The sequence below is a fragment of the Corticimicrobacter populi genome, assembly GCF_003123725.1.
GTDB classification, from domain to species: Bacteria; Pseudomonadota; Gammaproteobacteria; order Burkholderiales; family Burkholderiaceae_B; genus Corticimicrobacter; species Corticimicrobacter populi.
In genome coordinates this window covers 288,358-403,700 of record NZ_QETA01000001.1, presented here as the reverse complement: position 1 = coordinate 403,700, position 115,343 = coordinate 288,358, and the positions used below count along the sequence as shown (strand labels likewise).

Here is a 115,343-nt window from a genome sequence, read left to right as displayed (position 1 = left end):
TCCAACGACATTCTGCTCGAAGCCAATGAGTGGGGCGGCCATCTGGCAGGCATGGCATCGGAAGAGATGACCACCATCCACCGCATTCCCAATCGCTATCCCAAGGGCGAATACCTGCTGCTGTTCGATCCGCTCGATGGCTCCTCGAACATTGACGTCAACGTCTCGATCGGTACGATTTTCTCGGTTCTGAAGGCCCCGGCTGGAGCCGAGGGGCGCGATATCGAAGAAGCCGATTTCCTGCAGCCCGGCAGCCGCCAAGTGGCCGCCGGCTATGCCATCTACGGTCCGCAGACCATGCTGGTACTTACCACGGGCAACGGCGTGGCCAGCTTCACGCTGGATCGGGAAATGGGTGCCTGGTGCCTGACGGGCGAAAACATCCGCATCCCGGAAGACACCAAGGAATTCGCCATCAACATGTCCAACATGCGCCACTGGGCTCCCGAGATGCGTCGCTACATCGAGGACTGCCTGGCTGGCCAGGATGGCCCGCTCGGCAAGAACTACAACATGCGCTGGATCGCCTCGATGGTATCGGACGTGCATCGCATCATGAATCGCGGCGGCGTCTTCATGTACCCCTGGGATGCCCGTGAACCCGAGAAAGCCGGCAAACTGCGCCTGATGTACGAAGCCAACCCGATGAGCATGCTGATCGAGCAGGCCGGCGGTGCCTCGATTGACGGCACGCAACGCATCCTGGACATCCAGCCCGAAGCATTGCATCAACGCGTCAGCGTGATGCTGGGTTCGAAGAACGAAATCGCCCGCATCGCCGAATACCACCAGCAGTAAAAAAACGGGGCGTGACCAATAGCGGCACGCCCCGTTTCAACCGTTCAGCCAGGCATTACGCCATCGTGAAAATGGTGGCTCCGGTCGTCTGGCGCGCGGCCAGCGCCGTCTGGGCCGCGGCCGCCTGGGCCAGCGGATAGCGCTGGCCGATCTGGACGTCGATCCGGCCGTTCTGTACCAGATCGAACAATTCGGTTGCTGCGGCATCCAGCGCACCTGGCTCTGCCACATACGTACCCAATGTAGGACGGGTCACGTACAGGGAACCCTTCTGCGCCAGCACGCCCAGATTGACCCCGGTCACGGCACCCGAAGCGTTGCCGAAACTGACCAACAGCCCACGCGGCTTGAGCGAATCGAGCGATGCTTCCCAGGTCGCCTGGCCTACGCCGTCATAAACAACCGGCACTTTCTTGCCCTCGGTCAGTTCCAACACGCGCTGGGCGACGTTTTCGCGCGAATAGTCGATGGTTTCCCAGGCCCCGTGGGCACGCGCCAATGCCGCTTTTTCGGGACTGGAAACGGTACCGATCAGTTTCACGCCCAGTGCTCGCGCCCACTGGCAGGCAAACAGGCCCACGCCTCCGGCAGCAGCATGGAACAGGATGGTTTCCCCTTCCTGCACCCGGTAGGTCTGGCGCAGCAGGTACTGCACTGTCAGCCCCTTGAGCATCATCGCAGCGGCCTGCTCGAAGGAAATGCCCTCGGGCAGCTTGACCAACTGGTGCGCCGGCACGTTGCGCAGCTCGGCATAACCGCCCAGCGGGCTCTGGCCATAGGCCACCCGGTCACCTGGCTTGAAATGGGTCACCGTGCTGCCCACCGCCTCGACCACGCCCGCCCCCTCGAAACCCAGCCCATGCGGCAGTGGATGCTGGTAGAGGCCGTCACGGAAATAGATGTCGATAAAGTTGAGACCGGCGGCATGCTGGCGTACCGTCACCTCGTCGGGGCCGGGGGCCGGCACCTGGACATCGGTCCACTCAAGCACTTCCGGGCCGCCATGGCGGCGGATCAGGATGGCCTTGGCTGTCTGACTCATATCTTGCTCCTTGCTGAAGTTGTATTCGTATCGGGGGATGGCGTGCGCACACGCGTCAGCACATACGTGCCCATGATAACCAGAACCGTCCCCCCCAGATGCCACAGGGTCAGCGGTTCATCCAGCCACCACGCCGCCATGAACAGCAGTGAAATCGGCCCCAGCATGCCCAGTTGGGCCGACATGGCGGCACCGATGCGTTCGACCGACCACATGATCATGAACACCGGCAGCACGGTATTGAGCGTGGCATGAATCAGCGACCAGCCATAGACGCCGGCAGGCTGCGCCAGCAGGACGCCGGCATCATGCACGATGAAGAACTGCAACAGCACCACCACGCATGACGTGCACATGGCATAGGCAACCAGCCGCGTGGAACCGACGCGCTTGATCAGTTCGCCCGCACCGATCAGGTAGCAGGCATAGCTGAATGCAGCCCCCAGCACGCAGAGCGATCCCAGCATGACCTGCTCGCCCCCGAAGCGGATATCCTGCACAAATACCAGCAGGACCCCTGCATAGGCCAGGGCCATCGCGACCCACTGCGCACGCGCAATCGGCCGCTTGAGCCAGAAGGCCGTCATCAGCAGCACGAAGGTCGGAGACAGGAAAAGGATCGCCCGCTCCAGACCGGCACTGACATATTGCAGGCCAATGAAATCCAGAAAGCTCGACAGGTAATAACCGATCAGCCCCAGCAGCACGATGCGCAGTTTTTCCTGTCGTGTCAGCGGTGGCACGCCATTGCGGCGGGCACGGCGAGTTTCGTGCCAGGCGATGACAGCGAAAAACGGCAGTGCAAAAAGCATGCGAAAGGCGATCAGCGTAACTGGATCGATACCGTAGCGGTAGGTGAATTTGACTGCAATGGCCTTGCCTGCAAACAGCACCGAACCCAGCGCCGCCAGCAGGAAGCCGATGGTGCGATTGGACATGCCCCCACCCGGTAATCTGCAAAGGTAGAATAGCCGCTCATTCTAGAGGATTAATTCGTGCAGAGCGATTCACTCATCACCCATCAGCGAGCCCTCGCCTACATCCACGTCGCCGCAGTGCTGTTCGGCCTGACCGGCGTCTTCGGCGAAGTCATCCAGGCCGGTGCCGTCGTCATCACGCTGGGGCGCGCACTCTTTGCCGTGGTATCGCTGGGCCTGATGGCACGTCTTCAGGGTCGCCCCATTCTGCGCGAGATGAATCGCCGCCGCTATCTGACACTGCTTGGCTCGGGTGCCCTGCTGGCTGTGCACTGGGTCACTTTCTTCGTCTCGGTCAAGGTCGGCGGAATTGCCGTCGCCACGCTTGGCTTTGCCAGCTTCCCGGCCTTCATCACACTGTGCGAGGCTTTGTTCTTCAAGGAACGCATCGGCCTGCTGGAATGGCTGCTGCTCGGACTGGTCAGCCTTGGACTGGTCCTGGTCACGCCTTCCTTCGACTTTGCCGACGAAGGCACCATCGGACTGGTCTGGGGGCTGCTGTCCGGCCTGTCGTTCGCACTGCTGGCCATCAGCAACCGCTACGCGGCACGCGGCATCGATCCGTTGCAAGTCTCTTTCTGGCAGAACATCGCCGTCGCCCTGTGCGCACTGCCGTTCTCGCTCGGTGCCATCGGTGCGGTCTCGCCTTCCGACTGGTTCTGGCTGGCCCTGCTGGGTGTGTTCTGCACCGGGCTGTCGCATTTTCTGTTCGTGTCGAGCCTGGCCCGGCTCAATGCCCGCACGGCGGGTCTGGTGATTGCCCTGGAGCCGGTCTATGCGATTGCCTTTGCCTGGGCACTCTTTGCGCAGCAACCGAGCGCCCGGATGATGATCGGTGCCTTGCTGATCATTGCGGCATCGGTCATCTCGAGCCGACGCAAAAGCGGCTGAACTGCCTCACGATAAGGCATAATCAACGCATCACTATGGTGCGTTTGCACCCAAACAGCGATTCCATGCCGCCACCTGCACTGTGCGGTGGCCCGCATCGTTCCATGCACTGACCCAGCGCGTCAGCCACTGGCACAAGGCCTCATCCACGATTTTGCTGTTCGCATGCCCGGCTGGCATGCCATTTGCTTGGCAGTTCTATGACCCGTGCGTCACCGCCCTCGCGGCGCGCACGCAACCAGGAGCATGCTGCATGATGGATTTTCCCGCTGCGCGCCCCAGGGCGTTCGATGAGATGATGGATGAGCAAGGTCAGGTCAGGCCGCACTACCAGGGCTTTGCCAACTGGCTGGCCGGACAGCCGACCGATGCCATGGCCCACCTCCAGCTTGAAGCCGACCTGAACTTTCGTCGCGTCGGCATCACGTTCTCGCTGGCTGGCGATGCCGATGGCAACGAGCGGCTGATTCCTTTCGATCTGATCCCGCGCATCATCCCTGCCGATGAATGGCACATGCTGGACCTGGGCCTCAAGCAGCGCGTGCGGGCCCTCAATCGCTTCATCCACGACATCTACCATGACCACGACATCATCAAGGCTGGCGTGGTCCCTCCCGAACAGGTGTTCCTGAACACGCAGTACCGCCCTGAAATGCAGGATGTGGATGTCGCCGAGGACATTTATTGCCACATCGCCGGGATCGATATCGTGCGCGCCGGCCAGGGCGAATTCTATGTACTGGAAGACAACCTGCGCGTGCCCTCCGGCGTCTCCTACATGCTGGAGAACCGAAAAATGTCGATGCGCCTGATGCCCGATGCCTTCAGCCGCCTCCAGGTCGCCCCCGTCGCGCACTATCCCGACCTGCTGCTGGACAATCTTCGCGAAGTCGCGCCCCGCAGCATCGACGATCCCACGGTCGTGGTCCTGACGCCCGGCATGTACAACTCGGCCTATTTCGAGCATGCCTTCCTGGCCCAGCAGATGGGTGTGGAGCTGGTCGAGGGCCAGGATCTGTTCGTCGACCAGAACACGGTCTACATGCGCACCACGCAAGGCCCGAAACGCGTCGACGTCATCTACCGGCGCGTGGATGATGATTTCCTCGATCCCCTGGCCTTTCGGGCTGATTCCGCCCTGGGCGTGCCGGGCTTGCTGTCAGTCTATCGGGCCGGTCGCGTGACGCTGGCCAATGCCATCGGCACAGGTCTGGCCGACGACAAATCGACCTATCTCTTCGTGCCGGACATGATCCGCTTTTACCTGGGCGAGGAACCCATTCTCTCGAATGTACCGACCTGGCAATGCGGCAAGCCCGACGAACTGTCCTACGTACTGGCGAACATGGCGGACCTGGTCGTCAAGGAGGTCCATGGGGCCGGTGGCTATGGCATGCTGGTCGGCCCGGCCGCCAGTCGCGCCCAGCTTGCGCAGTTCCGGGAATTGGTGCGGGCACGACCGCACCACTATATCGCCCAGCCCACACTGGCGCTGTCGACCATTCCCACCTATGTGCAAAACGGCATCGCCCCACGCCATGTCGACCTGCGTCCCTATGTGCTGTGCGGCAAGGATATCCGCACCGTCCCGGGCGGGCTGTGCCGGGTCGCCCTCAAAGAAGGTTCGCTGGTCGTCAACAGCAGCCAGGGCGGCGGCACCAAGGACACCTGGATACTGGAGGAATGAGCATGCTCAGCCGAACCGCCGACAATCTGTTCTGGATGTGCCGCCATATCGAGCGTGCCGAAAACACCGCACGCATGCTGGGCGTGAATCTGACCATGTCACTGCTGCCGCGCTCACCGCAAAGCCTGGCACAGTCCTGGCAGGCCGTGCTGCGCATCAGCGAATTGCAGCATGCCTACGCGGATCGCTGCGGCGATGTCGATCCGCGCACCATTATGCAATTCATGGTGCGCGATGCCGATAATCCTTCGTCGATCTATGCCTGCATACGTGCCTGCCGTGAAAATGCACGCGCCGTACGCGGCAGTCTGACGACCGAGGTCTGGGAAACCTGCAACACGACCTGGCTCGAAATGCTGCGGCTGCTGGCCGAGGGCCAGCTCGAACGCAATCCCGATGCCTTTTTCGACTGGATCAAGTTCCGCGCCCACCTGACCCGCGGCGTCATGGCAGGCACCATGCTGGATGACGAGGCGTTGCATTTCATGCGCCTGGGCAGCCATCTGGAACGCGCCGACAATACGGCACGACTGCTGGACGTCAAGTTTCACGAGCAGCCCGACAACACCAGCACCGGCGGGCACCAGGCCCAGGATTTCTATCGCTGGTCCGCCATCCTGGCCGCGGTGTCGGGGCTGGAAGTCTATCGCAAGGTCTATCGCGATGTGATCTCACCTGAGCGCGTGGCCGAATTGCTGATCCTGCGTGCCGACATGCCCAGCTCCCTGCTGGCCTGCATGCGTGCACTGTCACGCGACCTGCAGCATGTGGCCAATCAGCGATCCAGGGAAACGGGCCGCCTGGCCGGCAAGCTGCGGGCCGAACTGGAATACGGACGCGTCGAAGACATCCTGCGAGCCGGCCTGCATCGCTACCTGGAAAATTTCCTGGCGCGCATCAACGATCTGGGCAACCGCATCAGCCGCGATTTCCTGGTCCCGTTAACCACTTGAGACCGACGCAAGGAGCAGGCCATGAAACACCTGATCAAGCACATCACGCACTACCGCTACACCCTGCCGGTCAACTACAGCATCCAGACCCTGCGCCTGACACCACGCCAGGATCCGCACCAGCGAACGCTACGCTGGCACATACAGGCTCCGGGCAAGCTGGACGAGCAGACCGACGCCTACGGCAACATCACCCATACGCTGACACTGAATGCGCCCCATGACGAAATCGCCTTGCGCGTGACCGGGCAAGTTCTGGTCGAACCCCTGTCGCAGGGCCGGGTCCCCCAGGAAGACAGCCGCCTGCCGATACAGGCCTATTGTGTCGTCACTCCGCTTACCCTGGCGGACGACACCATCCACGCCTTTTGCCGGGAAGTCCTGCCGCAGGGCCTGCAAACCCCGGAAGACGCACTGGCCCTGTCCCATGCCATCAGCCAGCGCGTTGCCTATGAACCCGGCATGACGGACGTCACGACCGCCGCCAGCCAGGTCCTGGCCCTGGGCCATGGCGTCTGCCAGGACCATGCCCACCTGTTTCTGGCCTGCGTGCGAGGCATGGGATTGCCTGGCCGCTATGTTAGCGGCTATCTCTACACGACGGCAGAACATGCCGCCAGCCACGCCTGGGTGGACATCTGGCTGGCTGGCCACGGCTGGGTCAGCATCGATGTGACGAACCGGCAGTTTGCCTCCGAACAGCATTGCCGCCTGGCCGTGGCACGCGACTACGATGCTGCATCGCCGGTACGCGGCGTGCGCAGCGGCGGCGGCGAAGAGTCCATGCACGTCAATGTCTCCGTGCAGGACTGGACCACCGTCACCCCACAGGCAGACCAGCAATGATGCATGGTCGCAACCTCCATGCGGTGAGCGCTGCATTCCGGGCGGCGACGCCTTGCGATTGCAATACAATGGCCGCTTCGCATTCTTTCGATCCGTCATGACTTACTGTGTCGCCGCCCGCCTGGATGCGGGTATGGTCTTTCTGGCTGACTCGCGCACCAATGCAGGCGTCGACCAGATCAGTACCTTTCGCAAGCTGCGCGTGTTCGAGCGCCCCGGCGAGCGCGTCATCGCCCTGATGACCTCCGGCAATCTGGCCATCAGCCAGGCCATCATTACCAAGCTCTCGCAGCAGGACAGCGCCAGCCCGACCTCGATCTGGAATGCGGCCAGCATGCACGACGCGGCATCGCGCGTCGGCGATGCCGTACGTGCCGTCCACGAGCGCGATGCTCAGGCACTCAAGAACCAGGGCATCGACTTCAACGTGAACCTGATTCTGGGCGGCCAGATCGGCCAGGCTCCCTGCCAGTTGTTCCAGGTCTATGCTGCGGGCAATTTCATCGAGGCCAGCCCGGACAGCCCCTACCTGCAGATCGGCGAGGCCAAGTACGGCAAACCCATCCTGGACCGCGTCCTGCAGGCCGACACCTCCCTCGACGAAGCGGCCAAATGTGCCTTGATCTCCATGGATTCGACCTTGCGCTCGAATATATCCGTGGGCATGCCGCTGGACCTGCTGGTCTACGAAGCAGGCTCGCTGCGCGTCACGCACTTTGCCAATATCGACGAGCACAATCAGTATTTCGGCATGATCCGCAAGACCTGGGGCGAACGTCTGAAACAGGTATTCTCCGAAATCACCGATCCGATCTGGACCTCACCCGACGCCCCTGACTCGCTGGTACCCGGCCATCGCAACCACCAGCCCGTCCGCGTACCGGCCCAGCCCGACCAGCCGGACCACAATACGCCTGCACCTCAGATACTGGCCCAGGGACCTGGCGCAGAACAAGCCGCCTGAAAACGATCAGAGCCGGTCCAGATAAATTCGATACGCCCAGAAGACGCCCTGGGTGTACGACCTCCGATCTGCAATGGTCGAACCATCCTAGTGTCCTGGTTGGTTAGTTGATGTATTCAGATTCGGATGCATGGGCTTGTCAGACAAGGCGCAAACCGCAGCGATAGCCGTAGCTATCGCGAGGATTTGCAACGCAGTATGGCGAGCCCAGGCGCCGAAGATGAGTATTTGAATTAGCCAAACAGGACACTAGCGACGGCGTCCACCTGTCAATGAGCCCAGAATGCCGCGTGTAACCTGTCCGATGATACGGTTGGCCACGGAACGGGCCGTACTCTTGGCAACGCTCTGCACCAGCCCGTCACGCTTGCCGCCACGCGGCCCGGTCGAGCCGAACAGGAAATCATTGAGCTGCCCCATCAGTCCATCGTCGTCCTGTGTGGCATTGCCCGGCTGCGCCTTGCCACCTGCATCAGCCGCCTGACCGGTCGACGCGGTTGCCGGTGCGCCTGCCGTTTTGCCACCAGTTTCCTGCATGCGCGCCTGCAGCATTTCATAGGCAGACTCACGATCCACCGCTGCCTCGTAGACGCCGGCCAGCACCGATTGCTGCCGCAAGACAGTACGCTCGGCCTCGGTTGCCGGGCCGATGCGGCCACCGGGTGCCACGACCCAGGCCCGCTCGGTCGGCTGGGGCCGGCCCTTTTCATCCAGCATGGAGACCAGCGCCTCGCCTACCCCCAGTTCGGTAATCGCAGCGGCCACATCCAGGCCGGGATTGGGACGCATGGTATCCGCAGCCGTACGCACGGCCTTCTGGTCACGCGGCGTGAATGCACGCAGAGCGTGCTGCACGCGATTGCCAAGCTGGCCCAGTACGCTATCGGGAATATCGAGCGGATTCTGCGTGACGAAATACACCCCGACGCCCTTGGAACGGATCAGGCGTACCACCTGTTCGATTTTCTCGAGCAGTGCAGCCGGAGCATCCTTGAACAGGAGATGGGCTTCATCGAAGAAGAACACCAGTTTGGGCTTGTCGGCATCGCCCACTTCGGGAAGATGTTCGTAAAGATCGGACAGCAGCCACAACAGGAACGTGCTGTAAAGCTTGGGCGACTGCATGAGCTGATCAGCCGCCAGGATATTGACCACGCCACGCCCATTGTCGTCGGTCTGCAGCAGGTCGTGGATATCGAGCATCGGTTCACCAAAGAACTGCTCGCCTCCCTGTGTCTCGATCTGCAACAGCCCGCGCTGAATCGCACCGATGGACGCAGCCGACACATTGCCGTAACGAGTCCGTATATCCGCCGCGTTGTCGGCCACGAACTGCAGCATGGCGCGCAGGTCCTTGAGATCCAGCAGCAGCAGGCCGTTGTCGTCTGCCACCTTGAAGGTCAGGTTGAGCACCCCTTCCTGGGTGTCGTTCAGGTTCATGATACGGGCCAGCAGCAAGGGACCCATATCGGAAATCGTGGCGCGCACGGGGTGTCCCTGCTTGCCGAACACATCCCACAGTACGGTCGGCATGCCCGCCCAGTCGGGCACGGACAGGCCAAGGCGCTCCAGACGCTCCTGCAGCTTGGGCGAAGCGGTGCCCGGTTGCGAAATCCCGGTCAGGTCGCCCTTGATGTCCGCCATGAAGACCGGCACGCCGAGCCGTGAAAAAGCTTCCGCCATGACCTGCAAGGTCACGGTCTTGCCGGTACCGGTCGCGCCGGTAATGCAGCCATGACGGTTGGCCATGCCGGGCAGCAGGTACTGTGCAGACTGGGCATTGCGGGAAATCATCAGGGGGTCGGACATGGCAGTGCTCCGCAACGTAAGGCGTGAGAGAACGGGTTTTCCGGCAGGGCAGGATTGCGACTCAGTTTACCCGAGAGGCTATCGCGCCTGTAGACCACAGGAGTACGCTTTTTGATCCTTGTAACTTGCCTGATGCGACAGCCAAACCCTACCGGCAGCAGAACTGTGTATTTAGACAGTAATCTGGTTTACGATAGTGCTTTCCAGACCGCCCCGGCATATCCACTTGCCGCGTCCGGCCGTCCACTCTCCCGCATTCCGCCTACATGAGCTCCCAGATCCGCATCTTCGGCGCACGCCAGAACAACCTCAAAAACCTGGATGTCAGCTTTTCCGCCGGTGAACTGACCGTGATTACCGGCGTCTCGGGCTCCGGCAAAAGTTCCCTGGCCTTCGATACGCTCTACGCCGAAGGGCAACGCCGCTACGTCGAAACCTTCTCGCCCTACGCCCGGCAATTTCTCGACCGGATGGACAAACCCCAGGTAGACCGGATCGAAGGCATCCTGCCGGCCATCGCCATCGACCAGACCAATCCGGTACGCAACTCGCGCAGCACGGTTGGCACGATGACCGAGCTCAACGACCACTTCAAGCTGCTGTACGCCCGCGCCGCCCATCTTTATTGCCGCTGCTGTGGCAAGAAGATCAGGCGCGACAATCCCGACAGTATCCTGGCCTTCCTGTCCGAACATGCTCCGGCACAGGGCGACCCACGCCTGGTCATCACGTTCCCGATCAAGGTGCCGGCCAACTTCACCGAAGAAGAAATCCGGGGCTACCTCGATGCCCAGGGCTATACGCGGGTGCATGAAAGCAACCCGGCATCTGCCCAACAGGGCGGCATCGACACACCCGCGACACAGCCCGGTACGCCTGCCAGCACGGCAGCCACCGCCAGCCCTGCCGGAAAAGGCCGCAAAAAATCGGACCAGGCCCAGGCTGTCATTCCCCAGCGCACACTGAATGTCGTCCAGGACCGCTTCCGGCTCGGCTCGGCCGAACCCGAGCGCATCATGGAAGCGCTCGATACGGCACTCGATCAGGGCCAGGGACATCTGGCCGTCCACGCGCTGGCCCCCGCAGGCGGCGACCAGCAGGTCTGGAAGTTCAGCAGCCGGCTGCATTGTGCCGACTGTGACATCGATTATGCCGATCCTCTGCCCAGCATGTTCTCCTTCAATTCGCCGCTGGGGGCCTGCGAAACCTGCCGGGGTTTCGGCCGGGTGATCGGCATCGACCATGGGCTGGTCATCCCCGACGAGAGCAAGACCCTGCTGGAAGGCGCAGTCAAGCCCTGGCAGACGCCCAGCTACCGCGAATGCCAGGACGATCTCGAAAAATACGCCCGCAAGGCCGGCGTGCCGCTGTCGGTGCCCTGGAAGAATCTGTCGCCCGAGCATCGGCGCTGGGTACTCGACGGCACGCCAGACTGGAAAGGCGGCAACCAGGCCTGGAAAACGCAGTGGTATGGCGTACAGCGCTTTTTCGACTGGCTCGAAAGCCGTGCCTACAAGATGCATGTACGGGTACTGCTGTCGAAGTATCGCAGCTACACCCCCTGCCCGACCTGCCATGGTTCCCGCCTCAAACCGGAAGCGCTGCTGTGGCGCATCGGCGATGCCCCTGGCATCGACATCCACGCCCTGATGTGCATGCCGATCCGGCGCGTGCGTGATCTGTTCGACGGCATGACGCTCGACCTGCTGCCCGATGCTGCCAACGACATGCTGCTCGACGAGATCCGTTCGCGGCTGCGTTTCCTGTGCGATGTGGGGCTGGGCTACCTCACGCTGGACCGCCAGAGCCGCACCCTGTCTGGCGGCGAAGTGCAGCGCATCAACCTCACCACGGCGCTGGGCACCTCGCTGGTCAACACTCTGTTCGTGCTGGATGAGCCATCCATCGGCCTGCATCCGCGTGACATGCACCGCATCGTGCAGGTCATGCACCGGCTGCGCAATGCCGGCAATACCCTGGTGGTGGTCGAACACGATCCGCTGGTCATGACGGCTGCCGACCGGGTGCTCGACATCGGCCCCGGCCCCGGCGAGCGCGGGGGCCGCATCATGTTCGATGGCACGCCCCAGGCACTCTCGCAGGCACCGACACTGACCGGCGACTACCTGAGCGGACGTCGCACCATCGAAGCCCCCCACCCCATGCCGGTCCGGGACAATACGCCCCGACTGCTGCTCGAAGGCGCACGCGCCCACAATCTTCGCAACATCTCCGTCAGCATTCCATTGGGCCGGCTGGTGTGCGTCACCGGCGTATCCGGCTCGGGCAAATCCACGTTGATCCAGGACGTGCTCTATCCCGCCCTGCTCAAGAAACGCGGCAAGCCGACCGAGGCCCCTGGCGATCACGACCGCATCCTGGGCGACGAATGGCTGCACGATGTGGTCATGGTCGACCAGACGCCCATCGGCAAGACGGCACGCTCCAATCCGGCCAGCTACGTCGGTGCCTACGATGCCATCCGCAAGCTGTTTGCACAGGCACCGCTGTCACGCGAGCGCGGCTATGCCGCCGGCATGTTCAGTTTCAACAGTGGTGACGGCCGTTGTCCTAGCTGCGGCGGCACCGGCTTCGAGCACGTCGAGATGCAGTTCCTGTCCGACGTCTATATCCGCTGCCCCGACTGCGATGGCAGCCGCTTCCGTCCCGAAGTCCGCGAGGTGACCGTCTCGCACCTGGGCCGCACTGCCTCCATCGACCAGGTGCTGGACATGACGGTCAGCGAAGCGCTCGACTTCTTCAAGGGACTGCACGATGTGCAACGCGGCCTGGCACCACTGGCCGATGTCGGCCTGGAATACGTCAAACTGGGTCAGCCGGTGCCCACGCTGTCTGGCGGTGAGGCCCAGCGACTCAAGCTGGCCGGGCACCTGGCCGAGGCTGCCCGCAGCGGCATCTCGATCGCGCAGGTCGCCAAGAAGGCCAGCCTGTTCCTGTTCGACGAACCCACCACCGGCCTGCACTTCGAAGACGTGGCACGCCTGATGCGTGCCCTGCGCAAGCTGCTGGCAGCCGGCCATACCCTGCTGATCATCGAGCACAACCTGGATGTCATCCGTGCGGCCGACTGGATCATCGACCTCGGCCCCGAAGGCGGCGAAGATGGCGGCGAACTGATCGCCTGCGGCACGCCCGAGGACATCATGGCCCATCCGGACTCGCATACCGGCCAGGCCCTGCGCGAATACCAGATGCAGCCCGGCCAGTTGGCCGAGCCGGCGGCCACCTACGCGCTCACGCCGGCCACACCGACGCCCGCCATCGAAATCCATCACGCCCGCGAGCACAATCTCAAGAGCCTGAGCGTGGCCATTCCCCGCGATACCTTCACCGTGATCACCGGTGTGTCCGGATCGGGCAAATCCACGCTGGCATTCGACATCCTGTTCAACGAAGGCCAACGCCGCTACCTGGAATCGCTCAACGCCTATGCCCGCTCCATCGTGCAGCCGGCCGGCAAACCCGATGTCGATTCGATCACCGGTATCCCACCCACAGTGGCGATTGCCCAGCGCACCAGTCGGGGCGGGGTCAAGTCCACGGTCGCCACCATGACCGAGATCCACCATTTCCTGCGGCTGTTGTTCGTCAAGCTGGGAACGCAGTACAGCCCCGATAGCGGGCTGCCGGTCGAAGCCCAGACGCCCGAGCAGATCCTGGCGCGCATCATGCAGCAGTTCAAGGGGCAGCATGTCGGCCTGCTGGCACCGCTGGTCACGGCCCGCAAGGGTTACTACACCGATCTGGCCAAGTGGGCCGAACGGCGGGGCCACACCCACCTGAGGGTCGATGGTCGCTTCGTGGCCGTACAGCCCTGGCCACGCCTGGATCGGTACCGCGAGCACACTATCGAGCTGCCGATTGCCGATGTCGTCATCACGCCTGACAATGAAGCCTTCCTGCGTCAGGCCATTGCCGACGCACTGGAACATGGCAAAGGCATGTTGCGCATCGTCTGGCCCCTGGAGCGGCTGCATGAATCGCTGGACGCCGAGCTGGATAGCCTGGCACTGTCCACCAGCCGTACCTGCCCGGTCACCGGCATCAGTTTTCCGGAACTGGACCCGCGCATGTTCTCCTACAACTCCAAGCATGGCTGGTGCCCCGCCTGCTTTGGCACAGGCCTACGCCTGAGCGGTTTCGATGCCGAGCAGACGGGAGAGGAAAGCACCTGGCGTGATACGGCCGATAGCGAACAGGACGATGCCCACGAACCGGAAACCTGCCCGGTCTGCCAGGGGCAGCGCCTGAATCGCAATGCACTGGCGGTACGCTGGCATGCGCGCTCGATTGCCGACATCAGCCACTGGTCGGTCAACGAGGCGCATACGTTCTTTACCGGGCTGGTCCTGCGCGGCCGTGAAGCCGACATCGCCCGCGACATTCTGGCCGAAATCCGCAGCCGCCTTGGTTTCATGCAGGAGGTCGGCCTGGGCTACCTGACACTGGACCGGGCAGCACCGACGCTCTCCGGTGGCGAAGCGCAGCGTATCCGGCTGGCGGCCCAGCTGGGCTCCAACATGCAGGGCGTCTGCTATATCCTTGATGAGCCGACCATCGGCCTGCACCCCCGTGACAACCGTATCCTGCTTGACGCCCTGTCACGCCTGGAGGGCCAGGGCAATACCCTGGTCGTCGTCGAGCACGACGACGACACCATCCGCCGGGCCGGACACGTCATCGATATCGGCCCGGGGGCCGGTTCGCGCGGCGGTCGCGTGGTAGCCCAAGGCACCGTGCAGGACATCATGGAGAATCCGGACTCGGTCACCGGCCGCTATCTGGCGCATCCACTGCAACATGACCTGCAGCCGCGTCGCCCGGTCCAGATCGACACGCCACGTCTGACCGTACGGGCTGCCGGACGCCACAACCTGCACAATGTCACGGCCCATTTTCCGCTCAACCGCCTGACCGTAGTCACGGGTGTCTCCGGCTCCGGCAAATCGACGCTGGCCCGCGACGTGTTGCAGGCCAACCTGAGACGTGCCGTGGCAGACAACCAGTATGCACGGGAACACGACAAGGTCGCCCCCCACTGGCTGCACTGCGCCGGCATCGACGGTTGGGAAGCCATCGACCGCGTACTCGAGGTCGACCAGACCCCCATCGGCAAGACACCGCGCTCCTGCCCCGCCACCTACATCGGCTTCTGGGACGACGTCCGCAAGCTGTTCGCCGAAGCCCGCGATGCACGCATGCGCGGCTGGACTGCCTCGCGCTTCAGCTTCAACACGGGCGCAGGCCGTTGTCCAGTCTGCGAGGGCCAGGGCATGCGCACCATCGAGATGAGCTTCCTGCCCGACGTCAAGGTCGAGTGCGAGGCCTGCAACGGTGCGCGCTTCAACAGCGATACGCTGTCAGTCAAGCTGCGGGGAAAAAGCGCTGGCGACATCCTCAAGATGGAGGTGGACGAGGCAGTCGAATACTTCTCGGCCCACCCGCGCATCCAGCGCCCTCTGCAACTCATGCAGGATGTCGGCCTGGGCTACCTGACACTGGGCCAGCCTTCACCCACACTGTCGGGCGGCGAGGCCCAGCGCATCAAGCTGGTTACCGAACTGACCAAGGCACGCCTGACCGAAGGCGTCATCAAGACCGGCCGTGCTTCGCGCCTGCCACATACCCTGTATGTACTGGATGAACCCACGGTCGGGCTGTCGATGGCCGATGTCGACAAGCTGATCAGCGTGCTGCATCGGCTGGTCGAGGCAGGCAACACCGTCGTCGTGATCGAGCACAACCTGGACGTGATCGCCCAGGCCGACTGGCTGCTCGACATGGGCCCCGAAGGGGGCAGCGGTGGCGGCCAACTGGTCATCGAAGGCACGCCCGCCGAGGTCGAGGCCGACCATGCACGCTCGCATACCGGCGAAGCATTGCGCCAATTCATCGCCCAGCAACCGGCGCAATGCACGCAGGATCGGGCATGAGCCTCTGCCGTTTCGAAGACCGCTGGACCGGACAGGCGCTGGTACTCGAACAGCCGGTAGACCGCATCACCGCCTGCCAGCCAGAGGCGCTGCGGCCGGCCCTGGCTGCCATCGAACAGCACCAGGCGGCGGGCCGCTGGATCGCCTTGCTGATGACCTATGACCTGGGAGAATGGCTGGAGCCCCGCGCGCTGCAGGCCCCCATCTCAAGCCTGCCTGCGCCAGAGGCCGTCTCCGTGCAGGCATCGCGATCCCCCACCAGCCCATTCCCCTCCGACACACCGCAACCACGCCTGACCGCCCTGGTGTTCGAACAGGCTCGCACCGCTGCGCCCTGGCTACCTGCCGCGCACCAGGCAGGCATCACCGCAGTCCAGCCCCGTATGGCGCGGGCAGACTACCTGTCGCGCATCGAGCGAATCCGTGAACTGATCCGTGCCGGCGAGGTTTACCAGATCAATTACACCTTCGGCATGGATATCGAGACCGAAGGCTCCCCCGAGGCACTCTACCGTCGGATTGCGCATGGGCATCCCAGTGCCCATGCCGCGTATATCGAGGATCAGGACGGCAGCGTGCTGTCCTTTTCACCCGAACTGTTCATGCAGCGCCGTGGTCATCACCTGACCTGCCGGCCCATGAAAGGCACGGCACCACGGCACCCCGATCCGGTCCGCGACCAGGCGCTCGGACAGGCCCTGCTCGACAGCATCAAGAACAGGGCCGAAAACCTGATGATCGTGGACCTGCTGCGCAACGACATGGGACGACTGGCCGTGCCCGGCTCGGTACGAGTACCGCGCCTGTTCGAACTTGAGTCCTATCCCAGCGTCTGGACCCTGACATCGACCATCGAGGCCGAACTCCCCCCCCTTCCCTTGCATTCTCTGTTGACAGCCCTGTTCCCGTGTGGTTCGATTACCGGCGCGCCAAAAATCGCCGCCATGCAGCACATCCGCCAGCTCGAACCCGAGCCACGCGGTCTATACTGTGGCAGCATAGGCTGGCTGGCACCCAACGGCGATTTTTCGCTCAATGTCGCCATCCGGACTCTGGTCTTACACGAACGCAATCATGGCCGATATCACGTGGGCGGCGGTATCGTCCATGACTCTATCCCGGAACAGGAGTGGGAAGAATGTCTCTGGAAAGCTCGCATACTCAACGCGACGCGCCTCCCCAACTGATCGAAACGCTGCGCAGTGACGAGCAGGGCAAGATACCCCTGCTGCACCGTCACCTGCAACGCCTGCACCGCTCCGCCCAGTATCTGGAATATGTCTGCCCGGTGCATGCCATCGAACAGGCTCTGGTCAAGGCTGCCGAAGGTGCCCAGGGCGAGCACCACCGGCTGCGCCTGCTGCTGCAGGCACACGGCGGCTTCAATATCACGGTGCAGGCATTCGACTACAACCCTGGCCGGCCCGCGCAGAAAGTCGGCATTGCCCGACCTCGCCTGGACGCCAGCAGCATCTGGCTGCGTCACAAAACCACGCGCCGCCCCCTGTATGACCAGGCACAGTCATGGCTGCAACAGCATCCCACCTGGTTCGACCTGATTTTCCTCAACCAGAAAAACGAGCTCTGCGAAGGCAGCCGCAGCAATCTCTACCTGCTGCTGGATGGCCAGTGGTACACCCCGCCGCAGATCTGCGGTGTATTGCCCGGAATCCAGCGCGGTATCCTGCTGGAAGCCGGGCTGGTGCGCGAACGGGTTCTTCCCCGGAGCGCGCTGGCCGATGCCAAGGCGCTGCGCCTGTCGAATGCCCTGCATGGATGGTTCGACGTCAATCTGGATCAGCCCGATCCGGTCGAGCATCCGCTCTGAACTTTTCTACGATTCCTGCCTCATGTCCACCGTCGACACATCAGACTCCAGCGAGCGCCCCAGCGTCCAATTCCGCATGCGTATCCGCCATCGGTCACTGATTGCGCTTGGCCCCGGAAAAATCGAACTGCTCGAGCATATCCAGCAAAGTGGTTCGATCTCGGCGGCGGCCCGTGCCATGAACATGTCCTATCGGCGGGCCTGGCTGCTCATTGATGAAATCAACCGCGCCTTGCGCGAACCCGTCGTCGAGACCTCGACCGGCGGCACACATGGCGGCGGTGCCCGCCTGACAGAGACAGGACAGGCCGTTATCCGCCACTACCGAACCATTGAAGAAATTGCGCACAAGGCGGCGGCCAAGGACCTGCAGGCACTGGTCAACCTGCTAGCCCCTGATCAGGCCTGACGCCCGAACTGCAGCAGACGCCGCAAGGTACGGCGCAACGGATCGGATTCTTCCGCTGTGGCCGGCACGCCCAGTTGCTCCCGGACATGCGCCTGCTCGGTTCCATTGAGCATGTCGATTTCGCGCACGATCTGGCCATGCTCGTAGACAAAGGTAACCTGTGCCAGGTGCAGCACGTCCTCGATATCGTGCGTAATCATCAGCACCGGGATATCCCACTGGCGCTGTACCTGCGCTAATTCCTCGCGCAACTCGCCGCGCAGCAAGGGATTGAGTGCCGCAAACGGCTCGTCAAGCAGCAGAATATCCGGTTCGCAGGCCAGTGCGCGTGCCAGCGCCACACGCTGCTGCTGGCCGCCCGACAGGGTTGCCGGACGACTACGAGCCAGGTGATCCAGACCAAAACGGGCCAACAGTGCCTGCACACGTTCACGGCCTTCGGTGGACAGGCCCTGCCGCCAGGACGTCAGCCCGAAACCGACATTGTCCTCGACGGAAAGATGCGGAAACAGGGCATAGTTCTGGAACAGGTAGCCGATCCGGCGTGCAGGTGGTGCCAGATCAATACCCGACTCGCTATCGAACAACGTCGTGCCGCCGATGCGGATGAATCCCTTTGTAGGCTGCAACAGGCCGGCGATGGCCTGCAGCGTCAGCGACTTGCCCGATCCCGAAGGGCCGTACAACGCGGCAAAGCCCGCCTCGGTCGAAAAGCGCGCCGACAGGTCGAAGCGCCGCGTCCGGTCCGAGACGGTCAGGCTGATGTCAACGTCAATCACGGCTTGCCGAAACCATAGCGGGCCAGCACAGCCTGCGCAGGCTCGGTAGCCAGAAAGTCGATGAAGGCCTGGGCACCGTCCTTGTTGCTGCTGGCCTCGATCACGGCGATCGGATACAGCACGGGAGCATGACCCTGCGGCGTGAGCACGACCTTGACCTTGTCGGCCATGACGGCAGCATCGGTGGCATAGACAAAGCCAGCATCGACTTCGCCGCGACCCACGTAATCGAGTACCTGGCGCACGCTATCGGCCGGGATCATCTTCGAGGCCAGGGCATCCCAGAGGCCAGCACCCTGCAGCACCTGCTGGGTATAGCGTCCGACAGGCACCGTTTCGACCTTGCCAATCGCCAGGCGCTTGACGGCGGCTTCCTTGAGGTCATCGAGGCTGTCCAGCTTGATCTTGCTGTCGATCGGCTCGATCAGCACCAGACTGTTGCTGACGAAGTTGCGGCGGCTTGCGTCAACGATCAGTTTGGCGGCTTCGGCACGGTCCATCGTCGCCTGGTCGGCACTGGCAAACACGTCGACCGGCGCGCCCTGGGTGATCTGCTGCAGCAGCGTGCCCGAAGCGGCAAAATTGAATTGCACGGTCGTGTCCGGCGTCGCCTTCTCGAACAGGGGGCCGATTTCATTGAAGGCATTGGTCAGGCTGGCGGCAGCCGACACGGTCAGTTGAGCTGCCTGGGCGGCCAGTGGCACCAGCAGTGCAGCCGACAGGGACACGCACAGGGCAAGACGGCGGGAGGGTTTCATCATGTTCAAGCTCCTTGGATAGAGGGTCGCGCCGTACTAACGGACGCGCGGTGCGAAAATACGGTTGGATACCACCAGAATGGCAACGGAAATCAGCGAAGTCACCAGGACCAGAATCATGGCCGTCTCCTCGTGGCCGGCCTGGACGGCATCGTAGATCGCCATCGACAGTGTCTGGGTCTTGCCAGGAATCGAGCCGGCCACCATCAGCGAGGCACCGAACTCACCCATCGCGCGCGCAAAAGCCAGCAAAGTGCCGGCCAGGATGCCCGGCCATGCCAGCGGCAGCGTGACGCGCACGAATACGGACCAGCGCGACTGGCCCAGCGTGCTGGCAGCAGCTTCCAGCGTGCGGTCGATACCGGCAAAGGCGCTGCTGGCCGACTTGAGCACCAGGGGCAGCGCCACCACGGCCGATGCCACCACGGCACCATGCCAGCTGAAAATGATGGAATAATCGAGATGTTCGTCGAGCCACTGCCCGAGCGCACTGCGTCGTCCTGCCGCTACTAGGATGGCATAGCCGATCACGGTGGGAGGCAACACCAGGGGCAACATACAGGTCGCTTCAAGAATGCCGCTGCCGGGAAAGCGTCGACGTGCAAACACCCAGCCCAGCGCAATGCCCACGACCAGTGCCAATACGGTTGCCAGACCAGCTACCTTGAGAGACAGCGCCAGCGGAAACCAATCCAGATCAATCAAATTCGTCATATCCAGAAGGATATAGCGCAATCTGGAAAATAACAAACGGAAACGACCGAAAAGCGCCGCGTACCGTGCGTCAGATCAAACTGACCAGTATCGCGGCTCCATGCTCATCACGGCCTCTGCATGACCGGCCTGTGCGAGGCATCTTGTTCAGTGTGAACAGCACTTACTGTTCGAGTCGGGCATCCAGGGTAATGGTTGCGTTGAGCAGACGCGAAATCGGGCAATTTTCCTTGGCCTTGGCCGCCGCCGCCAGGAAAGCCTCATCGCTGGCACCAGGAATGCGCGCCTCCAGCGTCAGATGCACGGCCGTGATGGTAAATCCGGGTTCGAGGCGTTCCAGCGTGACATCGGCGCGGGTCTGGATCCTGTCGGCTACCAGGCCGCTTTCACCCAGGATGTTGGACAGTGCCATCGAGAAGCAGCCGGCATGGGCCGCACCGATCAGCTCTTCGGGGTTGGTGCCGGGTTCGCCTTCAAAACGCGTGTTGAATCCATAGGGCGCATCGGCCAGTGCGCCGCTCTCGGTTGAAATCGACCCCTTGCCTGCCTTGAGATTGCCTTGCCAGACGGCGGTTGCGAATTTTTTCATGCCTGTTCTCCTTTGCCATGTCGGAAACTTGCCGGGACATCATGCTGCATGCTCCGGCAACTGATCGATTGCCAGCCAGGCTATTGCACATGAAGATCCCCTGCCTTCACCGTGAAACTCACAAACAGTTTCAAATTAACCGGCTTGCCATGTCGCAAATTTTGTCGTCATTTTAGACAAGCAAAACACAAAATCACATTTAAAAACCAACAAAACAACCATAAAATACAACAACACCACACAAAAAACACACTAAATCGACATATTGAAGAAAACACAAACAAAAGTCTATATTTTCAAAAACACAAGCAAACCATAAAAAACAGCACGATATAGGCACTTCAAGGCATAAAGATGGAAAATAAAGTCTCTTTTATCAATAAAACTCAATCCAGCTCACCGCTCACCACCCGGTTGATCGATCTGTTCGAACTGCCTTTCCTGGATCTGCTGCACCAGGCAAGCACGGCACATCGCGCCCATTTCGACCCTAATGCCATCCAGCTATCGAGCCTGCTGTCCATCAAGACCGGGGGCTGTTCTGAAGATTGCGGCTATTGCTCGCAATCGGCACGCCACCAGACAGACCTGGAACGCGAAAAGCTGATGCCACTGGACGAAGTGCTGGCCGCAGCACGCGCCGCCCGTGATGCAGGGGCTCAGCGCTTTTGCATGGGCGCGGCCTGGCGCAGCCCCAAGCCTCACCAGCTCGATGCCATCGCCGAAATGATCGGCGCGGTCAGGGATCTCGGCCTGGAAACCTGTGTCACGCTGGGCATGTTGCGCGAAGGCCAAGCCCAGCAACTGCGCGAGGCCGGCCTTGATTACTACAACCACAATCTCGATACTGCGCCTGAGTACTACGGCAGCGTCATCACTACCCGCACCTACCATGATCGCCTGGATACCCTTGACCGCGTCCGCGACGCCGGCATCAAGGTCTGCTGCGGCGGCATCGTCGGCATGGGAGAAACACGCGCACACCGCGCCAGCCTGATCGCTCAGTTGGCCCAGCTCGATCCGCCCCCCGAATCCGTTCCCATCAACAACCTGGTGCGGATCGAAGGCACGCCACTGGCACATGTCGATCCACTTGATCCGTTCGAATTCGTCCGCACCATTGCCGTGGCACGGTTGGCCATGCCACGCGCCATGATCCGATTGTCGGCCGGACGCCAGGAGTTGGGCGACGCAGCGCAGGCACTTTGCTTCATGGCCGGTGCCAATTCGATTTTCTATGGCGACCACCTGCTGACCACCGGCAATCCAGCCTTCGATGCCGATCAGGCCCTCTTTGCCAGACTGGGCCTGCACGCTACGCCCCAGCCAGCCACGCACCCGCATGCAGGAGAGCGCGCATGTTCTATCTCGTCCTGAGCATCACCCTCAGCGTCGCCGTATCGGTACTGCTGAAACTGGCACGGACGTGGCGCATCGATATGCCTATCGTCATCGCACTGAACTACGTGACGGCCATCACATGGAGCTTGCTGACACTGCAGCCCGAGTGGCTGCCCTATACGCTGCTCGCGGAAAACGGGATCATCCTGGCATCACTGGGACTGCTGCTGCCCGGCATTTTCCTGGCCATGGCCGCCTGCGTGCGGCATGCCGGGATTGCACGCAGCGATGCGGCGCAACGTATCTCGCTGGCCCTGCCGCTGATCGCCGCGTTTACCCTGTTCGGCCAGCCCGCATCGGGGCAAGCCCTGGCCGGTATCGGACTGGCATTGCTGGCGCTGTATCTGCTGTCGGGGCGTGTGCCCCAACATCATGCACCCACAGGCACCCAGCCCTCACCGCGTACGGCTGGCTTATTGCTCTTTACAGTCTGGCTCGGCTATGGACTGATCGATATCCTGTTCAAGCAGATGTCGCGTACCGGTGCCGCCTTCTCCAGCATCCTGCTGGCCTGCTTCATGCTGGCAGGCATCGTCATGGCGCTTTACCTGCTGTGCCGCCGACTATGGACTGTCAGACGACATGTGTCGGCAGCGACACGCGGCCCGCACCACTGGCAGCGGCACGTCCTGGCCGGCCTGCTGCTGGGCAGCCTCAATTTCGGCAATATCTTTTTCTACATCCGCGCACATCAGACGTTTCGCGATCATCCCGCACTGGTCTTCTCGGCCATGAACATCGGAGTCGTGGCGCTTGGCGTACTGATCGGTGCCGGCATTTTCAAGGAAAGGCTGGAGCGGAGACACCTGTCAGGGCTGGCCCTGACCCTGCCCGCCATCCTGTTGCTGCTGCCCCGCTGAAGCCTCGGCCCGCCGCATTGCCTCCTCCATGTCATCAAGGCTCATGGTGGTGGCGGCCTGATCGGCGTCGATACGAGGATCCAGAGCCGCAGCGGCCGGGGATGCCTGGCCGCTGACCGGCATCGGCACGAACTGCACGGGAGCCTCCTCGACCTGATGCTCGCCCGACACATGCTCGGGCCGCATGCGCCATGCCAGCAAGGCCGCGCATACTGAAAAGAAAACGAAGAACATGCCGGGCCCCGCCATGTCCATGAGGGCCCCCGTAACCAGCGGCCCCAGGCAGGCACCGATACCGTACACCATCAACAGCACCGCACTCAGGCTGACGCGGCGGTCTGCCTGCACATGGTCATTGGCAAAGGCCGCACCCAGGGGATAAAGCGTGAACAGAAGAATACCCACGACACAGGACAACCCCACCATCAGCCAGAACGGCAAGTCCAGCAGGCCCCACATCGGCACAACGACCACTGCCAACACGATGGCGTTGAAGCGGATCAGCCAGACCCGGTTGATCCTGTCCGACAGCCAGCCGATGGGCCATTGTGCGCACAGCCCCGCCAGCACGGCGGCTGCCACGAAGATGGCAACCTCAGCCGTATCCAGTCCCTGCTTGACCGCGAACACGGGTGCCAGACCATAGAAGGCTCCTGACAGATTGCCTGCCAGGAACAGGGCCGTCAACGACAACGGCACGCGCTTGAGAAAGAACATGATCTCCAGCGGTGCCGGCACCGGGGTGGCCGGGTGCATGCGGGCCGTGAGTGCGATCGGCATGAGGCACAGCGCATGACAGATCGCCACCATCGTCAGCATGCGCAGATCCAGGACCGGATAGACCGTAAGCACCAGTTGCCCCAGCACAGTACCCAGGCCGGACACCAGCATGTAGAAGGAAAACACCCGGCCGCGCAGGTGATTTTCGGTCTGTTCGTTAAGCCAGCTCTCCAGCACCATGAACTGGGTCACCATGGCCATGCCAACGATCAGCCGGAACCCGAGCCACAGGGTCAGGTTGTCCACCAGCGTCTGGGCCAGCACCATGACCGTGGTCAGTGCCGCACAGGCTGCATAGGCACGGATATGTCCTACCTTGATCAGTATCCTGTGCCCGATCCGCGCGCCCCCCACCAGGCCGAGGTAATAGGCCGCGATCAGGGCACCCACCCACAACTGACTGACTGACTCGGCTGTCAGGCGCAACGCCATATAGGTATTGAACAGGCCCGTGCCGATCAGCATCAGCAACGTGGCAAGATAGAGCGCGGAGAAGGATCGCAGTGTTGAAATCATAGGCCTGGCGCAAAGAAGGAGCCATCCGGGCAACATGCCCGACGGCGACTATCGACTATCATATCTATATAAGGCTGTTCGATACGATATTGACAGACATCTTTCCAACACTTTACGTTCCCACACCGGACGGCAACATGACCATACCCGTTTCCGAACCCACCTTGAGCCACCTGGATGAGTCCGGCCAGATCCGCATGGTCGACGTCGGCGACAAGGCCGCCACGACGCGCACCGCCATCGCCCGCGCACGAGTCACGCTCAATGCCGCAGCATATGGCCTGGTCACGGGGCATGCCAAAGGCAAGGGCGAAGTACTCAACACGGCCCGCGTAGCCGGCATCCTGGCTGCCAAGCGCTGCGCCGAACTGATCCCGCTGTGCCACTCCCTGCCCCTGAGTTTCGTGGGCGTCGATTTCTCGCTCGACGATGCAGGCTGCGCCATCGACATCAGTTCCACCTGTCGCAGCGACTACAAGACCGGCGTCGAGATGGAAGCCATGACCGCCTGCAGCGTGGCCGCACTGACTATCTACGACATGTGCAAGGCCGCCGACAAGGGCATCCGCATCGATGCCGTGCGTCTCGTCTACAAATCCGGAGGTAAGAGCGGTGAATGGCGCAACGATTGATATCCTCTACTTTGCCAGGGTGGCCGAACTGACCGGCACGCGCAGCGAATCCTGGTCGCTGGCCGATGGCAATCCGATCACCGGCACGCAATTGCTCTCTCAGCTCCAGCAGCGCTATCCTGGACTGGCCCCCACCGATCGGCTCAAGCTGGCCGTCAACCAGTACCATGTCCGCCACGATCAGGCCATCAAGGCCGGCGATGAAGTCGCGCTGTTCGATCCCGTGACCGGAGGCTGAACCCATGCCCGAACTGCCGACCTGTGTCATTGCCGTCCAGACCCACGATTTCGATTACGGCGCGCTGTACGACGAATTGCGCCGCAGCTGTGCAGGGCAGGCTGGTGCCATCGTCTGCTTTGCCGGTCTGGTGCGTGATTTCGCGCCCGGCCAGGATACTGACTCGCTGTACCTGGAGCATTATCCCGGTATGTGCGAACGCGAACTGCAGGCTATTGCCGACGAAGCCTTCCAACGCTGGGCCGTCCAGGCCTGCCGCATCGTGCACCGTGTCGGCGAACTGGCGCGGGGCGATCAGATCGTGTTCGCAGGTGTCGCCAGTGCGCACCGTGGCGATGCCTTTCAGGCAGCCCAGTTCATCATGGACGCACTCAAGACCCGCGCCCCGTTCTGGAAACGCGAAACCCTGCGCAGTGGCGAACGCCTCTGGGTAGAGGCCCGTGACAGCGACCAGGTACAGGCGCAGCAATGGGACACAGCCCGGCCATCGGCAGGCTGATTCCCGCATTCGGCCTGATCCCGAGCGGCAGTGCCGCCAGGCACGGCCACATCACCCTGAACAACCCTTCCGATTTCGTACCCAAGAGACCGACATGCTGGATTTCCAAGAAGCCCAACGCCGCCTGTCAGAGGCCGGCCCCGCCCCCTCCCGCCACGAACAGCGGCCACTGGCCGAGCTGGCAGGCCGCATCCTGGCACAGGATCTCGTGGCGCGGCAGGATGCGCCGCCAGCCGACAACAGCGCCATGGACGGCTATGCATTGCGCCTCCAGGACTATGCGCCCGGCCGTATCCTGCCGGTACAGGAGCGCTGCTACGCGGGCCATCAGCCCGCACCGCTGCAACCCGGACAGGCCACGCGCCTGTTCACCGGCAGCCTGATTCCCGAAGGTGCCGACACCGTCATGATGCAGGAGTACTGCCGTGAGACCGATGCCGGCGTCGAGTTCCTCGAAGCGCCCGTTGCGGGTTCACACATCCGCCGCCAAGGCGAGGACAGCGCCATCGGCAGCGTCCTGATCGAAGCCGGCACCGTGCTCAACGCAGCCCACATTGGCCTGCTGGCATCCCAGGGCTATACCGACGCGGCCGTTTTTCCCCGCGTGCGCATCGGCATACTGACGACCGGCGATGAGCTGGTGCCCCCCGGCCAGCCGCGCCAGCCCAGTCAGATCTACAACTCCAACGGTGCCATGCTGGCCGCATTGGCCGCCGGCATGAACGCCGAGATCTCCCATGTGCTGCATGCCATCGACCGCGAGGATGCGCTGACGGATGCATTCCGCACCTTGCTGCGCGACAGTGACCTGGTACTGAGCGTGGGCGGCGTATCGGTCGGCGAGCGCGATCTGGTCAAACCGACGCTGGAAAAGCTGGGCGGCAGCCTGGACCTGTGGAAAGTCAAAATGAAACCCGGCAAACCGGTGGCGCTCGCCAACGTGGACGGCAAGCCGGTGATCGGCCTGCCCGGCAATCCGGTATCGGCCTTTGCTGTCTTTACCGTACTGGTCACGCCGCTGCTCCGTCGCATGCAGGGCAATGCCACGCTGTTCCCGGTGACTGGCCTGTATCCGTTGCGGGCCGACCAGCCCTACAACGACAGCCGCGAAGAATTCCTGCGCGTGCAATACCGCCCGGATGAAAGTGGCCCTGCCCTGCACCCCTATGCACACCAGGGCTCAGGCATGTTGCGTGCCCTGCCCTGGGCATCCGGACTGGCCCAGATCCCGCCCGCCAGCGGTACGGGAGATGGTGCGTATGTGCGCTATTACGATTTTGCACACTGGCTGCGGCCCTGACCATCTGACCAGCCGGGCAAGCGTCATGTCCTGCCTGCTGCGGCAGGGGCAGATACGGCGCGTACTCGCTCCACCAGCCTGGCTGGCTGACTGAACACCAGTTGCGGATCCAGTGCCATCGGAATCAGCCAGCGCAGGTTGTGCAGTACATCGTCCGGCAAAGGCTGTACGGCATGGATCTCGACCGGCTCGGCCTCCATGGTACGCGCTGCCATCACCGCCGCATCGTCACGGCAGAAAAAGAAATACACACAGGCCAGCCCGGACTCGTCCAGTTCGACGAACAGTTGCCAGGAAGCCGGATCGGTCTGCACCCCGGTTTCCTCGAGAAACTCGCGCGCCATGGCCTGGGCCGGCGTTTCTCCCGGCTCGATCTTGCCGCCGACACCATTCAACCGCCCCTGCTGCCAACTGGGCTGGCGCTTGCGGATCAGGACTACCCGTTGACCATCGTTCGACAGCATGAAGCCTGTGACATAGTTCACCATCGTCATGCTCCCTGATCTGGATTATCGACTGCCGCCAGTTCATCGGGCGTATTGATGTTGGCGAACGCCGAATCATCTGCACCGAAATCGACCTCGACCGCACCGACGCTGTCCTGCCACATCCCCACCTTGCGTTCGCCGGCCAGCAGCCAATCGCGCAAGCCTGGAGCCAGGCTGCGATGCAGCAGCATACAGACGGAATGACGCCTGCCGCCCGCCCTGGCCACGGCCAGCGGTGCCTGAACCGCCTGCGCCCCCTGCCACAACCGCATGGCGAGGTCGTGCGGCAATCGAGGGGTGTCGCACGGCACGGCCAGCAGCCACTCATGGCGTGCCACCCGCAACGCGGCCTGTACGCCGGCCAACGGCCCCGACCAGGCTTCCAGCCCGGGATCATCGGCCAGCACCTCTCCCCATGCGGCATATTCGACCGGGTGCCGGTTGGCACTCACCAGCACTTGATCCACCTGTTCCCGCAAGCGACGGGCCACATGCTCGGCCAGGGGCAGACCACGCCAGGGCAGAAGACCCTTGTCCTGCCCGCCCATGCGCCGCGCCTGACCGCCGGCCAGGATCACGCCGCTCAGCAATGACCGGACACCGTCAGCACCGATTTGCCCTGCCGTGCCGACATCAGTCATTTCATGTATAAGCATATATAAATATAGAATATCCATTGACGCCATCGAACATGGCGTTTTCTTCCATTCTAGCCGCCCCGTCATGCCCGTCTCTTCCTCCCGTCTGCTGCGCCTGTTCCCCTGGCTGGAACAGGTACGCCAACCGGGCGCATTGCAAGCAGACCTGCTGGCAGGCCTGCTGGGTGCCGTTCTCGTACTGCCGCAAGGGATCGCCTTCGCCACACTGGCTGGCCTGCCCCCCCAGTATGGTCTGTACACGGCTATCGTGCCCTGCATCGTGGCAGCCCTCTTCGGCTCGAGCCGGCACGTCATGTCGGGCCCCACCAATGCCAGTTCGCTGGCACTGTTCGCCATGCTGTCACCGCTGGCCCTGGCCGGCAGCCAGCACTATATCCAGTTGGCGCTCACACTGACACTGATGGTCGGTGCGCTGCAATTGTTGCTGGGGACATTGCGCATGGGCAGGCTGGCCAGCTTCGTTTCACCGGCAGCGCTGCACGGCTTCACGACCGGAGCCGCGCTGATGATTGCCATCTATGCCTGCCGCGACTGGCTCAAGATCGACACCACCGGTGCACGCGGCGCATTGCAGACACTCTACAGCCTGCTGCGCCAATTGCCGGACCTGCATGTCGGTACCCTGCTCGCCGGTACCTGTACCCTGCTGCTGACATTGCTGGTGCGCCGCTGGCACCCGCGCTGGCCCGGCATGCTGCTGGGGCTGGCCGGCGGCACACTGCTGGCCTGGGCACTGAACAGTATTTTTGCAACCGGCACGCTGGGCGGCATACCCACCGTGGGCACGATCCAGACGCCCATTCCTGTCTTCAGCCTGCCGGGCGCAACCTGGCGCGAATTGCCCGAACTGGTCGGCCTGGCGCTGGCGCTGACCATCATCACCCTGGCGCAATCCATCTCCATCGCCCAGGCCGTTGCGGCCCGCTCAGGCCAGTTCATCCAGGCCGATCGCGAATTCGTAGGCCAGGGCCTGTCCAATATCGTGGGCAGTTTCTTCTCCTGCTACGTCTCGTGCGGCTCACTCAACCGCTCAATGCCCAACCTGATGGCGGGTGCCCGCACGCCGCTGGCTGCCGTCTGCTCGGCACTGTTGCTGGTCGTGCTGGTGGCCGTTAGCGCCCCGTTGCTGGCACACATCGCCTATGCCGCCATTGCCGGCCTGCTGTTGCTGGTTGCCTGGAATCTGCTCGACTTGCCGCACTGGCGACAAATGGCGCGACAGCACCGGGGCGATTTCGTGGTGGCCCTGATCACCGCAGCCGCTACTGTGATCCTGCGCATGGAAGTCGCAATCCTGCTAGGCACGCTGCTGTCGCTGGCCGGCTATCTGTATCGCACCTCGCGCCCGGCCATGCGCACCATGGCATTTGCCGACTGGTCTCCTGATCGCCAGATGGTGCCTGCCAGCGATGCCACCCACGGGGCCTTGCCCGAATGCCCGCAACTCAAGCTGCTGCGCATGGAAGGCTCGATCTACTTTGCCGCCGTGCCTCACGTGGCCGGCAGGCTGGAATACCTGCGCACCTTGCCGGATGCCCAGCCGCACCTGCTGATCATGGCCAAGAGCATGAACTTCATCGACGCTTCGGGCCTGGAATTGTGGGAGCGGGAATTGACCCAGCGGCGTGCCATGGGTGGCGATCTGTACTTCCACCGGCCTCGTCCGCAAGTCATTGAATTGTGGCAGCGTACGGGCTTCCTGGAACGCCTGGGCGAAGATCATGTTTTCCCCGACAAGGGCAGCGCTATTCGCGCCATCTACGACAGAATGGACCCGCAGATCTGCGCAGGATGCCGGGCACGCTGTTTTTTCGAATGCCGAGACAGCGAAACTCAGGGCCAGTCGGTCGGCGCACGCTCATAATCCTGCACCAGCGCCAGCAACTGTCCGGGCTTAATGCGCGCATCGCGGATATAGTCACCCGGCGGATCGGACTCCACCTGCACGTCATACAAGACAGACCCCATTTCCACATCCAGGATGACAGAGAACACAACCGCCAGATCACGGATCCGGAATGCTGTCGCACCTGCGACCGTACCACCGCCATAGGCCCGATAGCGATCACCATAGTGCGCCTTCAGGGCCTGTACAGACAGTGCCAGCACATTTTCCTGCCAGCGCGCCAGTTGACACAACCAATCTGAAAACCAGCCCTCCGGCAACCTTACGTCAGCCAACGCCATGCCTGACAGTTGATCCACCGTATAGGTATTGAGCAGATAAAGATCCCACTGCACGCTGATATCCTCGACAATCTTCTGGACAGGCAGCAGCAGATCATCTGTTTCGTCATGCAGCAGACCCTGCAGATACTGGTCACACCAGGTAGCGATTGCATAATGACTGTACTGGCCGTCATCACGAATCGCAGCCTCCAGCAAGACGGCCAATGACGCCGGTGTAAAGGCCAATGCGATCTGCACAGCGCCAGGAGGGTCCCAGGTTGCACTCAGAAGATTGCGACCACGCGCCCCGGCCTCAAAGAAATAACGTCTGGCCATGCTCAGCCCGCGATGTCGGCATCGGTTGCGCCTTGTGCCAGACTGCCGCTGACCACGATGGCGTGCCCCCAGAACAGGTCGCCGTCATCAAAGTAGACAGTAAATGCCCCCTCATCCTCGGCCACGATACTCTGCACCTCAAGGTGGCCGCGAAACGCCTCTTCGGTCAAGGGTGACTGGTCCTCTGCAAGCCAGTTTTCATTTTTGAGCGGCAATAGTTTTTCGACGGCGCACGCAACGATCTGCCGCTGCCAGTGCGCCTGCTGCTCGAACAGGGCCGTCGCCGTTGCCAGCGCACTTTCGGGCATGGCGGCATCCTCGCAACTCAGGCTCAGGCTGATTTCGGTGCCGCCCCAATCGGCCACGCCGTCATACATATCCAGGCCACGATCCAGTTCCAGCCCGCCAAACAGCGCCGTTTCCAGCACCACCGGCTGTTGCCAGATTTCGCCGAGGCGTGTCAGGTCATCATCCGGCTGCTCAGGAAAACCAATCTGCTGCACCAGCAACGCGCCCGTGGTGGTCCTGCCCGCCACGACCAACTCCAATTGCTGCCACGAGGTGATCCGCTGCATCCACGCAGCAGCCTGAGCCTCGTCCAGCCCTTGCCATTCACAACGCTGTTTACCCTGCAACAACCGACCATCCTGCGTACGCCAGGCACAGAAATAAAACACCAGAGTGCAATTCTCTGACCGCCCGACTCGCCCTGCGCCAGCCAGCAGCGCGCCGACCAGACCCGTGATTTTTTCACCTGTTTCAGTCATCTTGATTTTCCAGTTTCGCCCATCAGTAGTCGCAAACCATGAACACGCGATCAAAACGTCGTGCGGCCAGGTCATCACGGTGGATAATGAAGTTCAGTGTGCCATCGTCCCACTGGAACTGCCCCGCCAGATCCACCTGGAACAACACCAACCAGTCCTGTGCATCGCCCCCGTATTGATGGGCCGCCTGCAATTCGGGCAACGCATGCTGGCTGAAGCCACAGCCGTTGACCCTAGCAATACCCTGATACTCGGGCACAAGGGCATCCGACGCACAATCGACCGGCAGTATCTCTTTCTCGATCAGCCAGTCTCGCTGCGCACCAGAGGGTTGACTCCCTGGCTGCAATCCCCAGGCACCCAACTGCCGCAATTGCCACGCATAACACGTCGTCCCGCCCAGGCGTGGCAACGCATCCCAGTGTTCCCCACGCGACGCCAGTGTCTGCCAATCCTGCTCCTGCTCGGGTGTCATGCCCGCACGCAACTGCACATCGAGATGCGGATTTTCCCCCAGCGCATAGAAACTCGGCACCGCCACGCTGGCGCGTGGATGCAGGATGAAGGCAGGCTTTTGGCCCAGGGTCTTTTCTTCGTTGAACGCCAGGTCTGCAAAACGCTGGCCGCTGCCCAGGCTGGCACGATCCTCCACGTACAACACACGCCCCTGCGTCGTCAGCGGACTGCTGCCACACGCCAGGAAAAAGAACAGTGTCCCTGTGCGCGGCAAATAGTCCTGCAGCGGTGCCAGAGCCTGACAATCAAGCTGTGCGATAAACTCCAGCGGCACCTGATAAGTCTGCGTTGCCCCATCCCAAGGGAAGATGCACACCTCGTCGCCCTCTTCGTCTTCCCGCCAATAATCCTCATAGTCCAGCAGTGTGTCCTCGGATACACCGACGCTGGGATAGGAGATGCCATCGGGCAGGTCGGGCAAGCCCCCCAGGCGATGATGGCCCAGCGTGGCGTAGTCCTCTTCCGCACCATGATAGAAATCGACGCTGGCGCGCAGGGTACCGGCAACGGCATGCACCAGTGGTGCCACCGCCTCGTTCGGCAGCAACGCCGCCAGCAAGGGCTTGCGCAACGGCGAATGTTCGGCCAGCAAGGGCAGCCGACCCGCCGGATCGGAGGCAAGCCGGTCCGGCACTCGCGCATCAAAGGGATAGTGCGCGGGAAAGAGCGCACGCCGCTTGTCCGGCTCTATCCTCAACCTCGGCATTTCAAAAAACGCCTCGTGCAAGAACACCAGGGGATTTTTTTCAAGATCCAGGCCCAGCCGAGGCTCAGTCGCATAGGCCTCCGGCACGGTCTCAAGCTGGTTGCCACTCAGGTCCAGTGTGCGCAATGCAGGAGAAAACGCCTCCGGCAGGCTCGTCAGCCGGTTTCGGCACAAGGCACAATATGAGAGCTTGGGGAGTGTCAGAACCTCGACAGGCACGGTCACAGCCTGACTGCCACTGATACGCAGATCGTCCAATTCGTGCAGTTGCCCCAGAAAGGATGGAATTTCTTGCAGATGTCTTGCCGTATTGAATTCCAGACGCTGCAACTGCGTCAGTTGGACAATACCTTCCGGGATGGCCTCGACACCCTCCTCCTGCTCGGCAGACTCAAGATAGGAGATGTACAACGATTCGAGTCGGGTATAACGCCACAACGCATCGCTGAGCCGTACGGATGGCTGATCGACCAGCGACAGCCGGCGCGGCAACTCGGGCGGCGCACGCAGCAGTTCTTCCATGGACCGGAAAAGATAGCGCTCCCAGCACAGCGATGCCTCGGGCAGTTTCCACAGCAGATAGATATTTCGGCGACAGTGGTAATACCCATCGTCGAAATAACCGTTAAAGCCCAGCCAGCCTTCCTGCAACGTGAGCCGGCCCGCAATTTTCAGCGAAGGCCGAAAACCCGTGTGCTCAAGCGTCGCATGGCGTGTCGTGTCACGGTCATCTTCCGTTTCAAACACAAACTCACCCTGTGGAACCCCTGATGCCTGGTAGATCCCACTCGCGCCGAACCTGATGCAGACGTTGCCATCTCCTTCCCGATCCAGAATGGGCGGCAGGTCAAGAGTGCGGCAAGGCGCCGCCACGATATCAGCACAAAAACACATCCCCTGGTTGCCATACAATGGAATGGACGTTTTTGACTGGTCCGAAATGTCGAACGCTTCACCATCGATCAGCAGCAGGTTTTTGCCATCAGCAGGCATCTCGAATACCGGCACCTGAGCCTCATCGACAGCGGCACTGGCAGACTGCTCACGCAATGCCTGTTCTTGCTGCTTTGCTTCTTCCTGCTCGGCAGTCTGCTGCTCCAGGGCCGCCAGATGCTGTGCCATGACCCTGCCGGGCTCCGAGGTCAGGATACGCAGGCTGCGCACCGCTGCCTCCATGGCCTGCAAATGATCCTGGGGTGCCTCCTGCGGACAATACCCACCGGCAAACAGGCAAATGGTATCCGTGAGCCGGATAAATGCGAACAGATAGACGTAGCCGTAAACCCCTTCTGCTGTCATCAGCAATGCGGCATGTCCATCCAGATCCAGGGTCTTTTCTTCGAGCCAGGTCAGTTTGCCATAGACCTTGCTGCAAAATATCCGGTAGTTCTCGATCTGTCCGGTCTCGACCCTGTGCAGCAGCGGCCGATCGACCGGGTAGATATTCAGGACCACCAGCCCCTCATCCGCAGCATACTGGCCCAGCACACCTTGTCCATATACTTCGCTGGATATGAAGCTGTCCGGGAATGCGATGGACAGAATATCCGTACACACTATCGACATCGAGATTTTTCCTGCAATTCTTGATCATTCAATACACGCCACCATCACCCACGGCAGTCGCGCTAGCCACTTTTCATCAGGAGCTGCCAGCTCTCCTGCTGCTGCCCTGTAAGCAGCCGCGCAGCCTTGTCCAGCACAGACCGCCGGGCCTCCTGCCGATAGCTGGCCAACAAGACGCCCACCGGATGCTGTTGCAGCCTGGGCGGCAACACCGGGGTTTCTGCCCCAAAGGCAGCCGCCAGCACGGCATCTTTCAGAAGATACCAGTCAGCATCCTGCAAGCCAGTGCCGTAGAGATCCGAACGGTCTGACTCAGGCATGCGGTTTCCTGACAGCACCATCCTGGGACGTCTGCACAATGATGCCGCCGAGAATCGACTGCCAACCGTTTTGAGCACCACGCACAGGATGCCAGAGCCAGGTTCCCCGATACCCCATCGCCAGGTGCGTCAGGCTGAGCCGGTTGTTGTCGATCATCGACTCGGTCAGCACCCGGTCGTATTCCGCCATTGCCTCAGATTCCAGCAAGGCACGATCCAGGGCTGCGCGCTCACTCCTGGCCTGGGTCTGGAAAATCGCTCTGGAATGGTCCTCGAAATCGATGGTGACGGTATAGAGAGGCGTCTTCATCGCTTTGAACCATACGCCCCATCGCCTGCCTGATTGTGCTGCAGGGCATGCTGGCGCAACAGGATGAAGGCCAGTCGATGCTTGCAGGTATCGCAATACAGGTCTTCGGCCAGTCTGGGGCGCGCCAGTTCGCGCACCCGGTTCAGGGGAAAGTTATGTGCCTGTGCATGCGGCGGGAGACCCCAATACGCATTATGGTAGGAATCAAAATCCGCATCGCAAAAATCACACAGGACCAATTCGTGGCCCCACAGCTCCCAAACGTTGTACGTATGCTCGCCCCGCTTGAACTCCTTGATCTCGCCTGGAGCATGGCCACAGTCGAAGCAGGGAGCGACCTGTATTTTTTGCAATTCCCCCGAACACAGGGGACAGTGTGAATGTTGCGTCATCAGAGGATTCCGTTATCCCATTTTTCATTGCCATCGGACAGGTATTTATAGCTGTCGATGCGCCATTGCTGATCACGCCTGACCAAGACAAACAGGGTTTTCCTGGGCAGGATGGTGTTCCTGATATCCCAGGTCACTTCAATGCGGTTCTTGTTTTTTTGCACCACCTGGCAAGGCGCATCGGCATCAATGCCGTTGTATTTGGTCGGCATGCCGGCGCTTTTCGGACCATGCGGGCCACCATACTTGCGCTCCCTGTCGGTGCAGTAGCGATAAAAGATATCGCAATACAGGGCACGGTACTTAGCGTGCATGGCCTCGTCGGCAGCACGATACCTGGCCATGATTTCTTCGGGTGCACCATGGATATAGTTTTTATTGTTTTCCTGCCATGCATCCCTGAATTCATCTTCCCAGGCATCCATTTCGCTGGCAAATCCCAGGGTGAATTCTCTCGCATCAAATTCCAAGTCGCAGTTCATCATCATTCAGGCAAAATTCAAGGTCACACATGCTCAAGGCCGGAAATCCCGACCCACACACGTTTCGCATTTTTTCAAAACCAGCGTCTTGAAGGCCTTCGTTCTGGCATTTTCAAGAAGAAGGCCAAGCATCCATCCATTGACACGCTCATGATTCAGCACATATTCATGAAAAAACTTATCGCCCTCTTCAATCAATTTTCCGACACGACCTGAATCCTGATAATGCTGATCAAAGTCCATCATCATCTCTTCCAGCCGGTAATGATCTTCTGCGGTCTGCTCGGACATATCCTGCTGAAAAACCTGGACAAGCAACTCATCCTGGCGATTCACAAAAACAAATAAAAACAAAGAACATCCCCAGGTCATATTCTGACGAGTCGTTTTGTTTTCAGGAATATAAATCTGCCTGCAAAAATGGAACAGTTCCCCCTGGCACTCCGGCACAGACGCGTCGGATACTTTCCAGCGAGGTGGTCGGCGCAGAAATTTGATTTCCTGCCTGGTTAACATATCCGCGCACCGTTCACCGGTGCGGTCTGTATCCCGCTTGTACATGACCGTATCATGCTGCGCCAGATGGTGCAGGATAGAATCAACACGCCCCTCTTTGCTTTCTACCACCGCCAGCTCGAATCGCTTCAGTTCACCGAAATCCGGATGAATTTCACCCGTTTTGACCAATGCACCGAACACATGCAGCACCCTGCCTGCCTCGCTACCCAAACGCTTCATTTCGGCAGAAGACAATTCAATTTTTTCTATGAAAACTGCCCCTTTTCCACCCAACTCGGGAACAGGCACATCCACAGACAAACTACGTCCCTTTATATCCACACAGCAGAAACCAGTCACAGTCATCGCACCCTTACCACACCTATCCGAGCCAGGCGATCATTGCGCCTGGCTATTTTTGAACAATCAGCCATCACACACCATACCCAGCCATCCATTCCGGACTAGCTGGCCACCCCGAACATAGGCAATTGCCTGTGGCAGGCATAGCCCACGACTGCGAGCAGCTTGTGCAGCATGGCTCGCTCATCGGCAGCCAGATTTTCGGGCAACATCGCAAACAGATCCGCCTGGGTCTCCTGCAGCACCGGCAGGGAGAATGACCTGTCTTCAAAAAAGCAGGCCACATCATGCAGAAAGGCCATATCCCGTCGCTTGATCAGCTTCGAGAGTACGGCCAGTTCGGAAAATTCAATCTGGCCGACGATATCGGGCGCATCCTTTGCCAACGAACTTTTTCCCACCACGATCAGATAAACCATAGCACGCCCAAATCACATTAAATAATCCAAAATGACTGCCAAACCGTGCAGTATTCAGGCCAAACAGCCGTAGTAGAATTCCTGCATCGACACCGCAACATCACCATGCCGGCCCGCCCGGCAGCCACCCATGTCAGAACACGACTACTTCATCTATCCCCGCCAGCCACACCTGCCACCACCCGACTGGCGCGCGCTTGAAAAACGGTTGCTACACGAAGGCTACATCGTACCCAACTCGCTGGTCGAGACGGACACGATCCCCTATACCACGCTGTTCAAGCTCTACAGGCAATTGTTGCTTGATAGCGAGGTCGCCGTTGGTGAACGCTCGATCAAAGATCTACTGCAACGGATGCAGGCAGCCAACATGCTGCCCGCCGGGATGGTACTCCCTGCGCAACCGACAGGTGAACTGCTGGCCGACGTCTTGCGTCCACACGGCATCGACCTGCAACCCGGTGACTACATGCCACACGGTGCGGATCATGCCAGTCCGATCTACTATCTTGGCCCGGCCACCGAAGCACGCTTGGCGACGGCAGAAACAGCCAGTGGCACGGAATATTTCAGGCCTAGCCACCATACGCCCATGCTGGAACTGCTCGAATACCATAGGAAAGCATACGTACCCATAGGAGAAAATCTGGAAGAGCCTCGCCTTCCCGACCACGAGATACCCATCCAGAATTACGCACCGTTTGAAAACCACATCGACCTGATCCAGGCGGCCTGGGAAGATCCTGCCCTGCTGTGGCGCAGCCCGGAAAATGGACAGGACTATCGAATTCTCGATCTGGACTGGGAACATACGTTCGGTTTGGGCTATCGCATGGTGCGGCTATCGTCGATCTCCTCTGATCTCCTGCCAGAACTGACCGCCCTGGTCAGTGAAGTAACAGGCGTGCCCATGCAATGGCATCACTGTCACCTGTAGCATCCTGGCATACCACCCATGTCAGAACACGACTACTTCATCTATCCCCGCCAGCCACACCAGCCACCACCCGACTGGCGCGCACTTGAAAAACGGTTGCTGCACGAAGGCTACATCGTACCCAGCTCGCTGGTCGAGACGGACACGATCCCCTATACCACGCTGTTCAGGCTCTACAGGCAACTGTTGCTTGATAGCGAGGTCGCCGTTGGTGAACGCTCGATCAAAGATCTACTGCAACGGATGCAGGCAGCCAACATGCTACCCGCCGGGATGGTACTCCCGGCACAACCGACCGGCGAACTGCTGGCCGAAGCCTTGCGTCCACACGGCATCGACCTGCAACCCAGTGACTACATGCCACACGGTGCGGACCACGCCAGTCCTATCTACCATCTGGGCCCGGCCACCGAGGTATATCTGGCTGCAGCAGAAGCAGTCAGCGCGCCACGCCATTACAGGCCTGACCATCTTGACCCTACACTGGAATTGCTTGAATACCAGCGCCAGCCCTTGATTCCTGTCGGTGAAAATCTGGCCGAACCCCGCTTGCCAGGCTACGACGCTCCCATCCAGGATTATGGGTCTTACGAGAGCCACATAGAACTGATCGGGGCCGCATGGGAAGATCCCGGCATGTTGTGGCACAGCCCTGAAAGCCTGCAGGAATACAGAATTCTCGATCTCGACTGGCAATACTCATTCGGCCTGGGCTATCGCCTGATACGACTGGGGTCGGTTTCCCCAGACTGGCTCCCGGCACTGACCATCCTGGTCAGCGAACTGACCGACACGCCGATGCAATGGCACCACCGCCACCTGTAAACGCTCACACCCAGACTTCCTGATATGCCCGACGCCACAGACCGCTTTGGACTTGTATTGGCTTTGCTGCAACAACAGCGCCAGGCCACCATACATGCACTGAAATCGGGCAACCCGTCCGGCCTAGCCGCCAAGCTGGGTCTGGACGATGCCATCGCCTGCCTGCAGCTCTGCGAACAGCATGGCATCCATGCCAAGGCCCGCATTACGGTACTACCGGAGACGCGTACTCGAACACCCTCTTCCGAGTACCGGATTCTGGAAGACCATGAAAGCGAGGACCGTTCTATCTGGACGGAACTGGAGCTGTCAGGAGAGGCCGTCCGGCCGACACCCGGTACGCTGCTGCTGGATTGTGGACGATGGGTTGAAGATACGGGCCAATGACGTAGCAACCCGACGGCAAAAAATCGCGCCTCAAATTTGTAACACGACTCTTCCTGAGCGCTCCTCCCAAACGATTCCGCATCTCCCGTTACATCCCTTCATCCCCTGTCCGCTCCCGCTTGCTAAGGTAGACACGTCTCAACCGAACGAGGAGCAACCATGAAACTCACGTACGCTGGACGCATCGGCACCGCAGCCCTGGCCCTGGTGGCATTGGCAGCCTGCTCGTCACCGTCGCAGATCACGACCCGCGACGGACAGACCGTGACCACGGCGGACCGGCCCGAAGTCAATGATGACAAGGATTTCATTACCTACGAACGCGATGGTCGTGAGGTACAGGTCAACAAGTCGGACGTGAAGTCCATCGAGGAAATCAAGTAGGCCTGTTACAGGCACAGCAGCATACAGACAGCAAAGCAGAGTTCGCCGGCACCGACAGCATCAGTCGGAGCCGGTTTTTTTTAGCACCAACCGGCTGCCGAATCATAGCGATAGGCGCAAGGCAGTCGCCTGCACACATCAAATCCCCTGACCACCCGAGACTTCGATGCGCTGCGCATTGACCCAGCGGTTGTCTGCTGACAGCAGACTGGCGATCATCGGACCGATATCATCAGCCACTCCTACGCGCCCCAATGCAGTCATGCTGGCAAAGAATGTATTGAATTCAGGCGTATCACGTACAGCACCGCCCAGAAAATCGGTTTCAATTGCACCCGGTGCCACACTATTGACTGAGATTTTGCGCGGGCCAAACTCTTTGGCCATATAGACCGTCAACACCTCTACGGCCCCCTTGACGGCTGCATACGCCGCCCATCCTTCTGCAGAAACACGCGTCAGGCCACTGGACAGGTTGACAATACGGCCGCCATCCTTGAGAAGAGGCAGCAGTGCCTGGGTGAGAAAGAATACGCCCTTGAAATGCACGTTGACCAACCTGTCGAACGCGCCCTCGCTCATCTCGGCAACCGTCGCCACCTCGCCATGACCGGCATTGTTGACCAGATGGTCGATATGCTCATGTTGCCAGGTCCGGCGCATTGCGATTTTCAGTTGTTCGACAAAAGCCGGAAAGCTGGACACATTGCCGACATCCAACTGCAATGCCACGCCCTTGCGACCAAGCTGCTCGATCTCGGCCACGACGGCCTCAGCCTCGGCCTGTCGACTTTGATACGTCACGATCACGTCCCCACCCTTGCGGGCGATGGCCAATGCTGTGTTGCGTCCAAGGCCACGGCTGGCCCCTGTGATGAGAGAAATCGTCGTCATGGCAAACAACTCCTTAGTCGGTATGGAAACAGGTCACCATTCTGAGCGCAAGACACGACCAGGCTTTTGCCCGAACCTCTATACTTTTGTCCTGATCCTCCATATAGACTGCCACTGAGTCACGTCGGCCCGCTATCATGCCCTCATGAAAGAATCGTTATTACAGGCATCCAGCCGATTTTTCATGGCGCAAGCCGATACTGGCAACGTGGCCCAGACCTCCATTCCTGGTCTGGCTGTAGTTCGCGCCGTCCAGCCCAGTGGCTTGGAGTATGCAATTTCCAGGCCGTTGGTTTGCCTTGTCTTGCAAGGCAGCAAGCAAGTCTCCCTGGGCACTGAAAGATTTTCATTCACTGCGGGAGACTCACTGCTCATTGCGGCAAACGTTCCCACAGTCAGCCAGATCACCCGTGCCAGCGCTACAGAGCCATACTTCTCGTTAGTCCTCGAGCTGGATCTGGCATTGATTTCAGAGTTGGGCGCAGAAATACAACCTCGCCAGACAAACCACAGCGCAAGAGTACGAGTCGAGCCCACCGACGCCGATGTTGCAGACACCGCCTTGCGCCTGATGCGACTGACGGAGCGCACTGAGGCGCTGCCTGTACTGGGCAGGCCATTGCTGCGCGAGATACATTACTGGCTGCTGACTGGCAAGCATGGCAAAGCCATTCGTCAACTCTGTCAACCAGGCAATCATACCCAGCGCATCGCAGATGCCGTCGCCCTTTTGCGTACCGAGTTTGCCCAGCCCCTGCCTGTCGAACGACTGGCGCGTGCGGCGGGTATGAGCCCGTCCTCTTTTTATCAGTATTTCCGTGCTGCGACTTCGCTGTCGCCACTTCAATTCCAGAAACAGTTGCGCCTGATAGAAGCGCGGCGACTCATGACAGCTGCAGATCGATCAGCGAGCAGCGCCGCATTTGCCGTGGGCTATGAGAGCGTGCAGCAATTCACACGAGAATACAGGCGGCTTTTCGGCCTGCCGCCCGGCAAGGATAGGGAGATCAGCAAGCGGCAGTCGCTGGCAGGCGGCAATACAGAACCTCAGCCGCCGATATAGCTCATCTCGATTCGCTTGCGCTCGGCCATACCTTCCTGGCCGCGCCGCTCGGAATAATTGTCCAGGCGCCCGCCCCACACCCCTGCCAGCATGTCTGCCAGTTCGGCATCGCTGACGCCGGCGCGCAATGGCTCGCGGATGTCAAAGCCCTGGTCCGCGAACAGGCACAGGTACAGTTTGCCCTCGGGCGACAGGCGCATGCGCGTACAGGAGCCGCAAAAGGCATGGCTCACGCTGGTGATCACGCCGATTTCGCCTGCGCCATCGACATAGCGCCAGCGCTCGGCCACCTCGCCATAGTGGTTGGCGGCCACAGGCTCCAGCGGATGCTCGGCGCAGATCATGTCTACCAGTTCCTGACCGGGAACCACTTCATCCATGATCCAGCCGTTGGTGGCCCCCACATCCATGAACTCGATGAAACGGAGAATGTGGCCACTGCCCCGGAAATAACGGGCCATGGGCAGGATCTGGTCATCGTTGCGCCCTCGCCGCACCACCATATTGATCTTGATCGGGTCCAGTCCGGCGCGAGCCGCTGCCTCGATGCCATCCAGCACCTTGCGCACCGGTGTACCGGCATCGCTCATCTGCGCAAAGCGGGCATCGTCGAGTGCGTCCAGACTGACACTGATACGCTGCAGGCCTGCGTCCTTGAGCAACTGCGCCTTGTTGACCAGCATGCTGCCGTTGGTGGTCAGCGTCAGGTCCACCGGACGGCCATCGGGCGTACGCAATGGTGCCAGCAAGGCAATCAGGTTTTCCACATGACGGCGCATCAGGGGCTCGCCACCCGTGATGCGGATTTTTTCGACGCCATGCGCCACAAACAGTGCTGCCAGGCGTGCCATCTCCTCGAATGACAACATGTCCGAATGCGCCATGAAGGGATAGTCCACACCGAAGACATCGCGCGGCATGCAATAGGTGCAACGGAAATTGCAGCGGTCGGTCACGGAAATGCGCAGGTCGCGCAGCGGCCGGCCACGCAGATCTCGCCATACGGCGGCAGCACCGGCCCCCGGCACCACCTCGACCCCCGGCAACCAGCCGGCCGGACCGGACGACTGCCGGCTCGGCACACGCATATCCTTGACGGGGATCACAACCCTGCTCATTCAAAAGCCTCCTGCAATGTCTGGATCATACCGGTTTCGGTGGCATCGTAGCCCACCTGCTGGCGTACTTCCTCCCGATAATTGTCGCTACGCATGATCTGCAACAAACTCTGGACCGCTGGTGTCTCCAATGTGTCGCAATGCACTGCGAAAAAGTAGCGTTCCTGCACCATCGGGATGAAATCCAGCCCGAAACGACGTGCGGCAGTTTCTACGCCGATGCCTGTGTCGGCCATGCCGCTAGCGATGTGCGCAGCAATCGCCATGTGAGTGAATTCGCTCGTCTCATAGCCCTGCACCTGGGCAATCGAGATGCCCAGCCGCTCCAGCATCAGCCCGACCAGATAGCGAGTGCTGGAGCCGATCTGTCGATTGACGAAGCGCACATCGTTGCGCGCCAGATCCGCCATGCCCTGTATGGCCTTGGGATTGCCGGCCTCGACGAACAGGCCCGTACTGCGCACCGCCAGATGAATCAGGCGATAGGCACCAGCATCAAGCCAGGGGGAATAGCGACGCAGAATGGGGGCCTGAAAATCTCCCAGCGGCACCTGAAAGCCCGCCAGATCGCATTCGTGGCGCTCCAGCGAGGCCAGCGCCTCGATGGCGGTGCGATAGCGCAACTCAAGCCCGGGAGTACGGCCCTGCATATGACGCAACAGTGCCTCGACGGCAAAACCATGGCTGGCATGCAAGCGCACGTGCTCGGCATTCTGCGACAGCAAACGTTCCAGTTCCTCCTGCAATTCAGACGCCATGCTTTCCAGCATGGGCATCAGGCGGGCCTCGATACGACGGTTGGCCCACACCAGGCGTTGCGCAAAAGGCGACAGTTGAGTGCCCTGGCGACGCCGGGTAATCATCAATGGCACACCGAAATGTGCCTCGAATTTCCTCAGGATGCCCCAGGCATGACGATAGGAAAGCCCGCACTCACGACCCGCTCCCGCAATGTTGCCGGTGGCATCGATGGCGGCCAGCAGCGCCAGCACTTCACGCAGCGAGACATCGTGGGTCGTTTCGTCGCTGATGAGCCAATCGGGCCGCACGCCGATCTGGAATGGTTTATATGTCATTAATTTCTTATTGAACACAGCAAAAAGCGTTGGTAGAGTAGGCAAATTATCGCTTCATACGCGATATATATGCAATATAAAACATAAATATAGAGACAAGACAAACCGTCAGGCAACACGCCCGACCAGCAGATGGACCGCATGCCTGCCACCTTTTATCAGGGTGGACAGGCACAAGGAGATGCGCATGAGCCACGAAGCAAAGATCGATCTCGCCTCCACCGGAGGCGCACGCGGGGGCAAACTGGCCCTCGACATTGCCGCCCAGTCCTGTAGTCCGGCGGCGGCCGCAGCAGCACGCATTATCCAGACGCATCAGGATCGTCCCGGTGCCTTGCTGCCGATGCTGCACGCCATCCAGGATGAGCTGGGACACATTCCGGAAGACAGCATTGCCCTGATTGCCGCCGCCCTGCAGCGCTCACGCGCCGAGGTCTACGGCGTCATCACCTTCTATCCGCACTTCCGGCTGCAGCCCGTACAGGGCCGCCACCTGGAAATCTGCCGGGCCGAAGCCTGTCAGGCGCGTGGTGCCCAGATCCTGATTGACCATGCGCAACGCACGCTCGGCTGTGGACTGGGGCAGACCTCAGCCGATGGCAGCATCACCGCCGATCCCGTGTATTGCCTCGGGTTGTGCGCCCAGGGACCCGCCGTGATGCTCGACGGACAGCCGCATGCCCACGTCACACCCGCGCGGCTGGATACCCTGCTGGCTGAGGATGCCACTCTCGCCTCGGAGGAAGTCCGATGAAACCATCCCGTTCCACTCCGGCTTTTGCCTCCTCCAGCCACACAGACACATCGGCACAGCACGATATGGGCAGCGCCATCCGTATCTATGTGCCACGCGATGCCGCCGCCGTGGCCGCCGGTGCCGACGCCGTGGCTCATCGCATCGAAGCCGAGGCCCGACAGCGCAACCAGCCTGTACGCATCATCCGCAACGGCTCGCGCGGCCTGCTCTGGCTGGAACCCATGGTCGAGATCGACACAGCCGCCGGGCGCATTGCCTATGGCCCGGTCGTACCCGAGGATGTACCCGGACTGTTCGAGGCTGGCTGGCTGGAAGGCGCAACTCATGCCCTGTGCCACGGCCCGACCGACGATATCCCCTATCTGCGTCGCCAGGAACGCCTGACCTTTGCCCGTGTCGGCATCATTGATCCACTCGATCTCGACGACTACGCCGCCCACGGCGGCTGGCTGGGACTGCGCAATGCGCTCGACATGCGCGCCGAGGATATCGTTGAGTGCGTGACGGCTTCCGGCCTGCGTGGCCGTGGCGGTGCGGCCTTTCCGACCGGAATCAAGTGGAAGACGGTGCTGACCAGCCCCGCCGACCGGAAATACATCGTCTGCAATGCCGACGAAGGCGACTCCGGCACCTTCTCCGATCGCATGCTGATGGAGGGCGACCCCTGTGCCCTGATCGAAGGCATGGCGATTGCAGCCCTGGCCGTGGGGGCCACCCAGGGCTATATCTACGTACGCTCCGAGTACCCGCATGCCATTGCCACCCTGAAGCACGCCATTGCCCGCGCCCAGACCGCTGGCTGGCTCGGTGCCGACATTCAGGGCAGTGGCCGGCATTTCGACCTGGAAGTACGCAGTGGTGCCGGGGCCTATATCTGTGGCGAGGAAACCTCGCTGCTCGAAAGCCTGGAAGGCAAGCGCGGCGTCATCCGTCCCAAGCCGCCCCTGCCCGCCATCCAGGGACTGTTCGGCAAACCCACGGTCGTCAACAACGTCATTTCGCTGGCGACCGTACCCGCCATCCTGGCACGCGGCGCAGCCTGGTATCGCGACTTCGGCGTGGGCCGTTCGCACGGGACGCTGCCGTTCCAGCTGGCTGGCAATATCCGCTGCGGTGGGCTGGTGGAAAAAGCCTTCGGCCTGACCCTGCGCGAACTGCTGGAAGACTTCGGCGGGGGCAGTGCCTCGGGGCGTCCGCTGCGTGCCGTCCAGGTTGGCGGCCCGCTGGGTGCCTACCTGCCCGAATCGCAATGGGATGTCCCACTGGACTACGAGGCCTACCAGAAGATTTCGGCCATGATCGGCCACGGTGGCATCGTGGCCTTTGACGAGACCGTGGACATGGCCCGCATGGCGCACTACGCGATGGAATTCTGTGCCGTCGAATCCTGCGGCAAGTGCACGCCCTGTCGGATCGGCTCGACACGCGGCATGGAAGTCATTGAGCGGATTGCCGCAGGCGGTCCGCAGCGCGAAACCCAGGTCCACCTGCTGCGCGATCTCTGCGACACCATGATCGGCGGCTCGCTGTGCGCACTGGGGGGCATGACACCCTTCCCCGTGATGTCCGCACTCGAGCACTTCCCCGAGGACTTCGGCCTCGAACCCTCCCGCGCCGCCTGTGCGGCCTGAGTCCAGGAGACTGCCATGCTGGAAACCGTCCTGAAACGCGAACGCGATTACGGAACACCCGCCCGCGCCGCCACCGCCATGGTCACTCTGACCATCGATGGCTATGAAGTCACCGTCCCCGAAGGAACCTCGGTCATGCGGGCCGCTGCCGAACACGGCATCAACATTCCCAAGCTGTGCGCCACAGACAGCCTGGAAGCATTCGGCTCATGCCGCCTGTGCCTGGTGCAGATCGAAGGACGACGCGGCTATCCGGCGTCCTGTACCACCCCGGTCGAGGCCGGTATGGTCGTGCACACGGAAACCCCGAAACTGCATGACATGCGGCGCAACGTGATGGAGCTGTATATCTCCGATCACCCGCTCGACTGCCTGACCTGCCCGGCCAACGGTGACTGCGAACTACAGGACATGGCCGGCGTGGTCGGCCTGCGCGAAGTCCGCTACGGCTACAAGGGTGCGAACCACCTCGACGACACCAAGGATACGACCAATCCCTACTTCACCTACGACCCGGCCAAATGCATCGTCTGCAACCGCTGCGTGCGCGCCTGCGAGGAAACCCAGGGCACCTTTGCACTGACCATCGGGGCCAAAGGCTTCGCCTCGCGGGTCACGGCCGGCCAGGGTGAGGATTTCATCGACAGCGAATGCGTGTCCTGCGGTGCCTGCGTGCAGGCCTGCCCGACCGCGACCCTGCAGGAAAAATCGGTCATCGAGCTGGGTCAGGCCGAACACGCCATCGTCACCACCTGCGCCTACTGTGGCGTGGGCTGCGGTTTCAAGGCCGAGATGAAGGGCCAGACGGTCGTACGCATGACGCCGTGGAAAGACGGCCAGGCCAACCGTGGTCATGCCTGCGTCAAGGGGCGCTTCGCCTGGGGCTACACCACGCACAAGGACCGCGTGCTGACGCCCATGATCCGCCAGCGAATCACCGATCCGTGGCAGGAAGTTTCATGGGACGAGGCCCTGCAATACGCCGCCTCCGAATTCCGCCGCATCCAGCAGAAATATGGCCGTGATGCCGTGGGCGGCATCACCTCGTCGCGCTGCACCAACGAAGAAACCTGGCTGGTGCAAAAGCTGATCCGCGCCGCCTTCAATACCAACAATGTCGATACCTGCGCCCGGGTCTGCCATTCGCCCACCGGCTACGGCCTCAAGCAGACGCTGGGCGAATCGGCCGGTACGCAGACTTTTGATTCGGTGATGTTCTCCGATGTGGTCATCGTCATGGGGGCCAACCCCAGCAGCGGCCATCCAGTCTTTGCCTCGCGCCTGAAGCGCCGCCTGCGCCAGGGAGCACGCCTGATCGTGATCGACCCGCGTCGCATCGAACTGGTCAACTCGCCGCACATCAAAGCCGATTTTCACCTGCAGGTGCGCCCCGGCACCAATACGGCCTTGCTGACGGCACTGGCCCACGTCATCGTGACCGAGCAACTGGTCGCCGAACCGTTCGTGGCCGAACGCTGCGACCCCGCCAGCTTCGAGCAATGGCGCGAATTCGTGGCCCGTCCCGAGAACTCGCCCGAGCACACGGCCGAGACCACCGGCGTGCCAGCCGAACTGGTGCGCGGCGCTGCCCGCCTCTACGCCACAGGCGGCAATGGTGCGGTCTACTACGGCCTGGGCGTAACCGAGCACAGCCAGGGCTCGACCACCGTGATGGCCATCGCCAACCTGGCCATGGCCACCGGCAACATCGGACGGGAAGGCGTGGGGGTGAACCCGCTGCGCGGCCAGAACAACGTGCAGGGGTCATGCGACATGGGCTCGTTCCCGCACGAACTGCCCGGCTACCGGCACATTTCCGACCCAGTTGTGCGCAGCCAGTTCGAACAGGCCTGGGGCGTCACGCTGCAGCCCGAACCGGGCCTGCGCATCCCCAACATGTTCGAGGCTGCACTCGAAGGCAGCTTCATGGGGCTGTACTGCCAGGGCGAGGATATTGTCCAGTCCGACCCCAACACACAGCACGTCGCAGCCGCGCTGGCAGCGATGGAATGCATTGTGGTGCAGGATCTGTTCCTGAACGAAACGGCCAAGTATGCCCATGTCTTCCTGCCCGGCTCCTCGTTCCTGGAGAAGGATGGCACCTTCACCAATGCCGAGCGACGCATCTCGCGCGTGCGCAAGGTGATGGAGCCGCGCAACGGCAAGGCCGACTGGGAAATCACCATGGAACTGGCACAGGCGCTGGGCTATCCCATGCACTACGACCATCCTAGCCAGATCATGGATGAAATTGCCCGCCTGACGCCGACCTTTTCGGGCGTCAGTTACGACAAGCTCGAACGCATGGGCAGCCTGCAGTGGCCCTGCAACGACGACGCCCCGGAAGGGACCCCCATCATGCACATCGACCAATTCGTGATTGGCAAGGGACGGTTCATGATTACCCAGTACGTACCCAGCGACGAGCGCAGCACCCGAAAGTTTCCCCTGCTGCTCACCACCGGCCGCATCCTGTCGCAATACAACGTCGGTGCCCAGACCCGACGCACACCCAATGTGGCCTGGCACAGCGAGGATGTCCTCGAAATCCACCCGCAGGATGCCGAGGACCGAGGCGTCGCCCATGGTGACTGGGTCGGGGTGCAAAGCCGCTCGGGAGAAACGGTGCTGCGTGCCGTGATCACCGACCGGGTACAGCCGGGTGTGGTATACACCACCTTCCACTTTCCGGAGTCCGGTGCCAACGTCGTGACCACGGACAGTTCCGACTGGGCCACCAACTGCCCCGAATACAAGGTCACCGCCGTGCAGGTCACCCGCGTCTCGCAGCCATCGGAATGGCAGCGCAACTGGAGCCGCTTCACCGACATCCAGGAAAAGCTGCTGCGCGAACGCGAAAGGGAAAATGACACGGCCCTGACCGGCAAATAGAGATCACACCATGACCGCACACGCCGCCGCTTCCGATACCGATCTTCTGCCGCCTTGCGCCGAACGCCGTCAGGTGGTGCGTGCCGGTATGGACGGGCTGCATGACGACACCGACGCCCTGGCGACCGAAGTCGCCATCGCGCTCGAATACAACGGCATCAGCCATGCCACCATGCTGGCCACGCCGGCCGACCTGGAGGATTTTGCCTACGGTTTTTCATTGTCCGAGGGCATCATCGGCCAGGCGCAGGATCTCCGTGGCGTGGAAGTGGCACCTGACCCGTGCGGCCTGGGCATCGTGGTTTCCATCGAGATATCGAGTGCCTGTGAGCATCGGCTCAAGGAACGACGTCGAGCGCTGACTGGACGAACCGGCTGCGGCCTGTGCGGCGTGGACTCCCTGCCAGAGGTCGTGCGGCCACTGCCTCCCGTCCAGGCCGGCAGGCCGGTTGCGCTGGCGGCCCTGTTCAATGCTCAAAAGGCTATGCGTGTGCAACAGCACCTGCACGACGACACCGGTGCCACCCACGCGGCTGGCTGGGCCGGGCGCGATGGCACGCTGCACCTGGTGCGCGAAGACGTGGGCAGGCATAACGCGCTCGACAAACTGATCGGTGCGTTGGCACGCCGCCACGATCTGCCGGTTGGTGACGGCATGGCGCTGGTCTCGAGCCGTGCCAGTTTCGAAATGGTGCAGAAATCGGCGGCTGCCGGCATCGACGTGCTGGCAGCCATTTCCGCTCCCACCGCGCTGGCCGCCGATCTGGCCACCCGCCTTAACGTGGCGCTGGCCGGTTTCATGCGGGGAGATCGCTGCACACTGTATGCCCATGCCGGGCGTTTCATCTAGTCACGCGTTGCGCAGTACAGGAGGAGACATGACAGATACACAGGACAACCTGATCCGGATGGCCAATCGCATCGGCGATTTTTTTCAGGCCTGGCCAGACCGCACAGCCGGGATCGACGGCATCGCCAACCATATTGAAAAGTTCTGGGAACCCCGCATGCGGCGCCAGATCCTGGCCTTTCTCGACACGCATCCACAAGGTGTGAGCCACAGCGGGCTGGCGTTGCACGACATCGTGCGCGAGGCCCTGCAGGCACATCGAAGTCGGCTCGAGCCAGCGCCTGCCTGAAAACCACCACTCCATCACTGGGCTGCCAACAGAAGCCAGCCCCAAATGGTTCACCCTTTTCTCAACCTGCACTTCAATACGACACGCTGTACATACAACCCGCTCAATAAATAAAGAAAGCAACACGGAACCTCCGCAATCCCGGAGATTTCCAAGGGGAGACATCATGAACTACGCTGCTGTTGCCACGGCGGAATCTTCCGCCCCCGGCTTCCTGGAGAAAGCCCGCACCATCGCAGGTCCCGGCTTCAATCGCTGGTTGGTGCCGCCTGCGGCCCTGGCCATCCATCTGTGCATTGGCATGGCCTATGGCTTTTCGGTGTTCTGGCTACCGCTCTCGCAGGCGGTCGGCGGCACCGCGCCGCTGGCCTGTCCGGCCGACATGAGCCTGATGGCGGAGCTGTTTACCACCCAGTGCGACTGGAAAGTCTCGACCATGGGCTGGATGTACACCCTGTTCTTCGTACTGCTCGGCTGCTCGGCAGCGCTTTGGGGCGGCTGGCTTGAACGCGCCGGCCCACGCAAGGCCGGCATCGTCTCGGCGCTGTGCTGGTGTGGTGGTCTGGTCATCTCGGCAGCCGGGGTGTATCTGCACCAACTCTGGATGCTGTGGCTGGGTTCTGGCGTCATCGGCGGCATCGGCCTTGGGCTGGGCTACATCTCGCCGGTCAGCACCCTGATCAAGTGGTTTCCGGACCGACGCGGCATGGCAACCGGCATGGCCATCATGGGCTTCGGCGGAGGTGCCATGATCGGTGCGCCACTGGCTGATCTGCTGATGCGCCACTTCGCAACGCCGACCTCACCCGGCGTCTGGCAGACGTTCCTGACCATGGCGGCAATCTATTTCGTCTTCATGATGTCAGGTGCGCTGGGCTATCGCGTACCGCCCAGCGGCTGGAAGCCGGAAGGCTGGACACCCCCCGCCGCACAGGCCAACAATGTCATGATCACGCAACGTCATGTGCATGTCAGCCGGGTCTGGGGCATTCCGCAGTTCTGGCTGGTCTGGTGGGTGCTGTGTCTGAACGTGACCGCCGGCATCGGTATCATCGGCATGGCCTCGCCACTGCTGCAGGAGATGTTCGGCGGACGCCTGATCGGAGAACCCGGACTGGGTTACACCGATCTGAGCCGCGAGCAGCTCGGCGCGATCGCAGCCATTGCCGCCGGTTTTACCGGCCTGCTCAGCCTGTTCAATATCGGCGGGCGCTTCTTCTGGGCCAGCCTGTCCGACCGGCTGGGCCGCAAGCGGACCTACATGATCTTTTTCGTGCTCGGTTTCCTGCTGTACGCGATGATCCCGTGGACCGGTCACCTGGGCTACCTGGCCCTGTTCGTGGCAGCCTTCTGCGTAATCCTGTCGATGTACGGCGGTGGCTTCGCCACGGTCCCGGCCTATCTGGCCGATCTGTTCGGCACACAGATGGTCGGTGCCATTCACGGGCGCCTGCTGACTGCCTGGTCAGCCGCCGGCATCCTCGGGCCGGTACTGGTCAACTATATCCGCGAATACCAGGTATCCATCGGTGTGCCGCGCGCGCAGGTCTATGACATCACCATGTACATCCTGGCCGGCATGCTGGTACTGGGCTTCATCTGCAATATGCTGATCCGCCCGATCAACGCCAAGTACTTCATGACCGACGAGGAGCTGGCCAAGGAAAAGGCACTGGCCAGCGAACGCGCCGCCCAGGCTGAAGTCCAGGGCAGTGGACGCTCGACATTCCGCACACCCTTTATCCTGGTGCTGTTTGCCTGGGCCTGCGTGGGTATCCCGCTGCTGTGGGGCATCTGGATCACGCTGCAGAAAACGGTGATCCTGTTCCAGTAGCAATACCCACCCGGCACGACAGAAAAGCCGATCACAACCCGCAGGGCTAGCTAACAGCAACCCGCATCATCGACTCCAGGGCGGCCACCGGCTGTGGCCGCCCATAGAGAAAGCCCTGGAATTCGCGACAACCGAATTGCGCCAGCATGTCACGCTGCTGGCGTGTTTCGATGCCTTCAGCAATCGCCGTCATGCCCATGACATCGGCAATTTCAATGATTTTTGCCAGCAAGAGTTTGGCCGACTCGCTTTCTGCCGCGCTTTCGACAAACTGCCTGTCAATCTTCAACTTCTGAACCGGCAGTGATTGAAGAACCGCCAATGATGAAAAGCCGGTCCCAAAGTCATCCAGCGCCCAGCGAACCCCATTCGCCTGCAGCGCCTGCATTTTTTCCCTGACCTGATCGACATCCATGCAGAGCGCGGATTCAGTAAGCTCAAGCTCAAGCCGGGCCGGATTGGCCCCGGTCGCGGCCAGCACCTGACGCACGGAAGACACGAAGCCGGCATCCTGAAGCTGAACGGGGCTAACGTTGACAGCCACGATCTTGGTCGCCAGCACCGGATCTTCAGCCCATTTGCTCAACAGCTCACAAGCCTGTCGCAAGACCTCCAGGCCCAGCTCACGAATCAGAAAGCTCTCTTCGGCCAGTGGAATGAATTGATCCGGTGAAAGCAATCCCCGTGACGGATGTTGCCAACGAACCAGCGCTTCCGCCCCCGTGGGCTTGCCATCCATCCCGACCTGCGGCTGGTAGAGCACCAGCAACTGACGATCCGTGATCGCATGCACCAATTCTCGCGCCAGTGAAATCCTGGCATTCATGTCATTGCGATAGATGACCAGTACGCATGCCATCAACAACGAAGCAATCGAAAAATTGGCGATAGCGCCCAGGAAACGCACTGCCTCGGGTGGAGCAAAGTCCGACTCGGTAAAACCTGCCGCCCCAACCCCGAACAGCACGAACAATCCCAGGCACAGTATCGGAAACAACGTACCCATGTAGAAATTGCCCTGCCCAAACACAAAGATCGCACCGGCAGCCAACGGCAGGAAATACACGTAGGCAGAGCGTGAAACACCATTCAGCGGCACGTCAATGGCAGAAATGAGCACCACCATCAACATGATGGCATGTGCAATTCCCACAAGAACACGATACTTGTACCTTCGACTGCAAATGATGGCGCTGATCCCGATCAGTGCCAGCACCACATAGATGGCCGCCAGCTCAGGCCGCTCGAAGTAGATATAACAAGAAGCCCAGAAGACACCAAGCAAAATACAGGACACCCCCGCCAGCAGGAGTATCCTGCGAATCTTGACAGTTTTGTCGCTGTGGGGAAACTTGTGTGCCAGCCATGCATTGCCTTGCCACGGCAACGCCTCGTCAGACTGATGGGTCGAGATCGTCATGAAGAACACGGGAAAAACGGGAAAGAAAAAGCCGGCACGACGGCCGGCTTGAACCTGGGCCGTCAGGGAAGACGGCCTGGAGCAACTGATTACTTTTCTTCCTTGACGCGGTAGACCAGCACCGGCACGTCGGCCAGCGACAGCACTTTGGCGGCAACGCTGCCCAGCAGCAGACGCGACAGACCGCTGCGACCATGGCTGCCGATGAAGATCAGGTCGGCACCTTCTTCGGTGGCAGCCTGGACGATGCCATCGGCCACATTGAAGTTGGATACGGCCACCGGGCGAGCCTTGACGCCAGCCGTTTCGGCACGGTCGAGTACCGATTGCAGATACTTGGTGGCCTGCTCCTGGGCGGCCTTTTCGTAGGCTTCGTCCGTAATGGCATAGGCAGCCGCCATGCCGTCAAAGCCGATGGTAGCGGCAAACGGCTGGCTGACATGCAGCGCCACGACTTCGGCATTGATGGAGCGGGCAAAGGTAATGCCGGCGTTGGCGGCCTGTGCGGCCAGTTCCGAACCGTCGGTGGGGATCAGGACTTTCTTGAACATGGGATGACTCCTCGAAAAGATAATGACATGCTACCGCAAAGGCCACAGTGCGTCAGTGCGCACTTTCCCGGCCTTGAGAAACATCAAGATTAATCAGCGCTCTCCTGCCCCAGTATCTCACTGGCGGCACGATAGAGAATGGAGCAACGCGTACCACTGCGGCAGAAGGCCAGGATAGGCTGCGGCAAAGTCTGCACCAGTTCGGCAAAGCGCTCGGCATCGGCCTGTGTCAGAGCACCGCTGATCACCGGCTGGTAGATCCCTTCCAGACCGGCTGCATCGGCGGCGGCAAGCACATCTGCAGACAACGGCTGCTCAGGACCGCCCTCCAGATCGGGACGATTGATGATGACGCTGCGAAAACCGGCCTGCGCCACGGTAGCCATGTCCTCGGGACGCAACTGAGGGGCCACGGACAGGATCTCGCTCATGGCCACGACGGGAATAGACATCCTGTGTCTCCTGAATATTTTCAATGGACGAAAAGCATAACCGGCCACGCATGTCATGACAATGTCATGCTGCAGTGCCACATTAGTTACGTTTCGTCATATACTCTGGTGATTGAGTCGATCGATAGATTTCCCGACTTGATTTATCAACTTTATCGAACCTCTGGAGCACGCTGCATGCAGTCCCCCTTCTCCCTGGCCGGGAAAAAAGGCCTGATCGTCGGTATCGCCAATGACAAAAGCATTGCGTGGGGGTGCGCCCAGGCCATCCGCCAGGCGGGTGCCGAACTGGCCGTCACCTGGCAGACGGAAAAAGCCCTGCCCCATGTACAGCCGTTGTTCGACACGCTGCAAGCTCCCATTCAGATGCAGCTCGACGTCACTCAGCCTGCACAGATGGAAGCGGTGTTCGAGCGTATCCGCAGCGAATGGGGTCGCCTGGATTTCGTCATCCACTCGATTGCCTTTGCCCCCAAGCAGGACCTGCACGGTCGTGTCGTCGACAGCTCCATTGAGGGATTCCTGCAGGCCATGGACATCTCCTGCCACTCGTTCGTGCGCATGGCACGACTGGCAGAACCCCTGATGACAGAAGGCGGCAGCCTGCTGGCGATGAGCTACCTGGGTGCGCAGGAAGTCGTGCCCCACTACGGCATCATGGGCCCGGTCAAGGCCGCGCTGGAATCAGCTGTACGCTATCTGGCATCCGAACTGGGCGAAGCCGGTATCCGCGTCCATGCCGTCTCGCCCGGCCCGATCAAGACCCGCGCCGCCTCGGGCATTGCCGATTTCGATCACCTGATCGCTGAAAATGCGCAGCGCGCCCCGCTGGGCGACATTCTCGACATCAACGACGTGGGTGCCCTGTCGGCTTTCCTGGTCAGCGACGGAGCCCGCGCCATGACCGGCAGCACCGTCTATGTGGATGGCGGCTTCAACATCCTGAACTGAACCAGTCTGCACGCCATACAGCGACCCGTTGCCGCTCAGGGGCGTGCATCCACAGCCGGCGACGGATTGGCTGCCCCCGCCGAAGCGGGGGTCGCCGCACGTGGCGGCACTGGTGGCAGGGCCGGCGCAACAGCCGGATCCTGTGCCGGGAAACTGCGCGCCCGGCGCTGCACCTCGTTCTCCACATCCTCGTGCAGGATGCGACGGATCTCGAGAATGGCTTCAGGCGTTTCCTGTACGCTGTGCCCTGACTGAATCACTTTCTGTGATTCCGCGCCTTCGAGATAGGCACTCCAGTAGGGCACGACGCCATCATCGGAAGCCTCCAGCGGCACCGACATATCCTTCTGTCCTATCACGGAGTGGTAGCGAATGCCTTCGCCGATCGGCAGATCGGCCGTGCGCAGGACGAACGGATCACCGACATCAAGGTTGTCGATGCTGGTCGGTAGCTTGAGCGGCCGCTTGCCTTCCAGCGCATCCGTCTTGCCCGCGCCGGCATTGCCTCCGGACTTGCCCTTGAGCGCGCCCCCCACGCTTTCCAGCATGTTCAGCGGCAGCCTGATCAGGCCCGACAGCCAGCGCACCAGCGTATTGCGGGCCATTGATGTGCCGCGATGCGGTGACGCCAGGAAAATGACCCGTTCCACACCCGGCATGGGATCAAACCGGAACAACTGGGCCGCACGCGCCTCGAGCTGGGCCTGCTGTTCGGGATCCATTGCATTATCCTGGGCCCAGCCTTCCCACAACCCTTCCCCTGACGAGGAGGACAGCAGGCGAGCCAGCACGCCGCCCATGCTGTGACCGATCAGCACCATGTCCTGAGAGGCACGCGCCATGCCATCCGGATCAAAATGATGCAGGGTCTCCAGAATGGCACGCCGTATATAGGCCTGGTTGTAGGCCAGCGGCAGGTTGGTCGGGTAATAGACTTGCCAGATCTGGTAATTGCGACGCAGGGTTTCGTCTCCCATGATCTCGTTGGCCAGGTTAACCCAGGCCTCCGGGCTGCTGCCCAGGCCATGCAACATCACGATGATGCGTCGGTCGGGATCATAGGGCTGCATCATGTAGATATGCGGATGCTCGAATCCATCCTCACGCCCCAGCAGCGTGCGCAGCGACTGCGTGGCAAAACCCGAGCGTGCCAGCCAGAGCCCGTAACCAGCCGTGAAGTTGGCGGCCAGTGGCACCCGCAGCGAGCGCAGCAGGATCGACTGCTTGCGATAGGGATCGTAGACATCGATATAGACCGTGCGGGTCTTGAGCAGCTCGTCAAGGGTCTCTGCATGAAACTTGAACACCACCGTCAGGGTCGGTGACGGCATTTCACTGAAGGGTTCATTCGTATCATCGCCGGAAGACAGCGGTCCGTCATCCACCACAGCGACCAGTTCCGCACCGAAGCCATCTCGACGATAGACACTGCGCACCCCTGAAAATGACAGCGACGACGCCGGGATCAGCTCCTTGGGGCGCACCTGGCCGCCAGGTAGACGGATACCGCTCAGGTCGGTCACGATGCGCCAGCCGCCATAGGTCATCTCATCCGTTCGCTTGAGCGGTTCGGGATCATCCGTAGCGTACGCATGGAACAGTGCCGTCGTGGCTTCCTGGACTGCGTAGTTGTAATAGTCGAGCACTTGCGTCTGGCGATCCTCGAACGCCCGCTGGCTGGGCGAACGCTGGGTATAGAACAGATAGCCGTAGGCGTAGCGCGCCGTCTGCAGCCAGGCATTGACCTTGGGATTTTCCACGCCCTTGACCGGCGTGGGCAGATTCATGGCCTGAAGCAACCACAGCTCTGCCAGCGTGGCCAGGCGCTTTTCATCGGGGATGCCGGACAGATTGGTCAGTACGTCGATGCAGGCCTGCGCCAGGCTGCCGCAATTTTTTGCTTCCAGCCCGGCCATCTGCAGAGTTTCGTCGGCGCTGGCGCTCAACGCGCCGCTGGTGAGGATATCTCCACGCTTGTGATTGATGTACTCGCTGGCACTGATGGAACGGATTTCCACCATGGCGCATCCGGACAGGATCGCCAGACACAGCAATCCCGACCAGAACCGTACCGCCCCACGCATTGCATCGCTCATCTTGCCGATATCCAGGAAGCTGCTCCAGATCCATCGCCTGCCGTCACGGCAGTGATGTGTCTTCTCAATATTTGGGCGCAAATGGCAAAAAGCCCGATGAAGCTGGGATCATCGGGCTTTTCTGAATTTCTGGCGGAGCGGACGGGACTCGAACCCGCGACCCCCGGCGTGACAGGCCGGTATTCTAACCAACTGAACTACCGCTCCGCAGCGGTATGCCTTTCGGCAATTGCCAGATTTAACTGGCGTCCCCTAGGGGATTCGAACCCCTGTACTCACCGTGAAAGGGTGATGTCCTAGGCCTCTAGACGAAGGGGACCTGAACTGCTGTACAACTTTTCGCTTTGGTGGTGGAGGTAAGCGGGATCGAACCGCTGACCTCTTGCATGCCATGCAAGCGCTCTCCCAGCTGAGCTATACCCCCGTTCCGTTATGACTCAAATTTGGTGAACTTGGCGTTGCTGCTTCGTTCGTTTTGTTTGCGTCATCAGCGAAGAAACAGAATTATGCACGAAAACTTTATGGTGTGCAACTCCATCAACACCTTTTTATCAATAGTGCAAAAATACAACACACCTTTCGATAAAAGCGTTGCGTTCTTGCCGCCCGCTTCCATCAGGCATCTTCCACGACTCCGACCAGCGTGCGGCGAATATCGGATTCCTCCCGTCCGCTGCGTGCGGCGTAGTCTCGCACCTGGTCTTCACCAACGATGCCCACATTGAAATATTGGGACTGTGGATGGCTGAAGTAGAAACCCGATACGCTCGACGCCGGATACATGGCATAGCTGTCGGTCAGTTGCATGCCGATCTCCTCGCACGCCATCACGCGGAACATATCGCGCTTGACCACATGCTCCGGGCAGGATGGATAGCCTGGGGCAGGACGGATGCCACGATACTGCTCTGCGATCAGCGCATCATTGTCCAGCGCTTCGTCCGGCGCATATCCCCACAGATCGGTCCGCACGCGGGCATGCAGACATTCGGCAAAGCCCTCGGCCAGCCGATCTGCCAGCGCTTTGATCATGATGGAGGAATAATCGTCGTGGTCCTGCTCGAAGCGTGCCTCCTGTTTTTCCATGCCCAGCCCCGCCGTCACGGCAAACATGCCGATATAGTCCACGATGCCGCTGTCACGCGGCGCGATGAAATCGGCCAAGCACTTGTTCTCGACCCCCTCGCGCTTGGCTGTCTGCTGGCGCAGGTTGCGCCAGGTGAACAGCACTTCCTGGCGCGTCTCGTCACGATAGACCTCGATGTCTTCATCGTTGACGGCATTGGCCGGATAGAAGGCCACCACACCGCTGGCCGTCAGCCAGCGCCCTTCAATCAGTTTCCTGAGCATGGCCTGGCCATCGGCATACACCTTGCGGGCCTGCTCACCCACCACCTCATCCTCCAGAATGGCCGGGAACTTGCCGAACAGGCTCCAGGTATTGAAGAACGGCATCCAGTCGAAATAACGGGCGATATCGGCCAGGTCGTAATTGCGGAACTCGCGCCGGCCAATGAACTTGGGCCGTGGCGGCACATAGCCGTTCCAGTCGATGGAGGTACGTTCGGCACGCGCCTGTGTCAAGGAAATCAGCGGCGTGCTCTGACGGCGTGCATGGCGCTGGCGTACCTGTTCATACTCGGCTGCAAGGTTATCGAGATAAGTGGCGGCATCATCGGACACCAGGTTCTGTGCAACACCGACCGAACGACTGGCATCGGGCACATAGATGACCGGACCCTCATAATGCGGCGCAATCTTGACGGCAGTATGCACGCGGCTGGTGGTGGCACCGCCGATCATCAACGGGATGCGGCGCTCACGAAAGTACGGATCCCGCTGCATCTCGCTGGCGACATAGGCCATCTCCTCCAGGCTGGGTGTGATCAGGCCCGACAGGCCGACGATATCGGCCTCGACTTCCTTGGCCTTGGCCAGGATTTCGGCGCACGGCACCATCACGCCCATATTGATGACTTCGAAGTTATTGCACTGGAGCACCACCGACACAATATTCTTGCCGATATCGTGCACATCGCCCTTGACGGTCGCGATCACGATGCGGCCCTTGGCGCGCACGTCGCCCCCGGCAGCCTCGATCTGGCGCTTTTCCTCTTCTATATAGGGGATCAGGTGTGCCACGGCCTGCTTCATCACGCGCGCCGACTTGACCACCTGGGGCAGGAACATCTTGCCGGCACCGAACAGGTCGCCGACGATATCCATGCCCGCCATCAGCGGCCCCTCGATGACCTCGATGGGCCGGCCACCACGTGCCAGCACCTGCTGCCGGATTTCCTCGGTATCCTCGACGATATGGCTGGTGATGCCGTGCACCATGGCATGCGCCAGGCGCTTTTCGACCGGCTGATCACGCCAGGCCAGATCCTCTTCCTTGCGTGCCACATTGCCCTTGATGGTCTCGGCGAACTCGACCAGCCTTTCCGTGGGCGTACGCGTATCGGCCGGATCGGTACGTCCGAGCGGCTCGGCCCGATCCAGCACCACATCTTCGACCAGATCGCGCAATTGCGGCGACAGATCGGCGTACACGCCCAACTGGCCGGCATTGACGATCCCCATCGTCAGTCCCTCGCGGATGGCGTAGTAGAGGAAGACCGTGTGGATGGCTTCGCGCATCGGCTCGTTGCCGCGGAACGAGAAGCTGACGTTCGAAATTCCACCCGAGATGCGGGCATGCGGCAGGTTCTGCCGAATCCAGCGCACACCTTCGATAAAGTCCACCGCATAGTGGTTGTGTTCGTCGATACCGGTCGCCACCGCAAACACATTGGGATCGAAAATAATGTCTTCAGGCGGAAAGCCCACCTCTTCGACCAGCAGTTTATAGGCGCGGCCACAGATCTCCTGGCGGCGCGGCAGGCTGTCGGCCTGCCCCTGCTCGTCGAAAGCCATAACGACAACGGCAGCACCATAGCGGCGACACAGGCGCGCATGATGCAGGAAAGGTTCCACCCCCTCTTTCATGGAGATAGAGTTGACGATGGGCTTGCCCTGCACGCAGCGCAGGCCAGCCTCGATCACGTTCCACTTGGAGCTGTCGATCATCACCGGCACGCGTGCGATATCCGGCTCTGAAGCCACCAAGTTGAGGAATCGCACCATGCAGGCTTGCGAGTCCAGCATGGCCTCGTCCATGTTGATGTCGATGACCTGGGCCCCATTTTCGACCTGCTGGCGCGCCACGGCCAGCGCCTCGTCGTACTGCTCCTCGCGGATCAGGCGCAGGAACATCTTGCTGCCGGTCACGTTGGTACGCTCGCCCACGTTGACGAACAGTGTGCTGTCATCGATATTGAGCGGCTCCAGGCCGGACAGGCGGGTCTTGACCGGGATGTCGGGCACGACCCGCGGCGGCAGCTCGAGAATCCTGTCTGCAATGGCCCGGATATGCTCGGGTGTGGTGCCGCAGCAACCGCCTGCCATGTTGACCAGTCCGGCGCGAGCGAACTCGTCCAGCAGCGCCGACGTATCGGCCGGCGTTTCGTCGAAGCCGGTATCGCTCATCGGGTTGGGCAGCCCGGCATTGGGATAGACGCAGACGAAGGTATCGCACAGCTTGGACAGCTCGGCCACATAAGGCCGCATCAGCGCTGCGCCCAGCGCGCAGTTCAGCCCGATGGTCAGTGGCCGGGCATGGCGTACGGAGTTCCAGAAAGCCTCGACTGTCTGGCCGGACAGAATGCGTCCCGATGCGTCGGTCACCGTCCCCGAAATCATGACCGGCAGGCGCACGCCACGTGCCTCGAAAACTTCTTCGACGGCAAAGATGGCCGCCTTGGCGTTGAGTGTGTCGAAGATCGTTTCGATCAGCACCAGATCGATGCCGCCATCGAGCAGGCCATTCATCTGCTCGGTATAGGACTGGCGCAACTCCTCGAAGGTCACATTGCGTGCGCCCGGATCGTTGACATCGGGCGACAGCGATGCCGTCTTGGGCTGCGGCCCCAGCGCCCCGGCCACGAAGCGCGGTCGCTCCGGCGTGCTGAAGGCATCACAGGCGGCCCGTGCCAGTCGCGCCGAGGCGACATTCATTTCGTAGGCCAGCTCGGGCATCTCGTAGTCACCCTGCGCAATGGCAGTCGCCCCGAAGGTATTGGTCTCGATGACGTCGGCACCGGCCTCGAGATAGGCACGATGGATGGTCTCGATGATGTCGGGGCGAGTCAGCGACAGCAGTTCATTGTTGCCTTTCACGTCCTTGCCGTGATCCGCGAAACGGGTTCCCCGGAAATCGGCTTCGGTCAGCTTGTATTGCTGGATCATGGTCCCCATCGCCCCGTCGAGAATGGCGATGCGCCGGGTCAGCAGGCGCGCGAACCCGGCACCGTGGGTATAGCTGTCGATGGGATATGGCAGGGACGGAAAGGTAAGGCTCACGCGGGCATCCTGATGGCGACGGAACGGGGCTGTTCCAGAATAACCACATATCGTAGCAAAACCCGCAGCCATGCTACATTTCAGCCCATGCCGAAACAGGTGCTTTCAATCGATCCGGCCCGCACGGTGCCGACTCTGGCTTGCGATCGATGGGAAAGGTAAACGGGAAACAGGAAGCGTCGCCATGCCGCCTGCCTGTGCTGCCCCCGCAACGGTCAACGCGTTTCCGTACGACGCGCCAGCCCGATACCGGCCTGTCTTGCTCCTCTCGTTTCTTTATACCCGTGCGCGGGGTCGCGCACACCATGAGGCCATGATGTCCACCTATGCTTTCCGCCTGACGGCCGGTGCGCTGTCGCTGCTGTCCACCCTTCCCGCCCTCAGCCTTGCACAGTCCGATGCTGCCCGCACCGCCGGTACTGTCTCTGCACTCGCACCCGTGGTCGTCACCGCCTCGCGCACACCGCAGCCACTGGATACGGTTCTGGGCGACGTGACCGTGATCGATCACGAGACCCTGCAGAATTCGAAATCGAGCAGCCTGGCAGAAATCCTGTCCCGCCAGCCAGGGGTACAGATCTATACGAGCGGTGGGCCGCAGACGGTGACCGGTGTCTACCTGCGCGGTGCCAATCCACTGCAGACGCTGGTGCTGATCGACGGCATGCGCATCAATGACAGCAACGCCGGTAGCATTGCCTGGAACGCCCTGGACCCTGCGATCATCGAGCGCGTCGAGATTCTGCGCGGCGCTGCCAGCAGCCTGTATGGCGCGGATGCCATCGGCGGCGTCATCAATATCATCACCCGTCGCGCTGCCGACGGCGAGTCTTTCAATGCATGGGCCAATTTCGGCCTGGGCAGCCGTGATACCTTCAAGACCAGCATGGGTGCCACCGGCGCGCAAAATGGCTGGGACTATCGTCTCTCGGCCAGCAAGGCCAGCAGCGATGGTTTCGATGCCAAGACTGTCGGCAGCAGCAATCACCATCCGGATCGCGACGGCTACGAACAGCATAGTGTGGCCGGTGCGCTCGGCTATAACTGGCGGGAAAACCAGCGCATCGGCCTGGACATCTATAACGGTTATATCGATGGTGATTATGACGGTGGTGGACATCCCAGTCGCAGCCTGACCCGCCAGCAGGCCTACAGCCTGAGCAGTACCAACCAGTTGACAGACATCTGGCAGAGCGTAGTGCGCTTCGGCTTTGCCAAGGACAGCATCGAAAGCCGTTCAGGCAACACTTCGTCCCTGGTCGGCATGATCCAGCGCCAATACAGCTGGCAGAACAACTTCCAACTGGCATCCAGTCAACACCTGGGCCTCGTGCTGGAGCGCCTGGAAGAAAGACCGCTCACCGCAAGCGAATATGCTGAATCACGCCGCAACACCAACTCGGCGGCAGCCATCTATAGGGGTGATTTCGGCCGCCATCACCTGCAGGCCAGCATACGCCACGATAACGTCTCCGGGCTGGACAGCCAGACAACCGGCAGCCTGGCCTACGATCTCGACCTCGATTCGAACTGGCGTGCAGGACTGGCTGCCAGTACCGGGTTTCGCATGCCAACCTTTGCAGACATGTATACACCCTATGCCTGGGGCTATCGTGGAAACCCTGACCTGAAGCCAGAGAAATCACGCAATATTGAGGCCCATGTCCGCTACGCCAGCGGCCCACTCAGCGTGGAAGCCACCGTCTATCAGAACAAGGTCCGCGATCTCATCCAGGGCTATGTCTGCGATGCCAGCTTCGAATGCACGGCAGAAAACATCGATCGCGCCACCATCCGCGGTGCCACGCTGACGGGTGCATACGCCTGGGACAACACCACCCTGCGCGCCAGTGCAGATTTCCTGCGTCCGCGCAACGACACGACCGGCGCGACTCTGGCCCGACGTGCGAAACAGGTCTACAACCTCGGCGTCGATCACCGGATCGGCAAACTGCTGCTGGGAGCCGACTACCAGTTCCAGACCTATCGCTACGACGATGCGGCCAACAACACCCGCCTCGGCGGCTACGGCCTGCTGAACCTGCGCGCAGCCTATGACTTCACGCGCCAGGTCGGCGTTCAGTTCTACTGGAACAACGTGCTCGACAAGGACTACACCCAGGCCTACGGCTATCGCAACGATGGCTCCAACGTGTTCGTCAACCTGTCCTGGAAGTACTGACGCCATGCCGGCCCGGGCATCTGCACACAGGCTGCCGCGCCCGAACGCGGCACGGTGTGCAGCACTCGGGCTGGCAGTCGCACTGTGCGGGCACGGGCTGCCCGCTGAAGCAACGGCACGGTATGCCGATCCCACCACGCAAGTACATCCGGTCAGCGTCATCGACGATCAGAGCCGCACGATTTCTTTGCCCCGCCCCGCCCTGAGAGCCATCACGCTCAGTCCACATGCCACCGAATTGGTCTATGCCGCAGGCGCAGGCGAGCATCTGGTCGGCACGGTAGACAGCAGCAACTACCCTGCCAACGCACAGGCACTACCCCGGATCGGCGACGGACTTCATCCCGACCCCGAACGCATCGTCGCACTCCAGCCTGATCTCCTGATCGCGTGGTTGCCTGCCCAGGCGGAATCGCTGGCACGCCCCCTGGCGCAACTCGGCACACCGCTGTTCTACAGCAACCCCGCTGGTCTGGATAGCCTGCCCAACGCCATTGTCACACTGGGACGCCTGTTCGGCACCGAAGAAACGGCGACCCGCAATGCCACGTCATTGCAGCAACGCCTGGACACACTGCGCAGTCGATACCGGGACGCGCCCCCCGTGCGTGTCTTTATCCTGGTCGGCAGCGAACCGCTCTACACACTCAATGGTGCCCACATCATCAGCCAGGCCGTCGAACTGTGCGGCGGCATCAATATTTTCAGCACGGCACCGGCGGCGGCTCCACAGGTCAGCCCGGAAGCCGTGCTGCGGGCACAGCCCGACATCGTGCTGATGAGCACTCAGGGACTGGCCACGCTGAATGGCTCCCGGGATATACCATCCCACCACAGCGATGCGACAACGACACTGTATGGTGGTCAGGTCATGGCGCTCGACGCCGACCTGCTGTATCGCCCCGGTCCCCGCCTGGTCGATGCTGCAGAGCAAATCTGCCAGCGACTGGAAAGCATCCGGGCCAACGCACAGCAACAGGCAGGTACCCGACACCTGCAACCCGCCCCATAAGCAGCAGCGATGCGGGCAGCCGGGCAACGGCGAGCCCTGCCATGCAGTCCAGGACCGAACCGCTGCTCGACGCCCTTTCCTTACTTACACTTTTGCCAGCGCCTGATCCAGATCGGCCAGCAGGTCGTCGATATGCTCGATGCCGATCGACAGGCGTACGGTCTCTTCCCTGACACCCGCCTTCGCCAGTTCTTCCGGCGACAACTGCCGGTGCGTGGTCGAGGCCGGATGCGTGGCCAGCGACTTGGCATCGCCGATATTCACCAGTCGCGTCAACAGCTGCAGCCCATCCAGGAAACGGGCTCCGGCCTCACGGCCGCCCTTGACGCCAAAGGTCAGGATACCCGAAGCCTTGCCACCCAGGTATCTGCGGAACAGGGCATGGTCGGGATGATCCGGCAAGCCACCATAGCTGACCCATTCCACCTTGGCATGATCTTTGAGATGCTGGGCAATCGCCAGCGCATTGTCATTGATGCGATCCAGGCGCAAGCCCAGGGTTTCGATACCCTGCAGGATCAGGAAGGCATTGAAGGGCGACAGCGCCGCTCCGGTATTGCGCAGGGGGACCACACGCGCCCGCCCGATGTAGGCCGCCGCCCCAAGAGCCTCCGTATAGACCAGGCCGTGATAGCTGACATCAGGCTCGTTCAACCGCCGAAAGCGCGCCTTGTGCTCGGCCCAGGGAAACTTGCCGGAATCGACGATCAGGCCGCCGATACTGTTGCCATGCCCGCCAAGATACTTGGTGAGCGAATGCACGACGATATCGGCACCATGTTCGATGGGCCGCAGCAGATAGGGCGACGGTACCGTATTGTCGACAATCAGGGGCAGGCCATGCGCATGCGCCACTTCCGCGACGGCCGCGATATCCACGATATTGCCCAGCGGATTGCCGATCGACTCCACGAAGATCGCCTTGGTACGGTCATCGATCAGCGCTGCAAAGGCCTCGGGCTTGCGGGCATCCGCGAAGCGGGTCTCGATGCCGTATTGCGGCAGCGTATGCGCGAACAGATTGTAGGTACCGCCGTACAAGGCAGCCGCAGAAACAATGTTGTCACCCGCCTCGGCGATGGTCAGGATCGAATAGGTAACAGCCGCCTGCCCGGACGCCAGTGCCAGCCCGGCCAGCCCACCTTCGAGGGCCGTCACGCGCTTCTCGAGCACATCGTTGGTCGGATTGCCGATCCGCGAATAGATATAGCCTTCCACATTCAGGTCGAACAGGTCGGCACCATGCTGCGCACTGTCGAATGCAAAGGAACTGGTCTGGTAAATGGGCACGGCCACGGCACGTGTGGTCGGATCGGGCTGGTAGCCGCCATGCACGGCGATGGTATCCAGCCTCCAGTGTTGCTGCTGCTCGGTCGTCATGCTGTCGTACTCCTTCAATGGTCAGTCAGTTGTAGGCACCCGCATCCTCGGGCAAAACGATGCCTTCCCGCGCCAGCACATCAGCATAGAAACGCCGTGCCACATCCGCATGCGAACGCAGCCGCCCCTTGAGCAGGTTAAGGCCCGTATGCGGCACCAGCACATTGCGCGGATCGCGTTCGACACCCCGTGCCTGCCGCGCCAGTTCAGGCGGCAATGGCAACTCAGGCAGTGCGGCGTCAAGCCTGGGACTCAGGAAGAATGCCAGCGACAGCCGGTCCGTACCGGCAGGCGGGCTGACGACCCGATGCAGCGTGGCCCTCAGATAGCCATTGCTGAGGATTTCCAGCACCTCGCCCAGGTTGACCACGACCGTGCCCGGCAACGGCGGCGCATCGATCCAGCGGTCCTGGTAGTAGACCTGCAATCCTGGCTGCACGTCCTGCAGCACGAAGGTCAGGCAGCCCGAGTCCTTGTGCGCACCAACGCCCTGCGCAGAACGGACCTGCTCCTGCCCCGGGTAGCGGATCAGCTTGATATGCTGCACCGGCGTCCCGGCAAAGGCCTCGTCAAAGCGATCCACCGGTTGGCCCAGCGCCAATGCCAGCGCCCGCAGCAACTGCTGACCGGCCAGCGTCAGGTGCGCCTGGATATCGAGTACGCGCAGCCTGAATTCCGGCAACCCGTCCGGCCACTGGTTGGGTCCCTGCAATCGCTTCCAGGCAGGGTCGTCCGGCCCGAGCGGCAGCACGGCGCGTTCGGCACCGATATCGATCTGTTCACGCCAGTCCTTCTGGCCCCGCGTGATTTCGTCGCCCTCTCGGGTATAGCCGCGAAAGTGCGGCGAATTGCTCATCCGCAGCGCATCCTTGTCGGCCTGCGGCAGCTCGAAGAACGCCCGCGACACGCCAAACAGGGCGCGGGCCTGTGCCTCATCCAGCCCGAAACCGCGCAGATAGAAAAAACCGACGCCATGCGCCGTATCACGCAGCGTGCTGACAAACGCGGCACGCCGCCCTGCATCTCCCCGCACGAAATCGTTCAGATCAAGGATCGGTAAAGTCTGCTCGGTGCCCATGTCTCTTTGTTTCCAGAGTGCAAAGATCCGATTCTGGGCAGCAAAGGGCGCAAGGCGAACAATTTAAAAGGCATTTGCAAATAGCAACATGAAATCCGTGTATCCTCATCCGATATCACTGCTTGGACCGCACCACCGCATGACCGACATCTGGCTGATCCGCCACGGCGAAACCGACTGGAACCGCGCCCACCGTTTGCAGGGCGGACAGGACATCCCGCTCAACGACAACGGCCAAGCCCAGGCCCATCAACTGGCCCGGCGACTGGCAGAACTGCCCGAGCGTCCCCGTTTTGCCGGCCTTTACAGCAGCGACCTGCAACGTGCCCGCCAGACCGCCCAGCCGCTCGGTGCCGTGCTGGATCTGCCGCTGCTTACAGAAACCGGGCTGCGCGAGCGCAGTTTCGGCGTGCTCGAAGGCCTGGCCATCGACACCATGGCGCAAACACAGCCCGAAGCAGCCGCCATCTGGCGCGAGCGCCGCCTCCACGATCCACTGCCGGGCGGCGAATCACTGGCAGAATTCGCCCGGCGCGTACTCGACAGCCTGCACCTGCTGGCACAGCGCCATGACGGCGGCACCCTGCTGACCGTGACCCACGGCGGCGTACTGAATGTCGTCTGGCAATACGCCCACGGCGAGCCGTTCGATGCGCCACGCAGCGCCGTCATCCGCAATGCCGGCATCAACCGCATCCGGATCGACGGCACACGCTGGCATATCCTGGGCTGGAGCGATACCTCCCACCTCGACCAGGCCGCTGCAGATGATGCCAGCCTGCCTCCGGCCAGCCACCCCGCCCCACCCATCGCCTGAAGCCTGCAAAGGCACGCACGCCATGACCGAACGTACCCACACCCACGCTCCCGTGCAGCTTGCACTGCGCCCGCTGGAGCGCACCGATCTCAAGTTCGTCCACAAGCTGAACAACGACGCCAAGATCATGCGCTACTGGTTTGAGGAGCCCTACGAAACCTTCTCCGAACTGTCGCAGTTGTACGACCGCCACATCCACGACCAGCGCGAACGCCGCTTCATCTGCGAAAACGCCCAAAGCGAACCCATCGGTCTGGTCGAACTGGTCGAACTCAACTACATCCACCGCAGCGGCGAGTTCCAGATCATCGTTGCCCCCCAGTGGCAAGGACGCGGCTATTCGGGCCGAGCCTCCAACCTGGCCATCGACTATGCCTTTCAGGTGCTCAACCTGAACAAGGTGTACCTGTTCGTCGATCCCGACAACAAAAAGGCCATCCATACCTACGAGAAGTGCGGTTTCCAGCACGAAGGCACGCTGATCGAAGAGTTCTTCAGCGGTGGCAGCTACCGCAACGCCCTGCGCATGTACATTCTCCAGCGTGACTACCTGCGTACGCACGCCCCGCTGCCATGAGCACGCTGCCGCTGACCCCCGAACAAAGTGCCATCCTGCAGGCGCGGGACCCCGCCATCCTGGTCTCGGCGGTGGCCGGCTCCGGCAAGAGCACCACCCTTGCCCACGCGGCAGCCCTGCGACTGCGCCGAGGCACGCCGCCCGGACGTATCCTGGCACTGGTGTTTTCCGACACGGCCCGCCAGGTTTTCCTGGATTACCTGGCCCAGGCGGGTCACGCCCGCGCCGATGTGACCGTGCGAACCTACGATGAATACGCCCGCAGCCTGCTCGACGCCTGGGTGCGCCTCGGCTATATCGACGGCGCACACACTCGTCGGCTGACCTCGCTTGATGCACTGCGCCCCTGGATCTACCAGGCCATCGAGGATGCTGCTGCGCTCGGAGCCCATCGCGACTACTACGAATTCACCCTGAACGACACGCACGCGGAATATATCCTCGATACGCTGACCTGGCTCAAGGGCACGCTGCGCCTGCGCCATCTGGACGACATGTCGATCAGCGAGTTTGCCCGCCAGGAAGACCTGCCGGAAGGACTGGTTTCCATTCTGCGCGAATACGAACGCGCCCGCAGCCATGATGTCGGACTGTACGAATTCCAGAGCGCACAGGACTATGTCTATGACTGCCTCACCACGCTGGCAGGCTGCGACTACATCGAACTGCCGCGTTTCGACCTGATCGTTGCCGATGAATGGCACGATATCAACGAAGCGCACCTGCAATTGCTGCAGCGCCTGCACGCTGGCGGTGGCCAACTGATCGCGGCCGGCGATGCCGACCAGGTCATCCATACCCGCCACGGCGCTCACCCCGACTACATGGGCCCCGCCTTCCTGGCCGCATTTGGCCAGGCGCGTCGCACCACCATGCCGCTGTCGCGCTCGTTCCGCTGCGGCCCCACCCTGGCACTGGCCGCCGGCCAACTGGCCCATAAAACCTTCGAATCCTGGCGCACCCAGGATACGGAAGTCAGCGTACTGCTGCAGGCACGACTCTATCAGGACCAAGCAGACGGCCTGGCGCACTATCTGCAGGGACTGCGCCAACGGCGTAGTGAAAGCGGTTTTGCCAGTTTTGCCATCCTGTTGCGCAGCCCCGACCTCAGCATCGACATCGAGAACGAACTGATCCGCCAGGAGATTCCTTATCAGGTCAACGGATTCGACAGCTATTTCGAACGCGATGAGATCCTGATCCTGCGCGGCATCCTGGCCCTGTTATGCGAACAACTCCACGGTGTTACCACGGCAGCCGAGGCACTCCCCATCCTGCAGGCACTCGGACGCTTCTGCGAAGTGGACATGCCCGAGCACGACTGGCAGGCCAGCGCGCGCGACATCGCGATCAACCCACAGCTGATCCGCTACTTCTACAGCGGCCAGTTGAATCGCCCGCCACCGCTGCAACCAGCCAGTACACCTACTGGTGACCCCGTCTCCCGCAAAACGAACGGCACTGCCGCGCCCACAGCCAGCATCATATCTGTGCCCAGCCTGTCTTCCGGCGACACCCACTACACCGGCACAGATCACCGCCGGCCTCTCTCGCCCTGGCGTGCCCGGCTCGCTCACACCGTCGAACACCTCCGTCCGCTGGTCAACCAGGAGAGCGCAGGCGAACTGCTGCGCCAGGCCTGCACCCTGCTGCACCTGCCCGCCTATGCCCGGCGTCATTACCTGCAGCAGGAACAGGCGGATGGCATCGAGCATTCGATCCAGGCCTTTGTCGAACATGCAGCGCAAAGCCAGCAGGCGGCGGCCGCCTTCCTGGAGACAGTCGCCTCGACCCAGCGCCAGTCGCAGCGCCTGCGCAGCCATGCGGGCAGTCCCCGTCAGCAGGCACCGCTGCAACTCTGCACCATCGCTGCGGCCAAGGGCAAGGAGTGGCCTGTGGTGATCGTACCGGGCCTGTCACGTCTGCACTTTCCCCGTCCCCAGGCACAACCCGCAGAAGAGCGCCGCCTGCTGTACGTCGCCGCCACCCGCGCACAGACACAGCTGCTGCTTGTCAGCGACGATGCCCAGCACCCCTACCTGCAGCAAATGGATCTGTCGCAGGCGCGTGCCCTGGCCACGGCCATGCTGGAAGAAAACCGCGCACGACAGGCCGATACGCGCATCTACCTGCATGTGCCGTTCGAGCAGCGGGCCGACGCCAAGAACAAAGGGGCACAATGGGATCCGATACGCCGCCAGTGGTGGATACGATCATCCATGCATCTGCCCAGCTTCCGGGACTGGCTGCCGCCTGATCAATAGCCATCAGACAGGGCGCGCAATTTTGTCCCGGATGGGTTCAGCCGCCCGTCGATCCTGCCTACGATGAACTGTCCGCCACTTGCGCGGCCCGTTCACCACAGCCAAGGATCGATTTCCATGCATGCACAACAGACCGCCAACCACCTGTGCAATATCGTACGCACCGCAGCCGATTTCTCACAGGCCTGGAATGCTTTCTTCGAACTGGCGGAAAAAACCGATTTCATCCGCCGCAGCCAACCTGTCGCCTTCCCCGCCCTGCCCGACCTGATCGACACCATCGGCAAGGACATGATGACGCGACCGGATGCTGTCACCCGCGTACCATTGGTACTGCGCTATGCCGATACCGGGCTGCACCACGGTTTCCTGTCTGCGGCCGGTCATCCCGGCGCTTTCATGTATTTCAAGGAAGACGATGTCGGCATGGTCGGCATCAGCCTCATGCCGGGTGGGCGCACCCTGTTTACCCGATTCAGCCTGGCGCGCCTGCGGCCCGGCAGCCACTTGATGGCCGACGCCGGCACAAGCCTGCATTGATACACCCGGCCAGGCACATGCCTCATGGTCTTTTTTTGCCATATGGCGCTAGAATAAAGCCATATGACAGAAGGAGTGTACCGTGGCCAAAACCGCAACCCTACCTGCCGACGAGCCATTTGCCTCGGTGGTCAATGCGCTGGGCGTTCACACCCTGCACATCCGCACGCCCATCGAACTGCACGAGCGCATCATCGCGGGATTTCCCCGCGCCACGGCCATCCGCCTGGTGTCGGGGCTGAACAAGATCCAACTGGATGAGAGCATGAAAGTGCTGAACATGTCTGCCCGTACCTGGCAGCGCATCAAGGCGGACAAAGCCGAACTGCAAAAGCCCCTCGATCCGGATCGCAGCGCCCGCCTCTGGAGCCTTGCAGATATTCTGGCCAAGGCCGAAACCGTGCTGGGAACACGCGAAGATGCCGAGCAGTGGCTTTCATATCCAGCCATCGGTCTGGACTCACACCGTCCCATTGAACTGATGTCCACACCGCAGGGTGCAGCTCTGGTCAGGACGCTGCTCGAACAGATGGAACAGGGCGTTTACGCATGACCCCGTTTCCGCCGCTCCTGAACACCCCGTTGCGTGCCTGGCGCATCGATCATGCCGGGCGTGCCGGCCAATGGGATTCCGGCACAGGTGCCTACAGCGTCGGCGGGCGCTGGAACCCCAAGGGTGCCAAGGCGGTCTACTGCTCGCTCGATGCGGCCACCGCCATCATCGAAGTGGCCGTGCACAAGGGATTCCGGGCCATGGACCTGATCCCGCATGTGTCCACCGTCATGGAGATTCTGGATCCGTCGCAGGTCCACCTCGTCCTGCCGGAAGACGTGCCCAACCCGACCTGGCTGCTGCCGGGCATCCCGAGCGCCGGCCAGCAGGCCCATGGTGCCGAGCTGCTGGCACGGCATGCCTTTGTCGCCCTGCCCAGTGCCGCCAGCCGCCAGAGTTGGAACCTGATTTTTGACCCGGATCGCGCCCGGGGCCAGTACCGCCTGCTCCAGCAGGAACGGCTGGCCATCGATACGCGGCTCAATCCGGCGAGCTGAAAGCACCAGCCATCCGCCTCACAGGCTGTCCAGATCGATCCGCACAACCTGTTCTACAGGTGCGGTCATGCCCAGCGCGGCAAAAGGCTGCTTGACAGTGACATACAGCACCTGGCCGTCTGCGCCTATGGCCAGGCTATTCGGATGCACCGGCAGAGGCAGACTGTGCTTGATCCGATAGGTCGAAGCATCCACGATACTCAGCGTGCCTGCCCCCCGGTTCGCCACGTAGATTTCGTTGCGCACGGGATTCAAACGGATGCCCACAGGCCCCTCGCCCGTTGGCACGATATCCAGCAACTTGCCAGTTTCCCCTTCGAAAACAAAGATCCCTTCGCTGTTGGATGACTCATTGGCAAATACACGCCCCGATGCCTCGTCGACAGCCACATTGACAAAGTACCGCTGACGTTCATCGTCTTGATGTCGCTTGCCCACCCGGAAATAGGCCTCGCGCTGCAACCGGCTGGCATCCATAACCTCCACAGAGGCAGTTCCACTGCTGTAAAGCCGCCCACGCCGGCTGTCCAGGGCCAGACCGATGCTTTTGCCATCGGGGGCCTGCCGCACCTTGCGTACCGCCAGCGTCTCGCCATCCAGTTGCCAGATGATGCCTGTCCGATCCACGCCACCCACGAAAAGCGTGCCGGTACCACTATCGGTCAGCAATTGCCGAGTATGGATGGGCTCGCCCTCCGCATTCAGCCTGATCAACTGAACCTGGCCCCGCACCAGTCCAGTCGCGAGATCCAGTGCGACCACAGTGCTTTCCAGGGAATGCCCCACATACAGCACGCCGGCACGCTCATCCAGGCTCAGGGCGAATGGCTTGAGCGGCAATTCGATCGTGCGCTGTATCGCCAGCGTATCGCCATCCAGTTGATAGACCACACCGCCTTTGCCATCACCGAAGGTCCCTGCACTGGCAACGAATATGGCATCCAGCGCCCTGCTGTAGACCACTTCGTAGATATTCGGTGCCAGCGCCTGCGTCAGGACAGGCTCGACAGTGGCCCCGACTCCTGCCGTTGCGATGCTGCGCTCCGGAGAAACTGCCGGTGCACTTGCCCCGGCAGCGCCTGCTGCCGGTGACAGGCAAGCCAGTACGGCCAGGGATGCCCAGGCCATGCGCAACGCACGCCGTATGAAGAAAAAAGAGGCTTGCATGATATTCCTTTGTCTCTCGTCAGAATTGATAGCGGGCACTGAGCATCACGCTCCTGGGTGCGCCCCAGGTATAGACCACGCCCTCCCAACTGGACGCGCTCATACCGGCCAGATATTTTTTGTCGAACACGTTGTTGACATTGGCGCTCAGACTCAACTGCCGATTGACCTGATAGCGCGCCATCAGGTCCATGACCCAATACGCGGACTGTTCGATCCCGATGTTGCCAGCGTGTGCTTCGCGCGCACTCTGCCAGCGCGCTGCCGCGCCCACGGTCAGGTCGTCTAGCAATCCACCCGCGAAACGATACGAGGTGCCCAGCTTCAACTGTCGCTTTGGAGAACTGCTGGCAGTGGAAAGCGTGCTGCTGTTCATGACGTAGCTGCCCTGCACCTGCCAACCCGGCCACACCTCGCCTGACAGTTCCAGTTCGTAACCACGCCGCATGACGCCACTGACAGCACGATAGGCGTTGGCACCTCCGGGCGTCTTCTGTCCCGTCGACTCGGCTTCGTTATCGGTTCGCATCCAGAACTGGCTGATGCTGGCATTCAGGCGCTTGTCAAAGAATTCACCCTTGGCACCGATCTCGTAGGTCACGCCCTCACGGGGGTCCAGCGTGTTGCCCGAGGCATCCTGGGCACTTTGCGATTCGAAGATACGTGCATAGCTGGCGTACAGCGAAATATCCTCGCTGGCATCGAACACCAGGCCAGCGTAGGGAGTCAGCACGCCGGTGTCTTTCAATGTCTGGCTCCCCCCCTCGACATACAAGGTTTTGTCCGTACTCTCATAGTCGGTGACACGCATCCCCAGGATGAGATTCAAGGGATCCAGCAAGGAAAAACGACCGGCACCATAGGCATAGTGTTGCTTCTTGCGATGGTCGCTGTCGCCGAACTTGTTGGAGCCGAAGCTGGAGTGCATTTCCGATGTACCGGCACCGACCAGCAATTCATGCGTACGCCCCAGGAACTCGACCGGCCCCTTGAGATCGAACATCAGACTGGTATTGTCATTGAGCGTATCCAGGTATCGGGTGGCATTCGCATAGCTGTCCTGATATCCCCCCAGGCGCAGTTCCGGCATTTCTATGTTTTCATGGGAGGCTTGCAATTTGGCGCTCCAACCATTGGCAAAGCGATGCTCCAACCGGGAAAACACATTGATCGAAGTCTGGTCATAGCCTGCCCAGCTTGCCCCTGGATTGAATGACCGCGGTTTCCAGCCCTGGAAATTGCCTGCCGAGTCGTACAGGGTGATGGATTCATACATGGCCAGGCCACTGACTTTGCGCTTGCGGTAAGTCACACCTGCCGCCAGCGTCGTACTCTCGCCCAGGTCGGCCTCCAGCGTGCCGAACAACAAATGGCCATCGGTCTTCTCGCCATCCATGAAACCATGGGCGCGCGAAGCCAGCGCCACGGCACGGCCGCGCAAGGTAGCTGCCTGGTTCAAAGGACCGCTGACATCCACGCTGGCACGATAATTGTCCCACTGACCTGCACTCACACTGCCCGACGCCTGGAAATCATGCGTGGGACGCTTGCGTATCATATTGACTGTTGCCCCGGGATTGCCATACCCGGTCAACAGCCCCGCCGAGCCTTTCAGGACCTCGACACGGTCTATATCGGCCAGATCGTCCTGCGTATAGTTGGTGCCACCGAAATAGGTATATCCGGATGAGTTCTGACGGCTGCCTTCAGTTTGCAGGTTCACGGCAGAACCTCGGGCACCATACTCGATATAGCTGCCCATCCGAGTCACGCTGACACCTGGCGTTTGCGTCATGACGTCCGTGAGGTTTTCCAGCTTGAAGTCATCCATGCGCTGACGCGTCATGATCGTCACCGATTGCGGGGTCTGGCGCAGCGTCAGGTCCAGGCCAGTAGCGGCAGTCGTCGGGCCGGAGGCTGTATAGCTGCCGCTGCCTTCGGTCGTGCTGTCGGTGGTCCCTCGTACCGTGACCGTCTCCAGTCGCTGGGTCGGCATCGGCCGACTGCGCAGGGAATAGCCCCGGTCACCGGTTCTGACCGCTTCGACCGGGCTATCGCGCATCAATTCGGCCAGCGCCTGGTCCGTGCCGTAAGTCCCGTTCAGTGCCGGCGCATGCTGCCCTGCCACGAGCGCAGGATCAAACGACAGCGTAATGCCTGCCGCCCGGGCGAACCGGGCCAACGCATCCGCCAGCGCCCCGGCAGGCAGGTCGTAGTGCTGCGAAGCGCTGCGAGCATCCAGCCCATCACGTTCCATAGGCTGCCCGGTCATGCCGGCCTGGGCATGCGCATTCTCGTGAACCAGCGTACTGCCCATCGCCAGCAGTCCGGCCAGCGCTGCCTGTATTGTCAGGGACAGGCCAGACACCCGGTGCATCTGGTGGGGCTTTCTTTCATTCGGCATGCTTCAACTCCAATGGATTGCAATGGTTTGTCCTGCCCATTTGCCGAATGAAAATCCAAGTCCCTCAATGTTTGTTTGTAATAATTATTTTCAGCGCAGTTGATCGGGTTTTATCCCTTTGGATGAATGCGTACCCAATACCCCCAGCGCACTTCAATCCGGATCGGCAGGGTCCGCTGCAGGGAGCGCAACACTTCGTCCATGTCATCCAGCCGAAACACGCCCGACAACCGCCATTCGGCCACAGCAGGATCGCAACTGATCCAGCCACGACGATAGCGTTCGGCTTCATCGACGAAATCCGCCAGCCGCATGTCATGCACTTCGAGGACCCCGTCTATCCAGCCAGCCAGCGCCAGTGTCTTGGCCTCGGCATCGGACACGACCCGCGCCCCCTGGGCCGATACACGATAGCGCTGCCCCGGGTGGGCAATCAGGGGCGTACCATCCGCATGTACATGCCCATTCAGCGCAACCCGCCCTTCGTCAACCTGCAGCAATGCGAAGTTCGGCTCCTGGCGCACCAGAAAGCGGGTCCCCAGGGCCACGAACTCTCCAGACCGGCTCCGGACGCTCAAGGGACGATAGCCAGACTGCCCCGCATCAGAGCCCGTTTCCAGGTAGATTTCCCCTTCCTGCAACAGAATACGGCGGCTATCGGGCCGAAAATCGAGCGCCACCGACGTGGCGGTATTGAGGAACAGTTGCGTGCCATCCTCCAGCACGATACGCCGCCGCTCCCCTCTTGAAGCCGTATGGTCTGCCCGCCAATGACGCCAATCTGCCGTCTGTCGGACTGTCAACCAGGCACCGATGCCGATGCCGGTCAACCCCAGCAGCTTGAAGGCGTGCCGGCGTTGCTTGCGGGCCAGAGCGAGATCCACGGCAGCACTCGCGATACCTGCCGGCATCGCAGGCAGCACCGGCCATTGATCCGTCAGATCCGACAACTGCAGCCAGGCCTGCTCATGCTCGGGATCGGCAGCGCGCCACTGCGCACAGCCGGTGCGCGTGGTGTCATCATCGTGCGACTGCAGCCTGACCATCCAGGCAATCGCCTCCTCCAGGGCCTGCGGTGAGCCTCCACCACTCCCACCTGTCCTCGCTGCCACAGCATGAACCATGCGCCTGTCGTTGCCCATATCCTGCACAATCAACGCCCGAGCAGGCCAGCCGCGCGGCAGCAATGTCGCAACGCCGCCATCATGTATTTTTCGACCGAGCTGACCGATACCCTCAGCTCGCTGGCGATCTGCGCATAGCTCAGGCCTTCCAGGCGATGCAGCAGAAAGGCCCGTCGTGCGCGAACATGCAATCCGTCCAGCAAGACAGCAATCTGCGCCAGGGTTTCCAGCACAATCGCCTGATCTTCCACCGAAGGCACCGTATCGCGTGGCAAGGCTGCCAAGGTCTCGGCCCAGGCCCGCTCCAGTTCGCTGCGCCGGATATGATCCACGACGACACCATGCGCGATGGTCGCCAGATAGGCACGCGCCTGTCGTATGCGCTCGAGGTCGGGTTTGCCCAGGATCCTGACAAACGTATCCTGGGCCAGATCATCGGCATGGCCGGCGCAGCCAGCCTTGCGGCGCAACAGGCGTACCAGCCAGGAATGATGATCGCGATACAGGTCGTGTATCACATCCTGCCGCATGGCATCGCGTGACATGGCATTCTCGATCAAATAATAAAAATATTATTGGGAATGAGATTCTATCACTGCATGATTCAATACAAACAAACCGTCAGGCCCTCGCTCGGCGACTAACCGGCAGTGCCTTGCCCGCGCCGGCCTTTCCGCAGCTTGAACTCGCTCACGATCACTCCCAGTACCACCAGTGCGCCACCCAGCAACGCCATGGCAGGCAGTCGCTCGCCGGCAATACGACCGGCCACGCCCGCCCATACAGGCTCGCCGGCATAGATAATGGTGGCCCGGGAGGGATCCAGCGAACGCTGCGCCCAGTTCATCGTCAATTGAATCAGCGCACTGGCCAGCCCCAGGCCTCCTGCCAGCACGACCAGCATCCACGAAAATGCCGGTGCCGACGTCTCGCCTGCCATTGGCATCAGGGCAAAGGCCACCAGCGACGCCACAGCCAGTTGTACCACCGTGACACGCCGCGTATCGACACGGCCGGCAAACAGACCAATCAGCAACACCTCGGCTGCGATTGCAAACGCGCTGAATACTGTGAGAGCCTGTCCCTGGTTCAGGGTAATGGCCCCGGCACCATTGCCGGTCAGCAGCACCAGGCCGACGAAGGCCAGCACGATGCCCGCCCAGGTTGCCAGTCGCGGTGCCTGCCGCCACACGGCCCATTGCAGCAAAGGCACGATGGGCACATACAGGGCCGTCAGGAAGGCCGACTCACTGCTGGTGATGTACTGCAGCCCCATGGTCTGGGCACCATAGCCCAGCGCGATCGCCACACCGATCACTGCACCGGCGATCAGGTCGTGACCCGTCATGCCGCGTAGCGCACGACCGGAAACCAGTGTCAAAGCCAGCGCAGCGGCTGCGAAGCGACAGCCGACGAAAAACATCGGAGTACTGAAGCTCAGGGCGTATTGCACCACCAGGAACGTACCGCCCCAGATCATGGTAATCAGGATCAAGGCAAGCTGGGGCGCGCGTGACGACGCCGACACGGCAGGTGTCAAAACAGGGGCAGTCAAGATGGCTCGAAACAGGATGCACGACGTGCGGAGGGCGTACTATAGTCCAAGTCCGGATTGTTCAACCGGCCGCCCGCAACAGGTCTTCGAACGCCTCTGCGGCCAGTGGTCGGGCAAACAGATAGCCCTGCCCCAGATCACAGCCGATATCCGCCAGCAAGGCGCGCTGCTGCGCTGTCTCTATGCCTTCGGCAATGACTTCCAGGCCCAGCTTGTGGGCCATCATGATGATGGCCTCGCAGACCGCCAGGTCATTGGACGTCTCGGTCAGGCTGGAAACGAAAGAACGGTCAATCTTGAGATAATCGATGTCGAACTTGCGCAGATATGACAGCGAAGAATAGCCAACGCCAAAATCATCCAGCGCAATCCGCATGCCAGCGGAACGAAAAGCTTCCAGCCGGGCCAAAACGTCTTCGCCCTGATCCAGCAGGACACCTTCCGTAATCTCAAGGGTGATGCCATCCGAGGTGGTACCCGCTGCCGCCAGGCAATCGAGCCAGTCCTGCAAATCGATACCGTCGGCACGGAACTGCATGGGCGAGGCATTGATGCTGACCTGCAGCGTCGGATCGTATCGCTCACGCCAGCGCTGAATCTGTTGCGCCGCCTGGCGAAACACCCACTCACCGATTTCGAGGATCATGCCGCTCTCCTCGGCCAGCGGGATGAAATCCCCCGGCAGGATCAGTCCCCGAGTCGGATGCTGCCAGCGCAGCAGCGCCTCGGCTTTGACGATACGAGCAGAACCCAGATCAACGATAGGCTGGTAGACCAGTGAAAACTCGCCTGCAGGCAAGGCCAGATGCATGTCATTGAGCAGCCGCATTCGGGTCTGGGCCGCCTCCTGCATACAGGGGTCGAAACGAGCATAGCGATTGCGCCCCTGATTCTTGGCGACATACATGGCCTGATCGGCATAGTTCAACAGATCATCGATCAATTCGCCATCATCGGGATAATAGGTCACGCCGATGCTGGTCGAGATAAAGACCGTATCGGAATCAAGCGCGAACGGTTCGGCCATTTTGCGGAGGATTTCCTCCGTAACCCGTCCGACATCGCCAAAATGATGCAGATCATCAAGAATCACCGTGAACTCATCGCCGCCCAGGCGAGCCACCGTATCGGTACTGCGCACACAGCCCTGCAAACGTTTGCCCACTTCCTTGAGCAAGGTATCCCCCATGGCATGCCCCAGGGTATCGTTGATCTCCTTGAATCTATCCAGGTCAAGAAACAGAATCGCCAGCTTGCGCTGGTTGCGATGCGCACGCGTAATGCTGCGCTCCAGGCGATCCATGAACAATTGGCGGTTGGGCAGCCCGGTCAAAAGATCAAAGTTGGCCTGTCGCCAGATAATGGCCTCTGCCTGCTTGATCTGAGAGATATTCGAGAAAATGATGACACGACGATGGGCCTCGCCTTCATCATCGTAGATGGTATTGATGCTGAGCCATTCCGGAAACACGCTGCCGTCGCTGTGCTGCCCCCAGTGTTCGCCTTGCCAGCTGCCGCTGCGCAGCACCCGCCCCCATACAGCGCGATAGAATTCGGCACTGTGGCGCGAGGAGTTCAAGGTACGCACATGCTGCCCGACCGCTTCGGCAGCACTGAAGCCTCGCAGCGCCTCGAAGGCCGGGTTCACATCGATGATGACACCGCGAGCGTCAGTCACCAACATGCCTTCCTTGCTGTTGCGATAGACCAGCGAGGCCAGCCGCATCGACTCGTCATAGCCATACGCATCCGGCCCCGCTGCCGCATCCAGCCCCAGGATGCCCTGGCGCACGATCCTGCCCAGCAGGGGGGAACTGACTTCCACAAGCAGTTTCTGCAGACGGCCAAGGGCCTGCAGGTTCGCCTCATCCTCGCTGATGCCCAGATGCGCCCTGAGGCTATCCGGTTTCATCTGCAGCGTGTCAGCCAGTTCATCCAGTATCGGCATACTGCCCATATGCCCCATATTCCCGTTCCTGCCCCATGCTGTAGACAGCAGCGCGCTGTCCTGTCACCGAGGGCGACTTGTCATTTATCAATAGAATACGACAGATATTTTATTTCGTAATATTTAATATTTATTAAACACTTTTGATGCAGGAGATATGGCATTCAATCATGCCAGCCCTGTTCATGTTCGTCCCGACAATTCAGGTCGAACAAAGCGCCTGTTCTGCAGCACCGGCAGACTGGCACGCGCCTGAGCCAGGCGTTCGGCAGTCAGTTCTGCAAAGAGCAGTGCAGGCCCTTCCGCCGCCTGCACCACGGGCACACCCAACGGATCGACCACGATACTCTTGCCGATATTGCGCGGGCCGCACTCATCGGCCGCCACCAGATAGACGGTGTTGTCGAGCGCCCGCGCACGCGTGACCAGATCCCAGTGATCCTCCTTGAGCGGTCCGCGCAACCAGGCAGAGGGTGCCACCAGCACATCGGCACCGTCCAGGGCAAGTCGTCGGGCCAGCTCAGGAAAGCGCAGATCGTAGCAGGTCATCAGCCCGACCTTGAAGCCGGCGATCTCGAGCAGTGGCGGCACGCTGTCGCCCGGCTCGACATGTCGCGACTCCTGCACCGAGAACGCATCGTACAGATGCAGCTTGCGATATTGCGCCACGACTGCACCATCGCGCAGCACCACCAGCACATTCGACACCTTGGCGTGATCCGGCACGGGAACATGGATGCACAACATCACGACCGGCCCGTTGCAGGTTTCCGGCAACAAGGCCTCGATAAAAGGCCCATCCAGCGGCTGCGCCGCCTTGAGTACCATGTCGGGATCAGCGATATCGCGCGCCAGTACTCCTTCTGGCAATACCAGAAGATCCGCGCCACGCGCCTGCGCCTGCCGAATCAGCGTTCGGCAGGTGGCAATATTGACATCGACATCGGAAGAGACGGCAAACTGGCCCAGAGCGACTTTCATGGGCCTTAATTTACTCTATTTCGGCCTCTTTTCTCAGTACGTGAATAGGCTTGCCACTTTCGATCATGACGCACATCTTGCCGGTACGGCGGCAATGGTCCTGCACCCGCCAGTAGTCACCCTGACTGACGCATCCGGTCTGGCAAATGACCATATCGGCCGCTGCCAGGCTTTCGATGAACAGGTGCTCGTCATGCAGGTCGCGACTCTCGGCGACCAACCGGTGTGACGTCCCCGCCTCGGACACCATTGAGGCCTCATCTTCCAGACCGGATGGATCACATTCAACCTGTCTCTGCGCAGACGCCTGGGGAGCGGCAGGAACGGCAGCTTCGAAAGACGACATATCTGGTGCCGCAACGGCGGCATACCCCTGCCCCATCCGGCGCAGGTTACGCTCACGCACCAGGTGCTGCACCTGCTGCATCAGATCGCCAATCCTGCGCAGCAGCGTACGACGGCGTTCCAGTCCCGGATGCATGTCCTGCATCGACGCCATGTCCTGCTGCGCCCACATCAAGGCCGTGTCACGGATCACCAGGCGCGCATGCAACCGCATCTGCTCGGCCTGCAGGCGGGCGATCTCTGCAGCCTGAGCCTGCAACAGGTCGCTGCAGCGACGCTGGACCTGAGCGTACTGACGCACCAGCGCAAGATGCTCCTGGCTGAGTTGCCGATGGCTGGTCGCCAGATGATTCCGGAAAGAAAGGGTCTTGTTCATTGCAATGGAGTCTCCCAACTGCCGATCTACGCGGCAAGCATGCTTTTTGATGCAAAAGAGGATGACTTCTATTTCTATTTATTGATGGCGCAAGTGTACCTGACGAGATTCCGGCCTGCCAGACAATCCCTCTATTTGTTTAGACAAAAATCAATATATTTAATCCAATATAAATACGAAAAAGAAATATAAAGCCAAGTTTTTGGTATTTCTGAAGGGCAGGTCAGCATGCTGAAATACCTTCCATGCGCACACACTCTGCGCACCCTATTTCAACCATTTCTCTGGATCAGAACCATCATGAAGAAGCATCTGACACTTGCCGCCACGCTGACCCTGGCACTGTTCTCTGGCCTGGCTCATGCAGATCGCCTGGACGATATCAAGCAGGCCGGCGTCCTCAAGGTCGCCGCCTTCGACAGCAACCCGCCGTTCGGCTATGTGGACCAGCAGACCCGCCAGATCGTCGGACTGGACGTGGACTATGCCAAGGCACTGGCCGACAAGCTGGGCGTACGACTCGAAATCCTGCCAACCAACCCGGCCAATCGCGTGCCGCTGCTGACATCCAGGAAGGTCGATCTGGTTCTGGCCAATTTCACCATCACCGAAGAACGCGCCAAGCAGGTCGATTTCAGTATTCCCTACTTCGCCTCCGGCCAGCAATTCGTTGCCAAAAAAGGGGTGCTCAGCTCGCCCGATCAGTTGAACAGCCTGCGTATCGGCGTCGACAAAGGCACCGTCAACGAAATCGTGCTGCGTGAAAACTACCCTGGTGCCACACTGGTGGCCTACGATGACACACCATTCGCCTTTACGGCACTGCGCAATGGCAATGTGCAGGCCATCACCCAGGACGGCCCCAAGCTGATCGGCCTGCTGGCCAACGTGCCCGACAAGGAAAACTACGAGATCCCGGCCTTCTCGATCTCCGACGATCTGATCGGCATCGGCATCCCCAAGGGAGAGACCGCGCTCAAGTCCTTCGTGGACGAAACTCTGGTCGAGCTGGAGTCCAGTGGCCGTGCCCAGCAGATCTACGATGCCTGGTTCGGTCCCGACACCAAGACGCCGCTGGCACGTATCTACAAGATCGGCGACAAGCAGTAAATGCCCCCCGATTTCTGGCTGGCCCCCAAGTATCTCGGCTGGCTGATTCAGGGCTTCGGCGTCACGGTATTGCTGTCTGCCATCGTGGCGCTGTGCTCCACCCTGCTGGGTTTCCTGGTCTGCCTGGCGCGGCTCTCCGGCCGTGCCGCGCTGGCCTGGCCGGCGCGCGCGTATCTCAGCGTGTTTCGCAACACCCCGCTGCTGGTGCAACTGTTTTTCTGGTACTTCGGCGTGTCGGCCCTGATGCCCGCCCGGCTGGTGCAATGGCTGAACATGCCCCACGTCTGGTCGCTGACCCTGTTCGACATCCGCTGGCCAACCTTTGAAATGCTGGCCGCCATCTGGGGGCTGACGTTGTATACGGCGGCATTCATCGCAGAAGAGTTTCGTGCAGGTGTGCGCGGCGTACCGCCAGGACAATGGGCAGCAGCCGCCTCGGTCGGCATGCGCCCCCTGCAGGTCTGGCGCTGGATTGTCATGCCCCAGGCCGTGCGCAATGCCCTGCCGGCACTCGCAGGCCAATACATGAATACGGTCAAGAATACCTCGCTGGCCATGGCGATCGGGCTGGCCGAACTTTCCTATGCCTCGCGCCAGGTAGAAACCGAGACTTTCCGCACGTTTCAGTCATTCGGCATCGCCACGTTACTGTATGTCGCCCTGGTCGTGCTGATCGAAGTCGGCGTCCAGTGGCTGCAGCGACACCGGCTGGCCGTACACATGGGGCAGGGATGATTCGTCTGTACCGATCGCGCTGCCCTCATGCCAACGTGCCTAAAGACTGCGCCAAGCGTCTTTCGGTGTAAAAGGCCCAGTCCATGGATTTCTCCGTCATCTCCAACAACCTGCTCTATTTCCTGATCGGTGCCTATCCCTACGGCCCACTGGGTGGTGCCGCACTGACACTGATCCTGAGCATCCTGTCGGCACTGGCCTCGGCCGCCCTCGGTCTGGTGCTGGGCATTGCCCTGGCCATGACTCGCGGGGCAGCACACACGCTGCTGTTGACGGTACTCGGCTTTTTCCGGGCCATCCCGGTAATCATGCTGATCTTCTGGACTTACTTCCTGCTGCCGATTGTCTTCGGTATCGATGCGCCCGGCCTCGCCACGGTGGTCTGCGCGCTGTCGCTGATCGGCGGTGCCTACCTGGCCCACGCCGTGCATGCCGGCATCCGCAGCCTGCCGACCGGCCAGATGCAGGCAGCCCAGGCGCTGGGCATGCGCCCCTGGCAAGGAATGCGCAACATCATCCTGCCCCAGGCACTGCCCATCATGCTGCCTTCGTTCATCAACCAGTGGATCGCCCTGATCAAGGACACTTCGCTAGCCTACGTGATCGGCGTGGCAGAGCTGTCATTCGTGGCAACACAGGTCAGCAACCGTGAAATGGTCTACCCCACCGAGATATTCCTGTTCGTGGCACTGATGTACTACATTTTCTGCGCATCGCTGGAATGGCTGGCCAACCGGGCCGCACGCCGCTACGGGCAGCACCTGCGGCACGCCTAGCCGGCAAAGCCACCCGCGTCCAGGAACGCCTGTTCTTCTGCCGTGGTCGTACGCCCCAGGGCGACATTGCGATGGGGAAAACGGCCAAAGCGCCGGATGATATCCAGGTGTTCTTCGGCATAATCCTCGGAACGCCCCAGCAGGCGACAGAGTTCGACACAGCGCATCTGATCGGCCAGGCTCTCGGCGTGCATGAACGGCAGATAGACGAACAGTCTCAGGCTGACCGGCACCTGCTGGTCCAGGCCATTATCGACACCGGCGCGTGCATAATGCAATGCCAGCCCGTCGGTGGCAAACATATGGCCGGTATCCCGGAACGCATTGCGAGGAAACTGATCGAGCAGGATCATCAGCGCCAGCAGGCCATCCGGATCCGAGGCCCATGCCTCATGCCGGCGACGCGCGGCCGCAAGATGCGCCTGCATGAAACGGCTGGAAAAATCCTGGTCGAAAGCCTCGTCCTTGGAAAACCAGCGCTCGGGACCGGCTTCCTTCCAGAAGTTGACGATGGTGAGAATGGGTTCTTTCGCGGCCGGAATGATGTGCGATGTCATGACTGCCCCCTCGTCTTGTCCGTATTGGGCGTCCGCCATACCGAACTGCCCGGTGGCATGCGCGACATGGCGCATGGCTACGGCCGATTGTGCCACAGTTCACCGTTTCTCCATATTCGGCCCACGATTCCTGCAAGGTTGACGCCTAGACTGCAGTCTCACCCATTCACTGCACAGGAGTTCCGCCATGCAATCGACCCGCAACCTTTCCCGCTCCTTCCGCCTGCTCGGCAGTGCTGCCGTGCTGGCCCTGGCGTCACATGCCGCACTGGCACAGCCGCCGGCCCCCGGGCAGGAGCGCGGCCGCCACGAAGCACATGGCGCATCCACGCCGCATCTCATGGCACACGCCGGCATACAAGGGGAACGCCCGCTGCATGGCATGCGCGGACTGGATCTCAGCCGCGAACAGGAAGATCGCATCTTCGCTATCCGCCACGCCAGCGTCCCCGACATGCGCAATGCGCATCTTGCCATCCGCGATGCCCGCCGGGCACTGCACGAACTAGGCAAGGCCGACCGTTTCGACGAAAAGCAGGCCGAACAACTCAGCACCAGCCTGGCTCAGGCCATTGCACGCAGCGAAGTGCTGCGACTCAGGACCGACCAGCAAGTGCGAGCCGTGCTGACACCGGAGCAGCGCCAGCAATGGGATGAACGGCAAACGCGCCGCCACGGTGGTCCCGACCAGCACGAACCCCGTCACGCGCCGCCGGCAGAGTCCTGATCACAGCAGGCACAGGGACTGTCAGAAAAAATGCCGTTCACGCAAGCGAGTGAACGGCATCAGCCTGTACACGCTGTCATTGAGTCTCAACAGACTCCGCCCCCCTGCTCGCCACAGAGGTTCTGCTGCATCCAGTGACGGGCCTCCCCCGCGGAGAGCCCGCGTCCCAGCAAGGCAAACAGCTTGCCGAGCGCTGCTTCGCGAGTCATCGCCCCGCCATTGACCAGTCCCGTCCTGAACAACCGATCACCTGCGGCATAAACGCCCGATTCGATGGCTCCCGCCGGACATTGGCTGATGGCCACCAGCACGACGCCCTGCGCATGCGCCTGCTGCAGCGTTTCGAGCATGGCGGGATCGTCGGACGGCCCTGTTCCGGTTCCATAGCACTCCAGCACCATGCCCCGTACGCCGGTTGCCAGCAAGGTGCCGACCTGCGCAGCCTGCAACCCGGGATAGAACGGCAGGACTGCCAGCGGCACCTCGCGGCATGGCTGGCGGTAACACAGTACTTCGGGAATATCTGCCCTGGGCAATGATCCGGACTGCGGCCGGGCCACTACCTGGAAGGCATCCAGGCGTTCGCTGTGAAACTTGGTAGCCCGCACGCCATCCAAACGCTGGCCGCTGAACCAGACATGCACGCCTGCAGACAACGGCTGCTGCCAGAGTGCCAACGCGCCGAACAGATTGTCCCAGGCATCGGTCGGAGATTCACACCCCGGTTGCATGGAGCCAGTCAAAACCACGGGTATGGGTGCATCCGCCAACAGGAAAGCCAGGGCCGCAGCCGTATAGGCCAGGGTATCGGTGCCATGCAGCACCAGCACCCCCGCCACGCCTTCATCCACAGCCGCCACGATGGCTTCGTGCATCCGCCGCCAATGCGCCTGCGACATATTGGCACTGTCGATCGGCGGCTCGATGGCCTGATAGCGCCAGCGCGGCAAACCATCACGAACATCCGGTGCAAGTTGCGCCTGACGCGCCGACATCAGACGATCGAAGCCTGATGCCGGCACATACCCCCCGTCCCCCGGCACCATGCCGATGGTACCGCCGGTATACAGAACGAGAATTGGCGCGCCTGACATCACAGCTCCCTGCAAAAAGTCCGATTATCCCCTATCGAGTATCATCGGTGTCTTTTCAATGCCTATCCGGCAAGGCTGGCCCCATGTCCCTGTTCAATCTTCCCGCCTGTCCGCAGTGTGCCGAAAACGACACCTACCAGGACGGCGATCTGTATGTCTGCCCGCATTGTGCCCATGAATGGAATGCCGATGCGGCCAGCAGCGAACCTGCCGCAACGTCGGCAGCCGACGCACCGCGCAGCGTGCTCGACAGCAACGGCAACCCGCTGGCCGATGGTGACAGCGTCATTCTGACCAAGGATCTCAAGCTCAAGGGCTCTTCGAGCACCATCAAGAAAGGCACCAAGATCAAGGGCATCCGCATCGTGGACGGTGACCATGAAATCGATGCCAAGGTAGATGGCACTGGCGTGCTGCTCAAGGCCTGCTTCCTGAAAAAAGCCTGAGCAGCGACAGCCCCGGCGGTCAGTCGGCTGCCAGGATCACCTTCATGGCCTTTTCCTTGGCGGCATTGCCGAACACCTCATACGCTTTGAGGATATCGGCGAGCCTGAAGCGGTGCGTGATCAACTTGGCCGGCTCGATGCGACCCGACTGTACGGTTTTCATCAGCATGGGCGTGGTATTGGTATTGACCAGCCCGGTCGAGATCGTGATGTTCTGGATCCAGAGTTTTTCCAGATGCAGTTCGACGCTCTTGCCATGTACGCCAACATTGGCCACCCGGCCTCCCGGCGCAATGGCCTGCTGGCAGACATCGAACGTCGCCGGAATACCCACCGCTTCGATGGCCACGTCTACACCCACGCCATCCGTCATGGCCATGAGCTGCTCAACGGCATTGACTCGCGTCACATCGATGACATCGGTCGCGCCGAATTGCAAGGCAGCCTCAAGCCGGTTGGGATCGGCATCGAGCATGATCAGGCGCCCTGGCGAATAGAACTGCGCCGTCAGCAGCGCTGCCATGCCCACCGGTCCCGCGCCGACGATCGCAACCGTATCGCCCGGCTTGACCTGTCCGGCCAACACGCCGATCTCAAAACCTGTAGGCAAAATGTCGCTCAACATCACGAGGGCCTCTTCATCCGCCCCCTCCGGAATCGGGTACAGGCTGTTGTCGGCATGTGGAATACGCACCTGCTCGGCCTGCGTACCGTCGATCAGGTGCCCCAGTATCCAGCCGCCATCGGCGCAATGCGAATAGAGCTGACGCTTGCAATTGGGGCAACTGCCGCACGATGTCACGCATGAGATCAGTACCCGATCACCCTTCTTGAAGTTGCGCACTGCCGCACCCACTTCTTCGACAACGCCGACGCCTTCATGTCCCAGCGTCCGGCCGGGTTCGACGGCCGGCACATCGCCCTTGAGAATGTGCAGATCTGTCCCGCAAATCGTGGTGCGTGTGATGCGTACGATGGCATCGGTCGGCTTGAGCACGGACGGTGCCGGCTTGTCCTGCCAGTCTTTTTGCCCGGGGCCCTGATATACAAGCGCTTTCATGAGTGTCTCCTGGAGTGACATGTGACGCTTCAATATAAGCCTCCATGGCACGACTGTCATGCCGCAGCGCATCGTTCAGGCCTGTGGCTGCACGCTGACCACCTGATTGCGTCCCTGAGACTTGGCGGCGTAGAGGGCCTGATCGGCCTGCTTCATCACCAGCGCGACATCTTCGGCCGTACCGGGAAAATGCGCCACCCCCAGCGAGATCGTCAACTCACCCACGTCGGGAAACACATACGATACGACCGCCTGGCGCAACCGTTCCGCCACCTGCTGAGCAATATCCTGACTCGTATCCGGCAACAGGATCTGGAACTCTTCCCCGCCCAGTCTGAACAGTCGATCCTGACCGCGTGAACTGGCGCGCATGATCTGCGCCAACTGTACGATCACATGATCGCCCACATCATGTCCATAGGTATCATTGACACGCTTGAAATGATCAATATCGAGGACAACGACCGCAAAGCTCTGTTCACTGTCCTGCCAATGCGCCAGTATCTCTTCCCGGGCCCTGCGATTGAGCAGCCCCGTCATGGAATCTGTCTGTGCATCCAGGTTCAGTTTGCCAATACGCCGCTGAAGATAGCTCATGCCCTTGAGCAACGCCTTGCGCATCTGTGCCGCTTCGAAATACCAAGCATATATATTGCGAATACGGTCAATTGCGCTTTCGGTATCATCTTCGCGCTGTGCCTGATTAGCCAGACGCCACAGGGGGCGTGAAATCACGCGAGCCAACCACCAAGCCAGCAGCATTGTCACCAACACGGGGGGAATCGAATACAGCAGCACATCCAGCATCAGTCCCCCCAGGTTCGTCAAGGTTGAGTCGACGGGCTGCTGTGCCACTACGCCCCAGCGAGCAGCATCTATATGGGCATAGCCAGCCAGTAATTTCTCATCATGGCTATTGGTCACAGTCTGGGCCCCTTCCAGTCCCTGGGTCACCGCCGACACGACAGGATTGTCCTCAGCCTGCTCGCCGACCCGCTCCTGGTCGGCGTGATAAATAATCCGGCCGCCATGATCAACAACATACAAATAAGATGAATTATTAGATGGACCACCTAGCAACTCATGCAGAATATTCTTTTCCTTGAGCCGGATAGTGCCACCGATAAAACCCAGGTAGCGTCCATGCTCACCATGTATCGGATAGATAAGGTTGATGACAAGATTGCCAACCGCCGACATATAGGGGTCGGTAATCAGGGCACGCTGCTCGCGGCGAGCCAGCAATGTACCCGGACTCACGACTATTTTTCCTTTAAGCTCCAGAGACTCTGGAGAAATAGCAAGTACACGTCCCAGCGCGTCCACCACACCCACGGAGTTGAAGCTGTTGGTTTGACTGCGAAGACGGTCTACCTCCGCCTGCAGAAAGTCCGTATCCGACATCCGGTCGCGCACCAGTGTGCTGGCGTAGGCCAGTTGCTGCTGCGCCATACGCAAAAACATATCAGTGCTGCTTGCCAGCTTGCTTGCATAAGCCTGGTTAGCTTCCAGGGTAGCTGAAATCAACTGGTTGCGTTGCACCAGAAAACTGGCGTAGAGCGTATTGGAAAACACAATCAACGTACTGGCTATGGCCAGCAATAACATCAGATGTCGCAGCGTAATGCGTTGCAACCAGTTCTGGATATTCATAAGCCTGTTTCCGTCAACGCGCACGTCATCCAGACGGCAGTCGTGCCATAGCTATCGAATGCTGCCGTCCTTTCCGCCTTCTCGGTAAATCCATGGCGTGACCAGAAGGTCTCGGCCCCTTGTATCGCCACCAGGCTGATGCCTTCAATGCCGGCCTGGCGCGCCTGACCCAGCAGGTGTGCCACCAGGCGTCCGGCCACACCCCGGCCACGCGCTGCCACACCAATGGCCAGATCATGCAAGTGCCAGGTGCGGCAATCCGCCGGACTGGCCAGTGCCTGGTGCAGGCTGGGCGGCACATTGCCCGCCCAGGGATGGCTCAACACATAGCCCAGCACATCACCTTCTGCATCGACACATACCGCACATGTCTGCGGAGACACACGCCATTTGCTGCGCATGACTTCGCTATCCTCGAGAATCGAGGCTGGATAGGATTCAGCCTGGATACGAAGAATATCCGGCCAGACAATTTCGGTCACGGGCAATATACGCAGCATGAAAGGTCAATTCCGTACGGTGTTCAGCACGCGCTGCCACACCACCGCAAACGATGCCATGTCGGGCACCTCCACATCGAATACGTCACTGAGCACCTGACATGCCTCATCGGCACTGCCCAGCGTCTTCCGCTCGATCAACTCGCCTTCGGTATCCCTACGGCTCAACTGTGTACCCAGCAGACCATAACGCCCCTGCGGCGTCACTTTCGCCAGAAACAGCGTTTTGCAGAAAACCGACGCCGGACTGTTGGAAAGATAATAATTTGTCGCAATGTAGTCGACAGGCAGACAAGGCATTAGGTCAAAGCGATAGACCGGACGCCAACTGGCCTCGCGCCAGGCTTGCAGCAGATAATCGGTGCCATGCGGCTCGATCCGATAAAGACCATGCGGAGTCTGCTGTTCACCCGTCATATCGAGCCGCAGTGGTGCCGTCAGCGTACCACCGCCAAATCCGACATCGACAACGAAATCTCCCTCGTCCAGGTGGACCAGCAACAGCATGTGCGAACGTGGCGACAGGGCCTGATCAGACATGCCCCACAACACGCGGGCCGCCAGCCGGGTGATGCGAAACCCTGACCGTTCGAGCACACTGGCCAGCAAGCCATTGTGCTCGAAGCAATAACCACCACGCCGGACCGGGCCAAGCAGCTTCGCAGCCACCGCCTCAGTCTCGATGGAAACAGGCCGGGCCAGCAAAGGATCCAGGTTCTCGAATGGCAACGTCAGGGGATGCAACAGGTGGATACGCCGCAACGTGTCCAGAGTAGGCGCACAGGCACCGGTATAGCCTATTTTCTCGAAATAAGCAGATACGATGCGATTTTCAGGGTCGGTTATCAATGGCAATATTACGCAAAGATCGTAAGCTGGCATTCAGCATACCGGATTGAGGTATCTGCGCAAGCCTTGACAACCCGACTTCATTCAAATTGAAGATTGCATACGACAGTCCCCCTATAATTCGACCTCTCCGGCTGATTTCTTACTGTTCTTTCACTGCTCATATGGCCCTGCGCTCTACCGTCTACAAGGCGGACATTCATATTGCCGACAACGACCGCGCCTACTACGGCAGCCACGCCGTGACCGTGGCCCGCCACCCGTCGGAAACCGACGAACGCCTGATGGTTCGCCTGCTGGCTTTCGCCCTGCAGGCCGACGCCGAGGACAGACTGGCCTTTACGCGAGGCCTGAGCGAAGCCGACGAACCCGATCTGTGGCGCCATGACCTGACCGGCGCGATCGAGCTGTGGGTCGAGACCGGCTTGCCTGACGAGCGTCGTCTGCTCAAAGCCTGCGGCCGTGCGCAGCAGGTCATCGTGTACGCCTACGGTCGCAATGCCGAGCTATGGTGGGCGGGTATCCGCAACAAGCTGACGCGCACACGCAATCTGACGGTCTACGGCCTGCCGGCCGATGCCACGCAGGCCCTGGCTGGACTGGCCGAACGCGGCATGAGCCTGAACGTGAACGTACAGGACGCGTCGGCGTGGATATCGGGCGACGCAGGCGAAGCCAGCGTGGATATTGCACGCTGGATGCCGGAATCGCGCTGACGCAACATTGACGGGCTGCGCCCGCAGGCAGTGCGCTACGCGGTGCGCAGGCGAATCCGCGTGATTTCCGACGGTGCGCCCAGTCGCATCGGTGGTCCCCAATAGCCGGTTCCACGACTGATATAGACCTGCAGTTCGCCCACGCGCTTGAGTCCGGCCACGAAAGGCTGCTGCATCGGCACAAACAGGTTCCAGGGGACGAACTGCCCGCCATGTGTATGGCCGGACAGTTGCAGCCGAAAGCCGGCCCGCTCGGCTGCTGCAGCACTGCGCGGCTGATGCGCCAGCAGGATGCGTACTGCCTCTTCGGGAATTCCTGTGGCGGCCGCAGCCGGATCACTGCGATGCGCCGGATCGAATACCCCGCCACTGTAGTCGGTCACGCCAGCCAATGCCAACAGGGCCGCCTCGCGCCGGATCAGTACGTGCTGGTTCATCAACACGGTCATGCCCAGGCCACGAAAAGCCGCCACCCAGGCATCAGCACCCGAGTAATACTCATGATTGCCCGTCACCATGAACACACCGTCACGGGCACGCAATCCAGCCAGCGGAGCCACATGCGGGGCCAGCACATCAGTCTGGCCATCCACCAGGTCGCCGGTCAGGGCGATGATATCGGGCTGCAGGGCATTGGCCGCATCCACGATGCCCTGGACATAGCCGCGTTTGATCGTCGGCCCCACATGGATATCCGACAGTTGAACAATGGTCAGCCCATCCAGGGCCGGCGGCAGGCCGGGCAATGCAATCTCCACCGTTTTGACCTGGGCCAGACGGCGCGCGTTGAACACAGCAGCCAGGCTGGCCACCAGGGTCAGGACCAGGACGGCCCATGCGCTACCCCGCAACACCCCTGCAGACAGGGGATCGAAACCTTGCAGCAACCAGGCCAGGCCGAGTCCCGCATCCCTGATGAAAGTGCCCACCAGCAGGAAGGAAAAGACACCGAGAGCAATGAATCCGGCCCAGGACAGGATATCGGCCCATGTGCCTTGCGCCGTGCGCTGGCGCAGAAATGCCGAGCAGATGAGAACAAACGACAAGGCCAGCACCAGGCACCCTGCCAGTTGCCAGCCAGGCGACAGGGCCAATGCCGGCATCAGGCGCAGGCCCACATAGCCATGCAGGAACAGACCAACGGCAAGCAGTTTCAGGATAAAGGGCATGAAAAGAACCTGGAGTACAGAATCTGACGGTATTGTGCAGGATGCTGCGGTGGACGCCCAGCAAAACATCATGCGGCACTGCCAGGACGAATCGACATGCGTCTGGCAGTGATCGAGTCCAGCCTCAGCCCATCCACTCCACCAGCAGCAGTCGCAACGCAAACACGATCAGCAGCACCCCCATGGCGCGCTCGAACAGCCAGCCACTGCGCAAAAAGCGGGCCCGTACGGCAGGGTGGGTGAACATCAGGCTGACCAGAACGAACCACAGTGCATTGACGACACACATCCACACGCCATACAGCGCCTGGATCGCCAGCGGCGTCGAAGTGCTGACCACGGTCGTGAATACCGCCAGGAAAAACAAGGTCGCCTTTGGATTGGTGGCATTGGTCAGGAAACCCGTCCAGAACGCACGGAGCGCCCCCTGGCGAAGTGCTTCCTGGGAGCTCTCCGCATCATGCGCATCGGCTCCCGCTGGCCGACTGCGCAGGAACTGCACACCCAGGTATATCAGATAGCCGCCCCCAAGCAAACGTACAACATCCATCAGCCAGGGGGTTGTATGCAAGAGTGCGCTGACTCCCACCAGCGTATAGACCACATGAACCGAAATGCCCAGGCCGATACCCAGCGCAGTCAATATCCCGGCCCGGCGGCCATAGCGGACACTCTGGCGTACCGTGACGGCGAAGTCAGGTCCAGGAGCCACGACGGCCAGGAAATGGATCAGCGCCAAGCCCAGAAATTCACCCCAGATACTGCCTGTCATGCCACGCTCCCGTTTGCCAGGCCGCCATTGTATTCACCGGAGCCGATTGCGATAATAGCCGCCCAATGTAAATCATTCATTCCTCATGAGCACAAATCAGGTCACGGCACTGATGGATGAGATGGCCGTTTTCGTCTGTGTCGTGGAAGCCGGCAGTTTCTCCGCCGCCGCGCGGCAACTGGGTTCGACCCCCTCTGCCGTCAGTCGAGCCATTGCCCGGCTCGAAAAGGGACTCGGCACCCGCTTGCTGCACCGTACGACCCGTAAACTGGGATTGAGCGAAAGCGGCACGCAGGTCTATGGCCACTGCCGCGACATGCTGGGCTCTGCCCAGGCGGCATTGGCCGTCTCGGGCCAACTGCACGACACGCCGCAGGGGCAGATCAGGGTCAGCGTACCCAAGGCCGTCGGTCGCTTTGTGGTCCATCCCCATATGCCCGACTTCCTGGCGCAGTATCCACACATCGATCTGCTGATGCGCCTGGACGACCGCTATGTGGATCTGATCGACGGGCAGATCGATATCGCCCTGCGCATTACCGACCAGCCGCCCCCCGGCCTGATGGGCAAGCGGCTGTTCGACATACGCCATCTGGTCTGTGCCACGCCCGCGTACCTGGCCCGACATGGCACGCCATCGCATCCTGGCGACCTCTCACAACACAGTTGCATCTACCTGGGCGAGGAGCCGGGCGATGCGCGCTGGAAATTCCGACATGACGGCAAGACCGTGAGCGTCGATGTACAGGGGCGCTATGCCGCCAACCATACGGGCGTACGGCTCGATGCCGTGCTGCGCCACCTCGGCATTGCCAGCCTGCCCTATTTCACGGCGAAGGAAGCGCTGCAGCAGGGTGCGCTGGTCAGGGTCCTGCCGGACTGGACATTTCAGACCCAGTATTGCGGTGCACTCTGGGCCCTGTATCCGCCGATGCGCCGCCTGCCCGCCAAGCTGCGGGTATTCATCGCATTCCTGGCAGAACGGCTGGCCGACGATCCGCGCTAACTCTGCCCGCGCATCCTGTCGATCAGCCGACGGTCGCGCTTGGTGGGACGCCCGGCTTCGAGATCCAGCGCCGGCTCCGGTGCCAATCGTCGCATCTCGGCGGCCCGCTCCCGGGCGGCAGTGCTGGCGGGCGTCTCCTCATAGAGTTGTCGCGCGACCGTGGCCGGCCCACGCGCTCCGCTGACGGCACGTACCCGCACCTCGATGGGCGGATCTTCCTTGCGAACGATCACCAGATCGCCCGGCCCGACCTCCCGGGCCGGCTTGGCCGGCTGGCCATTGACCTGCACCCGGCCCTTGCCAATCTCATCCGAAGCCAGGCTGCGTGTCTTGTAGAAACGGGCTGCCCACAGCCATTTGTCGAGACGTATCCTGTCACTCATGGTATCCACTCAAAATGCATACTCTATCTCCACTTCCTGACCAACACGCAACTCAGCCCCCTCGGGGGCCGATGCCACGCCGTTCTGTCCAAACATGATGCCATCGGCCTGCTGCCGCGTTCGCGCCAGCGCCTTGCCCGGCTGGTTGCCGGAAGCTGCGGTCAAAGGATCGATATCGGGCATCGAACAGCGTGCGCACGGCTTGACCAGTGCAATGCGCACAGCGCCGATCTGCAATTGCGCCACATAGTCCTCGTCGTAGCCTTCCAGTCCTTCCAGCACGATATTGGGCCGAAAGCGATCCATCCCGACTGGCTCGTCGCCGTCGGTCTGGATCACCCGATTCAGTTCCTCAAGCGACCCCTGGCTGGTCACCAGCAAAGGATAACCATCGGCGAAGCCAAAGGCATGCTCAAGCGGAAAATCCGTCTCTCCCTGGCGCGCAATCCATGCCTGCACCCGCTCCAGGCTGGCCAGGCGCCGTTGTGCAGGGTCCTGTGCCACGAGCCGACACGCGGTACCCAGCGTTTCACTCAGCCAGGCAGCCACCGCATCACCCATATCAAGCACATGCAAGGGATCATTCCAGACGGCTGTCTGTATTGCGGCACCCTGCACCGGCACACCGATATCCACGGCACAATCGGCGCGACCCGGTGCCTGCAATCGCAGCGTCCCTGTCTCGATGCCGACCCGGATCAGCGCCATGCGCGGCCACTGGCGCTGGGTCATGAACCGCCCTGCGGTATCCACGATCATCCATTGCCGATCGTGACGCAGACCCGCCGCGCTGATCGGGCTGCGCAGCAGGTCGATGCCGGCGCAGGACTTGATCGGGTAGATATGCAGGCTCTTGATGATAATGCTCATGATGGTCAGCCGTTTCCACAGGCGTCCGGCACTGTTGCCGACACTCAGCCTCCTAGCATAGCGCAGGCGGATTGCCGGCGGCGTTGGCGACGACGACAGCCCCTGCAACAGCAGGCTGCCCAATTCGTGAGCAGACCATGGCGGACCCGCATGGCCACGTCATCTGACTGACATGTGCCGGGCTTGTGCCCAAGGTTATCCACAATTGCTGGGGAAAACCCGGAGGTTGTTCGCGACCATCTGCCCTCTGCCGGATCACTGTATATGCAACCAGCCCGGATATGCCATAATGGCGGCATCATGGCCATCCAGTCCGATACGCTCGCCCCCCTGCCCGATGCCCCTCGCATCGTCGCGCCCCAGCCAGCCTCGCCCAACGAAGAATCCATCGAACGGGCACTGCGCCCGCGCGCGCTGCAGGATTATGTCGGCCAGCAGCGCACCCGCGAGCAACTGGAGATCTTCATTTCTGCGGCGCGCAGCCGCCAAGAAGCACTCGATCATGTGCTGCTGTTCGGCCCGCCCGGCCTGGGCAAGACCACGCTGGCCCACATCGTCGCCCATGAAATGGGTGCACAATTGCGCCAGACCTCCGGCCCGGTTCTGGAGCGTGCCGGCGACCTGGCCGCCATGCTGACCAATCTCGAGCGCAACGATGTGCTGTTCATCGACGAGATCCATCGCCTGTCGCCCGTGGTCGAGGAAATCCTCTACCCGGCCATGGAGGATTTCCAGATCGACATCATGATCGGCGAAGGCCCGGCCGCCCGCAGCGTCAAGCTCGACCTGCAACCGTTCACGCTGGTCGGTGCCACCACGCGCGCCGGCATGCTCACCAACCCACTGCGCGACCGCTTCGGCATTGTCTCGCGGCTGGAGTTCTACACCGCCGACGAGCTGTCCAGCATCGTGACGCGCAGTGCGGGACTGCTCAATGCGCAGATCACGGCCGATGGCGCAGCCGAGCTGGCACGCCGTGCCCGCGGCACGCCCCGCATCGCCAACCGCCTGCTGCGCCGCGTGCGCGACTACGCCGAAGTCAAGGCCAATGGCGTCATAGATGCCCAGGTCGCCCATGCCGCGCTCACCATGCTGGATGTCGATCCGCAGGGGCTCGACCTGATGGACCGCAAGCTGCTGGAAGCCATCGTGCACCGCTTCGATGGCGGCCCGGTCGGTATCGACAGCCTGGCGGCTGCCGTCGGCGAAGAGCGCGACACCATCGAGGATGTCATCGAACCCTACCTGATCCAGCATGGCTACCTGCAGCGCACGCCACGCGGACGCATTGCCACCCAGACCACTTGGCGTCACCTGGGTCTGCAGCCGCGTGGCGCGGCAGGCAATCCGTCGCTGTTCTGACCTGCCTGCTATTCAGTATCGTCCGGCAGGTCCAGTTCGCTCATCAGCCACTGCCTGAACACTCCGATCGCATGCGTGCGCCGCGTCACCCGCGAGTAGGTCAGGTAATGACCGGTGTAATACACCTCGCGCTCGACCTGCATCAATGGCCTGACCAGTTGCCCGCTGGCCAGCTCCCGCTCGGCCAGCAAGGTTGACTCCAGCGCCACACCCAGGCCGTCGGCGGCCGCTGCAATCGCCATGAAACTGCGGTCAAAGCGCGCCCCGCGCAACGGTGGTGCCGACAGTCCATTTTCCTCAAACCAGCCGGACCAGCGTATCTGCTTGACATCACTCTGGATCAGCGGCACCCGGTACAGGTCATCCAGGCCGTGGATACGTTCCGCCATTTCCGGCGTGCACAACGGCGTCAACAGTTCCCTGCCGAGCGGTATGGCTACCTGCCCTTCGGAGCGCGGCTTGCCGTAGACCACATCGAGATCGAACTCGTTGTACTCGAAGCGGACGTATTCGGTATTGGCTGCGAGCCGCAGGTCGATCTGTGGATGGGTTTCGAGAAAGCGCCTCAGCCTGGGCATCAGCCATTGCGCTGCAAAGCTGGGCGCGGAATGCATCCGCAAAATGGTTGGTCTGTGGCTGGACACCAGATCGATACCATGCCGCAGTTCATCGAGCGCACGGCCGACATGGCTGTAGAGCGTTTCGCCGGCCGGTGTCAGAGCGATGGAACGGGTACTGCGCTTGAAGAGCGCCGTGCCGAGGTTGTCTTCCAGGCGCCGGATCGCATGACTGACCGCACTGGGCGAAAGACACAACTCATGCGCGGCTGCCCGAAAGGAACCGGTTCGGGCCGCAGCCTCGAAAGTGCGCAGTACAGAGATAGGGATATTTCGCAGCATGCTAGGGAAAACGACTAGATTGGTGAAATAGATTCATCAATAGGTGCAATTATAGCGTTTGCCGCCCCTTTTTCAGGTTGATAGGATTCATCCATAACATCCAATAAACCTGTAAGGAGACAGCATGCTGCTGCAAGACAAAGTCGCCGTCATTTCCGGCGCAGCCAGTCCTCGAGGAATCGGCATGGCCACGGCCCGCCTGTTCGCCAGCCAGGGAGCCAGCGTCGTGATTCTGGATCTGGACGAAACCGCTGCCCGCGAGGCAGCCGGCCAGTTGCCCGCCGGCAACCACCTCGGCCTGGCCTGCAATGTCGCCAGTCGTCGCGACTGCCAGCAGGCGGCTGCCACCACGCTGGCACACTATGGCCACATCGATGCCCTCATCAACAATGCCGGCATCACCCAACCCGTTCGTACCCTGGATATCGACCCAGAGAGCTGGGATCGCATTCTCGATGTCAACCTGCGCGGTGTGCTGTATCTGAGCCAGGCCTTCCTGCCATCCATGCGCGAACGCAAGGCCGGCAGCATCGCCTGCATGTCCTCGGTCTCGGCACAGCGCGGCGGCGGCATTTTCGGTGGCCCGCACTACTCGGCGGCCAAGGCAGGTGTCCTTGGACTGGCCAAGGCCATGGCCCGTGAATTCGGCCCCGACAATATCCGGGTCAACTGCGTCACGCCAGGCCTGATCCAGACCGACATCACCGGCGGCAAGCTGACCGACGAACTGCGCCAGGACATTATCAAGGGCATCCCGCTGAACCGCCTCGGCAATGCCGAGGATGTGGCCAATGCCTACCTTTTCCTGGCCTCCGACCTGTCCGCCTACATTACCGGTGCCGTCATCGACGTCAATGGCGGCATGCTGATCCACGGCTGATTCCAGGAGACGCACATCATGCAGACATCCTCCCCCGACACGGCAGCCCCTGCCCGCTCCCTGACCGAACTGCGCAACGCCGCCTGGCGCATTCGCCGCTATGCGCTACGCATGGGCGAGGTCCAGGGTCAGGGCTATATTGGCCAGGCTCTCGGTATGGCCGATATTCTGGCCGTGGCCTACCGCCATGCCTTGACCTACCGCCCCGACGATCCCGACTGGGAGGGGCGCGACCGCTTTCTGCTGTCCCATGGCCACTATGCCATCGCCCTCTATGCCGCCCTGATCGAGGCAGGCGTCATTGCCGAGGCCGAACTCGAGACCTATGGCAGCGACGATAGCCGCCTGCCCATGTCGGGTATGGCGACCTACACGCCCGGTATGGAAATATCGGGCGGCTCACTCGGGCAGGGCCTGCCCATTGCGGTCGGCATGGCACTGGGACTGCGCCAGAAAGGCAATCCGGCCTTCGTCTACAACTCGATGTCCGACGGCGAACTGGACGAAGGCTCGACCTGGGAAGCCGCCCTGTCGGCGGCCCATTACGGGCTGGACAACCTGATTTGCCTGGTCGATGTCAACAACCAGCAGGCTGACGGCCCCTCGGGCAAGATCCTGGGCTTCGAACCCCTGGCCGATAAATGGGCCGCATTCGGCTGGCATGTCCAGCGGGCCGATGGCAATGACATCGATGCCGTGCGTAGCGCATTCGACCAGGCGCGTGAATTGGACGCGCGCCAGCCCCGGGTCATCCTGTTCGATACGCTGATGGGCAAGGGCGTCCCCTTTCTTGAGCAGCGCGAGAAAAACCATTTCATCAGGGTCGAGGCCGACGAGTGGCAGCAGGCCCTCGATATCCTGGATGCAGCCCGCCAAGGAGAGGCACGATGAGCAATGCGCCCACCCATGACAAGCCCCGGCTGAAAACCTCGGCCATGATCGCCTCGATTGCCGGCGAAAACCAGCGCACCGAAAGCGCCCCTTTCGGTCATGCGCTGGTCGAACTGGCGCAACAGCGACCGGATATCGTCGGCATGACGGCCGATCTCGCAAAATATACCGATCTGCACATCTTCGCGCAGGCGTATCCGGAACGCTTTTTCCAGATGGGCATGGCCGAGCAGTTGCTGATGGGCGCAGCCGGCGGCATGGCCAAGGAAGGATTCACGCCGTTTGTCACGACCTATGCTGTCTTTGCCTCGCGCCGTGCCTACGACTTCATCCACCAGGTCATTGCCGAAGAGCATCTGGATGTCAAGATCGCCTGCGCATTGCCTGGCCTAACGACCGGCTATGGCCCCAGTCACCAGGCAACCGAGGATATCGCCATTTTCAGGGGCGTGCCGGGACTGGCCATCATCGATCCCTGCGATGCCCTCGATACCCGGCAGGCCGTTGCCGCCATGGCGGCGCACAAGGGACCGGTCTACATGCGCCTGCTGCGCGGCAAGGTTCCCCTGGTACTCGACGAATACGACTACCGCTTCGAACTCGGCAAGGCCAGCCTGCTGCGCGACGGCAATGATGTGCTGATCATCTCCAGCGGCCTGATGACCATGCGCGCCCTGGAAACTGCCGACCGTCTGCGACAGGACGGCATCGATACAGCCGTTCTGCATTCGCCCACCATCAAGCCGCTGGATGCCGACACGATCCTGTCCGAAGCCGGCCGCAAGCCACGGCTGGTGGTCGTCGCCGAGAACCATTCGGCCATCGGCGGGCTGGGCGAAGCCGTTGCACATGCCCTGCTTGCCGGTGGCGTGAGTCCGGCAGGCTTTCGTCATATCGCCCTGCCCGATGCTTTCCTGGATGCGGGTGCCCTGCCCACGCTGCATGACCGCTACGGCATCTCGACGGAGGCCATGACGGCATCCATCAAAAACTGGCTGTAAACCTGCCCAGCAGCATACATACAATAAGAGGTAAACAGGCAGCCGCCCTCGCGGCTGACCTGCCCTGACAACAAGGAGACAAACATGAAAATCACCCGCAGAACCTTCCTGACCGGTGCCATTGCAGCAGCCCCCGTCTTTCCCGTTTTCATGCGCCAGGCGCATGCTGCCGTCACGCTGACGCTGGGACACGGCGCAGCCCCCAACAATCCACGCGCCCTGGCGTCCGAACATTTCGCCAAGCTGGTTCAGGACAAGACCAGCGGTGCCGTGCGCATCAATATTGCAGGTGCCGAGCAACTGGGCAGCGATGCCGCCATGCTGACCAGCCTGCGCACCGGTGTACTTGATTTCAGCGTCAACAGCCAGGGCGCGACCGCTGCCGTCGTGCCCGAACTCAACACGCTCGGATTGCCCTTCCTGTTCCGCGATCCGGCCCATGCGCTGGCAACCCTCAACGGCCCGATCGGCACCACACTGGCCGAGCGCCTGCAGGCCCGTGGTCTGACCGTGCTGGACTGGTGGGACAACGGCGTGCGCCATGTCACCAACAGCAAGCGCCCCATCCATGCGCCGACCGACCTGGCCGGCCTCAAGGTCCGGGTGCCGGCCGATGCCATGCTGATGGACATTTTCAACGCTCTGGGTGCCAGCCCCGAGCAGATCGCCTTCGGCGAACTGTATCTGGCCCTGCAGCAAGGCGTCGTCGATGGCCAGGAAAATCCGCTGGCCAACATCGACAGCTCCAAGCTGTATGAAGTCAATCCCTATATCAGCCTGACCGGCCATGTCTGGCAGAGCAACCCTTTCCTGATGGCCCGCATGACCCAGGGCAAGGTCGGCCAGCCGGAGCTGGCCGCGATCCAGGAGGCTGCCCGGGAGGCTGGCGACATGCAGCGCAACCTGATGCGCGAAGCCGACGAGGCGCTGGCCCTGGCCTTCCGCGAACGGTCCGGCGTGCAGGTCAACGAGGTCGATCGCCCCGCCTTCCAGCAAGCCACGATCGCCATCGCGGAAAACTGGAAGAAAAAACCCTTCGGCGATCTGGTCACGCAACTGCTCGACGCCGCCGCGCAGTAACCCGACCGCATCAAGGGGAATGTCATGGCTGCAACCCATACGCTGCAAGCAAGAATCATCGCGCTGTCCCACTGGCTCGACCTCCAGATACGTCGTCTCTGCACGCTGTTGCTGCTGTCGACGACACTGGTGCTGCTGGTCGGACTCAGTCTGAATGTCGCCCTGCGTTACCTGCTGCAGGGCGGCGGCCTGGGCTGGGCGGCGGAACTGCCCGCCTTCCTGTTCCCCTGGATGATCGCTGCCGGCATCGTCATGGCGGTCCAGCAGGGCGTGCACATTTCCATCGACATCCTGAGCCAGCGCCTGGGCGTCAAGGGGCGCTGTACGCTGGCCCTCGGCGTGAACATCCTCATCGTCATCGCCTACCTGGTGCTTTTCAACGTCATCCTGACCATGATGGAAATCGTATCGTTCGAGCGCAGCCCGCTGCTGGACTTGCCCCTGAGCTGGGCCTACGCCGCGCTGGCCTTTGCGGCCCTGGGCACGACCCTCTGCAGCCTGACGATTGCCCTGCGCATCGCCCTGCAGGGCCAGGCCGGCCTGCCCGCCGCACTCGAGGAGAACTGACATGATCGTTGTCATGATCATCACTTTTTTCGCGCTGCTGATCCTGTCGGTGCCGGTCGGCCATGTGCTTATCATGGCCTCGGGTGCGGCAGTGCTCTCCAGCGACTTCCTGCCGCTCAACCTGATTGCGCAGCAGATGTTCGCCCCCACCCAGTCCTTTCCGATGCTGGCCCTGCCGTTCTTCATCCTGGCGGGCAGCCTGATGATGAGCGGTGAGCTGGGCCGCTACCTGATCGAATTCGCCAAGTTGCTGGTGCAGCGCTATCGCGGCGGCCTGGCATCCGTCACGGTGCTGGGCTCGGCCACGGTAGGCGGCGTGGCCGGCTCCGCCGTGGCCGACGCTACCGCCATGGGCTCGATCCTGATCCCCTGGCAAAAACGTGAAGGCTATCCGGCCGGCTTCGTGGCGGCCAACAATGCTGCCACCTCGATGATTGCCGTCCTGATCCCGCCTTCGATCCCCATGATCCTGTACTCGCTGGTCTCGGGCGTCTCGATCAGCGCCCTGTTCCTGGCCGGCGTCCTGCCGGGCCTGCTGGTAACGGCGGCATTCATCCTGGTCTGCAACCTGTCGGCACGCCTGCGTGGCTTTCCCTACCATCGCGCGCCGTTCGACTGGGTCCGCTTCTGGCCTCTGCTCTGGAAAGCCCTGCCCGCCCTGGCCCTGCCGGTGCTGATCCTGGTACTGCTGCGATTCGGCATTGCCACCCCGACCGAAGTGTCGGTACTGGCCACGCTTTATTCCCTGTTCATGGGCCTTGTGGTCTACCGTGATCTGGACCTGCGCAAGATCATCCAGGCCACGCTGGCAGCTGGCATCTCCACCGGGATCGTCATGCTGGTCATCATGGGTTCGGCCGCCGTTGCCTGGCTGGTTACCTACGCGCAGATTCCTCAGGCCTTTACCGCCTGGTGTCTGGAAACACTGCAGGAACCCTGGCTCATCATCCTGCTGTTGAACCTGATCATGCTGCTGGTAGGCATGTTCATCGATCTGCCGGCAGCCATCCTCCTGCTGGGACCGATCTTCGTGCCGCTGGCCCAGCAGATCGGCCTGGATCCCCTGCAACTGGGCATCATGATGGTCCTGAATCTGAGCATCGGCCTGTATACCCCGCCGGCCGGGACCACACTGTTCATTTCCAGCACCATCGCCAAGGTGCCGGTACTGGGCGTGGTGCGCGAGCTGGTGCCGTTCTACCTGGCCGCCCTGCTGATCCTGGCCCTGTTCAGCTACGTCCCGGCCCTGACGCTCAGGTTTACCTGATCACGATGTACTGTCGGCGTCGTACACTTATGGGCTATCCTGCTGCTATTGTTTCCGACAAGGACGGCCCATGCTTTTCCTGCTTTCTCCCGCCAAGAAACTCGACTACGACTCCCCGCTTGCCACCGATGTCCACACCCAGCCACTGTTCGTGGAACAGGCCAGTGAGCTGATCGGCACGCTGCGCACCAAAAGCGCCGCCGACATCGCCGGCCTGATGAGCCTGAGCCCGGCTCTTTCCGAACTCAACGCCAGACGCTATGCCGACTGGCAGCCCAGCTTCAGCCTGCAGGACTCGCGCCAGGCCATCCTGGCCTTCAACGGCGATGTCTATGAAGGCCTGCAGGCCGGCTCACTCCAGGCCGCGCAACTCGACTGGGCACAAAAACACGTCGTGATTCTCAGTGGTCTCTATGGTGCCCTGCGCCCGCTCGACCTGATGCGTCCCTATCGCCTGGAAATGGGTACGCGGCTGACCACGGCACGCGGCACCAACCTGTACCAGTTCTGGGACGATCGCATCGCCGGCTACCTCAACCAGCGCCTGCGCGAAGATGCCAGTCCGGTGGTGATCAACCTGGCCTCGGAAGAATATTTCAAGGCCGTCGACCTCAAGACCCTCAAGGCGCGTGTCGTACAGTGCGTCTTCCAGGACTGGAAAAACGATGCCTGGAAAATCATCAGCTTCCATGCCAAGCGTGCGCGCGGCCTGATGGCACGCTACGGCATCGAGCACAAGGCGGCCACGCCGCAGGCATTGCACGGTTTCGATGCCGAAGGCTACCGCTTCGCAGCAGACGCATCCAGCCCTGAAAAACTGGTGTTCCGACGCCGCCAGGACTGAGTTCGGCGCAGACAGCCATCCTCATGGTACGGATGGCGATTTACACGCACGATCTGATCACGACAGATTGTGCCCCGCCGGGCCATACATGGCCGTCGAGGCCGACAGCACGCTCATCAGCGTCACGCAGTCCGTCAGCTCCTGGCGCACCGCCAGATCGAGCGGTGTCCTGCCCTCGGCATTGGCCCGGTTCGGATCCGCACCGGCCGTCAACAGACTGGTGACGATCTCCCGCACATGTGCTTCGCCAATGCCGTCCGGCCCGTCCGGCGACGACATCAAGGCCGTGTGCAGCGGTGTATTGCCGGCATGGTCGGCGGCATTGGCATCAATACCCTGTTCGCAGCAATAGCGCACGATATCGAGGTTGCCTCGGTAGGCCGCATAATGCAGCGGGGTGATCAATGCGGCATTGGCCTTGTACTCGACCTCCATCGCTTCCATCGCCGTCCGGAAAAAATCCATCGCCGAGGCATGATCGTTGCGCAGGCTGATGGCATGGAGCAGATTGTTGCCATTGCCGGCCACATGATGCAGCGTCTCGAGGATACGCTGGTCGTGCCCCATGCTGTTGGGATAGCGCAGCTCGCCAAACTCCATGGCAATCATCAAGGGCGTGCGCCCGCGACCGTCGAGACGGTTGATATCGGCCCCCTGCTTGAGCAGCAAGTGGAAAATATCGAACCGGTCCATGTAGATGGCGCAGATCAGCGGCGTATCGCCATCCTCATCGACGGCCTCGATCTCGGCCCCCTGCTCCAGCAGAAGTTCGACGATGCGCAGCTTGGCCGGCGCATCGAATTCATACTTGTCTTCGCAGTCCGCGTCTTCGGGGTAACTGTCATAGTTGTACGACCCCATGATGGCCTGATGCAAGGCAGAGCGCTGCTTGGCCCCGGCCCGGTTGACATCCGCACCGTGTGCCAGCAATGCCTCGACCACGGTCAGGCAGCCATAAAGCGCCGCAGCCGTCAGCGGAGTATCACCATCGGGATCGGTCTGGTTGACATTGGCACCACCGGCCAGCAATGCCAGGACGGTTTCGCGCCGGTTCTCCTTGCCGACCCAGTCCCAGTTGCTGATGGCCCGGTGCAGTGCGCAGGAATTGTCAAAGCCCCCTTCTGCATGTACGTCCGCCCCGCGCTCCAGGAAATAGCGCACCAGCGCCGTCTGGCATTTGGAGGCCGCGTACAGGAGCGGCGTAGCGTTCTGCCGGGTGCGGGCCTCTATATCCAGCAGGCCGCGACGTTCCAGTTCATCCAGGTAGCGGATGATTTCCTCGGCCGGGTGGCCGCTTTGTCGCGTGCACAGATAGTGCACAAGCTGTTCTTGCTTGATGCAGGTTCTGCGGTGCGGGTCGGCACCATGATCGAGCAGCAGGGTGAATACATCGAACAGACTGTGGGCAGCAGCCTCCTCCAGCGCCGTGGTGCACAGCCGCGTCACGCCCGACGTACTGTTTGCACTCGGCTGAAGCCTGGCCTGCGTTTCCACGTTCGGATCGGCACCATGCTCGAGCAGTTGCCGGCACACGCGCCAGACATAGGCCTGGTGCTCGGGTGTCTTGCGCTCCAGAAAACCTGGGCGGATCGAGTCCATTGCATAGATCAGATAAGGCTCATCGATATACTCGGTGGTCTTGCCGTTGACATGCCACCGGACACAGCGATCCAGGTCATCGACACGTTCAAGCAGGTACTCCAGCGTCCTTGCCATGGACACGGATACGATGGCCTGCCTCAGTGGGTCACCCGACTCCGGACTGTTCACGTCCAGGATCTCGGACTCGGGCAGGGCCTCCAGAAACGGGCTGAGGTCCTCGTTCATGTGCGCATAGCGCAGGAAATAGGCCACGATATTGCCGCTGAAATCATCGGTCCTGATCTCGGCATTCAAGGGCCAACCGATATCGAGCACCCGACGCATCAGCGGCATGCTGAACTGTGCACTGTACAGGCATGCGGCCTCCGGCAGCAGTCGTGACCGGTTCATCCAGTCATGGACTTTTTCTCCGTACTCGAAGGTCTCGTTCAGCGGCAACTCGGCATTGCGGCTGCGATAGATTGCATGCAACCGCAGCAGGACATCGCAGGTCTGACTGTGGTTCATGCCGCCCCGACCGGGCCGCGCATTGAACAGTTGGGAAAAGATCGTCCGTCCCTTGTAGTCACGGTAGAACAACTGGGCACCACGATCGGCCAGCAGCCCAGCATACTCCATGTGCTCGAGCCATACGGCCAGATAGAAAGCAGACAGGCCGTGGCACTCTATGGCAGCGCCACGATCCAGCAGCCAGGGAATCAGGGCATCGCTGTGTTCGACCTTTTCCGGCCAGCCAACCGCCATCTGCAGCGCGCTGACCACAAACGGATCACAGACCGCACCGGTGTTGATATCTGCGCCTTTATCCAGCAACTCGCCCAGCAAGGACAGTTTTTCCTCGCAGGAAAAGCCGGAGGCCACCGCGAGATCACGAAACATGCGATGCACGCTGGGGCTGTCCTGCGGCAGGTCTTCAACGATCTTGCGCATGCCCCTGGCGTGATGCAGGCGTATGCTGACCGGCAGATCCAGCCCGCGCGCCTCGTTCACAGCCATCAGCCGCAGGGTCAGCGCCGAGCTGAAGTTGTCCCTGACGAAAAACGGTGCCAGCCAGATGCGTTCGTTTTCAGGAATACGCACACCCAGCTCCAGCAACCGGACGAATCCTGCCCACTTGCGCTGCTCCAGCGCACGCAATGCCAGCCCCACATGTCCCGAGGCATCCATGTCAAGATCGGCGACCAGGCCGGACTCGTGCAGGATATCGAGCACCCGCTCGAAGGTCGCCTCGCTCGGAGCGATGCTGTAATCCGGCAGGGACGGGTTATGCAATGCCACATACAGTGGCGAGAGCCATGCCCCGGGTGCCAGGTTCACGTCGGCACCCAGCCGGATCAGCCAGCGCACGCGCTCCAGACTGATGCTGCCCGAGGTCATGCCCAGATAGTGTGCCAATACCGTTCTGGACGTGGCCCGCGTATCAATCTGGTTCAAATCCAGCCCCTGCGAGATCAGGAAAGCGAACAGTTTTTCATCGACACCCTCGTGTCGAATCAGGGCATGCAGCAGCGGCAACCCGTCTATCCGTTCCGGCAGCGGCACACCCGCCGCCACGAAGGCTTCGATCAGCGGCAACGACAGCGACTGCAACACCTCCTCCATCAGCCCCCGGCGCTGCCCCGGTTCGCCCGTTGCGGGTTCACAGCCCAGCGACAGCAGGTAGCGGGCAACCTCGGCCTGTTGTCCCAGCACGGCATGGTGAAGTGGCGTGCGTCCATATTCGTCGGGTTCGTTGCAATTGTCGGCATTGATGTAGCGACGGACGCTCTGCAGGTTGCCGGCCTGGATGGAATCACACAGATCCTGTGGCTTGCGACGGAAAAACATGGACGTGAGGTGCCTGTGGCGAATGCAAAGGACGCATCATATCCGCCCGTGGCTTCCCGTGCTTTGCATACCGTGCAAAACACCGCCTCGACTTGATGACCGTCAGTCGCCTTCGGCTTCGCGCAGCACCGCGCTTTCCTGGCGAATCATCTGCGCGGCACGCACCATCTGCTTGAGCGAGTAGCGCAGGTCATCGAGCTCTGGTGGCAGGTCCGACAAGGCTTCGGGCTGGGCAGGTACCGCACCCTTTTCACCCAGCATGCGATCCAGCCAGAGCAGTGTCTGCAACACAGTGGGTGGTACGCTGTCGAGCGTCGCCAGGCGTGCAATGATCGCACTGATCTGCGATGCCAGCACATGATGCTGGATCAGCATATTGTTCAGCTCGGGCACGTGATGCTGTTTCGAGCGTGGCTCGTTCATCATCCGGTAGAACGCCTCGGCATAATTGCCGAAGGCGATGTGTACGTTCTTGCGCGCCAGCTGCATGTTGATGCGCGCCTCTTCGGCTTCATTCTGCCCGCCCTCGCCAGACGAGGTACCGGCCTCCTGTTCCGCTGCCTGTCCTTGCCCCGCGCTTGCAGGCACGGCCATCGATACCGGCACGTCGGCGTCACCCGCAGTCGCATGGATCGCCTGCAGGCGCTGCACGTACAGCATGCCGGCCTCCAGGTAATGCCGGTTGGCCCGGGTGGCTGCCCGCACCAGTCCGCCCATGTGTCGGGACTCCCACCAGGGCAGCACATAGCTGCACAGCAGCGCGATCACACAACCGATCAGCGTATCCAGGGCACGCTCGCCGATCACCATCAGCGAACCGGGTGCCATGAAATGAAAACCCAGCAACACGAATACGGTATTGAAAGCCGAGCTCAACATATAGTTGAGCAGCAACAGGCTGTTGCCCATGATGCAGCTGACCACCAGTGCCAGCAGCAACCATGAATTGCCGATGCCCAGTTTCATCAGGATCACGGTCACCACGCAGCCCAGCAGCGTGCCGCTCAATCGCCATGCATTGCGCTGGCGGGTCATGGCAAAACCCGGCTTCATGATGACCACGATCGTCAGGATGATCCAGTAGCCATGCTCGATCAGATGACTGCCGGACAGCCAGAACGACGAGACCATCAGCCCCAGCGTCACCGCCAGACTGACCCTCAATGCATAGCGGAAATGCGGCGAGTTGAGCCGCAGATGGCTGCGCAACAGCCCCAGGCGAAAGCTCTGGCGCGACAGGAAACGGGTCAGCGACTGCTGCAGGCGCGCTCCGCCAATGGGCTGGATCGCACCACGTGCCTGGGTATGCTCATAGAGCCGCTCGACGATCCGCGTGGCATTGCGCAGCCGGCGCAGTACCTGAATCAGCAAGGCATAGACCTCCGGCTCACGGCGGGCATAATCCTGTTGGCGCAACTGATCGATCTCGAACTCGATGGCCCGCAGTTCAGCCTTGACGCTGGTACGGTGCAGGGCCGGCCGGTTGCGGGCCACCGCCAGCGCAATCCTGCGCAGGTCATTCGACAGCTTGCCCAGCGCGTCGCGCGCGAACAGCAGCACATCGGCATCGTGCAGGGCACGCCGCAACAGGGTGTAATCCGTCGAAGTCGCCACCATGGTGTCGAGGATGGCAATCATATCGATGAAGATGTTCCACAGCCGCACCCGTGCCGGGTGACCCGGTGCTGCCCCGCGCGTGCGGGTCTGCACCATGCGCAGGATCATGTCGCGTGCCGCCTGGTGCTCATCGGTCATGCGCGCCTGGCGCAGGATCAGCCGCCGATAGCTTTCATCGAGATCAAGCGTGCTGTCGTACAGGTCCGCACGCGCGGCTACATAGTCGGCCGTCGCGAACAGTGCCGTCGACAGCGCCTGGCGCTCCTGGCGCAGCCCCATCAGCCAGCCCAGTCCCAGACTGAACGCCACGTAGAACAACCCGCCGCCCAGCGAAGCCAGCACGTGGGGCCAGACCTGCGCCGGGGTCAGCGGGGTATGCATGGTGATCGTCATCAGCAGCAGGCAGGCGAAACCGATCAGCCCGCCTCGCAGCCCGAACACCGTCAGCATCGAGAAAAAGAAGCTCTGGCCGATGATCGCCACCCAGATCAGCCACTCGTGGCCGCTGGCCAGGCCCGTCACCATCACGGTCAACGTCCCCAGCAGGGTCGCCAGCAACATTTCGTTCATGCGATGACGATGTGGCCCAGGCTGGTCGATGATGGCCACGCACAGGGCCCCGAACGTCGCCACCAGGCCCATTGCGTAAAGGCCGAACAGTCCCCCCAGCACCACGACCGGCAACAGCATGCCGACAGCCTGCCTCACCCCGGTAAAGAGATGATGGCTATAGATGAACTGGGTCAGTTGGCCGAAACGGATGTCCATGCTGCGTGGTGGTGATGTCGCGACCGTCTTTTTAACACTTATGCTGCCGGTCTAATACCGTCAACAACACATCAGGCCCTGATGCCTGAAAGACGCAATCATTTTGCGTATTACACTGCCAGTTCCACCCGGTCGCGTCCACCGCGCTTGGCGAGATAAAGTGCCTGATCTGCCCGCGACAACAGCGTCGACAGATCAGTGTGATACGCCGCATGCCAATGCACCACACCTATGCTGACCGTAAATACGACCGAGTCCCCCGCGTCGGACTCGACTTCGATGCGCTTGATGGCACTGCGCAGGCGCTCGGCCACCGCCAAGGCATCCTGCCGCCCCGTTTCAGGCAAAAAGGCCGCAAATTCCTCGCCCCCAAGCCGCCCGAAAAGATCGGGATCACGCAGCATCTGTTGCACAGTCGCGGACAACTGGGCCAATACCTTGTCTCCGGTCGCATGACCATAGGTATCGTTGATCCGCTTGAAATGATCGATATCCAGCATCAACACACTGGCTTGCAGCCCTCGGCGCTTGAGCCTGTCCAGCACCGCCACACTGCGTTCCATGAATACCCGTCGCGACAACGCATCGGTCAGCGCATCGTAGCTGACCGCATGGTCCAGAGACTTGAGCAGACGGTCGCGGGCGGCATTGACACACGAGACCGTCAGCGGAGCCAGCGCGATCAACAGCACACCCATGCGCAACGACATCATGGCGTGCACATATTCCTCCACGAACAGCAAACCGGCCAGTGATGCAGACATGAACAGCAACAAGACAGCACAGGTCACAGCCGTGACGGCTGCCGTCTGAAACAGTCGATACTCGAGAGCACACCACAGCAAGGCCAGCACTGGATAGGCAATCGCGCCAGGCCCTCCGACCCACCAGGCCAGCACAATGCTGGCCAGCAACGCCAACAGCGGATAAGCCTGCCGGTATCTGAAACGCGTACAGAATATATCGCCCTGCCGTTGTCGACTCGGCTGCTGTACCGCAGCATAGGGAATACTGAGCAGCAACGGCAGAAACATGACGTAGTTCAGCAATTCTCCGCTGAACCACAGCCCCCAGGCATTTGCCAGGTTGTACTCCAGGGTTACAGCCAGCAATCCGCATCCTGCCAGAGCCGAAACGGCTGCAGCGCCCAGACACACGGCAAACAGGCGCAACATGACGGCAGGTTCGGAAAGCTCAGACAACCGTCCCCTGGAGCGATGCAACATAAAATAGCCTGCAGCCACCCCCGACAGGTTGGCGACCGCCAGCCACAAAGCCACAGCGGGCATCCGCCCAAGCAGTACCTCGGCACAGACATACGCCAAGGCGGCGGCCCCCCACCCTGCCAGGGTGTTGTACTTTGGTACACGCACAAACAGTCCCAGCAGCAGCGCATTGGCCGGCCACAGGATGGAAAAACCATCGAACGTCCGGGTCAGGCCACCCAGCAACACCGCCAGCAGCGTCATACCGAATATGGCCAGTACCTGAATGAGACGCGCAGGCTGGCGATGATGGTCAGTCTTGAGCAGTGCGGTACAGAACTGTTGCATGGCGGCTCTCGATTGTTTTTTTTATCAAATCAAGTGTAGCCGCGCCCGTACTCAAGTGGCACATGGCAAAAAACAACTATTGTCAAGAATCTCGTGATCCGGGCTGGCCAGCTCGCAATACCGCATCAGCCTCAAGTATCTGCGTCTCGCTGAATACCCTCAGCCCCGCCTGGATCAGCAAAGCCGCCGTTACCCCTTGGGCGGCCACCATCGTCCCCCCGAAGGTTCCATCATAGATATGGCCGGTACCACAGGAGGGACTGCCCTCCTTGAGCACGGCGACGCGTATACCATATTGGCGCGCCAGCGCCAGGGCTCGAACGGCCCCCTCGACAAAAGGTACAGAGATATCCCGTCCCTGCCGATCCAGCACCCGAGCACGCCCGGCCAGCACGGCATGGCCTTCAGCCCCCGGCTCGATCTCGGCAGGCAGACGCGGCACCGACAGACCACCCGCCAGCTCGGGACAGCACGCCACGACGCGCCCCTCGGCACGCCAGCGCTGCAATATCGTGCTCTCCAGACGCTTGTGCGCACCATCGTAGCGTACAGGCTCTCCCATCAGGCAGGCACTGACCAGCACCCGCTGCGATGACGTGCTGGCCAGTGCCAGTGCCGCTGTCGTTGTATCGGAATCGTGACTCATATCAGGCAGGAATGATCCGCATGGAGCCGGATATTGTCAATTCACGCAAAAATACTGTATAAATAAACAGCAAATAGATTGCCAACCATGAGATTGCCAACCATGACCTACACCATCACCCTCCAGGATGCCCCTCGCGACATGGGCGAACGTGCCCGGCTGGAAGCCGAAGCCCGCTTTCGCAAAACCCTGGAACGCACCCTGGGTGGCGAAGAGGCCGTCGCACCGGCCTATCGCGCCTGGCAGCAGGCCGAAGAATCGTCGGAATCGGAACTCTCCGACACCGAGATCACACTGGCACGCCAATGGCTGACCGCCGCCGGCCGTGCCCGCAACGAGGGCCTGCATGCGCTCGGCGAAGGCGAGGCATATTTCGAGGTGCGACTGGCACGCTGACAGCCCTCGCATCGTTCATTGCCCCGGCACCGCCACACTGAGTGGGGCCATCAACAGCGGATAGGGATTGATGGCTCCACCCGTTTCATAGATGCCATAGTGCAGATGGGGCGGCGTACCGCGCGCATTGCCGGTATCGCCCACATAGCCCACTACATCCCCTGCCGCCAGCAATTGGCCGGTAGAGATATCGGCATAGTCATCCAGATGCGCATAATAATGGCGCTGCCCACCCGGCCCCAGCACCCAGACCACCTGCCCGCCCAGGTTGTTGGTACCGATACGCACCACAACGCCTTCAGTGGCTGACCGCACCGGCGTACCACGCCGGGCAAAAATATCGATCCCTTCGTGCCGGCGACCGCTGGAACGGGCTGCTCCCCAGGTATCGGCCAGTTGACGCGGCACCACACCCTGCACGGGCACCGGCAAAGCCACGGGCGCATCCTGCAGCAGCATCCGCACCATATGCCAGGGGGCACGCGCCGCATCGGGCAGTCTCGGCCAGCCCCAGACAGCCAGTCCGGCCAGCAAGACCAGCACCAGCAGCCACCGCAAAAGCCGTCTTGTGCCTGACACCCCGGTCGACACCGTCATGCATTCTCCTCGCTCACAGCGTACCCCCGCTGCGCCAGCATTTCTTCCAGCGCACGACGGCCTGGTCGAGCGCCCTCGCCGACCCCACCCCATCCGTCAGCAGGAAGGCATTGATGAAGGCCACCGATCCGGTGCGATGAAAACGGATGCCATGATCTGCCAGAACCTGCATCCGTGCCCAGGCCCGCTGATCCCGCCTCGGCGGTGGCGTGAACAGATATCCCATATCGCAAGCCGGTGCCTTGCAAGTCGGGCAAATCGCCATCCGCGCCTCATCTGCTGCTGGCCGCCAGCGGACGA

107 protein-coding genes, 3 tRNA genes and 1 riboswitch (2 of these 111 only partly in view) are annotated in these 115,343 nt (G+C 61.3%); of the genes, 53 read left to right on the top strand and 57 right to left on the bottom strand.

The features are described 5' to 3' along the window. Window positions 1–798, top strand: partial view of a class 1 fructose-bisphosphatase gene (locus tag DD235_RS01855; protein WP_109060348.1) — the 3' portion only. Its footprint begins 210 nt before the window's first position; 798 of the gene's 1,008 nt are visible here — the last part of the coding sequence; the start codon falls outside the window, past its left edge; its stop codon occupies window positions 796–798. A gap of 55 nt (window positions 799–853) precedes the next feature. Here the strand turns inward: DD235_RS01855 and DD235_RS01850 are convergent, their stop codons facing one another. Next, complete coding sequence (locus tag DD235_RS01850; RefSeq protein WP_109060347.1) at window positions 854–1,840, bottom strand: quinone oxidoreductase family protein; 987 nt, start codon at window positions 1,838–1,840, stop codon at window positions 854–856. After that, a complete protein-coding gene (locus DD235_RS01845) occupies window positions 1,837–2,778 on the bottom strand; it encodes a DMT family transporter (protein ID WP_109060346.1) in 942 nt (313 codons plus the stop codon). The genes DD235_RS01850 and DD235_RS01845 overlap by 4 nt, the downstream gene beginning before the upstream one ends. Window positions 2,779–2,853: 75 nt before the next feature. Here DD235_RS01845 and DD235_RS01840 point away from each other — a divergent pair, with 75 nt between their 5' ends. The 5 genes from DD235_RS01840 (at window position 2,854) to DD235_RS01820 (ending at window position 8,158) form a co-directional block, all read left to right on the top strand. Continuing rightward, on the top strand, window positions 2,854–3,708 hold the full coding sequence (locus tag DD235_RS01840) for a DMT family transporter (RefSeq protein ID WP_109060966.1): 855 nt from the start codon (window positions 2,854–2,856) through the stop codon (window positions 3,706–3,708). Between the two features lie 253 nt (window positions 3,709–3,961). Beyond that, the gene (locus tag DD235_RS01835; protein WP_420810433.1) at window positions 3,962–5,395 is read left to right on the top strand and encodes a circularly permuted type 2 ATP-grasp protein; all 1,434 of its coding nucleotides are present in this window, start codon (window positions 3,962–3,964) and stop codon (window positions 5,393–5,395) included. Between the two features lie 2 nt (window positions 5,396–5,397). After that, window positions 5,398–6,348, top strand: a complete 951-nt coding sequence (locus tag DD235_RS01830; RefSeq protein WP_109060345.1) for an alpha-E domain-containing protein — start codon at window positions 5,398–5,400, stop codon at window positions 6,346–6,348. Window positions 6,349–6,369: 21 nt separating this feature from the next. Then, window positions 6,370–7,194 carry a transglutaminase family protein gene (locus DD235_RS01825; protein WP_109060344.1) on the top strand — a complete coding sequence of 275 codons (825 nt, stop codon included), beginning with the start codon at window positions 6,370–6,372 and terminating at the stop codon, window positions 7,192–7,194. A 97-nt stretch (window positions 7,195–7,291) separates the two neighbouring features. Then, on the top strand, window positions 7,292–8,158 hold the full coding sequence (locus tag DD235_RS01820) for a proteasome-type protease (protein WP_109060343.1): 867 nt from the start codon (window positions 7,292–7,294) through the stop codon (window positions 8,156–8,158). A gap of 249 nt (window positions 8,159–8,407) precedes the next feature. Here the strand turns inward: DD235_RS01820 and DD235_RS01815 are convergent, their stop codons facing one another. Beyond that, the gene (locus DD235_RS01815) at window positions 8,408–9,967 is read right to left on the bottom strand and encodes a helicase HerA-like domain-containing protein (RefSeq protein ID WP_109060342.1); all 1,560 of its coding nucleotides are present in this window, start codon (window positions 9,965–9,967) and stop codon (window positions 8,408–8,410) included. A gap of 266 nt (window positions 9,968–10,233) precedes the next feature. Here DD235_RS01815 and uvrA point away from each other — a divergent pair, with 266 nt between their 5' ends. The 4 genes from uvrA to DD235_RS01795 are packed head-to-tail and all read left to right on the top strand — an operon-like array spanning window position 10,234 to window position 18,158. After that, window positions 10,234–15,921 carry an excinuclease ABC subunit UvrA gene (gene uvrA / locus DD235_RS01810; RefSeq protein WP_109060341.1) on the top strand — a complete coding sequence of 1,896 codons (5,688 nt, stop codon included), beginning with the start codon at window positions 10,234–10,236 and terminating at the stop codon, window positions 15,919–15,921. Continuing rightward, a complete protein-coding gene (locus tag DD235_RS01805) occupies window positions 15,918–17,108 on the top strand; it encodes an aminodeoxychorismate synthase component I (RefSeq protein ID WP_109060340.1) in 1,191 nt (396 codons plus the stop codon). Before uvrA ends, DD235_RS01805 begins: the two co-directional genes overlap by 4 nt. Next, window positions 17,060–17,749, top strand: coding sequence for an aminotransferase class IV (locus DD235_RS01800; RefSeq protein WP_109060339.1), 690 nt, complete (start codon window positions 17,060–17,062; stop codon window positions 17,747–17,749). Before DD235_RS01805 ends, DD235_RS01800 begins: the two co-directional genes overlap by 49 nt. A 22-nt stretch (window positions 17,750–17,771) precedes the next feature. Beyond that, window positions 17,772–18,158 (top strand): winged helix-turn-helix domain-containing protein, encoded by a 387-nt coding sequence (locus DD235_RS01795; RefSeq protein WP_109060338.1) that lies wholly within the window; start codon window positions 17,772–17,774, stop codon window positions 18,156–18,158. On the opposite strand, the gene DD235_RS01790 is transcribed toward DD235_RS01795, so the two are convergent. The 4 genes from DD235_RS01790 to DD235_RS01775 all read right to left on the bottom strand — a co-directional run bounded on the left by DD235_RS01790 (window position 18,149) and on the right by DD235_RS01775 (window position 20,998). Further along, window positions 18,149–18,937, bottom strand: a complete 789-nt coding sequence (locus DD235_RS01790) for an ABC transporter ATP-binding protein (RefSeq protein WP_109060337.1) — start codon at window positions 18,935–18,937, stop codon at window positions 18,149–18,151. The two genes, DD235_RS01795 and DD235_RS01790, sit on opposite strands and share 10 nt — an antisense overlap. Beyond that, window positions 18,934–19,695 carry a molybdate ABC transporter substrate-binding protein gene (gene modA, locus DD235_RS01785; RefSeq protein WP_109060964.1) on the bottom strand — a complete coding sequence of 254 codons (762 nt, stop codon included), beginning with the start codon at window positions 19,693–19,695 and terminating at the stop codon, window positions 18,934–18,936. The genes DD235_RS01790 and modA overlap by 4 nt, the downstream gene beginning before the upstream one ends. Before the next feature lie 36 nt (window positions 19,696–19,731). Continuing rightward, window positions 19,732–20,409 carry a molybdate ABC transporter permease subunit gene (gene modB / locus DD235_RS01780; protein WP_109060336.1) on the bottom strand — a complete coding sequence of 226 codons (678 nt, stop codon included), beginning with the start codon at window positions 20,407–20,409 and terminating at the stop codon, window positions 19,732–19,734. Between the two features lie 163 nt (window positions 20,410–20,572). Continuing rightward, on the bottom strand, window positions 20,573–20,998 hold the full coding sequence (locus DD235_RS01775; RefSeq protein ID WP_109060335.1) for an OsmC family protein: 426 nt from the start codon (window positions 20,996–20,998) through the stop codon (window positions 20,573–20,575). A 354-nt stretch (window positions 20,999–21,352) separates the two neighbouring features. Here DD235_RS01775 and bioB point away from each other — a divergent pair, with 354 nt between their 5' ends. Both bioB and DD235_RS01765 read left to right on the top strand, forming a co-directional pair. After that, a complete protein-coding gene (gene bioB, locus DD235_RS01770; RefSeq protein WP_109060334.1) occupies window positions 21,353–22,375 on the top strand; it encodes a biotin synthase BioB in 1,023 nt (340 codons plus the stop codon). After that, complete coding sequence (locus DD235_RS01765) at window positions 22,357–23,259, top strand: hypothetical protein (RefSeq protein WP_109060333.1); 903 nt, start codon at window positions 22,357–22,359, stop codon at window positions 23,257–23,259. The genes bioB and DD235_RS01765 overlap by 19 nt, the downstream gene beginning before the upstream one ends. Here DD235_RS01765 and DD235_RS01760 read toward each other — a convergent pair. Continuing rightward, window positions 23,209–24,555 (bottom strand): MFS transporter, encoded by a 1,347-nt coding sequence (locus DD235_RS01760; protein WP_109060332.1) that lies wholly within the window; start codon window positions 24,553–24,555, stop codon window positions 23,209–23,211. The two genes, DD235_RS01765 and DD235_RS01760, sit on opposite strands and share 51 nt — an antisense overlap. Before the next feature lie 137 nt (window positions 24,556–24,692). Between DD235_RS01760 and moaC the strand changes: the two genes are divergently transcribed. The 4 genes from moaC to DD235_RS01740 all read left to right on the top strand — a co-directional run bounded on the left by moaC (window position 24,693) and on the right by DD235_RS01740 (window position 27,224). After that, complete coding sequence (gene moaC, locus DD235_RS01755) at window positions 24,693–25,187, top strand: cyclic pyranopterin monophosphate synthase MoaC (protein ID WP_109060331.1); 495 nt, start codon at window positions 24,693–24,695, stop codon at window positions 25,185–25,187. Continuing rightward, window positions 25,168–25,425: a MoaD/ThiS family protein gene (locus tag DD235_RS01750; RefSeq protein ID WP_109060330.1), complete on the top strand. Its 258-nt coding sequence runs from the start codon at window positions 25,168–25,170 to the stop codon at window positions 25,423–25,425. The genes moaC and DD235_RS01750 overlap by 20 nt, the downstream gene beginning before the upstream one ends. Window positions 25,426–25,429: 4 nt before the next feature. Beyond that, window positions 25,430–25,924: a molybdenum cofactor biosynthesis protein MoaE gene (locus tag DD235_RS01745; RefSeq protein ID WP_109060329.1), complete on the top strand. Its 495-nt coding sequence runs from the start codon at window positions 25,430–25,432 to the stop codon at window positions 25,922–25,924. Window positions 25,925–26,018: 94 nt separating this feature from the next. After that, complete coding sequence (locus DD235_RS01740) at window positions 26,019–27,224, top strand: molybdopterin molybdotransferase MoeA (RefSeq protein ID WP_109060328.1); 1,206 nt, start codon at window positions 26,019–26,021, stop codon at window positions 27,222–27,224. Window positions 27,225–27,247: 23 nt separating this feature from the next. Here the strand turns inward: DD235_RS01740 and DD235_RS01735 are convergent, their stop codons facing one another. Both DD235_RS01735 and mobA read right to left on the bottom strand, forming a co-directional pair. Further along, a complete protein-coding gene (locus DD235_RS01735; protein WP_204524170.1) occupies window positions 27,248–27,718 on the bottom strand; it encodes an NUDIX domain-containing protein in 471 nt (156 codons plus the stop codon). Next, window positions 27,715–28,368 carry a molybdenum cofactor guanylyltransferase MobA gene (gene mobA / locus DD235_RS01730; protein ID WP_239989997.1) on the bottom strand — a complete coding sequence of 218 codons (654 nt, stop codon included), beginning with the start codon at window positions 28,366–28,368 and terminating at the stop codon, window positions 27,715–27,717. Before mobA ends, DD235_RS01735 begins: the two co-directional genes overlap by 4 nt. A gap of 67 nt (window positions 28,369–28,435) precedes the next feature. Here mobA and DD235_RS01725 point away from each other — a divergent pair, with 67 nt between their 5' ends. Beyond that, the gene (locus DD235_RS01725) at window positions 28,436–30,235 is read left to right on the top strand and encodes a SulP family inorganic anion transporter (protein WP_109060325.1); all 1,800 of its coding nucleotides are present in this window, start codon (window positions 28,436–28,438) and stop codon (window positions 30,233–30,235) included. On the opposite strand, the gene DD235_RS01720 is transcribed toward DD235_RS01725, so the two are convergent. From DD235_RS01720 to DD235_RS01680, 9 genes are all read right to left on the bottom strand, one after another. After that, on the bottom strand, window positions 30,205–30,876 hold the full coding sequence (locus tag DD235_RS01720) for a hypothetical protein (protein WP_109060324.1): 672 nt from the start codon (window positions 30,874–30,876) through the stop codon (window positions 30,205–30,207). The genes DD235_RS01725 and DD235_RS01720 overlap by 31 nt on opposite strands. A 2-nt stretch (window positions 30,877–30,878) precedes the next feature. Beyond that, entirely contained in the window at window positions 30,879–31,643 is a 765-nt protein-coding gene (locus DD235_RS01715) for a DUF2262 domain-containing protein (RefSeq protein WP_162300386.1), read from the bottom strand. 22 nt (window positions 31,644–31,665) lie between these two features. Beyond that, a complete protein-coding gene (locus tag DD235_RS16890) occupies window positions 31,666–34,431 on the bottom strand; it encodes a DUF1963 domain-containing protein (RefSeq protein ID WP_204524169.1) in 2,766 nt (921 codons plus the stop codon). Between the two features lie 62 nt (window positions 34,432–34,493). Next, window positions 34,494–34,751 carry a hypothetical protein gene (locus DD235_RS01705; protein WP_109060322.1) on the bottom strand — a complete coding sequence of 86 codons (258 nt, stop codon included), beginning with the start codon at window positions 34,749–34,751 and terminating at the stop codon, window positions 34,494–34,496. Continuing rightward, a complete protein-coding gene (locus DD235_RS01700; RefSeq protein ID WP_109060321.1) occupies window positions 34,744–35,061 on the bottom strand; it encodes a hypothetical protein in 318 nt (105 codons plus the stop codon). Before DD235_RS01700 ends, DD235_RS01705 begins: the two co-directional genes overlap by 8 nt. Next, window positions 35,058–35,453 carry a hypothetical protein gene (locus DD235_RS01695; RefSeq protein ID WP_109060320.1) on the bottom strand — a complete coding sequence of 132 codons (396 nt, stop codon included), beginning with the start codon at window positions 35,451–35,453 and terminating at the stop codon, window positions 35,058–35,060. The genes DD235_RS01700 and DD235_RS01695 overlap by 4 nt, the downstream gene beginning before the upstream one ends. Continuing rightward, window positions 35,453–35,941 (bottom strand): NTF2 fold immunity protein, encoded by a 489-nt coding sequence (locus DD235_RS01690; protein WP_109060319.1) that lies wholly within the window; start codon window positions 35,939–35,941, stop codon window positions 35,453–35,455. Before DD235_RS01690 ends, DD235_RS01695 begins: the two co-directional genes overlap by 1 nt. Window positions 35,942–35,968: 27 nt before the next feature. After that, the gene (locus DD235_RS01685; protein WP_146193375.1) at window positions 35,969–36,799 is read right to left on the bottom strand and encodes a hypothetical protein; all 831 of its coding nucleotides are present in this window, start codon (window positions 36,797–36,799) and stop codon (window positions 35,969–35,971) included. A gap of 98 nt (window positions 36,800–36,897) precedes the next feature. Further along, window positions 36,898–37,215, bottom strand: coding sequence for a hypothetical protein (locus DD235_RS01680; RefSeq protein WP_109060317.1), 318 nt, complete (start codon window positions 37,213–37,215; stop codon window positions 36,898–36,900). Between the two features lie 130 nt (window positions 37,216–37,345). Between DD235_RS01680 and DD235_RS01675 the strand changes: the two genes are divergently transcribed. The 4 genes from DD235_RS01675 to DD235_RS01660 all read left to right on the top strand — a co-directional run bounded on the left by DD235_RS01675 (window position 37,346) and on the right by DD235_RS01660 (window position 39,748). After that, complete coding sequence (locus DD235_RS01675; RefSeq protein ID WP_109060316.1) at window positions 37,346–38,152, top strand: hypothetical protein; 807 nt, start codon at window positions 37,346–37,348, stop codon at window positions 38,150–38,152. An 18-nt stretch (window positions 38,153–38,170) separates the two neighbouring features. Beyond that, window positions 38,171–38,977: a hypothetical protein gene (locus tag DD235_RS01670; protein ID WP_109060315.1), complete on the top strand. Its 807-nt coding sequence runs from the start codon at window positions 38,171–38,173 to the stop codon at window positions 38,975–38,977. 24 nt (window positions 38,978–39,001) lie between these two features. Further along, a complete protein-coding gene (locus DD235_RS01665) occupies window positions 39,002–39,364 on the top strand; it encodes a hypothetical protein (RefSeq protein WP_109060314.1) in 363 nt (120 codons plus the stop codon). A 159-nt stretch (window positions 39,365–39,523) separates the two neighbouring features. After that, a complete protein-coding gene (locus DD235_RS01660; protein WP_109060313.1) occupies window positions 39,524–39,748 on the top strand; it encodes a YgdI/YgdR family lipoprotein in 225 nt (74 codons plus the stop codon). A 138-nt stretch (window positions 39,749–39,886) separates the two neighbouring features. On the opposite strand, the gene DD235_RS01655 is transcribed toward DD235_RS01660, so the two are convergent. Further along, window positions 39,887–40,642: an SDR family NAD(P)-dependent oxidoreductase gene (locus DD235_RS01655; RefSeq protein WP_109060312.1), complete on the bottom strand. Its 756-nt coding sequence runs from the start codon at window positions 40,640–40,642 to the stop codon at window positions 39,887–39,889. 184 nt (window positions 40,643–40,826) lie between these two features. Here DD235_RS01655 and DD235_RS01650 point away from each other — a divergent pair, with 184 nt between their 5' ends. Continuing rightward, complete coding sequence (locus DD235_RS01650) at window positions 40,827–41,705, top strand: AraC family transcriptional regulator (RefSeq protein ID WP_239989996.1); 879 nt, start codon at window positions 40,827–40,829, stop codon at window positions 41,703–41,705. On the opposite strand, the gene moaA is transcribed toward DD235_RS01650, so the two are convergent. Next, entirely contained in the window at window positions 41,690–42,823 is a 1,134-nt protein-coding gene (gene moaA, locus DD235_RS01645; RefSeq protein ID WP_109060310.1) for a GTP 3',8-cyclase MoaA, read from the bottom strand. The two genes, DD235_RS01650 and moaA, sit on opposite strands and share 16 nt — an antisense overlap. After that, window positions 42,820–43,899: a substrate-binding domain-containing protein gene (locus DD235_RS01640; RefSeq protein ID WP_109060309.1), complete on the bottom strand. Its 1,080-nt coding sequence runs from the start codon at window positions 43,897–43,899 to the stop codon at window positions 42,820–42,822. Before DD235_RS01640 ends, moaA begins: the two co-directional genes overlap by 4 nt. A 187-nt stretch (window positions 43,900–44,086) precedes the next feature. On the opposite strand from DD235_RS01640, the gene DD235_RS01635 reads away from it, so the two are divergent. From DD235_RS01635 to DD235_RS01610, 6 genes are all read left to right on the top strand, one after another. Beyond that, window positions 44,087–44,653, top strand: a complete 567-nt coding sequence (locus DD235_RS01635) for a formate dehydrogenase subunit gamma (protein WP_420810432.1) — start codon at window positions 44,087–44,089, stop codon at window positions 44,651–44,653. Window positions 44,654–44,718: 65 nt separating this feature from the next. Continuing rightward, the gene (locus tag DD235_RS01630; protein ID WP_109060307.1) at window positions 44,719–46,287 is read left to right on the top strand and encodes a formate dehydrogenase beta subunit; all 1,569 of its coding nucleotides are present in this window, start codon (window positions 44,719–44,721) and stop codon (window positions 46,285–46,287) included. 15 nt (window positions 46,288–46,302) lie between these two features. Next, on the top strand, window positions 46,303–49,179 hold the full coding sequence (gene fdhF, locus DD235_RS01625) for a formate dehydrogenase subunit alpha (protein WP_109060306.1): 2,877 nt from the start codon (window positions 46,303–46,305) through the stop codon (window positions 49,177–49,179). 10 nt (window positions 49,180–49,189) lie between these two features. Further along, complete coding sequence (fdhD, locus tag DD235_RS01620) at window positions 49,190–50,029, top strand: formate dehydrogenase accessory sulfurtransferase FdhD (protein WP_109060305.1); 840 nt, start codon at window positions 49,190–49,192, stop codon at window positions 50,027–50,029. Window positions 50,030–50,057: 28 nt separating this feature from the next. Next, on the top strand, window positions 50,058–50,318 hold the full coding sequence (locus DD235_RS01615) for a formate dehydrogenase subunit delta (protein ID WP_109060304.1): 261 nt from the start codon (window positions 50,058–50,060) through the stop codon (window positions 50,316–50,318). A gap of 166 nt (window positions 50,319–50,484) precedes the next feature. Then, window positions 50,485–52,152 carry an OFA family MFS transporter gene (locus DD235_RS01610; RefSeq protein WP_109060303.1) on the top strand — a complete coding sequence of 556 codons (1,668 nt, stop codon included), beginning with the start codon at window positions 50,485–50,487 and terminating at the stop codon, window positions 52,150–52,152. A gap of 46 nt (window positions 52,153–52,198) precedes the next feature. On the opposite strand, the gene DD235_RS01605 is transcribed toward DD235_RS01610, so the two are convergent. The 3 genes from DD235_RS01605 to DD235_RS01595 all read right to left on the bottom strand — a co-directional run bounded on the left by DD235_RS01605 (window position 52,199) and on the right by DD235_RS01595 (window position 54,575). Beyond that, entirely contained in the window at window positions 52,199–53,572 is a 1,374-nt protein-coding gene (locus DD235_RS01605; RefSeq protein ID WP_109060302.1) for a putative bifunctional diguanylate cyclase/phosphodiesterase, read from the bottom strand. 89 nt (window positions 53,573–53,661) lie between these two features. Further along, the gene (locus DD235_RS01600) at window positions 53,662–54,123 is read right to left on the bottom strand and encodes a universal stress protein (RefSeq protein WP_109060301.1); all 462 of its coding nucleotides are present in this window, start codon (window positions 54,121–54,123) and stop codon (window positions 53,662–53,664) included. Between the two features lie 89 nt (window positions 54,124–54,212). Further along, complete coding sequence (locus tag DD235_RS01595; RefSeq protein WP_109060300.1) at window positions 54,213–54,575, bottom strand: protein tyrosine phosphatase family protein; 363 nt, start codon at window positions 54,573–54,575, stop codon at window positions 54,213–54,215. 177 nt (window positions 54,576–54,752) lie between these two features. Between DD235_RS01595 and fabI the strand changes: the two genes are divergently transcribed. Continuing rightward, complete coding sequence (fabI, locus tag DD235_RS01590; RefSeq protein WP_109060299.1) at window positions 54,753–55,526, top strand: enoyl-ACP reductase FabI; 774 nt, start codon at window positions 54,753–54,755, stop codon at window positions 55,524–55,526. A gap of 35 nt (window positions 55,527–55,561) precedes the next feature. On the opposite strand, the gene DD235_RS01585 is transcribed toward fabI, so the two are convergent. The 5 genes from DD235_RS01585 to metH all read right to left on the bottom strand — a co-directional run bounded on the left by DD235_RS01585 (window position 55,562) and on the right by metH (window position 62,023). After that, window positions 55,562–57,622, bottom strand: coding sequence for an esterase/lipase family protein (locus tag DD235_RS01585; protein ID WP_109060298.1), 2,061 nt, complete (start codon window positions 57,620–57,622; stop codon window positions 55,562–55,564). A 130-nt stretch (window positions 57,623–57,752) separates the two neighbouring features. Then, window positions 57,753–57,829 (bottom strand) — tRNA-Asp (locus DD235_RS01580). A 36-nt stretch (window positions 57,830–57,865) separates the two neighbouring features. Then, window positions 57,866–57,941, bottom strand: a tRNA-Glu gene (locus DD235_RS01575). 29 nt (window positions 57,942–57,970) lie between these two features. Further along, a tRNA-Ala gene (locus DD235_RS01570) sits at window positions 57,971–58,046 on the bottom strand. A 191-nt stretch (window positions 58,047–58,237) separates the two neighbouring features. Continuing rightward, on the bottom strand, window positions 58,238–62,023 hold the full coding sequence (gene metH / locus DD235_RS01565; RefSeq protein ID WP_239989995.1) for a methionine synthase: 3,786 nt from the start codon (window positions 62,021–62,023) through the stop codon (window positions 58,238–58,240). A 119-nt stretch (window positions 62,024–62,142) separates the two neighbouring features. Continuing rightward, window positions 62,143–62,295, top strand: a riboswitch (cobalamin riboswitch). Window positions 62,296–62,336: 41 nt separating this feature from the next. Between metH and DD235_RS01560 the strand changes: the two genes are divergently transcribed. Continuing rightward, window positions 62,337–64,205, top strand: a complete 1,869-nt coding sequence (locus DD235_RS01560; protein WP_239989994.1) for a TonB-dependent receptor plug domain-containing protein — start codon at window positions 62,337–62,339, stop codon at window positions 64,203–64,205. A 4-nt stretch (window positions 64,206–64,209) separates the two neighbouring features. Beyond that, window positions 64,210–65,217, top strand: coding sequence for a cobalamin-binding protein (locus DD235_RS01555; RefSeq protein WP_109060295.1), 1,008 nt, complete (start codon window positions 64,210–64,212; stop codon window positions 65,215–65,217). Window positions 65,218–65,301: 84 nt separating this feature from the next. Here DD235_RS01555 and DD235_RS01550 read toward each other — a convergent pair whose 3' ends face one another. Continuing rightward, window positions 65,302–66,597 (bottom strand): O-acetylhomoserine aminocarboxypropyltransferase/cysteine synthase family protein, encoded by a 1,296-nt coding sequence (locus tag DD235_RS01550; RefSeq protein ID WP_109060294.1) that lies wholly within the window; start codon window positions 66,595–66,597, stop codon window positions 65,302–65,304. A gap of 25 nt (window positions 66,598–66,622) precedes the next feature. Further along, a complete protein-coding gene (locus DD235_RS01545; protein WP_109060293.1) occupies window positions 66,623–67,675 on the bottom strand; it encodes an isopenicillin N synthase family dioxygenase in 1,053 nt (350 codons plus the stop codon). A 139-nt stretch (window positions 67,676–67,814) separates the two neighbouring features. Here DD235_RS01545 and DD235_RS01540 point away from each other — a divergent pair, with 139 nt between their 5' ends. The 6 genes from DD235_RS01540 to DD235_RS01515 all read left to right on the top strand — a co-directional run bounded on the left by DD235_RS01540 (window position 67,815) and on the right by DD235_RS01515 (window position 72,923). Further along, a complete protein-coding gene (locus DD235_RS01540) occupies window positions 67,815–68,492 on the top strand; it encodes a histidine phosphatase family protein (RefSeq protein WP_109060962.1) in 678 nt (225 codons plus the stop codon). A 22-nt stretch (window positions 68,493–68,514) separates the two neighbouring features. Beyond that, window positions 68,515–69,069 (top strand): spermidine N1-acetyltransferase, encoded by a 555-nt coding sequence (gene speG / locus DD235_RS01535; protein WP_109060292.1) that lies wholly within the window; start codon window positions 68,515–68,517, stop codon window positions 69,067–69,069. Further along, window positions 69,066–71,333 carry an ATP-dependent helicase gene (locus DD235_RS01530; RefSeq protein ID WP_109060291.1) on the top strand — a complete coding sequence of 756 codons (2,268 nt, stop codon included), beginning with the start codon at window positions 69,066–69,068 and terminating at the stop codon, window positions 71,331–71,333. The genes speG and DD235_RS01530 overlap by 4 nt, the downstream gene beginning before the upstream one ends. Before the next feature lie 117 nt (window positions 71,334–71,450). Then, window positions 71,451–71,873 carry a hypothetical protein gene (locus DD235_RS01525; RefSeq protein ID WP_109060290.1) on the top strand — a complete coding sequence of 141 codons (423 nt, stop codon included), beginning with the start codon at window positions 71,451–71,453 and terminating at the stop codon, window positions 71,871–71,873. Between the two features lie 82 nt (window positions 71,874–71,955). Continuing rightward, window positions 71,956–72,426 carry a type II RES/Xre toxin-antitoxin system antitoxin gene (gene parS, locus DD235_RS01520; RefSeq protein WP_109060289.1) on the top strand — a complete coding sequence of 157 codons (471 nt, stop codon included), beginning with the start codon at window positions 71,956–71,958 and terminating at the stop codon, window positions 72,424–72,426. After that, window positions 72,423–72,923 (top strand): RES family NAD+ phosphorylase, encoded by a 501-nt coding sequence (locus DD235_RS01515; RefSeq protein ID WP_109060288.1) that lies wholly within the window; start codon window positions 72,423–72,425, stop codon window positions 72,921–72,923. Before parS ends, DD235_RS01515 begins: the two co-directional genes overlap by 4 nt. Before the next feature lie 18 nt (window positions 72,924–72,941). Here the strand turns inward: DD235_RS01515 and DD235_RS01510 are convergent, their stop codons facing one another. The 8 genes from DD235_RS01510 to DD235_RS01475 all read right to left on the bottom strand — a co-directional run bounded on the left by DD235_RS01510 (window position 72,942) and on the right by DD235_RS01475 (window position 82,823). Beyond that, window positions 72,942–74,090, bottom strand: coding sequence for a YncE family protein (locus DD235_RS01510; RefSeq protein WP_109060287.1), 1,149 nt, complete (start codon window positions 74,088–74,090; stop codon window positions 72,942–72,944). 19 nt (window positions 74,091–74,109) lie between these two features. Then, window positions 74,110–76,494, bottom strand: a complete 2,385-nt coding sequence (locus tag DD235_RS01505) for a TonB-dependent siderophore receptor (RefSeq protein ID WP_109060286.1) — start codon at window positions 76,492–76,494, stop codon at window positions 74,110–74,112. A 110-nt stretch (window positions 76,495–76,604) separates the two neighbouring features. Then, window positions 76,605–77,606 (bottom strand): FecR family protein, encoded by a 1,002-nt coding sequence (locus DD235_RS01500; RefSeq protein WP_162300385.1) that lies wholly within the window; start codon window positions 77,604–77,606, stop codon window positions 76,605–76,607. Window positions 77,607–77,647: 41 nt separating this feature from the next. After that, complete coding sequence (locus DD235_RS01495; RefSeq protein ID WP_109060961.1) at window positions 77,648–78,163, bottom strand: sigma-70 family RNA polymerase sigma factor; 516 nt, start codon at window positions 78,161–78,163, stop codon at window positions 77,648–77,650. 95 nt (window positions 78,164–78,258) lie between these two features. Continuing rightward, complete coding sequence (locus DD235_RS01490; protein ID WP_275667537.1) at window positions 78,259–79,173, bottom strand: DMT family transporter; 915 nt, start codon at window positions 79,171–79,173, stop codon at window positions 78,259–78,261. Window positions 79,174–79,234: 61 nt separating this feature from the next. After that, entirely contained in the window at window positions 79,235–81,130 is a 1,896-nt protein-coding gene (locus tag DD235_RS01485) for a putative bifunctional diguanylate cyclase/phosphodiesterase (protein WP_162300384.1), read from the bottom strand. Window positions 81,131–81,304: 174 nt separating this feature from the next. Next, window positions 81,305–82,102 (bottom strand): deaminated glutathione amidase, encoded by a 798-nt coding sequence (locus tag DD235_RS01480; RefSeq protein ID WP_109060282.1) that lies wholly within the window; start codon window positions 82,100–82,102, stop codon window positions 81,305–81,307. 10 nt (window positions 82,103–82,112) lie between these two features. Beyond that, on the bottom strand, window positions 82,113–82,823 hold the full coding sequence (locus DD235_RS01475) for a DUF2325 domain-containing protein (RefSeq protein WP_109060281.1): 711 nt from the start codon (window positions 82,821–82,823) through the stop codon (window positions 82,113–82,115). A 300-nt stretch (window positions 82,824–83,123) separates the two neighbouring features. Here DD235_RS01475 and DD235_RS01470 point away from each other — a divergent pair, with 300 nt between their 5' ends. From DD235_RS01470 to DD235_RS01460, 3 genes are all read left to right on the top strand, one after another. Next, on the top strand, window positions 83,124–83,933 hold the full coding sequence (locus DD235_RS01470) for an ABC transporter substrate-binding protein (protein WP_109060280.1): 810 nt from the start codon (window positions 83,124–83,126) through the stop codon (window positions 83,931–83,933). Continuing rightward, window positions 83,934–84,668, top strand: a complete 735-nt coding sequence (locus DD235_RS01465; protein WP_109060279.1) for an amino acid ABC transporter permease — start codon at window positions 83,934–83,936, stop codon at window positions 84,666–84,668. A gap of 83 nt (window positions 84,669–84,751) precedes the next feature. Further along, entirely contained in the window at window positions 84,752–85,444 is a 693-nt protein-coding gene (locus tag DD235_RS01460; protein WP_109060278.1) for an amino acid ABC transporter permease, read from the top strand. On the opposite strand, the gene DD235_RS01455 is transcribed toward DD235_RS01460, so the two are convergent. After that, window positions 85,441–86,001 (bottom strand): DUF924 family protein, encoded by a 561-nt coding sequence (locus tag DD235_RS01455; protein ID WP_162300383.1) that lies wholly within the window; start codon window positions 85,999–86,001, stop codon window positions 85,441–85,443. The two genes, DD235_RS01460 and DD235_RS01455, sit on opposite strands and share 4 nt — an antisense overlap. A 187-nt stretch (window positions 86,002–86,188) precedes the next feature. Between DD235_RS01455 and DD235_RS01450 the strand changes: the two genes are divergently transcribed. Beyond that, window positions 86,189–86,728: a Spy/CpxP family protein refolding chaperone gene (locus tag DD235_RS01450; protein ID WP_109060277.1), complete on the top strand. Its 540-nt coding sequence runs from the start codon at window positions 86,189–86,191 to the stop codon at window positions 86,726–86,728. 86 nt (window positions 86,729–86,814) lie between these two features. Here DD235_RS01450 and DD235_RS01445 read toward each other — a convergent pair whose 3' ends face one another. Further along, window positions 86,815–87,822, bottom strand: coding sequence for an asparaginase (locus tag DD235_RS01445; RefSeq protein ID WP_109060276.1), 1,008 nt, complete (start codon window positions 87,820–87,822; stop codon window positions 86,815–86,817). Window positions 87,823–87,905: 83 nt separating this feature from the next. On the opposite strand from DD235_RS01445, the gene DD235_RS01440 reads away from it, so the two are divergent. Next, the gene (locus tag DD235_RS01440; protein WP_420810431.1) at window positions 87,906–88,268 is read left to right on the top strand and encodes a zinc ribbon domain-containing protein YjdM; all 363 of its coding nucleotides are present in this window, start codon (window positions 87,906–87,908) and stop codon (window positions 88,266–88,268) included. Between the two features lie 19 nt (window positions 88,269–88,287). Here DD235_RS01440 and DD235_RS01435 read toward each other — a convergent pair whose 3' ends face one another. The 4 genes from DD235_RS01435 to DD235_RS01420 all read right to left on the bottom strand — a co-directional run bounded on the left by DD235_RS01435 (window position 88,288) and on the right by DD235_RS01420 (window position 92,330). After that, entirely contained in the window at window positions 88,288–89,328 is a 1,041-nt protein-coding gene (locus DD235_RS01435) for a zinc-dependent alcohol dehydrogenase family protein (RefSeq protein ID WP_109060275.1), read from the bottom strand. 75 nt (window positions 89,329–89,403) lie between these two features. Beyond that, a complete protein-coding gene (locus tag DD235_RS01430; protein WP_109060274.1) occupies window positions 89,404–90,981 on the bottom strand; it encodes a sensor domain-containing diguanylate cyclase in 1,578 nt (525 codons plus the stop codon). After that, window positions 90,978–91,481 (bottom strand): GNAT family N-acetyltransferase, encoded by a 504-nt coding sequence (locus DD235_RS01425; protein ID WP_109060273.1) that lies wholly within the window; start codon window positions 91,479–91,481, stop codon window positions 90,978–90,980. The genes DD235_RS01430 and DD235_RS01425 overlap by 4 nt, the downstream gene beginning before the upstream one ends. A gap of 6 nt (window positions 91,482–91,487) precedes the next feature. Then, window positions 91,488–92,330: an arylamine N-acetyltransferase family protein gene (locus DD235_RS01420; protein WP_204524168.1), complete on the bottom strand. Its 843-nt coding sequence runs from the start codon at window positions 92,328–92,330 to the stop codon at window positions 91,488–91,490. Window positions 92,331–92,494: 164 nt separating this feature from the next. On the opposite strand from DD235_RS01420, the gene DD235_RS01415 reads away from it, so the two are divergent. Continuing rightward, window positions 92,495–93,046 (top strand): YaeQ family protein, encoded by a 552-nt coding sequence (locus tag DD235_RS01415; protein ID WP_109060271.1) that lies wholly within the window; start codon window positions 92,495–92,497, stop codon window positions 93,044–93,046. 35 nt (window positions 93,047–93,081) lie between these two features. Here the strand turns inward: DD235_RS01415 and DD235_RS01410 are convergent, their stop codons facing one another. Next, window positions 93,082–94,215 (bottom strand): metallophosphoesterase, encoded by a 1,134-nt coding sequence (locus DD235_RS01410; protein WP_109060270.1) that lies wholly within the window; start codon window positions 94,213–94,215, stop codon window positions 93,082–93,084. Between the two features lie 124 nt (window positions 94,216–94,339). Then, window positions 94,340–94,987, bottom strand: coding sequence for a LysE family translocator (locus tag DD235_RS01405; RefSeq protein ID WP_109060269.1), 648 nt, complete (start codon window positions 94,985–94,987; stop codon window positions 94,340–94,342). Between the two features lie 85 nt (window positions 94,988–95,072). Here DD235_RS01405 and DD235_RS01400 point away from each other — a divergent pair, with 85 nt between their 5' ends. Further along, window positions 95,073–95,993 (top strand): LysR family transcriptional regulator, encoded by a 921-nt coding sequence (locus DD235_RS01400; protein WP_109060268.1) that lies wholly within the window; start codon window positions 95,073–95,075, stop codon window positions 95,991–95,993. Here the strand turns inward: DD235_RS01400 and DD235_RS01395 are convergent. Further along, on the bottom strand, window positions 95,990–96,376 hold the full coding sequence (locus DD235_RS01395) for an RNA-binding S4 domain-containing protein (protein ID WP_109060958.1): 387 nt from the start codon (window positions 96,374–96,376) through the stop codon (window positions 95,990–95,992). The genes DD235_RS01400 and DD235_RS01395 overlap by 4 nt on opposite strands. Before the next feature lie 9 nt (window positions 96,377–96,385). Then, the gene (locus tag DD235_RS01390; protein ID WP_109060957.1) at window positions 96,386–97,246 is read right to left on the bottom strand and encodes an MOSC domain-containing protein; all 861 of its coding nucleotides are present in this window, start codon (window positions 97,244–97,246) and stop codon (window positions 96,386–96,388) included. Between the two features lie 300 nt (window positions 97,247–97,546). On the opposite strand from DD235_RS01390, the gene ruvB reads away from it, so the two are divergent. Then, window positions 97,547–98,608 (top strand): Holliday junction branch migration DNA helicase RuvB, encoded by a 1,062-nt coding sequence (ruvB, locus tag DD235_RS01385; protein ID WP_109060267.1) that lies wholly within the window; start codon window positions 97,547–97,549, stop codon window positions 98,606–98,608. An 8-nt stretch (window positions 98,609–98,616) separates the two neighbouring features. Here the strand turns inward: ruvB and DD235_RS01380 are convergent, their stop codons facing one another. Next, the gene (locus DD235_RS01380; protein ID WP_109060266.1) at window positions 98,617–99,507 is read right to left on the bottom strand and encodes a LysR substrate-binding domain-containing protein; all 891 of its coding nucleotides are present in this window, start codon (window positions 99,505–99,507) and stop codon (window positions 98,617–98,619) included. Between the two features lie 124 nt (window positions 99,508–99,631). Here DD235_RS01380 and DD235_RS01375 point away from each other — a divergent pair, with 124 nt between their 5' ends. From DD235_RS01375 to yaaA, 7 genes are all read left to right on the top strand, one after another. After that, a complete protein-coding gene (locus DD235_RS01375) occupies window positions 99,632–100,387 on the top strand; it encodes an SDR family NAD(P)-dependent oxidoreductase (RefSeq protein ID WP_109060265.1) in 756 nt (251 codons plus the stop codon). Between the two features lie 18 nt (window positions 100,388–100,405). Then, entirely contained in the window at window positions 100,406–101,278 is an 873-nt protein-coding gene (locus tag DD235_RS01370; RefSeq protein WP_109060264.1) for a transketolase, read from the top strand. Beyond that, window positions 101,275–102,279, top strand: coding sequence for a transketolase family protein (locus DD235_RS01365; protein ID WP_109060263.1), 1,005 nt, complete (start codon window positions 101,275–101,277; stop codon window positions 102,277–102,279). The genes DD235_RS01370 and DD235_RS01365 overlap by 4 nt, the downstream gene beginning before the upstream one ends. Window positions 102,280–102,363: 84 nt before the next feature. Next, the gene (locus DD235_RS01360; RefSeq protein ID WP_109060262.1) at window positions 102,364–103,359 is read left to right on the top strand and encodes a TRAP transporter substrate-binding protein; all 996 of its coding nucleotides are present in this window, start codon (window positions 102,364–102,366) and stop codon (window positions 103,357–103,359) included. 24 nt (window positions 103,360–103,383) lie between these two features. Then, window positions 103,384–103,926, top strand: a complete 543-nt coding sequence (locus tag DD235_RS01355; RefSeq protein ID WP_109060261.1) for a TRAP transporter small permease — start codon at window positions 103,384–103,386, stop codon at window positions 103,924–103,926. Window position 103,927: 1 nt separating this feature from the next. Then, window positions 103,928–105,193 carry a TRAP transporter large permease gene (locus DD235_RS01350; protein ID WP_109060260.1) on the top strand — a complete coding sequence of 422 codons (1,266 nt, stop codon included), beginning with the start codon at window positions 103,928–103,930 and terminating at the stop codon, window positions 105,191–105,193. A 70-nt stretch (window positions 105,194–105,263) separates the two neighbouring features. Then, window positions 105,264–106,037, top strand: coding sequence for a peroxide stress protein YaaA (gene yaaA, locus DD235_RS01345; RefSeq protein WP_109060259.1), 774 nt, complete (start codon window positions 105,264–105,266; stop codon window positions 106,035–106,037). A gap of 57 nt (window positions 106,038–106,094) precedes the next feature. Here yaaA and DD235_RS01340 read toward each other — a convergent pair whose 3' ends face one another. From DD235_RS01340 to DD235_RS01325, 4 genes are all read right to left on the bottom strand, one after another. Continuing rightward, window positions 106,095–109,466, bottom strand: a complete 3,372-nt coding sequence (locus tag DD235_RS01340) for an ankyrin repeat domain-containing protein (RefSeq protein ID WP_109060258.1) — start codon at window positions 109,464–109,466, stop codon at window positions 106,095–106,097. A gap of 102 nt (window positions 109,467–109,568) precedes the next feature. Then, window positions 109,569–111,851, bottom strand: a complete 2,283-nt coding sequence (locus DD235_RS01335) for an FUSC family protein (protein WP_109060257.1) — start codon at window positions 111,849–111,851, stop codon at window positions 109,569–109,571. A gap of 110 nt (window positions 111,852–111,961) precedes the next feature. Then, a complete protein-coding gene (locus DD235_RS01330; RefSeq protein ID WP_109060256.1) occupies window positions 111,962–113,404 on the bottom strand; it encodes a GGDEF domain-containing protein in 1,443 nt (480 codons plus the stop codon). An 82-nt stretch (window positions 113,405–113,486) separates the two neighbouring features. After that, complete coding sequence (locus tag DD235_RS01325) at window positions 113,487–114,050, bottom strand: 2-thiouracil desulfurase family protein (RefSeq protein WP_109060255.1); 564 nt, start codon at window positions 114,048–114,050, stop codon at window positions 113,487–113,489. Window positions 114,051–114,152: 102 nt separating this feature from the next. Between DD235_RS01325 and DD235_RS01320 the strand changes: the two genes are divergently transcribed. Continuing rightward, on the top strand, window positions 114,153–114,446 hold the full coding sequence (locus DD235_RS01320; RefSeq protein ID WP_109060254.1) for a hypothetical protein: 294 nt from the start codon (window positions 114,153–114,155) through the stop codon (window positions 114,444–114,446). 15 nt (window positions 114,447–114,461) lie between these two features. Here the strand turns inward: DD235_RS01320 and DD235_RS01315 are convergent, their stop codons facing one another. Both DD235_RS01315 and DD235_RS01310 read right to left on the bottom strand, forming a co-directional pair. Beyond that, entirely contained in the window at window positions 114,462–115,043 is a 582-nt protein-coding gene (locus tag DD235_RS01315) for a M23 family metallopeptidase (RefSeq protein WP_164497329.1), read from the bottom strand. Between the two features lie 13 nt (window positions 115,044–115,056). After that, a protein-coding gene (locus DD235_RS01310) for a hypothetical protein (RefSeq protein WP_109060253.1) crosses the window boundary here: on the bottom strand, window positions 115,057–115,343 show its 3' portion. 100 nt of this gene lie beyond the right edge of the window; 287 of the gene's 387 nt are visible here — the last part of the coding sequence; its start codon lies off the right edge, out of view; it ends in the stop codon at window positions 115,057–115,059.

Coding starts and splice junctions, on each gene's coding strand:
- DD235_RS01360 (WP_109060262.1), top strand. CDS start 102,364: ATGAAAATCACCCGCAGAACCTTCCTGACCGGTGCCATTGCAGCAGCC.
- DD235_RS01715 (WP_162300386.1), bottom strand. CDS start 31,643: ATGACTGAAACAGGTGAAAAAATCACGGGTCTGGTCGGCGCGCTGCTG.
- DD235_RS01605 (WP_109060302.1), bottom strand. CDS start 53,572: ATGACGATCTCGACCCATCAGTCTGACGAGGCGTTGCCGTGGCAAGGC.
- DD235_RS01725 (WP_109060325.1), top strand. CDS start 28,436: ATGCCCGTCTCTTCCTCCCGTCTGCTGCGCCTGTTCCCCTGGCTGGAA.
- DD235_RS01775 (WP_109060335.1), bottom strand. CDS start 20,998: ATGAAAAAATTCGCAACCGCCGTCTGGCAAGGCAATCTCAAGGCAGGC.
- DD235_RS01615 (WP_109060304.1), top strand. CDS start 50,058: ATGACAGATACACAGGACAACCTGATCCGGATGGCCAATCGCATCGGC.
- DD235_RS01325 (WP_109060255.1), bottom strand. CDS start 114,050: ATGAGTCACGATTCCGATACAACGACAGCGGCACTGGCACTGGCCAGC.
- DD235_RS01515 (WP_109060288.1), top strand. CDS start 72,423: ATGACCCCGTTTCCGCCGCTCCTGAACACCCCGTTGCGTGCCTGGCGC.
- DD235_RS01315 (WP_164497329.1), bottom strand. CDS start 115,043: ATGACGGTGTCGACCGGGGTGTCAGGCACAAGACGGCTTTTGCGGTGG.
- fdhF (WP_109060306.1), top strand. CDS start 46,303: ATGCTGGAAACCGTCCTGAAACGCGAACGCGATTACGGAACACCCGCC.
- DD235_RS01835 (WP_420810433.1), top strand. CDS start 3,962: ATGATGGATTTTCCCGCTGCGCGCCCCAGGGCGTTCGATGAGATGATG.
- DD235_RS01525 (WP_109060290.1), top strand. CDS start 71,451: ATGCATGCACAACAGACCGCCAACCACCTGTGCAATATCGTACGCACC.
- modB (WP_109060336.1), bottom strand. CDS start 20,409: ATGACGAATTTGATTGATCTGGATTGGTTTCCGCTGGCGCTGTCTCTC.
- DD235_RS01495 (WP_109060961.1), bottom strand. CDS start 78,163: ATGTCACGCGATGCCATGCGGCAGGATGTGATACACGACCTGTATCGC.
- DD235_RS01640 (WP_109060309.1), bottom strand. CDS start 43,899: ATGACATATAAACCATTCCAGATCGGCGTGCGGCCCGATTGGCTCATC.
- DD235_RS01760 (WP_109060332.1), bottom strand. CDS start 24,555: ATGATTTCAACACTGCGATCCTTCTCCGCGCTCTATCTTGCCACGTTG.
- DD235_RS01820 (WP_109060343.1), top strand. CDS start 7,292: ATGACTTACTGTGTCGCCGCCCGCCTGGATGCGGGTATGGTCTTTCTG.
- DD235_RS01340 (WP_109060258.1), bottom strand. CDS start 109,466: ATGTTTTTCCGTCGCAAGCCACAGGATCTGTGTGATTCCATCCAGGCC.
- DD235_RS01505 (WP_109060286.1), bottom strand. CDS start 76,494: ATGCCGAATGAAAGAAAGCCCCACCAGATGCACCGGGTGTCTGGCCTG.
- DD235_RS01665 (WP_109060314.1), top strand. CDS start 39,002: ATGCCCGACGCCACAGACCGCTTTGGACTTGTATTGGCTTTGCTGCAA.
- DD235_RS01610 (WP_109060303.1), top strand. CDS start 50,485: ATGAACTACGCTGCTGTTGCCACGGCGGAATCTTCCGCCCCCGGCTTC.
- DD235_RS01675 (WP_109060316.1), top strand. CDS start 37,346: ATGTCAGAACACGACTACTTCATCTATCCCCGCCAGCCACACCTGCCA.
- DD235_RS01595 (WP_109060300.1), bottom strand. CDS start 54,575: ATGTCTATTCCCGTCGTGGCCATGAGCGAGATCCTGTCCGTGGCCCCT.
- DD235_RS01650 (WP_239989996.1), top strand. CDS start 40,827: ATGGCGCAAGCCGATACTGGCAACGTGGCCCAGACCTCCATTCCTGGT.
- ruvB (WP_109060267.1), top strand. CDS start 97,547: ATGGCCATCCAGTCCGATACGCTCGCCCCCCTGCCCGATGCCCCTCGC.
- DD235_RS01400 (WP_109060268.1), top strand. CDS start 95,073: ATGAGCACAAATCAGGTCACGGCACTGATGGATGAGATGGCCGTTTTC.
- DD235_RS01690 (WP_109060319.1), bottom strand. CDS start 35,941: ATGATGATGAACTGCGACTTGGAATTTGATGCGAGAGAATTCACCCTG.
- DD235_RS01765 (WP_109060333.1), top strand. CDS start 22,357: ATGTTCTATCTCGTCCTGAGCATCACCCTCAGCGTCGCCGTATCGGTA.
- DD235_RS01585 (WP_109060298.1), bottom strand. CDS start 57,622: ATGAGCGATGCAATGCGTGGGGCGGTACGGTTCTGGTCGGGATTGCTG.
- DD235_RS01545 (WP_109060293.1), bottom strand. CDS start 67,675: ATGGGCACCGAGCAGACTTTACCGATCCTTGATCTGAACGATTTCGTG.
- DD235_RS01795 (WP_109060338.1), top strand. CDS start 17,772: ATGTCCACCGTCGACACATCAGACTCCAGCGAGCGCCCCAGCGTCCAA.
- DD235_RS01830 (WP_109060345.1), top strand. CDS start 5,398: ATGCTCAGCCGAACCGCCGACAATCTGTTCTGGATGTGCCGCCATATC.
- moaC (WP_109060331.1), top strand. CDS start 24,693: ATGACCATACCCGTTTCCGAACCCACCTTGAGCCACCTGGATGAGTCC.
- DD235_RS01800 (WP_109060339.1), top strand. CDS start 17,060: ATGTCTCTGGAAAGCTCGCATACTCAACGCGACGCGCCTCCCCAACTG.
- DD235_RS01685 (WP_146193375.1), bottom strand. CDS start 36,799: ATGACTGTGACTGGTTTCTGCTGTGTGGATATAAAGGGACGTAGTTTG.
- DD235_RS01395 (WP_109060958.1), bottom strand. CDS start 96,376: ATGAGTGACAGGATACGTCTCGACAAATGGCTGTGGGCAGCCCGTTTC.
- DD235_RS01740 (WP_109060328.1), top strand. CDS start 26,019: ATGCTGGATTTCCAAGAAGCCCAACGCCGCCTGTCAGAGGCCGGCCCC.
- speG (WP_109060292.1), top strand. CDS start 68,515: ATGACCGAACGTACCCACACCCACGCTCCCGTGCAGCTTGCACTGCGC.
- uvrA (WP_109060341.1), top strand. CDS start 10,234: ATGAGCTCCCAGATCCGCATCTTCGGCGCACGCCAGAACAACCTCAAA.
- DD235_RS01455 (WP_162300383.1), bottom strand. CDS start 86,001: ATGACATCGCACATCATTCCGGCCGCGAAAGAACCCATTCTCACCATC.
- DD235_RS01700 (WP_109060321.1), bottom strand. CDS start 35,061: ATGAAGACGCCTCTCTATACCGTCACCATCGATTTCGAGGACCATTCC.
- DD235_RS01465 (WP_109060279.1), top strand. CDS start 83,934: ATGCCCCCCGATTTCTGGCTGGCCCCCAAGTATCTCGGCTGGCTGATT.
- DD235_RS01550 (WP_109060294.1), bottom strand. CDS start 66,597: ATGACGACCGAGCAGCAGCAACACTGGAGGCTGGATACCATCGCCGTG.
- yaaA (WP_109060259.1), top strand. CDS start 105,264: ATGCTTTTCCTGCTTTCTCCCGCCAAGAAACTCGACTACGACTCCCCG.
- DD235_RS01815 (WP_109060342.1), bottom strand. CDS start 9,967: ATGTCCGACCCCCTGATGATTTCCCGCAATGCCCAGTCTGCACAGTAC.
- DD235_RS01485 (WP_162300384.1), bottom strand. CDS start 81,130: ATGGGCAGTATGCCGATACTGGATGAACTGGCTGACACGCTGCAGATG.
- DD235_RS01845 (WP_109060346.1), bottom strand. CDS start 2,778: ATGTCCAATCGCACCATCGGCTTCCTGCTGGCGGCGCTGGGTTCGGTG.
- DD235_RS01370 (WP_109060264.1), top strand. CDS start 100,406: ATGCAGACATCCTCCCCCGACACGGCAGCCCCTGCCCGCTCCCTGACC.
- DD235_RS01560 (WP_239989994.1), top strand. CDS start 62,337: ATGATGTCCACCTATGCTTTCCGCCTGACGGCCGGTGCGCTGTCGCTG.
- DD235_RS01850 (WP_109060347.1), bottom strand. CDS start 1,840: ATGAGTCAGACAGCCAAGGCCATCCTGATCCGCCGCCATGGCGGCCCG.
- DD235_RS01475 (WP_109060281.1), bottom strand. CDS start 82,823: ATGAACAAGACCCTTTCTTTCCGGAATCATCTGGCGACCAGCCATCGG.
- DD235_RS01470 (WP_109060280.1), top strand. CDS start 83,124: ATGAAGAAGCATCTGACACTTGCCGCCACGCTGACCCTGGCACTGTTC.
- DD235_RS01375 (WP_109060265.1), top strand. CDS start 99,632: ATGCTGCTGCAAGACAAAGTCGCCGTCATTTCCGGCGCAGCCAGTCCT.
- DD235_RS01635 (WP_420810432.1), top strand. CDS start 44,087: ATGAGCCACGAAGCAAAGATCGATCTCGCCTCCACCGGAGGCGCACGC.
- DD235_RS01450 (WP_109060277.1), top strand. CDS start 86,189: ATGCAATCGACCCGCAACCTTTCCCGCTCCTTCCGCCTGCTCGGCAGT.
- DD235_RS01630 (WP_109060307.1), top strand. CDS start 44,719: ATGGGCAGCGCCATCCGTATCTATGTGCCACGCGATGCCGCCGCCGTG.
- DD235_RS01480 (WP_109060282.1), bottom strand. CDS start 82,102: ATGAAAGTCGCTCTGGGCCAGTTTGCCGTCTCTTCCGATGTCGATGTC.
- DD235_RS01380 (WP_109060266.1), bottom strand. CDS start 99,507: ATGCTGCGAAATATCCCTATCTCTGTACTGCGCACTTTCGAGGCTGCG.
- DD235_RS01510 (WP_109060287.1), bottom strand. CDS start 74,090: ATGCAAGCCTCTTTTTTCTTCATACGGCGTGCGTTGCGCATGGCCTGG.
- DD235_RS01355 (WP_109060261.1), top strand. CDS start 103,384: ATGGCTGCAACCCATACGCTGCAAGCAAGAATCATCGCGCTGTCCCAC.
- DD235_RS01410 (WP_109060270.1), bottom strand. CDS start 94,215: ATGCCCTTTATCCTGAAACTGCTTGCCGTTGGTCTGTTCCTGCATGGC.
- DD235_RS01445 (WP_109060276.1), bottom strand. CDS start 87,822: ATGTCAGGCGCGCCAATTCTCGTTCTGTATACCGGCGGTACCATCGGC.
- DD235_RS01655 (WP_109060312.1), bottom strand. CDS start 40,642: ATGACGACGATTTCTCTCATCACAGGGGCCAGCCGTGGCCTTGGACGC.
- modA (WP_109060964.1), bottom strand. CDS start 19,695: ATGAAACCCTCCCGCCGTCTTGCCCTGTGCGTGTCCCTGTCGGCTGCA.
- moaA (WP_109060310.1), bottom strand. CDS start 42,823: ATGAGCAGGGTTGTGATCCCCGTCAAGGATATGCGTGTGCCGAGCCGG.
- DD235_RS01805 (WP_109060340.1), top strand. CDS start 15,918: ATGAGCCTCTGCCGTTTCGAAGACCGCTGGACCGGACAGGCGCTGGTA.
- DD235_RS01735 (WP_204524170.1), bottom strand. CDS start 27,718: ATGACGATGGTGAACTATGTCACAGGCTTCATGCTGTCGAACGATGGT.
- DD235_RS01600 (WP_109060301.1), bottom strand. CDS start 54,123: ATGTTCAAGAAAGTCCTGATCCCCACCGACGGTTCGGAACTGGCCGCA.
- DD235_RS01440 (WP_420810431.1), top strand. CDS start 87,906: ATGTCCCTGTTCAATCTTCCCGCCTGTCCGCAGTGTGCCGAAAACGAC.
- DD235_RS01745 (WP_109060329.1), top strand. CDS start 25,430: ATGCCCGAACTGCCGACCTGTGTCATTGCCGTCCAGACCCACGATTTC.
- fdhD (WP_109060305.1), top strand. CDS start 49,190: ATGACCGCACACGCCGCCGCTTCCGATACCGATCTTCTGCCGCCTTGC.
- DD235_RS01540 (WP_109060962.1), top strand. CDS start 67,815: ATGACCGACATCTGGCTGATCCGCCACGGCGAAACCGACTGGAACCGC.
- DD235_RS01460 (WP_109060278.1), top strand. CDS start 84,752: ATGGATTTCTCCGTCATCTCCAACAACCTGCTCTATTTCCTGATCGGT.
- mobA (WP_239989997.1), bottom strand. CDS start 28,368: ATGCTTATACATGAAATGACTGATGTCGGCACGGCAGGGCAAATCGGT.
- DD235_RS01695 (WP_109060320.1), bottom strand. CDS start 35,453: ATGACGCAACATTCACACTGTCCCCTGTGTTCGGGGGAATTGCAAAAA.
- DD235_RS01555 (WP_109060295.1), top strand. CDS start 64,210: ATGCCGGCCCGGGCATCTGCACACAGGCTGCCGCGCCCGAACGCGGCA.
- DD235_RS01435 (WP_109060275.1), bottom strand. CDS start 89,328: ATGAAAGCGCTTGTATATCAGGGCCCCGGGCAAAAAGACTGGCAGGAC.
- DD235_RS01330 (WP_109060256.1), bottom strand. CDS start 113,404: ATGCAACAGTTCTGTACCGCACTGCTCAAGACTGACCATCATCGCCAG.
- DD235_RS01670 (WP_109060315.1), top strand. CDS start 38,171: ATGTCAGAACACGACTACTTCATCTATCCCCGCCAGCCACACCAGCCA.
- DD235_RS01530 (WP_109060291.1), top strand. CDS start 69,066: ATGAGCACGCTGCCGCTGACCCCCGAACAAAGTGCCATCCTGCAGGCG.
- DD235_RS16890 (WP_204524169.1), bottom strand. CDS start 34,431: ATGTCGATAGTGTGTACGGATATTCTGTCCATCGCATTCCCGGACAGC.
- fabI (WP_109060299.1), top strand. CDS start 54,753: ATGCAGTCCCCCTTCTCCCTGGCCGGGAAAAAAGGCCTGATCGTCGGT.
- DD235_RS01350 (WP_109060260.1), top strand. CDS start 103,928: ATGATCGTTGTCATGATCATCACTTTTTTCGCGCTGCTGATCCTGTCG.
- DD235_RS01365 (WP_109060263.1), top strand. CDS start 101,275: ATGAGCAATGCGCCCACCCATGACAAGCCCCGGCTGAAAACCTCGGCC.
- bioB (WP_109060334.1), top strand. CDS start 21,353: ATGGAAAATAAAGTCTCTTTTATCAATAAAACTCAATCCAGCTCACCG.
- DD235_RS01390 (WP_109060957.1), bottom strand. CDS start 97,246: ATGAGCATTATCATCAAGAGCCTGCATATCTACCCGATCAAGTCCTGC.
- DD235_RS01320 (WP_109060254.1), top strand. CDS start 114,153: ATGACCTACACCATCACCCTCCAGGATGCCCCTCGCGACATGGGCGAA.
- DD235_RS01405 (WP_109060269.1), bottom strand. CDS start 94,987: ATGACAGGCAGTATCTGGGGTGAATTTCTGGGCTTGGCGCTGATCCAT.
- DD235_RS01720 (WP_109060324.1), bottom strand. CDS start 30,876: ATGGCCAGACGTTATTTCTTTGAGGCCGGGGCGCGTGGTCGCAATCTT.
- DD235_RS01825 (WP_109060344.1), top strand. CDS start 6,370: ATGAAACACCTGATCAAGCACATCACGCACTACCGCTACACCCTGCCG.
- DD235_RS01430 (WP_109060274.1), bottom strand. CDS start 90,981: ATGAATATCCAGAACTGGTTGCAACGCATTACGCTGCGACATCTGATG.
- DD235_RS01335 (WP_109060257.1), bottom strand. CDS start 111,851: ATGGACATCCGTTTCGGCCAACTGACCCAGTTCATCTATAGCCATCAT.
- DD235_RS01680 (WP_109060317.1), bottom strand. CDS start 37,215: ATGGTTTATCTGATCGTGGTGGGAAAAAGTTCGTTGGCAAAGGATGCG.
- DD235_RS01660 (WP_109060313.1), top strand. CDS start 39,524: ATGAAACTCACGTACGCTGGACGCATCGGCACCGCAGCCCTGGCCCTG.
- DD235_RS01705 (WP_109060322.1), bottom strand. CDS start 34,751: ATGCCTGAGTCAGACCGTTCGGATCTCTACGGCACTGGCTTGCAGGAT.
- DD235_RS01425 (WP_109060273.1), bottom strand. CDS start 91,481: ATGCTGCGTATATTGCCCGTGACCGAAATTGTCTGGCCGGATATTCTT.
- DD235_RS01415 (WP_109060271.1), top strand. CDS start 92,495: ATGGCCCTGCGCTCTACCGTCTACAAGGCGGACATTCATATTGCCGAC.